The organism is Flavobacterium amnicola (assembly GCF_004122165.1).
Classification (GTDB): Bacteria; Bacteroidota; Bacteroidia; order Flavobacteriales; family Flavobacteriaceae; genus Flavobacterium; species Flavobacterium amnicola.
Genome location: NZ_SBKO01000002.1, coordinates 346,029 through 461,371, shown reverse-complemented (window position 1 = coordinate 461,371; position 115,343 = coordinate 346,029). Strand labels below are relative to the sequence as shown.

At 34.0% G+C, this 115,343-nt stretch carries 101 protein-coding genes (1 of these 101 only partly in view); 57 read left to right on the top strand and 44 right to left on the bottom strand.

From position 1 onward, the window contains the following. From EQG63_RS07585 to EQG63_RS07555, 7 genes are all read right to left on the bottom strand, one after another. Window positions 1-1,871, bottom strand: partial view of a 3-hydroxyacyl-CoA dehydrogenase/enoyl-CoA hydratase family protein gene (locus EQG63_RS07585; RefSeq protein ID WP_129435754.1) — the 5' portion only. Its footprint begins 520 nt before the window's first position; 1,871 of the gene's 2,391 nt are visible here — the first part of the coding sequence; the start codon lies at window positions 1,869-1,871; its stop codon lies beyond the left edge, outside the window. 7 nt (window positions 1,872-1,878) lie between these two features. Beyond that, window positions 1,879-2,322: a MarR family winged helix-turn-helix transcriptional regulator gene (locus EQG63_RS07580; protein WP_129435753.1), complete on the bottom strand. Its 444-nt coding sequence runs from the start codon at window positions 2,320-2,322 to the stop codon at window positions 1,879-1,881. A 210-nt stretch (window positions 2,323-2,532) separates the two neighbouring features. After that, window positions 2,533-2,916, bottom strand: coding sequence for a hypothetical protein (locus EQG63_RS07575; RefSeq protein ID WP_129435752.1), 384 nt, complete (start codon window positions 2,914-2,916; stop codon window positions 2,533-2,535). A 66-nt stretch (window positions 2,917-2,982) separates the two neighbouring features. Next, window positions 2,983-4,032, bottom strand: a complete 1,050-nt coding sequence (locus tag EQG63_RS07570; protein WP_129435751.1) for a proline iminopeptidase-family hydrolase — start codon at window positions 4,030-4,032, stop codon at window positions 2,983-2,985. 12 nt (window positions 4,033-4,044) lie between these two features. Further along, window positions 4,045-5,817, bottom strand: coding sequence for an AMP-dependent synthetase/ligase (locus EQG63_RS07565; protein WP_129435750.1), 1,773 nt, complete (start codon window positions 5,815-5,817; stop codon window positions 4,045-4,047). Between the two features lie 64 nt (window positions 5,818-5,881). Then, window positions 5,882-6,271 carry a peptide-methionine (R)-S-oxide reductase MsrB gene (msrB, locus tag EQG63_RS07560; RefSeq protein WP_129435899.1) on the bottom strand — a complete coding sequence of 130 codons (390 nt, stop codon included), beginning with the start codon at window positions 6,269-6,271 and terminating at the stop codon, window positions 5,882-5,884. Between the two features lie 85 nt (window positions 6,272-6,356). Beyond that, a complete protein-coding gene (locus tag EQG63_RS07555) occupies window positions 6,357-7,055 on the bottom strand; it encodes an alpha/beta fold hydrolase (RefSeq protein WP_129435749.1) in 699 nt (232 codons plus the stop codon). A 307-nt stretch (window positions 7,056-7,362) separates the two neighbouring features. Between EQG63_RS07555 and EQG63_RS07550 the strand changes: the two genes are divergently transcribed. Both EQG63_RS07550 and EQG63_RS07545 read left to right on the top strand, forming a co-directional pair. Further along, window positions 7,363-8,178, top strand: a complete 816-nt coding sequence (locus tag EQG63_RS07550) for a M48 family metallopeptidase (protein WP_129435748.1) — start codon at window positions 7,363-7,365, stop codon at window positions 8,176-8,178. 59 nt (window positions 8,179-8,237) lie between these two features. Continuing rightward, complete coding sequence (locus EQG63_RS07545; RefSeq protein WP_129435747.1) at window positions 8,238-9,545, top strand: MFS transporter; 1,308 nt, start codon at window positions 8,238-8,240, stop codon at window positions 9,543-9,545. Window positions 9,546-9,616: 71 nt separating this feature from the next. Here EQG63_RS07545 and EQG63_RS07540 read toward each other — a convergent pair whose 3' ends face one another. Next, window positions 9,617-11,482: a DUF349 domain-containing protein gene (locus EQG63_RS07540; RefSeq protein WP_129435746.1), complete on the bottom strand. Its 1,866-nt coding sequence runs from the start codon at window positions 11,480-11,482 to the stop codon at window positions 9,617-9,619. Window positions 11,483-11,745: 263 nt separating this feature from the next. Here EQG63_RS07540 and EQG63_RS07535 point away from each other — a divergent pair, with 263 nt between their 5' ends. Then, a complete protein-coding gene (locus EQG63_RS07535) occupies window positions 11,746-12,171 on the top strand; it encodes an SET domain-containing protein-lysine N-methyltransferase (protein ID WP_129435745.1) in 426 nt (141 codons plus the stop codon). A 1-nt stretch (window position 12,172) separates the two neighbouring features. Here EQG63_RS07535 and EQG63_RS07530 read toward each other — a convergent pair whose 3' ends face one another. From EQG63_RS07530 to EQG63_RS07480, 11 genes are all read right to left on the bottom strand, one after another. Beyond that, window positions 12,173-12,910, bottom strand: a complete 738-nt coding sequence (locus EQG63_RS07530; protein ID WP_129435744.1) for a shikimate dehydrogenase family protein — start codon at window positions 12,908-12,910, stop codon at window positions 12,173-12,175. A 7-nt stretch (window positions 12,911-12,917) separates the two neighbouring features. After that, window positions 12,918-14,312 (bottom strand): tetratricopeptide repeat protein, encoded by a 1,395-nt coding sequence (locus tag EQG63_RS07525; protein ID WP_129435898.1) that lies wholly within the window; start codon window positions 14,310-14,312, stop codon window positions 12,918-12,920. 98 nt (window positions 14,313-14,410) lie between these two features. Then, window positions 14,411-15,598, bottom strand: a complete 1,188-nt coding sequence (locus tag EQG63_RS07520; RefSeq protein WP_129435743.1) for an aspartate aminotransferase family protein — start codon at window positions 15,596-15,598, stop codon at window positions 14,411-14,413. 61 nt (window positions 15,599-15,659) lie between these two features. Continuing rightward, a complete protein-coding gene (locus tag EQG63_RS07515; RefSeq protein WP_164974479.1) occupies window positions 15,660-17,276 on the bottom strand; it encodes an OstA-like protein in 1,617 nt (538 codons plus the stop codon). 152 nt (window positions 17,277-17,428) lie between these two features. After that, a complete protein-coding gene (locus EQG63_RS07510) occupies window positions 17,429-19,249 on the bottom strand; it encodes a chloride channel protein (RefSeq protein WP_129435741.1) in 1,821 nt (606 codons plus the stop codon). Between the two features lie 91 nt (window positions 19,250-19,340). Beyond that, window positions 19,341-20,612, bottom strand: coding sequence for an adenylosuccinate synthase (locus EQG63_RS07505; RefSeq protein ID WP_129435740.1), 1,272 nt, complete (start codon window positions 20,610-20,612; stop codon window positions 19,341-19,343). A gap of 25 nt (window positions 20,613-20,637) precedes the next feature. Further along, on the bottom strand, window positions 20,638-21,090 hold the full coding sequence (locus EQG63_RS07500) for a Fur family transcriptional regulator (protein ID WP_129435739.1): 453 nt from the start codon (window positions 21,088-21,090) through the stop codon (window positions 20,638-20,640). Window positions 21,091-21,165: 75 nt separating this feature from the next. Beyond that, complete coding sequence (locus EQG63_RS07495; RefSeq protein WP_129435738.1) at window positions 21,166-23,379, bottom strand: RelA/SpoT family protein; 2,214 nt, start codon at window positions 23,377-23,379, stop codon at window positions 21,166-21,168. A 73-nt stretch (window positions 23,380-23,452) separates the two neighbouring features. After that, window positions 23,453-24,979: a serine hydrolase gene (locus EQG63_RS07490; protein ID WP_129435737.1), complete on the bottom strand. Its 1,527-nt coding sequence runs from the start codon at window positions 24,977-24,979 to the stop codon at window positions 23,453-23,455. Window positions 24,980-24,987: 8 nt separating this feature from the next. Further along, the gene (locus EQG63_RS07485; protein WP_129435897.1) at window positions 24,988-25,779 is read right to left on the bottom strand and encodes a TrmH family RNA methyltransferase; all 792 of its coding nucleotides are present in this window, start codon (window positions 25,777-25,779) and stop codon (window positions 24,988-24,990) included. A gap of 28 nt (window positions 25,780-25,807) precedes the next feature. Beyond that, entirely contained in the window at window positions 25,808-27,520 is a 1,713-nt protein-coding gene (locus EQG63_RS07480) for a gliding motility-associated C-terminal domain-containing protein (protein WP_129435736.1), read from the bottom strand. A gap of 142 nt (window positions 27,521-27,662) precedes the next feature. Between EQG63_RS07480 and EQG63_RS07475 the strand changes: the two genes are divergently transcribed. The 5 genes from EQG63_RS07475 to EQG63_RS07455 are packed head-to-tail and all read left to right on the top strand — an operon-like array spanning window position 27,663 to window position 33,225. After that, window positions 27,663-28,640 (top strand): GNAT family N-acetyltransferase, encoded by a 978-nt coding sequence (locus EQG63_RS07475; protein ID WP_129435735.1) that lies wholly within the window; start codon window positions 27,663-27,665, stop codon window positions 28,638-28,640. Continuing rightward, entirely contained in the window at window positions 28,637-29,722 is a 1,086-nt protein-coding gene (locus EQG63_RS07470; RefSeq protein WP_129435734.1) for a DegT/DnrJ/EryC1/StrS family aminotransferase, read from the top strand. Before EQG63_RS07475 ends, EQG63_RS07470 begins: the two co-directional genes overlap by 4 nt. Then, window positions 29,710-30,708 carry a glycosyltransferase family 2 protein gene (locus EQG63_RS07465; protein WP_129435733.1) on the top strand — a complete coding sequence of 333 codons (999 nt, stop codon included), beginning with the start codon at window positions 29,710-29,712 and terminating at the stop codon, window positions 30,706-30,708. The genes EQG63_RS07470 and EQG63_RS07465 overlap by 13 nt, the downstream gene beginning before the upstream one ends. Further along, window positions 30,701-32,167, top strand: coding sequence for an oligosaccharide flippase family protein (locus EQG63_RS07460; protein WP_129435732.1), 1,467 nt, complete (start codon window positions 30,701-30,703; stop codon window positions 32,165-32,167). The genes EQG63_RS07465 and EQG63_RS07460 overlap by 8 nt, the downstream gene beginning before the upstream one ends. Then, window positions 32,164-33,225 carry an acyltransferase family protein gene (locus EQG63_RS07455; RefSeq protein ID WP_129435731.1) on the top strand — a complete coding sequence of 354 codons (1,062 nt, stop codon included), beginning with the start codon at window positions 32,164-32,166 and terminating at the stop codon, window positions 33,223-33,225. The genes EQG63_RS07460 and EQG63_RS07455 overlap by 4 nt, the downstream gene beginning before the upstream one ends. Here EQG63_RS07455 and EQG63_RS07450 read toward each other — a convergent pair. Next, complete coding sequence (locus tag EQG63_RS07450; protein ID WP_129435730.1) at window positions 33,209-34,105, bottom strand: glycosyltransferase family 2 protein; 897 nt, start codon at window positions 34,103-34,105, stop codon at window positions 33,209-33,211. The genes EQG63_RS07455 and EQG63_RS07450 overlap by 17 nt on opposite strands. 69 nt (window positions 34,106-34,174) lie before the next feature. On the opposite strand from EQG63_RS07450, the gene EQG63_RS07445 reads away from it, so the two are divergent. Both EQG63_RS07445 and EQG63_RS07440 read left to right on the top strand, forming a co-directional pair. Beyond that, window positions 34,175-34,579: a sugar 3,4-ketoisomerase gene (locus tag EQG63_RS07445; protein ID WP_129435729.1), complete on the top strand. Its 405-nt coding sequence runs from the start codon at window positions 34,175-34,177 to the stop codon at window positions 34,577-34,579. Beyond that, window positions 34,576-35,655: a glycosyltransferase gene (locus tag EQG63_RS07440; RefSeq protein WP_129435728.1), complete on the top strand. Its 1,080-nt coding sequence runs from the start codon at window positions 34,576-34,578 to the stop codon at window positions 35,653-35,655. The genes EQG63_RS07445 and EQG63_RS07440 overlap by 4 nt, the downstream gene beginning before the upstream one ends. Here EQG63_RS07440 and EQG63_RS07435 read toward each other — a convergent pair. Then, the gene (locus tag EQG63_RS07435; RefSeq protein ID WP_129435727.1) at window positions 35,633-36,532 is read right to left on the bottom strand and encodes a glycosyltransferase family 2 protein; all 900 of its coding nucleotides are present in this window, start codon (window positions 36,530-36,532) and stop codon (window positions 35,633-35,635) included. The two genes, EQG63_RS07440 and EQG63_RS07435, sit on opposite strands and share 23 nt — an antisense overlap. Beyond that, complete coding sequence (rlmH, locus tag EQG63_RS07430; protein ID WP_129435726.1) at window positions 36,533-37,006, bottom strand: 23S rRNA (pseudouridine(1915)-N(3))-methyltransferase RlmH; 474 nt, start codon at window positions 37,004-37,006, stop codon at window positions 36,533-36,535. Between the two features lie 114 nt (window positions 37,007-37,120). Here rlmH and nadC point away from each other — a divergent pair, with 114 nt between their 5' ends. The 4 genes from nadC to priA are packed head-to-tail and all read left to right on the top strand — an operon-like array spanning window position 37,121 to window position 41,780. Next, complete coding sequence (nadC, locus tag EQG63_RS07425) at window positions 37,121-37,981, top strand: carboxylating nicotinate-nucleotide diphosphorylase (RefSeq protein WP_129435725.1); 861 nt, start codon at window positions 37,121-37,123, stop codon at window positions 37,979-37,981. After that, entirely contained in the window at window positions 37,981-38,913 is a 933-nt protein-coding gene (locus tag EQG63_RS07420) for a YihY/virulence factor BrkB family protein (RefSeq protein ID WP_129435724.1), read from the top strand. The genes nadC and EQG63_RS07420 overlap by 1 nt, the downstream gene beginning before the upstream one ends. Next, on the top strand, window positions 38,910-39,332 hold the full coding sequence (locus tag EQG63_RS07415) for a DUF2147 domain-containing protein (protein ID WP_129435723.1): 423 nt from the start codon (window positions 38,910-38,912) through the stop codon (window positions 39,330-39,332). The genes EQG63_RS07420 and EQG63_RS07415 overlap by 4 nt, the downstream gene beginning before the upstream one ends. Further along, window positions 39,333-41,780 (top strand): replication restart helicase PriA, encoded by a 2,448-nt coding sequence (gene priA / locus EQG63_RS07410; RefSeq protein ID WP_129435722.1) that lies wholly within the window; start codon window positions 39,333-39,335, stop codon window positions 41,778-41,780. Here priA and EQG63_RS07405 read toward each other — a convergent pair. After that, window positions 41,777-42,472 carry a LytR/AlgR family response regulator transcription factor gene (locus EQG63_RS07405; RefSeq protein ID WP_129435721.1) on the bottom strand — a complete coding sequence of 232 codons (696 nt, stop codon included), beginning with the start codon at window positions 42,470-42,472 and terminating at the stop codon, window positions 41,777-41,779. The genes priA and EQG63_RS07405 overlap by 4 nt on opposite strands. Before the next feature lie 169 nt (window positions 42,473-42,641). Here EQG63_RS07405 and rpsF point away from each other — a divergent pair, with 169 nt between their 5' ends. From rpsF to EQG63_RS07360, 9 genes are all read left to right on the top strand, one after another. Beyond that, on the top strand, window positions 42,642-42,983 hold the full coding sequence (rpsF, locus tag EQG63_RS07400; protein WP_129435720.1) for a 30S ribosomal protein S6: 342 nt from the start codon (window positions 42,642-42,644) through the stop codon (window positions 42,981-42,983). A 5-nt stretch (window positions 42,984-42,988) separates the two neighbouring features. Then, window positions 42,989-43,285 carry a 30S ribosomal protein S18 gene (gene rpsR / locus EQG63_RS07395; protein WP_129435719.1) on the top strand — a complete coding sequence of 99 codons (297 nt, stop codon included), beginning with the start codon at window positions 42,989-42,991 and terminating at the stop codon, window positions 43,283-43,285. A 68-nt stretch (window positions 43,286-43,353) separates the two neighbouring features. Continuing rightward, entirely contained in the window at window positions 43,354-43,797 is a 444-nt protein-coding gene (gene rplI / locus EQG63_RS07390; protein WP_129435718.1) for a 50S ribosomal protein L9, read from the top strand. Between the two features lie 169 nt (window positions 43,798-43,966). Further along, window positions 43,967-44,443 (top strand): DUF6495 family protein, encoded by a 477-nt coding sequence (locus tag EQG63_RS07385; protein WP_129435717.1) that lies wholly within the window; start codon window positions 43,967-43,969, stop codon window positions 44,441-44,443. Between the two features lie 60 nt (window positions 44,444-44,503). Beyond that, window positions 44,504-46,510, top strand: coding sequence for an NAD-dependent DNA ligase LigA (gene ligA / locus EQG63_RS07380; RefSeq protein WP_129435716.1), 2,007 nt, complete (start codon window positions 44,504-44,506; stop codon window positions 46,508-46,510). Next, on the top strand, window positions 46,510-47,208 hold the full coding sequence (locus tag EQG63_RS07375) for a hypothetical protein (protein ID WP_129435715.1): 699 nt from the start codon (window positions 46,510-46,512) through the stop codon (window positions 47,206-47,208). The genes ligA and EQG63_RS07375 overlap by 1 nt, the downstream gene beginning before the upstream one ends. Before the next feature lies 1 nt (window position 47,209). Further along, on the top strand, window positions 47,210-47,905 hold the full coding sequence (locus tag EQG63_RS07370) for a hypothetical protein (protein ID WP_129435714.1): 696 nt from the start codon (window positions 47,210-47,212) through the stop codon (window positions 47,903-47,905). A 3-nt stretch (window positions 47,906-47,908) separates the two neighbouring features. Beyond that, the gene (locus tag EQG63_RS07365; RefSeq protein WP_129435713.1) at window positions 47,909-48,610 is read left to right on the top strand and encodes a hypothetical protein; all 702 of its coding nucleotides are present in this window, start codon (window positions 47,909-47,911) and stop codon (window positions 48,608-48,610) included. Then, a complete protein-coding gene (locus EQG63_RS07360) occupies window positions 48,591-49,280 on the top strand; it encodes a lysoplasmalogenase family protein (RefSeq protein ID WP_129435712.1) in 690 nt (229 codons plus the stop codon). The genes EQG63_RS07365 and EQG63_RS07360 overlap by 20 nt, the downstream gene beginning before the upstream one ends. Here the strand turns inward: EQG63_RS07360 and EQG63_RS07355 are convergent. The 4 genes from EQG63_RS07355 to EQG63_RS07340 form a co-directional block, all read right to left on the bottom strand. After that, window positions 49,270-50,193, bottom strand: a complete 924-nt coding sequence (locus EQG63_RS07355; protein ID WP_129435711.1) for a bifunctional metallophosphatase/5'-nucleotidase — start codon at window positions 50,191-50,193, stop codon at window positions 49,270-49,272. The two genes, EQG63_RS07360 and EQG63_RS07355, sit on opposite strands and share 11 nt — an antisense overlap. Before the next feature lie 4 nt (window positions 50,194-50,197). After that, window positions 50,198-50,980 carry a 5'-nucleotidase C-terminal domain-containing protein gene (locus tag EQG63_RS07350; RefSeq protein ID WP_129435710.1) on the bottom strand — a complete coding sequence of 261 codons (783 nt, stop codon included), beginning with the start codon at window positions 50,978-50,980 and terminating at the stop codon, window positions 50,198-50,200. Between the two features lie 317 nt (window positions 50,981-51,297). After that, window positions 51,298-52,218 (bottom strand): bifunctional metallophosphatase/5'-nucleotidase, encoded by a 921-nt coding sequence (locus EQG63_RS07345; protein WP_129435709.1) that lies wholly within the window; start codon window positions 52,216-52,218, stop codon window positions 51,298-51,300. Between the two features lie 5 nt (window positions 52,219-52,223). Next, complete coding sequence (locus tag EQG63_RS07340) at window positions 52,224-52,982, bottom strand: 5'-nucleotidase C-terminal domain-containing protein (protein WP_235827818.1); 759 nt, start codon at window positions 52,980-52,982, stop codon at window positions 52,224-52,226. 90 nt (window positions 52,983-53,072) lie between these two features. Here EQG63_RS07340 and EQG63_RS07335 point away from each other — a divergent pair, with 90 nt between their 5' ends. The 14 genes from EQG63_RS07335 (at window position 53,073) to EQG63_RS07270 (ending at window position 69,306) form a co-directional block, all read left to right on the top strand. After that, window positions 53,073-53,591 carry a DUF6913 domain-containing protein gene (locus tag EQG63_RS07335; protein ID WP_129435708.1) on the top strand — a complete coding sequence of 173 codons (519 nt, stop codon included), beginning with the start codon at window positions 53,073-53,075 and terminating at the stop codon, window positions 53,589-53,591. Between the two features lie 5 nt (window positions 53,592-53,596). Further along, on the top strand, window positions 53,597-54,478 hold the full coding sequence (dapA, locus tag EQG63_RS07330) for a 4-hydroxy-tetrahydrodipicolinate synthase (protein ID WP_129435707.1): 882 nt from the start codon (window positions 53,597-53,599) through the stop codon (window positions 54,476-54,478). Window positions 54,479-54,580: 102 nt separating this feature from the next. Continuing rightward, window positions 54,581-55,375, top strand: a complete 795-nt coding sequence (locus EQG63_RS07325) for an outer membrane protein assembly factor BamD (protein WP_129435706.1) — start codon at window positions 54,581-54,583, stop codon at window positions 55,373-55,375. Between the two features lie 5 nt (window positions 55,376-55,380). Next, window positions 55,381-55,695, top strand: a complete 315-nt coding sequence (locus EQG63_RS07320) for a DNA-directed RNA polymerase subunit omega (RefSeq protein WP_129435705.1) — start codon at window positions 55,381-55,383, stop codon at window positions 55,693-55,695. 10 nt (window positions 55,696-55,705) lie between these two features. Further along, window positions 55,706-56,911, top strand: coding sequence for a bifunctional phosphopantothenoylcysteine decarboxylase/phosphopantothenate--cysteine ligase CoaBC (gene coaBC, locus EQG63_RS07315; protein WP_129435704.1), 1,206 nt, complete (start codon window positions 55,706-55,708; stop codon window positions 56,909-56,911). Further along, the gene (gene porD, locus EQG63_RS07310) at window positions 56,904-57,791 is read left to right on the top strand and encodes a type IX secretion system protein PorD (RefSeq protein ID WP_129435703.1); all 888 of its coding nucleotides are present in this window, start codon (window positions 56,904-56,906) and stop codon (window positions 57,789-57,791) included. Before coaBC ends, porD begins: the two co-directional genes overlap by 8 nt. 9 nt (window positions 57,792-57,800) lie before the next feature. Then, window positions 57,801-59,453 carry a DNA repair protein RecN gene (gene recN / locus EQG63_RS07305; protein ID WP_129435702.1) on the top strand — a complete coding sequence of 551 codons (1,653 nt, stop codon included), beginning with the start codon at window positions 57,801-57,803 and terminating at the stop codon, window positions 59,451-59,453. 97 nt (window positions 59,454-59,550) lie between these two features. Further along, on the top strand, window positions 59,551-60,741 hold the full coding sequence (fabV, locus tag EQG63_RS07300; protein ID WP_129435701.1) for an enoyl-ACP reductase FabV: 1,191 nt from the start codon (window positions 59,551-59,553) through the stop codon (window positions 60,739-60,741). Between the two features lie 137 nt (window positions 60,742-60,878). Beyond that, window positions 60,879-63,485 carry a T9SS type A sorting domain-containing protein gene (locus EQG63_RS07295; protein ID WP_129435700.1) on the top strand — a complete coding sequence of 869 codons (2,607 nt, stop codon included), beginning with the start codon at window positions 60,879-60,881 and terminating at the stop codon, window positions 63,483-63,485. Between the two features lie 72 nt (window positions 63,486-63,557). Beyond that, the gene (locus EQG63_RS07290) at window positions 63,558-65,279 is read left to right on the top strand and encodes a T9SS type A sorting domain-containing protein (protein ID WP_129435699.1); all 1,722 of its coding nucleotides are present in this window, start codon (window positions 63,558-63,560) and stop codon (window positions 65,277-65,279) included. 84 nt (window positions 65,280-65,363) lie between these two features. Next, window positions 65,364-66,362: a glycosyltransferase gene (locus tag EQG63_RS07285; RefSeq protein WP_129435698.1), complete on the top strand. Its 999-nt coding sequence runs from the start codon at window positions 65,364-65,366 to the stop codon at window positions 66,360-66,362. Then, window positions 66,363-66,947, top strand: a complete 585-nt coding sequence (coaE, locus tag EQG63_RS07280) for a dephospho-CoA kinase (protein WP_129435697.1) — start codon at window positions 66,363-66,365, stop codon at window positions 66,945-66,947. 71 nt (window positions 66,948-67,018) lie between these two features. Beyond that, window positions 67,019-68,602, top strand: coding sequence for a sensor histidine kinase (locus EQG63_RS07275; protein WP_129435696.1), 1,584 nt, complete (start codon window positions 67,019-67,021; stop codon window positions 68,600-68,602). 2 nt (window positions 68,603-68,604) lie between these two features. Beyond that, window positions 68,605-69,306 (top strand): response regulator transcription factor, encoded by a 702-nt coding sequence (locus EQG63_RS07270; RefSeq protein ID WP_129435695.1) that lies wholly within the window; start codon window positions 68,605-68,607, stop codon window positions 69,304-69,306. A gap of 56 nt (window positions 69,307-69,362) precedes the next feature. Here the strand turns inward: EQG63_RS07270 and miaA are convergent, their stop codons facing one another. Then, window positions 69,363-70,283 (bottom strand): tRNA (adenosine(37)-N6)-dimethylallyltransferase MiaA, encoded by a 921-nt coding sequence (miaA, locus tag EQG63_RS07265; RefSeq protein WP_129435694.1) that lies wholly within the window; start codon window positions 70,281-70,283, stop codon window positions 69,363-69,365. A 3-nt stretch (window positions 70,284-70,286) separates the two neighbouring features. Continuing rightward, window positions 70,287-73,010 (bottom strand): putative LPS assembly protein LptD, encoded by a 2,724-nt coding sequence (locus EQG63_RS07260; RefSeq protein ID WP_129435693.1) that lies wholly within the window; start codon window positions 73,008-73,010, stop codon window positions 70,287-70,289. A gap of 85 nt (window positions 73,011-73,095) precedes the next feature. Between EQG63_RS07260 and EQG63_RS07255 the strand changes: the two genes are divergently transcribed. The 8 genes from EQG63_RS07255 (at window position 73,096) to bshA (ending at window position 82,724) form a co-directional block, all read left to right on the top strand. Then, window positions 73,096-74,259 carry an N-acetylmuramoyl-L-alanine amidase family protein gene (locus EQG63_RS07255; protein WP_164974478.1) on the top strand — a complete coding sequence of 388 codons (1,164 nt, stop codon included), beginning with the start codon at window positions 73,096-73,098 and terminating at the stop codon, window positions 74,257-74,259. Between the two features lie 42 nt (window positions 74,260-74,301). Then, window positions 74,302-75,255 carry an MlaD family protein gene (locus EQG63_RS07250; protein WP_129435691.1) on the top strand — a complete coding sequence of 318 codons (954 nt, stop codon included), beginning with the start codon at window positions 74,302-74,304 and terminating at the stop codon, window positions 75,253-75,255. Window positions 75,256-75,285: 30 nt separating this feature from the next. Then, window positions 75,286-76,626: a (Fe-S)-binding protein gene (locus EQG63_RS07245; protein ID WP_129435690.1), complete on the top strand. Its 1,341-nt coding sequence runs from the start codon at window positions 75,286-75,288 to the stop codon at window positions 76,624-76,626. Then, window positions 76,626-77,072 (top strand): LNS2 domain-containing protein, encoded by a 447-nt coding sequence (locus tag EQG63_RS07240; protein ID WP_129435895.1) that lies wholly within the window; start codon window positions 76,626-76,628, stop codon window positions 77,070-77,072. The genes EQG63_RS07245 and EQG63_RS07240 overlap by 1 nt, the downstream gene beginning before the upstream one ends. Window positions 77,073-77,135: 63 nt before the next feature. Next, a complete protein-coding gene (locus EQG63_RS07235; protein WP_129435689.1) occupies window positions 77,136-77,927 on the top strand; it encodes a (Fe-S)-binding protein in 792 nt (263 codons plus the stop codon). Between the two features lie 24 nt (window positions 77,928-77,951). Then, window positions 77,952-78,434, top strand: a complete 483-nt coding sequence (locus EQG63_RS07230; protein WP_129435688.1) for an ABC transporter ATPase — start codon at window positions 77,952-77,954, stop codon at window positions 78,432-78,434. Between the two features lie 9 nt (window positions 78,435-78,443). Further along, entirely contained in the window at window positions 78,444-81,440 is a 2,997-nt protein-coding gene (locus tag EQG63_RS07225; RefSeq protein ID WP_129435687.1) for a glycoside hydrolase family 3 N-terminal domain-containing protein, read from the top strand. A 156-nt stretch (window positions 81,441-81,596) separates the two neighbouring features. Beyond that, window positions 81,597-82,724 carry an N-acetyl-alpha-D-glucosaminyl L-malate synthase BshA gene (bshA, locus tag EQG63_RS07220; protein WP_129435686.1) on the top strand — a complete coding sequence of 376 codons (1,128 nt, stop codon included), beginning with the start codon at window positions 81,597-81,599 and terminating at the stop codon, window positions 82,722-82,724. 39 nt (window positions 82,725-82,763) lie between these two features. Here bshA and EQG63_RS07215 read toward each other — a convergent pair whose 3' ends face one another. Next, window positions 82,764-83,246, bottom strand: a complete 483-nt coding sequence (locus tag EQG63_RS07215) for a hypothetical protein (RefSeq protein WP_129435685.1) — start codon at window positions 83,244-83,246, stop codon at window positions 82,764-82,766. 115 nt (window positions 83,247-83,361) lie between these two features. Here EQG63_RS07215 and aroC point away from each other — a divergent pair, with 115 nt between their 5' ends. Continuing rightward, window positions 83,362-84,429 (top strand): chorismate synthase, encoded by a 1,068-nt coding sequence (aroC, locus tag EQG63_RS07210; RefSeq protein WP_129435684.1) that lies wholly within the window; start codon window positions 83,362-83,364, stop codon window positions 84,427-84,429. Next, complete coding sequence (locus EQG63_RS07205) at window positions 84,429-85,694, top strand: dicarboxylate/amino acid:cation symporter (protein ID WP_129435683.1); 1,266 nt, start codon at window positions 84,429-84,431, stop codon at window positions 85,692-85,694. The genes aroC and EQG63_RS07205 overlap by 1 nt, the downstream gene beginning before the upstream one ends. 46 nt (window positions 85,695-85,740) lie before the next feature. Here EQG63_RS07205 and EQG63_RS07200 read toward each other — a convergent pair whose 3' ends face one another. Both EQG63_RS07200 and miaE read right to left on the bottom strand, forming a co-directional pair. Beyond that, window positions 85,741-86,526, bottom strand: a complete 786-nt coding sequence (locus EQG63_RS07200; protein ID WP_129435682.1) for a TIGR00266 family protein — start codon at window positions 86,524-86,526, stop codon at window positions 85,741-85,743. 89 nt (window positions 86,527-86,615) lie between these two features. Beyond that, the gene (gene miaE / locus EQG63_RS07195; RefSeq protein ID WP_129435681.1) at window positions 86,616-87,197 is read right to left on the bottom strand and encodes a tRNA-(ms[2]io[6]A)-hydroxylase; all 582 of its coding nucleotides are present in this window, start codon (window positions 87,195-87,197) and stop codon (window positions 86,616-86,618) included. Between the two features lie 76 nt (window positions 87,198-87,273). On the opposite strand from miaE, the gene EQG63_RS07190 reads away from it, so the two are divergent. The 3 genes from EQG63_RS07190 (at window position 87,274) to ypfJ (ending at window position 93,507) form a co-directional block, all read left to right on the top strand. Next, on the top strand, window positions 87,274-88,503 hold the full coding sequence (locus tag EQG63_RS07190) for a glycosyltransferase (RefSeq protein WP_235827817.1): 1,230 nt from the start codon (window positions 87,274-87,276) through the stop codon (window positions 88,501-88,503). A gap of 143 nt (window positions 88,504-88,646) precedes the next feature. Then, the gene (locus EQG63_RS07185) at window positions 88,647-92,600 is read left to right on the top strand and encodes a PAS domain S-box protein (RefSeq protein WP_164974477.1); all 3,954 of its coding nucleotides are present in this window, start codon (window positions 88,647-88,649) and stop codon (window positions 92,598-92,600) included. A 49-nt stretch (window positions 92,601-92,649) separates the two neighbouring features. Continuing rightward, window positions 92,650-93,507 (top strand): KPN_02809 family neutral zinc metallopeptidase, encoded by an 858-nt coding sequence (gene ypfJ, locus EQG63_RS07180; RefSeq protein WP_129435679.1) that lies wholly within the window; start codon window positions 92,650-92,652, stop codon window positions 93,505-93,507. Between the two features lie 42 nt (window positions 93,508-93,549). On the opposite strand, the gene EQG63_RS07175 is transcribed toward ypfJ, so the two are convergent. Then, window positions 93,550-94,743 carry a pyridoxal phosphate-dependent aminotransferase gene (locus EQG63_RS07175; RefSeq protein WP_129435678.1) on the bottom strand — a complete coding sequence of 398 codons (1,194 nt, stop codon included), beginning with the start codon at window positions 94,741-94,743 and terminating at the stop codon, window positions 93,550-93,552. A 123-nt stretch (window positions 94,744-94,866) separates the two neighbouring features. Here EQG63_RS07175 and EQG63_RS07170 point away from each other — a divergent pair, with 123 nt between their 5' ends. Next, window positions 94,867-96,177 (top strand): aspartyl protease family protein, encoded by a 1,311-nt coding sequence (locus tag EQG63_RS07170; RefSeq protein WP_129435677.1) that lies wholly within the window; start codon window positions 94,867-94,869, stop codon window positions 96,175-96,177. 42 nt (window positions 96,178-96,219) lie between these two features. Here the strand turns inward: EQG63_RS07170 and EQG63_RS07165 are convergent, their stop codons facing one another. Next, window positions 96,220-96,624, bottom strand: a complete 405-nt coding sequence (locus tag EQG63_RS07165) for a DUF1573 domain-containing protein (RefSeq protein ID WP_129435676.1) — start codon at window positions 96,622-96,624, stop codon at window positions 96,220-96,222. Between the two features lie 267 nt (window positions 96,625-96,891). Between EQG63_RS07165 and EQG63_RS07160 the strand changes: the two genes are divergently transcribed. Together EQG63_RS07160 and EQG63_RS07155 are read left to right on the top strand one after the other, a co-directional pair. Then, on the top strand, window positions 96,892-99,522 hold the full coding sequence (locus EQG63_RS07160; protein ID WP_164974476.1) for a valine--tRNA ligase: 2,631 nt from the start codon (window positions 96,892-96,894) through the stop codon (window positions 99,520-99,522). A gap of 94 nt (window positions 99,523-99,616) precedes the next feature. Then, window positions 99,617-100,639, top strand: a complete 1,023-nt coding sequence (locus EQG63_RS07155) for a quinone-dependent dihydroorotate dehydrogenase (RefSeq protein WP_129435675.1) — start codon at window positions 99,617-99,619, stop codon at window positions 100,637-100,639. On the opposite strand, the gene EQG63_RS07150 is transcribed toward EQG63_RS07155, so the two are convergent. Together EQG63_RS07150 and EQG63_RS07145 are read right to left on the bottom strand one after the other, a co-directional pair. After that, window positions 100,622-101,329 (bottom strand): DUF3307 domain-containing protein, encoded by a 708-nt coding sequence (locus tag EQG63_RS07150; RefSeq protein WP_129435674.1) that lies wholly within the window; start codon window positions 101,327-101,329, stop codon window positions 100,622-100,624. The two genes, EQG63_RS07155 and EQG63_RS07150, sit on opposite strands and share 18 nt — an antisense overlap. Then, on the bottom strand, window positions 101,326-101,937 hold the full coding sequence (locus tag EQG63_RS07145; RefSeq protein WP_129435673.1) for a SatD family protein: 612 nt from the start codon (window positions 101,935-101,937) through the stop codon (window positions 101,326-101,328). The genes EQG63_RS07150 and EQG63_RS07145 overlap by 4 nt, the downstream gene beginning before the upstream one ends. A gap of 151 nt (window positions 101,938-102,088) precedes the next feature. On the opposite strand from EQG63_RS07145, the gene EQG63_RS07140 reads away from it, so the two are divergent. Further along, window positions 102,089-102,952, top strand: a complete 864-nt coding sequence (locus EQG63_RS07140) for a beta/alpha barrel domain-containing protein (protein ID WP_129435672.1) — start codon at window positions 102,089-102,091, stop codon at window positions 102,950-102,952. Between the two features lie 75 nt (window positions 102,953-103,027). Continuing rightward, window positions 103,028-104,029 carry a T9SS type A sorting domain-containing protein gene (locus EQG63_RS07135; protein ID WP_129435671.1) on the top strand — a complete coding sequence of 334 codons (1,002 nt, stop codon included), beginning with the start codon at window positions 103,028-103,030 and terminating at the stop codon, window positions 104,027-104,029. Window positions 104,030-104,125: 96 nt separating this feature from the next. Here EQG63_RS07135 and EQG63_RS07130 read toward each other — a convergent pair whose 3' ends face one another. Next, window positions 104,126-104,884: a hypothetical protein gene (locus EQG63_RS07130; protein ID WP_129435670.1), complete on the bottom strand. Its 759-nt coding sequence runs from the start codon at window positions 104,882-104,884 to the stop codon at window positions 104,126-104,128. 74 nt (window positions 104,885-104,958) lie between these two features. Between EQG63_RS07130 and guaB the strand changes: the two genes are divergently transcribed. Beyond that, on the top strand, window positions 104,959-106,431 hold the full coding sequence (gene guaB, locus EQG63_RS07125) for an IMP dehydrogenase (RefSeq protein WP_129435669.1): 1,473 nt from the start codon (window positions 104,959-104,961) through the stop codon (window positions 106,429-106,431). Window positions 106,432-106,505: 74 nt separating this feature from the next. On the opposite strand, the gene purB is transcribed toward guaB, so the two are convergent. Both purB and EQG63_RS07115 read right to left on the bottom strand, forming a co-directional pair. Further along, a complete protein-coding gene (gene purB / locus EQG63_RS07120; protein ID WP_129435668.1) occupies window positions 106,506-107,849 on the bottom strand; it encodes an adenylosuccinate lyase in 1,344 nt (447 codons plus the stop codon). Window positions 107,850-107,951: 102 nt separating this feature from the next. Beyond that, window positions 107,952-108,635 (bottom strand): SIR2 family NAD-dependent protein deacylase, encoded by a 684-nt coding sequence (locus EQG63_RS07115; protein ID WP_129435667.1) that lies wholly within the window; start codon window positions 108,633-108,635, stop codon window positions 107,952-107,954. A gap of 42 nt (window positions 108,636-108,677) precedes the next feature. Here EQG63_RS07115 and EQG63_RS07110 point away from each other — a divergent pair, with 42 nt between their 5' ends. Beyond that, window positions 108,678-109,361 (top strand): TrmH family RNA methyltransferase, encoded by a 684-nt coding sequence (locus EQG63_RS07110; protein WP_129435666.1) that lies wholly within the window; start codon window positions 108,678-108,680, stop codon window positions 109,359-109,361. A 44-nt stretch (window positions 109,362-109,405) separates the two neighbouring features. On the opposite strand, the gene EQG63_RS07105 is transcribed toward EQG63_RS07110, so the two are convergent. The 5 genes from EQG63_RS07105 to EQG63_RS07085 form a co-directional block, all read right to left on the bottom strand. After that, entirely contained in the window at window positions 109,406-110,161 is a 756-nt protein-coding gene (locus tag EQG63_RS07105) for a carboxypeptidase-like regulatory domain-containing protein (RefSeq protein WP_129435665.1), read from the bottom strand. Window positions 110,162-110,264: 103 nt separating this feature from the next. After that, window positions 110,265-112,181, bottom strand: coding sequence for a DEAD/DEAH box helicase (locus EQG63_RS07100; protein WP_129435664.1), 1,917 nt, complete (start codon window positions 112,179-112,181; stop codon window positions 110,265-110,267). A gap of 161 nt (window positions 112,182-112,342) precedes the next feature. Further along, window positions 112,343-112,915, bottom strand: coding sequence for a non-canonical purine NTP diphosphatase (locus EQG63_RS07095; RefSeq protein ID WP_129435663.1), 573 nt, complete (start codon window positions 112,913-112,915; stop codon window positions 112,343-112,345). Between the two features lie 505 nt (window positions 112,916-113,420). Further along, window positions 113,421-113,993 (bottom strand): GDYXXLXY domain-containing protein, encoded by a 573-nt coding sequence (locus EQG63_RS07090; RefSeq protein ID WP_129435662.1) that lies wholly within the window; start codon window positions 113,991-113,993, stop codon window positions 113,421-113,423. Continuing rightward, on the bottom strand, window positions 113,983-115,266 hold the full coding sequence (locus EQG63_RS07085) for a DUF2157 domain-containing protein (protein ID WP_129435661.1): 1,284 nt from the start codon (window positions 115,264-115,266) through the stop codon (window positions 113,983-113,985). The genes EQG63_RS07090 and EQG63_RS07085 overlap by 11 nt, the downstream gene beginning before the upstream one ends. Window positions 115,267-115,343: the final 77 nt, after the last annotated feature.

Sequence of the window (115,343 nt, the reverse complement as noted above, 5' to 3'; positions counted from 1 at the left end):
TTAGAACCACCACCACCAGGGATAACTCCAACTCCAAACTCTACCAATCCGATATACGTTTCTGCAGCAGCAACTACTTTGTCAGCATGCATTGAAAGTTCGCAACCACCCCCTAAAGTCATTCCATGCGGAGCAGAAATTACTGGAATTGAAGAGTAACGGGCACGCATCATCGTGTCTTGGAACATTTTGATGGCCATATTCAACTCGTCGTATTCTTGTTCCACAGCCATCATGAAAATCATTCCGATATTAGCCCCAACTGAGAAATTAGCGCCTTGATTTCCGATGACTAATCCGTTGTATTCTTTTTCTGCTAAGTCGATCGCTTTGTTGATTCCTTGAAGAACGCCACCACCGATGGTATTCATTTTAGAGTGGAATTCTAAGTTTAAGATTCCGTCACCAATATTATGAACAGTACAATCGGCATTACCCCAAACTTTTTTCGTTTCACGAATGTTGTTTAAGATGATGAATGCATCTTGTCCTGGAACTTTAGCTTGTGATTTAGAGCTAATGTTATAAAAATGAGTAGCCCCTTCTTTAACAGTGTAGAAAGAAGTATTTCCACTCGCAATCATGTCATTAACCCAAGCAGCTGGTTCATAACCTTCCGCTTTCATTAATTCGATACCTTTTTGAACACCGATGGCATCCCAAATTTCGAAAGGACCATTTTCCCACCCGAAACCAGCTTTCATAGCATCGTCAATTTTGTAAAATTCATCCGTAATTTCAGGAACTCTATTGGAAACATAAGCAAACATAGAAGAAAATGATTTTCTATAGAATTCTCCTGCTTTGTCCTTTCCTTTTACTAATACTTTGAATCTATCGATAGGTTTTTCAATCGTTTTTGTCATTTCAAGCGTAGCAAAAGACGCTCTTTTATTTGGACGATATTCTAAAGTGTTTAAGTCTAATGACAGAATATCTTTGCCTTCTTTTTTGTAGAAACCTTGACCCGTTTTGCTTCCCAACCATTTGTTTTCCATCATTTTTGTGATGAAATCAGGAAGTTTGAATAATTCGTGTGCTTCGTCGTTTGGACAGTTTTCGTAGATTCCATTCGCAACATGTACTAATGTATCTAATCCAACCACGTCAACAGTACGGAAAGTAGCCGATTTTGGACGGCCAATAACCGGTCCAGTTAATTTATCTACTTCTTCGATAGTCAATCCCATATCTTTCACCAAGTGGAATAAACTTTGAATTCCGAAGATTCCGATACGGTTTCCAATGAATGCTGGTGTATCTTTTGCGACTACAGACGTTTTTCCTAAGAATTGTTCACCGTAGTTATTTAAGAAGTCCAATACTTCTGTAGAAGTTTGCGGACCAGGAATAATTTCAAATAATTTCAAATAACGAGCAGGGTTGAAGAAGTGTGTGCCGCAGAAATGCTTTTGGAAGTCTTCGCTTCTACCTTCACTCATAAATTTTATTGGAATTCCAGAAGTATTAGAAGTAATTAAAGTACCTGGTCTTCTGTGTTGGTCGATTTGCTCAAACACTTGTTTTTTAATATCCAAACGTTCTACAACCACTTCGATAATCCAATCTACATCTTTGATTTTAGCAATATCATCCGTTAAATTCCCAGTGCTGATTCGATCGGCAAATTTTGGATGATAAATAGGAGAGGGTTTCGATTTTAAAGCTGCTGCCAAACTATCGTTTACGATACGGTTGCGTACCACTTTACTCTCTAGAGTTAGACCCTTTTTTTGCTCAACTTCGTTAAGTTCTCTAGGAACAATGTCTAAAAGCAAAACTTCGACACCGATATTTGCAAAATGACAAGCAATACCTGAACCCATAATACCGGACCCAACGACTGCTACTTTTTTAATTACTCTTTTCATTTTTTAATTATTCTGGTTGATTGAATATATTTTTATCTTGAATTAATTCGTTAATTACGTCGGCTACTTCCATAAAGTGCTCAATTTTTTCAGTGGAAATATTTTTTCGGACCGTTTCGTTAAATTGCAATACCGTTTCTTTTGAAAGGGCTCTTTTTTGTTTCCCTTCTTCGGTTAAATAAATAAGCACACCGCGACCGTCATTAGGATTTGGTTTTCGGTAAATCAAACCTTTTTCTTCCATTGATTTAAGTGTACGGGTCAAACTTGTCGGTTCCATACCCATGCGGCTACTTATATTAGTTGATGGCGTTCCATCTTCTTTATCGATACTTAAAAGGGCAAATCCTACAGCCATTGAACCGCCGTATTTTGTTGCTTCTTCGTTGTACATTCTAGACACTGCTTGCCAAGTAGCTCGAAGTACATAATCTATAGTTTTATCTTTCATGTTTGGAAATTCTATTTTCTAAAAGTCATATATGGTACCGCTTTTTTTTAACTAATTTTTACTAGTTACGATTTCATATTTGAAATTGAAAAATCAAATATACAAAAAAATACTATGCGTGCATAATAAATTTATATTTTTTTTCAGATTATCTCTTAAATAAAAAACTCCCTTATTGGAGGGAGTTTTAGCGATATAAGGTTTTGAATTTTATTTGAATTTGCCCAATATAAAACCGACTGCACCACCTACGCCGGTTCCCATAAGGATATTCACTACAGAATCAATAGCAAAATTTTGTATGTTTAACTGCATTCCAGAATACATAAAAAAGTTCATCGATAATCCATAAAAGAAACCAATGATTGCACCAGCCATTGCTCCAGAAGCAAAAGTGGTAATGCCTGCCCATTTGTTAAAGATATAAGAAATCAAAAAGCCAAAGGTTAAACAGCCCATAGCAATGAAACTCATTTTCATGTCTGGAGTGGGTGGATAAAGTGTAGGGAACACTACTTGGTAAAATAAACCACCTAAAATGAAATTGGCGATACCGCCCACAATTCCTCCGATAATAAAATTTTTTAAATTCATCTTTATTTGTTTTTGGTTAGTCTTGTGAATTTAAGAAAATTATTTAACAAACTGATTGTTAGGTAATTATTTTTTAGGATGGAAATTATTTTGGTCTACATCTTTTAGGAATTTGATTACTCCTGGAATGTATGTTTTTTGATCGTCATATTGGGAAAGGTGACTTCCGTTGGCGCAAAATAAAAAACGTCCGTTTTGCACTTCTTTCGACATCCATTCCATATGTTTTGGATCCATAGTGTCGTGCTTAGCTCCAATGACTAGGGTTGGAACAGTAATCGTTTTTAGTTGGTCTTTTACATCCCAATTCTTTAAAGTAGCATCTCCTGTAATTCCGAATTCACTCGGGCCTTGCATATAAATATATACATTAGGGTTCATGTGTTTAAAACAACGATTGACTGCTTCTGGCCATTCGTTTAATGGTTTTCTCAGAATGTGTTCCGTGTAATAATATTTGAAAAGGAGATCAGCATATTTTGGATTCTTATAATCTTTGTTTTTTTCAAACGTTTTGATTTGTTCAAAGACTTCTTTTGGAAGTTTTGGCCCTAATACTTCTTCTGCATATTTGTTATATTCAGGAGCGCTGGCCATCATGTTGGAAATGATGAGTCCCTTTAAATTGTTTTGGTATTTGAAGGCATACTCCATGGCAAGAATTCCGCCCCAAGATTGTCCTAACAAATAGAAGTTGTCTTTGTTTAAACCAAGTGCGATTCTGACTTGTTCTACTTCTTCTACAAAACGTTCGTTGGTCCACAGGCGAGTATCATTTGGTTGATCGCTGTAATAGGAACCTAATTGATCATAATAGATGTATTCAACCCCTTCATTAGGAAAGAAACCATCAAAGCATTCGTATAATTCGTGTGTTACGCCTGGACCACCATGAAGTAGCAGTACTTTGATTTTAGGATTGTTACCTACACGTTTTGTCCACACTTTAAATTCGCCAGCAGGAGTTTTAATCGGAATCATTTTGATCCCGCCTGTGGCTTGGTCGTCTCTTTGAGAGAAGTCTAAGTAGTCGTTCTTACAATTGTCTTCCTTGTTTTTACAACCCGACAATAGTACTGTGAATAGTGAAAAACAAAGAAGTAATTTAAGTTTCATAACGGGTGGTTTTTAGTTGTATATTCTGTCGTAAAGACCTTTGTATTTTTCAAGGACTACTTTACGTTTTAATTTTAAAGTTGGTGTAAGGTGTCCCGCTGGAATTGTCCATAGATCAGGAGTCAATTCAAAGCGTTTGATTTGCTCCCAATTTCCGAATTTTTTATTCAATTCGTTTACTTCTTCCTGAATTCTATCGATTACTTTTGGATTACTGATGATTTCTTCATTGGTTTCTCCTAAAGTAATGTTATGTAGTTTGGCCCATTCTTTTACAAAATCGAAAGCAGGTTGAATGAAGGCTGCCGGCATTTTTTGTCCGTCGCCAATAACCATAATTTGCTCGATAAAACGAGATTGTTTCATGGTATTTTCTAAAAGCTGAGGTGCAATATATTTTCCACCAGAGGTTTTAAACATTTCTTTTTTACGATCGGTAATTCGAAGGAAACCATCCTTGTCAAATTCTCCAATATCTCCCGTATGAAAATAACCCTCTTTGATGACTTCGGCGGTTTGTTTTTCATCTTTGAAATAACCCATCATCACATTAGGTCCTTTACAAAGTATTTCTCCATCTTCAGCAATTTTCACTTCAACGTTTTTAATCAGTTTTCCAACTGTCCCAACCCTGAAGTTACCATTACGCATATCATTTACAGAAATAACAGGAGAAGTTTCGGTTAATCCGTATCCTTCCATAACAGGCATTCCGGCTGCGGCAAAAACACGCGTTAATCTAGGTTGTAATGCAGCACTTCCCGAAACCATGACTTGAATATTTCCTCCCAATCCTTCTTTCCATTTACTAAAGATGAGCTTGCGTGCAATTTTAAGCTGAAATTCGTACCACCAACCGTTTTGGCCATAAGGTTCAAATTTTAATCCTAAATCAATTGCCCAAAAGAAAAGTTTCTTTTTAATTCCAGTTAATTCGGCACCCTTGGCATATATTTTGTCGTATACCTTTTCTAAAAGCCTTGGTACTACTGAAAAAACATCCGGTTTAACCTCTTTAAAGTTATCGGAAATTTTATCTAACGATTCTGCAAAATAGATTGAGATAGAATTGTATTGGTAGATATATAAAATAACTCTTTCAAAGATATGGCAAATAGGTAAAAAGCTCATTGCTTTGTTATTTCCTGCTGCTAAAGGAATTCTTTCGTTACTGTCTAAAACATTAGAAACAATATTGTTGTGAGACAACATAACGCCTTTTGGTTTACCAGTAGTTCCTGAAGTGTAGATGATCGTTGCTAAATCGGTTGGTTTTACGTTGTTTTTTCTTTCTTCCACATAATTTTGAGTAGAAGTATCTTTTCCAATCGCTAATAGATCAGACCAATGTTTTTCGCCTGGTATTTCGTTGAAAGTGTAAACTCCAATTAATGAAGGCACATTTCCCTTGATCGCATTAAGTTTCTTTAAAACTTCTAAATCAGAAACAAAACAATATTTTGATTCGGAGTGATTTAAAATATATTCATAATCTTCTTCTGAAATCGTTGGGTAAATAGGAACAGTTTGTGCGCCAGTTTGAAGCACTCCGATGTCCATAATATTCCATTCAGTTCTATTATTGGAAGAAATAATTGCAATTTTATCATTTTTTTCAACACCTATAGTAATAAGCGCTCTTGATAAGGCATTGGCTTTGTCAATGTATTCTTGAGTAGAGGTTTTAACCCATTCTCCATTTTGCTTAGTGACTAAAGCGTCAGGTAAATTTTGTTTATCTAGTTGATAATAAGGGAAATCAAATAAGCGGGTAATGTTGGTCATTCTATAAATAGGTATTGTTAATCAATGCAAATTAAGTAAATTTAATAAGAACCACAATAAAATATTACTTTTTGAAATCGATTGAAAGAGAATTTACACAAAAACGAGTACCCGTTTTGGTTGGACCATCATCAAAAACATGCCCTAAATGTCCGCCGCATTTGGCGCATAAAATCTCAGTTCGCTGCATTCCGTAAGTTGTATCTTTTTTGTACTCTACTTTTCCTGGAATCGCTTCATCAAAAGAAGGCCATCCGCATTCTGATTTGAATTTGGCATCACTTTTAAATAAAGGCTCTTGACACGCTCCGCAGGCATAGGTTCCTTTTTCAAAATGCAAATTGTACTCACCAGTATGGGCAAATTCGGTTCCTTTTTCTCTAAGTATTCTATAACGTTCTTCGCCTAATTGGGCTTTCCATTCGGCATCAGTTTTTACAATTTCATATTCCATAGGTTTCTTTTTTGATGTTCTTTTTTCCTGACCAATACACGATTGAATGCTTAAAAATAAAAATAATACGAGGTATTTAGATAGATTATTCATGGATAAAAGTTAGGGTTTTAATAATTACTTTTTCATCTCCTAATATTTTACGATGACCTAATTTTTGAGTAACGAACATTTCTCCATTGGATAAATGCTTGTGAATGTTAATTCCACAGCTAATAGGTACTTCGTAATCGTTCTCATCATGTATGACTAGGGTCGGAATTTTCACTTCTTTAGCAGCTACATGTGCAGCGTAATTTTCCATTGGTTCTCCAAAATTTTTCTCAAAAAGGAGTCTCATTTTTTCCGCTATTATCGGTTTTAATTGTAGCTTTCTAACGAATTCATGAAGGATGTCAATGATTTTATCACCACTTCCAATCACTACTAATTTTTTAAGTTGTAAACCTCTTTTAACCGAGTTTAATAATGACATGCCACCAAGCGAATGTCCAATTGCAAATTCAAAAGGGCCATAAAGTCTTTCCAATTCTAAATTGGTTGCAATAAATTCTGGCATTAGTGTCGTGGTAGTTCCTGATTTTCCATGGGCAGGAGCATCATAACTAATAGTGGAATATCCTTTGGCCACTAATTCATCAGCAAACTTGACTAATTGTGTCCCTCTACCTGACCAGCCATGAACTAAAAGTACTTTTTTAGGGCTATTCCCATAATGATAGACTACCACGCTCTTGTTGATTTTAGAAACAAAAATCTTTTCTTGTTTGGAATTCGTATCCATCTTTACCTCCCGATTCGGTGTTTTGTGTTTTATAGGAGTCGTGAAAATTTTCGCCCCAACTTTTGTGGCTAAATCAGTCGAAAAAAACTGAATTGTCTGAAGTGAATAGATTAAAAATTTGGGAACTTCAATTCCTTGTTTCTTTTTTGGCTTCAAAATAGCTTGATTAAATTATACTGCAATTTAATTCTTTTTATTTTTTGGTATGAATTTTGAATCTTAAATTAATCATAAAATACTTTAGAAGTAAGATTAGCGTTTTATCAAAAATTGCATTAATTTTACTACAGTATAAAACAAACTAAAAATGAAAAAAGGTATAGTGTTATCAGGATTGGGATTATTGTTGATAGCGGCTTGCGCAACAAATCCTTTTACAGGAGCAAAAACAATGGCATTGGTTCCGGACAGTCAAATATTTCCAATGGCGTTTCAAGAATACAATCAGTTTTTGACACAAAATAAAGTTTTGAAAGGTACAGCTGATGCTAAAAAAGTGGAAACCATAGGAACTAAAATAAAAGTGGCTGCTGAAAGGTGGTTAACTGCTAATGGAAATCCGACCTATTTAAAAGATTATGCTTGGGAATATAACCTTGTAGATAGCAAAGAAGTAAATGCTTGGTGTATGCCAGGAGGAAAGATTGTGGTGTATACAGGTATTTTACCCATTACAAAAGACGATGCTGGATTGGCAGCGGTGATGGGGCATGAAGTGGCTCACGCCTTAGCGAATCACGGTCAACAACGTATGAGTGCGGGAATGTTGCAACAAGTGGGTGGAGTAGCAGTGGCGGTAGCGACTAGTGGACAAGAAGCACAAAAACAACAAGAATTTATGCAATATTATGGATTGGCTTCTCAAGTAGGAGGGATGTTGCCTTTTAGCAGAAGTCATGAAAGTGAAGCAGATAGAATCGGATTGTTATTAATGGCCATTGCAGGTTATGCCCCTGAAAATGCAGTATATGTTTGGGAACGTATGTCGGCTAAATCGGGAGGGCAAGCCCCGCCAGAGTTTTTGAGTACGCACCCTAGTAATGAAACACGTATTAAGAATTTAACAGCAATGATTCCGGAAGTTAAAGTGGAAGCAAAAAAATTTGGTGTTACATTTAAATAAAAATACTACTTTAGGAGCCCCGATTATCGGGGCTTTTTTTATGCTTAAAACGATACTATATGCAACCATTACAAAAAGGAGATAAAAAATTATTAAATGCTTGGGCTTTCTATGATTGGGCTAATTCGGTATATAGTTTAGTGATTGCTTCTGCCATATTTCCAATATTTTACGAAGCCATTTTTGCTCAAAAAAACAGAGATTATGTAGATGTTTACGGCTATCATTTTAAAGGTACTGCCATGATAACATTTGTTACAGCATTGGCTTTTTTAATTGTAGCGTTTATTTCTCCAATCTTATCTGGTATAGCCGATTATGTGGGTAATAAATTAGCGTTCTTACGTTTTTTCTGCTACATGGGAGGGCTATCTTGTATCGGTCTCTATTGGTTTACTATTGATAATTTTTTTATTAGTTATACGATTTATTTATTTGGATTGGTAGGTTTTTGGGCAAGTTTGGTGTTCTATAACTCTTATTTACCAGACATCGCTTTTCCAGAACAACAGGACAGAGTGAGTGCACGTGGATTTTCAATGGGATATATTGGTAGTACCATTTTATTAGTTATCAATTTAGCGATGGTTATGTCGGTACCCAAAGAGGCTCCTCTAGAAGATAAAATCGAAATGATGCGTTATTCTTTTGTATTGGTGGGAATTTGGTGGATCGGATTTAGTCATATTAGCTACTATTATTTACCTAAAGGAGTTTCAACAGGACATAAAGTAACGAGAGCGGTATTGTTTGATGGGTTTGATGAGTTGAAACTAGTTTGGAAGGATGTCAAAAAAAACCTTGTTTTAAGACGTTATTTGACAAGCTATTTTGTTTTTATTATGGCGGTACAAACGGTAATGCTTGTAGCAACCTATTTTGGTGCTGAGGAAATAAATTGGGAAACTGATAGTCAAAAAACTACCGGTTTAATCATAAGTATATTGGTGATACAAATCGTTGCGGTTATTGGTGCTTTTTTAACTTCTAGAGCATCTGGAAAGTTTGGAAATATTAATACATTGATTTTTTTGAATGCCTTTTGGGTAGTTCTTTGCTTAGTAGCTTATTTTGTAGAAACGCCAAATCAATTTTATGGAGTTGCAGGTTTTGTCGGATTGGTAATGGGCGGAATTCAATCCTTAGCCCGTTCTACCTATTCAAAATTTTTGCCTGAAACAACAGATACAGCTTCGTATTTTAGTTTTTATGATGTGACCGAAAAAGTTGGTATTGTGATTGGAATGTCAGTTTACGGTATTATTTATCAAGTAACGGGTTCTATGCGAAATTCTATAGTGTTTCTTGGTATTTTCTTTGTTATTGGACTGTTATTGTTGTTGAGAGTCCCTAAAAACGATAAATAGTTAAAATATAACTTATGTCTTTATATAATCGGATAAAAAAAAGCCTCAAATCAATTTGAGGCTTTTTTTTATTACATATTTCTAATTTGCTTTAGCTTGGCTTTCCAAGTGGCTAATTCTTCCTTGTGACGCTCGATGCTTTTCTTTACTTCGGCAACAAGTGGATTGTCTTTTTTAGCATTGGCAAAAAACTGAATGTTATTTTCTAACTGAAAAATCTCATTTTGTACTTCTTCCACTTTACGTTGTAAGAACACTTTTTCATTATCTAATTTTCTTGCATCATTTTCACCTGAAAGTTGTTCCAAACGACTATTAAAACGCATCATTTCGGCTTCTTTCTTGCTAGAAGTTAAGTTTTCAAACAAACCATCTAACACTTTATTGAACTTTCCGTCTATATGACGACGAGCGAAAGGTACTTTACCAAATGATTTCCAGGTTTCAATATGTGCTTTTATCGCATCTAAATCGGTTTTATGATTCCCAGAAAATTCGAATGCTCGAACGGTTTCTAGATATTCTTTTTTCTTTTCAAATGCTTCGATTTCTACCGCTTCGTTTTCATTTTTTACGGCATGTAAACGATCAAAATAATGGTTGCAAGCGCCTTTAAATTCTGCCCAAACACTATCTGAAAATTTTCTTGGAACATGGCCAATTTGCTTCCATTCTTCCTGAATCTTTTTCATGATGGGAGTAGTGGTAGCAAAATCTTCACTTTCCATCAATTCTTTAGCTCTGGCAACTAAAGCATTTTTCTTATCTAAATTGCTTTGTTGGTCTTTTTTGATGTCTTTGTAAAAGGCATTTTTGTGGACATTGAAATTGCGTACAGCCGTTTTAAATTCAGCCCAAGTTTTTTCATTTACTTCTGTAGGAACTTTTCCAGCTTCAAAAAAAGCTTTGCGTAAGGCTTCAATTTTATTGATTTGTCCTTGCCATCCGGAATGAATTTCTACTTTTTCGGTGGCAATTTGCTCGATGGCAGCAATGATTTCTTTTTTCTTTGCTAAGTTTTCGACTTCACGTCCTCGAAGCTCTGCAAAGATCATTTCACGCTTGTCGTGCATTTGTTTGGTTACTTCGCTAAACGCATTCCAAATTTCTTCACGCTTGTCTTTAGAAACGGGACCAATTTCTTCTTTCCAAACTTTGTGTAACAATTGCAATTCTCTGAAGGCTTTCATAACATCAGCTTCTTGCAAAAGACTTTGAGCTCTTTCAATGATTTTGGTTTTCTTTTCTAAATTATGTTTAAAATCTTGGTCACGTGCTTCGCGATCTAAGTGTAGTATATCGTAGAAATTCTCGACGTGAAAATGATAGTTATTCCAAACGTGATTGTATTTATCTTTTGGGATAGGACCAGCATTTTTCCAACGTTCGCGTAAATCGTTAAACTGCTTTAGTGAATCAACAATATTTTCGTTCGGATTGATTAATGATTTTAATTCTTCAATCAAGTTTAATCGCGTTTGTAAATTCGTTTTTAAATTGGATTCTAACGATTTAAAATGCGCATTCTTCTTAGTCTTGTAATTGTTATATAAAGAATCGAATTTTGATTTTAAAGGAGAATGATATTCAAATTCTTCTTCAGTATTTGGGTTATCATGTAAAAATTCTTCTTTTTTCTCTTCGATAAAATGGTTGTATTTGGATAAAAAAGCCGACTTAATTTCTTCAACATGTTTGCTTACTGCCATGACTTTGTCAGTAGCAACTACTTCTTCAAGTGCAATGACCAGTTTGTCCATTTCCATTGCTTCATAATTTTGCATTGGAATATCGTGACTTTCTTCAATAGTTCCGTCTTCGCTGACTTCGGCGTTTAGATTTTCAATAGTTTCAATCGCTTCACTTACAATAGTTTGCGATTCTTTGCTTTCATTTCCATCTGCTTGTAGCAGGTTGTCGTGTTGTTCTTCTTGCATAATGCAGGATATTTACAGTTATTAACTGCCGAAGTTACTAAAATCGAATTAAATTCAAAAGATAAAACTGTTGTAATGCCATTTTTATTGTTGAAATAGACATTTCTTCCTTTTTTAGTGATTTTTAGGAGCTTTTTCCAGCTATTCGTTGCAATCTTTTTTACACCCGATAGGTATAAAAAAGGATTTCCTCTTTTATCTGGGCTATTATGAAGTTTTAGGTTTATTATAAAATTTGTAGTAACATTGATGTTTTGTTTACTATGCCAATCCAAGATAAAAACACAATTGAAGCCCTGGAGGATGATTATTTATACATTCAACCGTCTCAGATTACAAATTCTGGAAACGGATTATTTACGGCTATAAAAATTTATAAAGACGAAATTATTGCTGTTTTTAAAGGGGAAATTCTTAGTCCAACGGAAATTATAAAAAGAGAAGTAAAAGGAGAGGATAAGTATTTTATGGTGCTCTTAGATGGTTCAGTTTTAGATTGCATGCTAACCGATTGTTTTGCAAAATATGCTAACGATGCTTCTGGGCTTGGTAAATCATCGTTTGTCAATAATGCTAAAATTACTCTTGATGACAACGGAAATGTTTGTCTGGTGGCTACTTCAACTATAAAAGAACATCAGGAAATTTTTTGTAGTTATGGTCAAAAATATTGGAAGAAACACAAATAATCTAGCGGTTCCAAATCTCCCAGGCTTTTTCGGCTTGAAGTACCAACATTTCATGTCCGTTTTTAATAAACGCTCCTTTTTCTTCTGCTTTGCTTAAAAAAGTGGTTTTCTCCGGATTGTAAATCAAATCGTAAGCAATATGATTTTTGGTAAATAAGTCATAAGGAATGTCTGGACAAACTTCCGTATTTGGGAAAGTTCCCAGCGGGGTGCAATTAATAATAATTTGGTATTCTTGGCCAGTTTTTTCGTCTAAATCTTCGTAACCAAGTATATTTTCATCCGCAAATCTGGAAACGAAAGTAAAGTCAATTTTCAATTGCTGTAGGCCAAATGCAATAGCCTTGGCGGCGCCACCAGTTCCTAATATCAATGCTTTTTTGTGTTGGGATTTCAATAAAGGTTTTAGGGATTCGGTAAAGCCAAAATAATCGGTGTTATCGCCAAATAAAGTTCCGTTGGGTACTATTTTGATGGTGTTTACCGCGCCAATTTGTTTGGCATTGTCTGATAATTCGTCTAAAAAAGGGATAATTTCCTCTTTATAAGGAATAGTAACATTCAATCCGATTAATTCTGGATTATTTTTTATGATTTCAGGAAACTCTTGAATATTCGGAATGTCAAAGTTTTCATAACTAAAAGTATTGGCTATTCCTTCTTTTGTAAACTTTTGAGTAAAGTAGTTTCGAGAAAAAGAATAGCCAATGTTTTTACCTAATAATCCTAATTTATTCATTGTAGGACTACTTTTTATACTTTTCAATAATTTCCTGAACCAGTTTTCGTTCCCAAACTACAGGAAACAACTCTTTGATTAATTTCTTATTTTTATAGCTTTGGCGTAAGCCGTTGCTTAAATGAAAGGTTCCTTTTTCGATATCTTGTTGCATGAAATATAATCCTGCCAAGCGGTATTCTACCTCATGCTCTTCTGGGAAGTATTCACTGGCTTGTAAAAGCGTTTGTACCGCGCCATCAAACTCGCCTAAAAACTGTAACAAATCCACCCAATACAACCAAGTGTCTAATTCATAATCGCCGTATTCGACCGCTTTTCGGTAGCCCATTTCGGCTTCTTCGTAGAAGTTTAAGGCACGATTGATGGTAGCAAAACGCTTCCAATATAATTTATTCTCGCTGTCAATGGCTAATGCTTTGTTGACAAAATAGAGTGCTTTTTGATAGTTTTTCTTTTTGAAATACAAATCAGTAATAGCAATCCAACCTTTGTCTAGCAACGGATCTTCGTGCACGGTTTGATTGTAGTATTTTAAAGCATCTACTTCATTGCCCAGTTTTTCATAACATTTTCCGATACGTAATAAGGCATAGGAAGTTGGGTCTTCAAGACGAATGGTTTCGTTGTAATTTTCAATGGCTTCCTCAAAACGTCCTAAACGCTCCAGAGATTTGGCTTTTTCCATGAAAGCTCCCATAAAAAAATCATCAATAACAGTAGCATAATCAAAAGCGGTATAGGCTTCTTCGTATTTTTTGATGGAATAATTCAATCGGCCTAATTGGTGCCAAGCAATTTCGCTATAAGGGTTTTCATCAATGTACTTGGTTAAAAAAGCGATAGCATCCTCGTATTGTTCTAAAAATTCAAAACAGTAAATGACGTTGTATAAGCTAGATTGCTCTTCAGGATCCTCTTCTAGACATTTAATAAAATTTTCTTTAGCCAATTCCAGTTCATCCATAAAAAGATATTCCATTCCGATTAGATTGTGTACGTCGGCAAAGTCATCGGTATATTTTAAAGCAATTTTTAAAAACTCGACGGCTTTCTCGTGGTTGTCTCTTTTGGAATAAATGTTGGCTTTTTGAATGTAAATTTCTTCGTTCGTTGGTTCGATAGCGTAGAGTTCGTTGAGCATTTTTTCGGCGATGTCGAGTTTGTCTTCAAACACCAACATTTCAATGTGAACGAGTTTTAATCCAGTTGATTTCGGATGTTGTTCCAATGCCAGTTTCAAGGCCTTTTTGGCTAAGCTTGGTTTTCCAATATCCATGTAATGTAGTATGATATCCTCAAATTCCTCCGAGTCAAAAAACAAGACTTTGTTTGTTTTTAACATCGATTCGAATTTCGATAAGGATAAATTGTAATCTTCTTCATCGTGACTCAAATGCATACTCATTGTTTTTAGAATTATCCTATATAAAATTAGGTAACCTTGGCGTTGTTATTCGTTTTGAAAATCAATTGTTGTGAACAATTTAATTAACAATTTTAATTCGCCTTAAGTACCTCATTCATAGCTTCAATAATGATGCCACAACCTTCGGTAATTTCCTCGTTAGAAAGGGTTAATGGTGGCGTAACGCGGATGGCGCAGCCTTCAAAGAGTAGCCAAAATAAAATGAGTCCTTTTTCTTGGCATTTAAAGATGATTTGATTTGTAATTTCAGGACTTTCTGTCATAATCGCCAGCATTAAACCTTCTCCTCGAATTTCCTTAATTAACGGATGTACCAACAATTTACGAAATAATTGTTCTTTTTCCAAGCATTTTGGCATTAAATCGGTTTCCACTAATTCCTGTAGCGTTGCCAAACAGGCAGCAGCAATTACCGGATGTCCACCAAAAGTGGTGATATGGCCTAATTTCGGATCGTGACTTAATAAATCCATATGGTTCGCATTGGCAGTAAAAGCACCCACCGGCATGCCACCACCCATGCCTTTACCCATCACTACAATATCGGGAACGATATCATAGTTTTGAAAACCAAATAACTTTCCGGTACGACCAAATCCAGGTTGGATTTCATCTAAAATCATCATCGCGCCGACTTCGTCGCAACGTTGACGGACTTTTTTTAAGAAGTCATTGTGCGGTTGAATAAATCCTGCACCTCCTTGGATGGTTTCTAGAATGATTCCGGCAGTTTTGTTGGTTATTTTTTGTAAATCGTCTTCGTTGTTGAAGGTAATAAAGTCCACATCTGGAATCAACGGTCGGAAGATTTGTTTGCGTTCTTCAAATCCCATCACGCTCATAGAACCCATAGTATTCCCGTGATACGCATTGAAACAGGAAATTAATTGGCTTCTTCCAGTCACTCTTCTAGCCAGTTTTAAGGCACCTTCTGTGGCTTCGGTACCCGAATTCACTAAATAGGTTTTGTTGAGTTGTGGTGGCATATTTTCGGCTAAAAGTTTACACAATTCCACCGAAGGGTCTTGTGCATATTCGCCATACACCATCACGTGTGCATATTTGTCTAACTGGTTTATTATCGCTTGTTTTACTCTTGGATGTTGATGTCCCAACGTGCAAGCAGAAACTCCTGCCACAAAATCTAAATATTTTTTGCCGTTGGTGTCGTAGATATAAGATCCAATTGCATGTGAAACTTCCATTCCTAAAGGGTAAGGAGAAGTTTGGGCTTGGTAGGTAAGGAAATCGTTTAGCATTTGTCAATGCGCTTATTTGTTATTTTTGTTTTTTTAAGACGATAATTTAGAACACTGAACACTATTTCTTGCTTTTGCCTTTTGCCTTAGCACTTTTTACTTTCTTGGGTTTGTCGTATTCTAACGTTTCTTTACTTGGTTCCATAGGAACATCGGCTTCCATCATTTTTTTCTTGACTTCTGCTTTTGCTTTTTCATCGAGTTCGAGTTCTTCTTTCGGGAAAATGTCTTCTAGTTTGAGAATTTGTTCATCGCCACGCCAAATAAAGCCACGAAGCTTTCTGGCATTGACAGGCAGTTCATCTTCGGGATAAATTTCTCCTTCCGGATTGGTGAAAAAAGTAACACTTTCGATATCATTTCCTTCCGCCATTATCATATTAATTCGACTACTAACATTTTTGTTAATCCCAATAAGCTCTTGCTTATCGTTACGCATGTAATAGATGACTTCTGTGTTTTTAACCACATCGACTTCCTTTAAATGGTTGTCTTTGAATTTTCCGTACAAATTAACACCTTTAACCTGGTTGTAACCATCGCCAATAGTGTCTTTCGAAATAATAAAAGCATTGTTTAAGACTTTTAATGAATCTACTTTTTGCGTTATGGTATCCGAAATAAGATGCATCAAATCGCCTGTTAACTGTCTTTTTCCATTCCAAAAAATTGGTTTTCCAATCATTTGGGTCAAACCTTTTTTCTGATTGTAATGCAATGAATCACATTTTCCGCTCATGTCTTTTTTGAAGAAACGAGCATTGTTAAATCCGCGAATGATACGATTTTTAGGTTTTCCAGTAACCACAATGCGTTTGGCGTGAAACCACACCGAATCTTTTTCAAAAAGTCCAGAAACCAATGCTTTTTTGGTAATAAACATCGAATCTTTTTGTTTGTACACTTCGGCATAATGTCCACGAATGACCATTTTATTGATGGTATCGGTTACTTTTACGTTGTTTTTCGCTCGCGCAAAATCGTTTTTCCGGTCATAATACAAATCCTCGCCTTCAATGATTCGATCCCTATATTTGATTTTTGAACCTTTTTGGAGCTTTCCTTCGTCTTTTTTAGTGTCGTAAAATCCTTTTGTGGTATAAATGGTATTGTTCTCCGATGCGATTGTAGAAGGTCCAAAGACATAAGCATGCCCAGAATTGGTATAATAATCCAAGTGGTTGGTACGAATGGTATGGGTCGGGTTATTCACCACAACTGCAGTATTAAATTGGAATTTTTTTTCATTTAAAAAATACTTCCCAGATTTACTAGTTAAAGTGTTTTCGGCATCGCGAATTACACCTCCAGTATTGTAATAGGCTTGTTGACTCGTACGATCAAAATTAATCGTATCGGTAGTAACGGTCATTTTTGGGTCTTGCATGACTACATTTCCGGTCGCAAAAGCAAATTTAGTGTTTCCGTTATATTCAGCATACTTACTTGACATGGTTAACGTATCACCCTGTACCATATTTACGCTTCCAAAAGCTTTTACAAAGTTGGATTTGGTAAAATGATAGGCTTTGTTACACGACATGCGTACCCCTTGATGGATAATACGTACATTTCCTGTTAACACGATGGCACCAGGGACTTCAGTCTCGGAAATGTCCATAAAATCGGAATTTTCGATAATGATTTGCTTACTGTCTTGTATTGGTTTGGTTTCCATCGGACTAGTAATCTGTGAACAAAGGGAGTTTTGACTGAAAATCAGCGTGAAAAGTATAATTCGGAAATATATAGTATTCAAGGTATGTTTATTTTTTGCCAAAATTAGTTAAAATAAAAAAACGAAAGGATTTATTAAGAAACATTTATAATCTACTCGATCACCATTTCTTTAAGTTTGGTTCGATACGCTTCCAAAATTGATGATTTTGAAAGAAAACCATAAAATTTACCGTATTTGGTAACTGGTAAAATGGCTAAAGAATTGGTATCGAATTTTTGCATGATACTGTCTATTTCTTCATCAAATTCAATAACAAATTCAGGAAGTGTAATTACTTCTTTTACTTTGGTATATTTTACTTGAAAGGAATTGAAAATGATGGGTCTTAATTTTTCAAATTCAAGTATTCCAATCAGTTTATTTTTTGAATCTATGACTGGAAAAATAAGTTCTTTGTTATTAGAAAGTAATGTTACTACATTTTCCAAAGAATCTTCTTCAGCAATGGGAGTATAAGTGGTGTCTATAATATTTAAAACATCAATACTTTGGAGAATATTCAAATCTTTGTCACTAGTATATACTTCTCCAGTTTCGGCTAAGACTTTAACATCCATCGAATGCTTTTCAAATCGTTTGGAAATGGCATAACTGATAGACGAAACGATCATTAACGGTACCATAAGTTCATAACCTCCAGTAATTTCACCGATCAAGAAAATAGCTGTTAGCGGTGCATGAAATAATCCACTCAAGATACCCGCCATACCTACAATGGTAAAATTGGCGATAGGTAAATTGGGAGCTATTTCTGCTATTTTAAGTGATTTGGAAACGAAAAAGCCTAAATAAGAACCTACAAATAGGGAAGGTGCAAAGTTCCCTCCGTTTCCACCCGAGCCTAACGTAATTCCTGTAGCAATCGATTTTATAAAAACGATAAGTCCAACAAATAATAATAAGACCCATTCGTTGCTTTTGTAGGGGTGTAATAACGTGTTTTCTAATAAAATTTCCGGATGTGGAGTGGAAAGGGTTTTGATACTTTCATATCCTTCTCCAAATAGTGTGGGGAATAAGAAAATTAAGAGCGCTAAAACAGAAGCACCAAAAAGGGCTTTGGCATAGCTTCGCTGTGAGAAATGGTTGAAAAAATGTTCTACTTTTCGGAAGGTTCGAGCGTGGTAGATGGAAACTAAACCAGCCAAAATCCCCAATAAAATATAGTAGGGTGTGTTTTGGTAATTAAAATTTTGTTCTTGATTAAAACTTAGTAGAATTTCATGACTCAATACCATTTGTGAAACCAAAGCTCCTGTAGCTGCCGAAATCATAATAGGCACAAAGGCCGAAATAGTCACATCGGTTAGCACTACTTCGATTGCAAATAGAACGCCTGCAATTGGAGCGTTAAACGCAGCACCTATTCCTGCTGAAATTCCACAAGCTAAAAGTAAAATTCGATCTTTTTTCGAAAGCTTATACTTTTGAGCAAAATTGGAACCAAAGGCAGCTCCTGTTATTACAATAGGGCTTTCCAATCCCGCAGAACCTCCCAGACCAACCGTTAAAGAACTGGTTAAAATTTGTGCGTACATCTGTTTTCGGGGAACGATTCCTCCTTTTTTAGCGACGGAATGTAGAATTTTAGAACTTCCTTTTTCAATCGTGCCTCCCAAGAAATTTTTAATTACAAAAACAGTGAGTAAAATTCCGACTATAGGTAGCAAACTGTTCGAATAGGGTAGTTTTAAATAACTATTAATATAATTGGCAAACAAGAAGACATTGTGCGCGAAAGATTTCAAAAGAATTACAGCAAAAGCACAAGAAATGGCTACAAGGACACATGAGAAATAAATGAAATTACGCTCAGAAAGTAACGCTTTTGAAATGAAAATTACCTTTTCAAAACGTTTTAGGACTTTTTTTATAAATATTTGAAATTGAGCTGAATTTCTTCTAGACATTCTTTTTGTAATTCTGTTGGAGAAAGACAAAGATAAATTTTATTGGGATATAAAAGAAGAAACGCTCCATTTTGGTGGAGCGTTTCTGTATTTATTTGGTAATGGTTTGCTTTCTATCAGGTCCAACCGAAACAATAGTAATTGGCACTTCGACTTCTTTTTCAATAAAAGCGATGTATTCTTTCAATTCGGATGGTAATTGGTCGTAGGTATTCATGCCTGTTAAATCAGCTTTCCAACCTTTAAACTCGGTGTACACTGGTGTAATGTTTTCCGGTTCGATATTGTAAGGTAAATGCAAAATGTTTTGACCTTTATAATTGTAAGACGTACATACTTTTAAGGTTTCGAAACCAGAAAGTACATCGCCTTTCATCATCATTAATTGGGTAACACCATTGACTTGAACTGCATATTTAAGTGCTACTAAATCCAACCAACCACAACGTCTTTGACGCCCAGTAACCGAGCCAAATTCGTTTCCAACTTTGGCCATTGTGGTTCCTGCTTCTTCGAAATCTTCCGTTGGGAAAGGACCAGAACCAACACGTGTCACATAGGCTTTAAAAATTCCGTACACATCTTTGATTTTGTTGGGCGCAATTCCCAAACCAGTACAAGCTCCAGCTGCTGTAGTGTTTGAAGAGGTTACAAATGGATACGTTCCGAAATCAACGTCTAACAACGAACCTTGTGCGCCTTCACAAAGGATTGATTTTCCTGCTTTTTGAGCTTGGTGTAAATATTCTTCCGAATCGATGAAGGTTAATTTTTTTAATTCTTCAATAGCTTCGAAAAATTCTTTTTCCAATTCGGCTAAATTGTATTGGATTGAAACGTCATAGAATTTGATCATTTCTTCGTGTTTGTTAGCCAAATTGCGGTATTTTTCTTTGAAATCTTCTAATTCGATATCCCCTACACGAATTCCGTTACGACCGGTTTTGTCCATATACGTTGGACCAATTCCTTTTAAAGTCGAACCAATTTTCGCTTTTCCTTTGGAAGCTTCCGAAGCAGCATCCAATAATCGGTGAGTAGGAAGAATTAAATGTGCTTTTCTAGAAATGATAAGTTTTGACTTTAAATCCAAGTTGAATTTTGCCAATCCATCGATTTCCGATTTGAAAACCACTGGATCTATTACGACACCATTTCCAATAATATTGATGTTATTCTCATGAAAAATTCCAGAGGGAATGGTTCTTAAAACGTGTTTTATGCCATCAAACTCTAAAGTGTGTCCAGCATTTGGGCCACCTTGAAAACGGGCAATAATGTCGTATTTTGAGGTTAATACATCGACAATTTTTCCTTTGCCTTCATCTCCCCATTGTAATCCTAGTAGTAAGTCTACGGTCATTGTGTTGTTGTTTATTGTGTTGTATTTATTGTTTTTTTGTAGCGTAAAAATAAAGCGAATGGGTTTGTATATCAATCCCAAAAATTTCTTCCATGGTTTGTTTTATGGTTTGAATTCTGGGATCGCAAAATTCGATGACTTCGCCCGTATCGGTCATAATAATATGATCGTGCTGCTTGTCGAAATAAGATTTTTCGTAATGGGCTTGGTTCTGTCCAAATTGGTGCTTGCGTACCAAACCGCAATCTAAAAGCAATTCAATAGTATTGTATAAAGTAGCTCGAGAAACGCGATAATTCTTATTTTTCATTTTGATATACAAGTTCTCGATATCAAAATGCTCTTCACTCTCGTAAATTTCTTGAAGTATAGCGTAACGTTCAGGTGTTTTTCGGTGACCTTTCTGTTCAAGATATAAGGTAAAAACATTTTTTACAGTCTCTTGATTATTACTATTATCTGTGGCAATTTGTGTCATATGCGCAAAGATAATTCATTTGTTTAAATCTTAAAAACAATACGGCTTTAAAGTTATAAATGATTGTTAACAGTTTTAAGAAGATCTCGAAATTTTATCCACACCATCAATTTTTTTGATATTTTCAATCAGTTTTTTCAACACGGTATTGTTCGGAACCACAACGGTCAGTTTACCATTAAAAATACCCGCTTCTCCGCTTAGGGAAATGCTTTGAATGTTCACGTGCATGTTGTTGGAAATAACCCGAGTCAATTCATTGGTTAGTCCTAAACTATCCATACCTGTGATGTCAAGCGTCGCTTTAAACTCTTGTTGGGTTGAATCGATCCATTTGGCTTGCAAAATGCGATACGCATAATTGGATTGCATGCTGATGGCATTAGGACAGTCGCGCTTGTGGACTTTTATACCTTCATTGATGGTGACAAATCCAAATACCAAATCACCAGGAATAGGATTACAACAAGTCGAAAGTTTATAATCGAGTTTGTCCTGTTCGGCTCCAAAAACCAGAAGATCATATTTTTGAGTGATTTCGTCTTTTTGAACCAAATCTGGGTTGGCAGAAGGATTCTTTTTAATTTTATTTTTGAAGAAATTAAAGAAAGTATTGCTTTTTTGTGCTGCAAAATCTTTCAACTGCTGGTTGTCTACAGAGCCAATTCCCACGCGATAAAACAAATCCAAACTTGTTTTCAATTTTAAAAAGGCTACTAATTCGTTAACCGTTTGCTCGTTGAAAGAAATTTTTAGGTGTTTTAATTTTCGTGCCAATACTTCTTTACCATCTTCCGCAATTTTTTTGGTATTTTCGTTGAGTACGTTTCGAATTTTATTTTTAGCTCTAGAAGTCGTTACATAATCCAACCAGTTGGCGGTGGGCTTTTGATTCACCGAAGTAATAATTTCAATTTGATCACCACTTTTAAGTTCGTAATTTAAAGGAACTAATTTCCCATTCACACGAGTACCTCTTGTTTTTACACCAATTTCGGAGTGAATGCTAAAAGCAAAATCAAGCGAAGTCGCTCCTTTTGGCAAGGATTTAATTTCTCCTTTGGGAGTGAAAACATAAATTTCCTTGGCATACAAATTCATTTTGAAGTCTTCTACAAAATCAACCGCATTGGTTTCGGCGTTTTCTAGCGCTTCTTTTAATAAATTCAACCAAGTATCCAAACCACTTTCTTCGTTGGCACCTTGTTTGTATTTATAATGGGCTGCGTAGCCTTTTTCGGCAATTTCATCCATACGTTCACTACGCACTTGTATTTCTACCCAACGTCCTAATGGTCCCATTACGGTTATGTGTAGGGCCTCATATCCTGTTGATTTAGGCGAAGAGATCCAATCACGCAAACGACTAGGGGAAGGACGGTAATGATCGGTAACAATCGAATATATTTTCCAAGCTAGGAATTTTTCATCATGCTGATTTGATTTGTATACAATTCGAAGGGCAAATTTGTCATAGACTTCATCAAAACTTACATTTTGTGCGGCCATTTTTCGACGTATGGAATAAATCGATTTCGGTCGGCCTTTTATAATGTATTCAACTCCTTCTTCGTCTAACGATTTTTTCAGGACATCCGAAATATTCTTGATATAGGCATCTTGCTCTTCCTTTGTTTCTTTGATTTTACTTACAATGTCATTGTATACGGTAGGTTCGGTATATTTTAAGCCTAAATCTTCCAGTTTTGTTTTGATGTTATACAATCCCAAGCGATGGGCAAGAGGTGCATAAATGTATAAAGTTTCGGAAGCGATTTTGACTTGCTTGTAATCAACCATCGATTCCATTGTTTGCATGTTATGGAGTCTGTCGGCAATTTTTATGATAATTACGCGAACATCATCGTTTAGCGTTAACAACATTTTACGGAAGTTTTCGGCTTGCATCGAAATGTTCATGTCTTTTTTAACCTGTGCAATTTTGGTTAATCCAGCTACTAATTGTGCTACTTTAGGATTGAATTCTCTTTCGATGTCTTCAACAGTGATGTCGGTATCTTCTACTACATCGTGCATCAATGCAGCAGCAATGGCGGTGGCGCCTAAACCAATTTCACCTGCTACGATTTTTGCCACAGCAATAGGGTGAAAAATATAGGCTTCGCCTGATTTTCTGCGTTGATCTTGATGTGCCTCTACAGCATAGTCGAATGCTTTTCGAATAAGTTTTTTATCTTCTGTTGATAGGGTTTGATAACTTATACGAAGCAATTCTTTATATTCTTGAGCAATTGCTTTATTTTCTTTTTCGATATCTATTTCGACCATAATGTACACTTGGATTTTCTAAAGTTAGCGACTTTTTAGAAATTAATCAAAAGAAATTGAATAAAAAAGAGGCTTATTTTTTGCCTCCTTTGGTTACTATTTTATGAAATTCCAAATCCTGAAAATCATAACTGAAATCGGTATAATCGGAAATGGCCTTCATGGTCGCTTTTTTTCCTTTGTTTTCGAAGGTAATGAAGGCATCTGCAATCAGACTTCTATTGTCCCATTTCACAATGTAAGTATTGTCTTTATAGCTCAGAATTTGTCCTTTTAAGTTTTTAGAACGTTTGGCTTCAAAATAGTATTTACCTTCTTTTTTGTACAAGATGATTTCGCCAAACCAATTGTCTTTATATTTCCCCGCGAATGGAAAATTGAAATCTTCTTTAGCAATGGCAAAAGCCTCTGCCATTGTTTTTTCGTGTGTTTTGAAGGTTTCGGATTCTCTTTCGCTATAAATTTTTAAATAATCTTTGGTGGCTACGCCTAAATAACTGTCTTTTATGGTATTGGTTATGGTCGAAAACGCACTACCTGATTGTTGATTGGTAAACACAATAATCCCCAATCCGATTTCTGGGATTAAAGTGAATTGGGTTACATTTCCTTCTAAACCTCCTGTATGTGAAACCTGTTTGTATCCTTTAATGTCACTTAAAAAGAAGCCCAAACCGTACCCGCTAAAATGAGTATTGTAGGGTGCTTTTGTGTTGGCTGGAATAATGGTTTGAAGTTGCGTTAATTCTTTGTGTTGTTCTTCCGATAATAGATTTTTTCCGTCGGCTAATTTGGAATTGTTTAATTGTACTAATGCCCATTTACTCATATCGTGAACGCTAGAATATATTCCTGCAGCACCGTCAAAAATATGTTTATTGTATCGGGGAATGATCACTAATTTGCCATCTGTTGGAACGTGAGGGTCAATTACATTAGCGTTTTCTTTCAATGTGTTGACATCGCTGACACTATTGAGCATTCCTACCGGATTTATAATGCGTTCTTGAACAAAATTAGCCCATGACTTTCCTGAGATTTTTGCCACCACTTCGCTTGCCGTTACATATAAAACATTGTTGTATTCAAAGTTGTTACGGTAGCTTGTGGTAGGTTTTAAATAACGAAGATTGTTCACCAATTCAGTTGGAGTGAAATCGGTTCCATCAGGCCAAAGCATTAAATCACCGGAACCCAAACCTAATCCACTTCGGTGCGTTACCAAATCCCGAATGGTAAATTCTTTGGTTACATACGGGTCGTACATTTTGAAGTTGGGTAAGTATTTGGTCACTTTATCGTCCCATTTTAGTTTTCCTTCATCAATTAATATACCTAATGCAGTTGTGGTAAACGCTTTACTATTAGAAGCAATTCCGAACAAGGTGTTTTCATCTACGGGTTCGTTGGTTTTTAACGAACGCACCCCATATCCTTTGGAATGGACTACTTTGCCATCTTTTATCACGGCAACAGCAATGCCAGGAACGTTAAATGTTTTGAGTGTTTTGTTAGCCAATTCATCTATCTGCTCGGATGTGAGTTGTGCAAATGATGTCAGACTTACAAGTAGGAATGCGATAAAGAATATTTTTTTCATGTGGGATGTTATTTAAAATTGCGTTGTCTTTTAGCTTCAAATATAAGAATTGCGGCGGCTACGGATACATTCATAGAATCGATAGCGCCTTGCATTGGGATAATTATGTTTTGTGTGGCAGCATTTCGCCACTCTTCTGATAAACCAGTAGCTTCTGTGCCTACTACTAAAGCGGTTGGTTTTGTATAATCTTGCTCGTGATAAGAAGTCGAATTTTGAAGGGTTGCGGCATAAAAATGAATATTTTTTTCATTTAAAAAAGAAATGATTTCGCTTGTTGTGCCAGTGGCAATTTGATTGGTAAACAAGCAACCTACACTAGAACGTACAATATTTGGACTGTAAATATCACTTTTAGGGTTGGCGATGATGACTGCGTCAAGATTTGCTGCATCGGCAGTGCGAAGCATTGCTCCAATATTTCCTGGTTTTTCGGGTGCTTCTGCAACTAATACTAAAGGGTTTTTTGGAAGTTTTAAATCGGATAATGAGAATGATTTGGTTTTGGCAACCGCTAAAATTCCTTCAGTAGTATCGCGATAAGCTAATTTCTGATAAACTTCTTTGGATATTTCGATTAAAGAAATATCATTACGCACCAATTTGTTTATTTGACTTTCAGATATAATTTCAGAGAGAAATAATATAGTTTCTATGGTGTATCCACCTTTTGTAGCTAGTTCTATTTCTCGAACTCCTTCAATCAAAAAAGTACCTGTTTTTTTTCGTTCTTTGGCTTTTTCTTGAAGTAAAATCAATGATTTTATATAAGGATTTTGGGCGGATGTGATCTGTTTTATCATTTCTTTAAAATAATGACAAAGTAAACTATTTATTTAAGAAAACCCAACCCGTTAATGGTTTTTCAAATTTAGGCTCATTCAAATTTAAAATGTAGTAGTAGGTTCCTGAAGGAAGAGGTTTATTACCAACTAATATTCCTTCGTTGGCATAGCCATTCCAATCCGCAGTGTTGTTGTTACCCATCCACACTAAGGTTCCCCATCGGTTGTATATTTCTAATTTAAAATTTTTGAAAATATCACGTAAACCTTCAAATATAAAAGTATCGTTTACGCCATCTCCGTTTGGTGTAAAATGATTGTAAGAAATGGGTGGACAAGCTTCTGTATTGATTATAAATGACGCAATAGCAAAACAATGTTCATTTTCAATTCGAATATAAATTGTTTTTGGTGTCGAATTGGTTTGATAATTTTCAGGGTTTGGAATCGGATTTTGATTTAATTGGGCATCATTTTCGGTTTCGTAAAATTGAAAGTTGTCATTTGTATCTAATAGTAGTGCGTTTATGTAAGCTACCAAGTTAAAAGTGCCTTTCCCGTTTCCTTGGTTGCAAACGGTATAATTGATTAATGGCTTGGTTTCTGGAGATACCCAAGGTGAAATACTAGAGGTAAAGGTATTATTAGTTTCGTTTAGTTCATTGACTGCAGCCACACCATTATTATCATCTACTTTTATTAATAATTGAAAATTAGTAGTGATAGTTGTTGGAATAGTAATTGAAATACTAAAACTCTCGCTACCACCAATCGGAATTGGACTTGGAGTGATAAATTGCCCAACGGAAGTTCCATTAGCATAAAAGGTTAAGTAAGTTCCTGCGGGTAATATTTCGGTGCTATTGATGTTTCTTACCGTATAATTTAATTGATAAACGGGAGAATTACAGCTTTGTGTGAAATTATCTAAAACGACTGTAGCATCCGGCAATTGGCTGTTCAGTTTGGTAACTATAGCATTAATCATTACAAAATCCTGGTTGGAAGTCAGATCTATTGTTGCCGATGTATCTCCGACCGCAATATTATTCTGAATACCATACACATCTAGATCCATATTAAATAAATTGGAAGCTCCAGTTTCGCTATTGGTACCGTTAAATGCGTTATCGGCTGGATTTAATGGTGGATTACTAATCACATTTCCATTAATGCGAAGCGTTTCATTCACGGCAATACTTCGGTCACCTTCCCAAGCTAAAAATCCGATTTTAGCATCTTGGTTGTCAATGACATTCAAATTATTTAAGGTAATATTTAAAACATTTGGTACACTCTCTAAACCATCATACACGTTGAGCTGATTTAAAGGCAATGCATTGTTTTTATAAATGACGATAACAGCCCAACCGCCAAAATTGGTACCGTTACCACAATAATTTGCGATAACGCTGGTTAAATCCAAATCGGCTAAAGTATACACTCCATTTCCAGTGGTTTGTACTTGTGTCGTAATATTAGCAAAAGCACTAAAAAAAGGTAATCCAGAACTTGGTTGTGTTATTGCAAATTGTCTGGAAGCCGTTATGGGTGTTCCATTTAAATTAACATCAAAATCACCTGTACCCGAACCAGACCAATACAAATAGGCGGCTTCAATAACATCGGAAGTACCTAAAGTAAGTGTTGAAGAAGAGCTTGTTAGAATGTTGCAGGGAGCTCCTGGTCCATTTTCATTAGTATTTAATGTATTTCCGAAAAAAGTAAAATCGTATCGCCCGTTAAACTGATTCATCAGTGCGACATTTTGACTGTATAGACAAAAAGAAAGTCCCAGCAGGAAAATGGAAAATAGTTTTTTCAACAAAAATTTGTTTATGAGATAAATATATAGATAAAAGTAACATTTGTTTTCTAAATTTACCAAAAAATAATTTTTGACGAGTTTTTCTATAAAAAAATACGATGCCATTTTTTATGAGCTTTGGAATCAATTTGTTTCCGAAGCCAAAAATGCTACTTTCTTGTTTCATCGAGATTTTATGGAATACCACAGCAACCGATTTAAAGATCATTCGCTTTTAATTTTTGACGAAAAAGAAAAGCTAATTGCCATTTTTCCAGCAAATGAAGTTGCCAATACTATCTATTCGCACCAAGGGATTACGTATGGTGGACTGATTTACAAAGAAATTAAATTAGACAAAGTCATTTTGTTATGTAAAGAAGTTGTAGGATACTATCATCAGAATGGTTTCGATACCATACAAATAAAAACAATGCCCTCCATTTATCACCAAAAACCTGCCGAAGAATTTTTGTATGCGTTGTTTTTGATGAAAGCGCAATTAATTCGTCGCGATAGTTTAGCAGTAATTGATTCTCGAAATGATTTGCTTATTTCTAAAGGTAGAATGGAAGGCGTAGCAAAAGGAATAAAAAGTCAACTAAAAATAGTAGAAGAATTTGATTTTGAATCGTTTTGGAACCAAATTTTGATTCCGAATTTAGAAAATAAACACCAAGCCAAACCTGTTCATTCTTTGAAAGAAATTCAATATTTACAGACTAAATTTCCAAAGAATATTCGTCAATTTAATGTGTATTTTAAAGATAAAATTGTGGCTGGAACTACTATATTTGAAAGTAATCAAGTGGCTCATGCCCAGTATATTTCGGCCAATGAAGACAAAAATGAATTGGGAAGTCTTGATTTTTTATACCATCATTTAATAACCGAAGTTTTTGCCACTAAAAAGTATTTCGATTTCGGGATTTCCAACGAGGAACAAGGACGAAAATTAAATTTTGGACTGTCATTTTGGAAGGAAAGCTTTGGTGCGAGTACCATTGTACATGATTTTTATGAAGTTACCACTTCTAATTATAAATTAGCAGAAAACGTTTTACTATGATTTCATTTTTAGACATAAAAAAAATTAATGAACCGTATCAAAATGCCTTTCAAGAAAAGTTGAAAGCGGTCATGGATAGTGGTTGGTTTATTTTAGGAAATGAAGTCAAACAATTTGAAGATAATTTCGCCAACTTTTGCGGTTCAAAATATGGTATCGGAGTAGGGAATGGGTTAGATGCTATTACGCTTACTTTTTTAGGCTATATCGAAAACGGAAATTTACAAAAAGGGGACGAAATTATCGTACCCGCTAATACCTATGTTGCCAGTATTTTAGGGATTCTGCATGCGGGATTGGTACCTGTTTTGGTAGAGCCTAACCTTGAAACGTATAACATCAATCCGTCGTTGATTGAAGCCAAAATATCGTCCAAAACCAAAGGAATTTTAGTCGTGCATTTGTATGGTCAACTTGCTGATATGGATGCTATAATTGAGGTAGGATACAAGCACAATTTGCTTATCGTAGAAGATTGTGCTCAAGCCCACGGATTAACCTTCAAAGGAAGTCATGCGCGTTGTTTTAGCTTTTATCCCGGAAAAAATTTGGGTGCGCTTGGCGATGGTGGAACAGTTCTGACCAACGATGAAAAGCTAGCCACCACACTTAAAAAACTTCGAAATTACGGATCAGAAAAAAAATATTATAACGAGTGTATTGGATTTAATTCTCGTTTAGATGAGCTTCAAGCGGCATTTTTAAATGTGAAATTACCCCATTTAGATTCGGAAAATGAAAAAAGAAGAACGATTGCCAATCGCTATATTTCAGAAATTAAAAATGAAAAAATAGTATTGCCAGTCATAGATGCTATCGAAAATCATGTGTTTCATTTGTTTGTAATTCGCACACAAAACAGAAATGAATTGCAAGATTATTTAATTCAAAATGACATTCAGACTTTAATTCATTATCCGGTTCCGCCTCACCAACAAAAAGCACTTGAAAATTGGAATCATTTGCATTTTCCAATTACCGAAATAATCCATGATGAGGTGTTAAGTTTGCCAATTTCTCCTGTAATGACCAGCGATGAGGTTACTTACGTGATCAATACGATTAATGCATGGAAATCTTAATAAAATCATTCAATCGTCCGTATTATTTAGATAAATGTTTGCATTCTGTTTACACTTATGCGTCAGGTTTTTCCAAAATTATCGTTTTAGATGATGGAACACCAGAAAAGTATTTGGCAAAAATTCGAACAAAATACCCTAAAATCGATATTATTCAATCTGAATTGGCTTTAAAAAAGCAAAAACAAATTGAAAATCAGGAAAAATGCGATTCCGCTATTCCAATAGATTTATGGAAAAATGCTGCGGCTAATTCAACAGATTATTTCATTTTGTTAGAAGACGACATGTGGTTTGTACAACCCATTTCCTTTCAGAATTTTTCAAATGATTTGAAAGCAAATGCCATTGAAATGGTAAAGCTTTTTTGGTTGAATAACCATATTTTAGTCACTAAAAAGACCATTTCTATCAATGAGAATTTGGAAGTGTATCAACCTGAAATCTCGATACAATCCCCTTTTTGGTATTCTTTTGTTTTCCATTCTAAAATTCCAAAATTAAAAGGTTTTTTAGGGTTATTTGGAGTGTTTTCAAAAGAAAAAGAAATGAAATACTACCAGTTGTATAATGTAGCGGGAGCAGTATTTTCGAAACGTTACTACGTGTCTTTATGGCAAACCAATCAGACAGTGGTTGCCGAAAAAAATCAAATTATAAATGCACTGAAGTTTTTTGCTAAATATCCAAAATCAAAAGTAGGCAAAACGAAATCGGAAGTTTTAAAAACAGGATTTGTAACCTCGGCTTTGCGAAAAGATTTTATTTCTGATTTTAATATCGAAAAAGCGAACGTCGTATTAAACGAATTGTGGTTGGAAGGTAAATTTGAAGTACTTTCCGATGTAAATTCGGATTTGGATATAACAGTAATTAAAAATGAAATTATTGCTAAAACTGATGTCAATTTCTATGAAAATTGGTTACTTTGGATTCATAATTTTAAACAAGTTTACCTCAATTTTGGTTGTAACATAAATGAATAATACCGTAGATACGTCACACAAATCAATTTTAAAAGCCACTGGAATTTTCGGATTTGTGCAGTTGGTGAAGATTGTCTTGGGTATTGTAAGTATTAAAATTGTGGCGGTTTACCTGGGTGTTTCAGGTATAGGTCAATTGGGTTTATTGCAATCGGTGATTAGTTTAATTGCTGCAGTTTCTGGCTTTGGCTTACAAACTATTGTAGTACGTGAAATTAGCTTGGTTTACAAAAAGGAAAACTACCCTGCGACCCTAAATTTATTGCATAATTGGGCTTTTTATGTGGGAATAATTGGCTTTCTATTGTTTTTAATAGCGGCTCCTTTTTTCGTGACAAACATCTTTAAAGAGTTTTCTTTATTTTGGGCCTTTCTTCTCGGAATACAATTCGTTTTCTCTAGTTTAGCCACTTTTAGAGCTTCCGTTTTACAAGGGACACAACAATTAAAAATATTGGCTTTTAGTCAAGTGGTTTCGGCCATTATACTTTCGTTGTTAAGTATGGTTTTGTACTATTTCTTAGGCGTAAAAGCGATTGTTTACGTATTGTTTGCTAATAGTTTTATTGGGTTTTTTATCCAAAAATATTTTACCAACGAAATTAAATTAGTCCCTGATTTTTTAACTTTTGGAAATTTAAAATCGAAAATACAACCGTATTTCATAACTGGGACTTTATTTTCTATCAATGTTATTTTTGGTTATTTGTGTTCGTTAATTATTAAATATTATTTGAAAGAAACTGCGGCGTCAATTGAAATTGTTGGGTATTATGAAGTAGCCTCAACCATAATGATTTCCTATGTCGGATTGGTTTTTACCTCGATGTCGAGCGATTTTTACCCTAAATTAACCTCCATCACGCATTTAAAAAAGGAAGCCACAATTTTAATTAACAATCAAATTCAAATTGCTTTATTATTGGTTTTACCCATTATCATTTTTATCTATGCATTCGGGACCCAAATATTATCATTGTTTTATTCACCTTCGTTTTTACCGGTTTTTACAATTTTAAAAGTGGGACTTTTTTCAGTTGCGATAAAAGCAATCACTTGGCCTTTAGGGTTTTATTTATTGGCTGTAGGAAATACCAAGCGCTATTTCAAGCAAGAATTATTGAGTGATTTTTTGAATGTTTCCTTGAGTATTCTAGGCTACTATTATTTTGGATTACTTGGGTTGGGAATTGCAATGGCTTTAAATTTTTTGTTGTATGGTGTGTTTATCACCTATATTATGTACACTAAGTATGAATTTTACTATTTAAAGCAAACACTGAATACCATTGTTTTTAGTGTAGTATTGGCTGTTTTGGCAATGGTTTTAAGCGAATGCGGTTTTGATAATTATATGCTGATTCTATTATTTAGTATCGCCTCCCTACATTCGTTGTATCATATTCATAAAAAAATCGATTTGGGTTTACTATTTAAAAAACTGAGATCTAAATTTTGAATACACAGCCGTCATATTACTCTGCTTTAACGGGATTGCGCGCTATTGCTGCCTATATGGTGTTTTTCCATCATTACAATCCGTTTTTCTTTTTAGGAAATGAAACTATTGTATATGGTGTTTTTTCGGAAATGCACATTGGTGTTACCTTGTTTTTTGTGCTGAGCGGATTTTTAATTGCGCACAATTATTATAACACGCAAATTGATTTTAAAAAGTACATGGTAAATCGAATTGCTCGAATTTATCCGATGTATTTTGTTTTAACGACACTTTCTTTTGTATTGCTGAATGTGTGGCAAAATCCGAATGGGTTTAGCGCTGCACAAGTGTATTTGTCGAATATTACTTTCGTTCGCGGATTTTCAGATGCTTTAAAATTTACCGGAATTGCTCAAGGTTGGTCACTCACAGTCGAAGAAGTATTTTATTTTTTGGCCCCATTGGTTTTCTTGTTTTTGAAGAAAAATAAAGGATGGTTTTTAGGATTTCCAATCTTGTTTTTTATACTTGGCTTCGGATTCATCAAGGCTTTTAACCATTTGGATTTCCCTATTATGGAAAACCTGAATTTCATGCTCGATTTTACTTTTTTTGGAAGAAGTTTCGAATTTTTTGCTGGAGTTTTCCTAGCTGTCAATATGTATAAAATGAAACCATTGACTTTACGATGGACATGGATTGGGTGTTTTTTTATTCTGCTAAGTCTTTTGTGGTTGTGTTTTTTAAAACCGAATGCTTCAGCGGAAGGAACCGATTTATATCTGGGTAAAGGCATCAATACGGTTTTACTTCCATTACTTGGATTTTTACCGCTTTTTTATGGATTGATTTCTGAAGAAACCTGGCTTTCTAGAATTTTGAAAACACCATTATTTCAGCTTTTAGGTAAAAGTTCCTATGTGTTTTATTTACTACATATGGGAATATTTTACATAGCTTTAAATAAAGTCACGTCCTCTTATTCCTTACTTTTTTTAGGTTTAAATGCGATTTCGATTCTGTTGTATTTAGGTTTGGAAAAACCATTAAATAATTACATCAGATTAAAATTTTAAATTCGGTTTTTAATTTTAACAGTATTGACTCAATTACTAATCCGAAATCATTGTTCTTATAATTTAACTGAATTTCATAGTGAATACGCTTTAATAAATTGCGATATTCCGTCTTGGATTCGCATAGATCATAGGCTTTGTTCAGAATAATCAGGGTTGAGGCATTTATTCTCTTAGAATAACTTTTATCATGAAACTGACTTCCTAATGAGTTGGAAACACGTCTTTTTTGAACTAAAATAGCATCTATAAAATCGATTTCATAGACTCTCGATAAACGTATCCAAAAATCTAAATCTTCATACGCTAATTTTTCATCAAAGCCATTTAGTTTCAAAAAAGCTTCTTTGGTAAACATAGCAGAAACGGAGCAAATAGTTTTTCCACTATCAATAATATTTGAAAAAACAGATCCTGTAGGTCTTTTGGTAAGTACTTTATTATCCTGATTTACCATGAAATATTCGTCTATGATTTCATTACTTTCATTTATGTTTTGAACATTCCCATAAACCAAACCTAAGTTTTTATAAGCCGAAGTTTCAAAAGTTTTTACCTGCTTTTCAATACAGTTTGGAAGTAATAAATCATCGGCAGCTAAATCGATTAAATAAGTACCTTTGGCACGCTGAGCGGCGATATTGAATGATTTGGTATTGCCTAAATTTTGTTGATTTTGAATAAATGTACATTTCGGATTATTTTGCAGCCAGTGATTGATTTTTTCAACCGAAGTATCAGTACTACAATCATCCACAATAATCAGTTCAAAGTTAGTGTAGGTTTGGCTTATAACCGATTCTAATGTTTCAATCACAAATTGTTCATGATTGTAACACAAGCAAATTACACTAACTAAGGGATTATTTTCTGCTGGCATTTAAAAAAAAGCAATTATATTTGGGTCTAAAATAAGTATTATCCTGAGTTCACACAATTTTTATTCAATTTGGAAGCAAATAATTTAGTACAACTTATAAATATTCCTGTAGTAGAAGATGCCAGAGGGAATTTGGCTTTTATTCAAGAGGATGTCATTCCGTTTGAATTTAAACGCGTGTATTATTTATTTGATGTCCCTACAAATGCGTATCGTGGTGGGCATGCACATAAAGACCAACAAGAATTTTTAATTCCGTTAAGTGGTAGTTTTGAAGTGATTTTAGACAATGGCTTGGAAAAGAAAATCTATTTCATGAACAAACCCAACGTTGGGTTGTTGATTCCAACAGGGTATTGGCGGGAACTGCAAAACTTTTCTTCTGGAGCGGTATGCTTGGTTTTAGCATCGGATGTTTTTTCAGAAGACGATTATATTCGAGATTATAACGAATTTTTGGCCTCCAAAAAATGAAAATACTCTATATAACACCTACAATTTATGACGAAGGTGGTGTTGCCAAAGTAGTATCGGTAAAATCCAATGTTTTAATTGAAAACTACAACTGCGAAATTGGTTTTGTAACGTTTAATAATGCTTCCACCGATACTTTTCATCCTTTTCATTCGGATATTCAAAAGTTTGATATCAAAGCAACAGGATTTAAGCCTTTTAAAATTCTGAACTATTATCAAAAAGTAAAGAAGATTGTACAATCATTTCAACCGGATGTCATTGTAATTTGCGATTTTGGGTGGAAAGGGTTTTTCTTTTCAAAATTTGTGAAGACGACTATTCCAATCGTATTCGAAATTCATGGTTCGCTGTTCAATGAATCCAAAAAAATCAATAATAAAACGCTTGTAAATTATCGTGCCTCGGTTCGAAAAAAATTACTTTCGGCTTATAATAATGTGGTTTTTTTATCTGCTGAAAGTCAAAAAGAATGGGGAATAGCGGGAGAAATTATTCCGAACTCGATTCAAAATACCAATCTTGTAGCCAAACTTCAAAATCATAAAGCGATTGCCATTGCTCGACATTCGTATGAAAAAGGGATCGACAGATTAATCGATATTTGGGCAAAAGTATCTCAAAAATCAGATTGGTTGCTTGAAATTTATGGTGATGGGTATTTGTTTGAAAAGCATCAAAATCAAATTAAAGAATTGGGATTGAATGAAACAATTAAGTTATTAAAACCCTTAAAAAACATACAAGAAAAGTATTTAGAGGCTTCTATGTTTGTCATGACTTCTAGATCAGAAGGTTTTCCAATGGCATTATTAGAAGCGATGGAAGTCGGTTTGCCTGCTGTATCCTATGATTGTCCAATCGGACCAAAAGCAATCATCAAAAATGAAAGTTCTGGATTTTTAATTGAAGACGGAAATGTAGAGCAATTTGTTTCAACGGTTTTAGCACTTCAAAAGGATACTTTATCTAGAGAAAAAATTGGTCAACAAGCCAAGCTAGAGATGCAAAAGTTACACCCAGATGTAATTGCAAAAAAGTGGTTTAACTACTTTACTGCTTTGATTTCAAAATGATAAAATAACCCAACTTATACAAATCGAAATACAAAAGTTTCGGGTTTGGTGACAGCAAGTTCTGAATGATTTTTTTCTTCCATTTTTTAAATATTGAAAAGAAAACACCTTCTAATTTCCACCATTTTAATCGTTGATAGGCTTTTTGTAGTTTGGTAGTTGTGGCGTCGATAATCTTGTTTTCTTCCAAGAATAGTAAGGTTTGTAAGGATTTCTCGGTTTTTTCTAAAAAAGCTTCCGAAGTTTCATAATTCAAATGAAAAACAGGATTTTCAATATGATGTATTTCAATTTTATGCTGTTCTAACTGTTGGGCAAAAACCAAATCTTCATAACCGTATTCGGTAATATTTTCATTAAAAAGTACGGTTTTAAAAACGCTTTTCTGACATAAAATATTAGAAGTTAATAAAGTTACATAAGGATTTTTATTCCTTTTTCCGGCTGAAATCGCTTCTCTTTCTTTGCCATATTTCCAACGTAAAACTTCATTTTCGCTCGGAGGAGTATCGCGGTAGGCAATTCCGCCAAAAACAATTTTAGATGAAGAATTTTGTATGATTTCATCATAATTGCGGATAAAATTTTCGGAAGTGGGTTTGGTGTCACAATCCAACAATAAAATCCAATCAAATTTTGCCGATTTAAGTAAGGAGTTGATGTTTTTGGCTCTTCCAAGATTGATCTCATTTTGAATAAATTGACAATTGGAAAGCTTGTTTATGGTTTGGTTTTCTTCAATTGTGTCGAAATCGGTAGAACCATCATCTTGTACAATGATTTCATAGGAAATCTCTGCCGCTTCACATTGCTTATGAATGGCTCTTACCAAAGGCAAAGCCGAATAATTATAAGTGGGAATTACAACCGAAAGCATTTATTGATGGTGATAAGGTTCGTTGCGCAAGATAGTAAATCCGCGATAGAGTTGTTCTATAAAAAACAAGCGTACCATTTGATGCGAAAAAGTCATGGCCGAAAGCGAAATTTTTCCTTGTGCTTTTTTATACACTTCTTCGCTAAATCCATAGGGTCCGCCAATCACAAAAACCAAGGTTTTGATTCCGGAATTCATTTTTTTCTGTAATTCCTCACTAAAACCCACACTTGAGAAGTTTTTACCGTTTTCATCTAAAAGAATTAGTTGGTCGGTTGCTGAAATTTTAGCCAAAATTAATTCACCTTCTTTTTCTTTTTGCTGGGCTTCGCTTAGGTTTTTGACATTTTTAATATCGGGAATGACTTCCAACTCAAACTTAATGTAAAAGGACAAACGCTTGGTATAATCATCTATTAATGTTTGTAGATTTTTATTGTCGGTTTTTCCAATAGCAATTAATTTGATATTCATGAATTCAAGTCGTAAAGGTTGAAGTTACAAAGTTGCAAAGTTTTTTTAAATAACCGAATGAACAAATTACCAAATCCACATTTTTCCCTATTTTAGCCTTATAATTTAATACACATGATTTCAGAAGCACAATTTCAAGAGGAATTACTTTCGATTATACAAAATGGAATTCGAGAAGACATTGGTCCTGGCGACTATAGTTCTTTAGCTTGTATACCTTCAACAGAAATGGGGAAAGCGAAGCTTTTAGTAAAAGATGAAGGAATTATAGCGGGTGTCGAATTTGCCAAAATGATTTTTAAACATGTGGATCCCAACATGCAAGTGGAAACATTTATCGAAGATGGTACGCCAGTGAAGTATGGTGACGTTGTTTTTCACGTTTCGGGAAGTTCACAATCTATTTTGAAAGCAGAGCGATTGGTGTTAAACTCGATGCAACGTATGAGTGCCATTGCGACCAAAACCAATTCGTATGTTAGGTTATTAGAAGGCACACAGACTAAAGTATTAGATACTCGAAAAACGACTCCTGGTTTTAGAGCTTGTGAAAAATGGGCCGTAAAAATTGGAGGAGGGGAAAATCATCGTTTTGCCTTATACGATATGATTATGCTAAAAGACAATCATAACGACTTTGCAGGTGGTATTACGCAAGCGATTTCAAAAACGAAAGCGTATTTAAAAGCACATAATTTGGATTTAAAAATCATTGTTGAAGCTAGAAATTTAGCTGAAATCGCTGAAATTTTAGAATCGGAAGGCGTATACAGAATTTTAATCGATAATTTTAATTTTGAAGATACCAAAACGGCGGTTCAAATGATTGGAAACAAATGCTTGACAGAATCTTCTGGAAATATTAATGAAAAAACCATTCGCGACTATGCGATGTGTGGTGTCAATTATATTTCGTCAGGAGCCTTAACACATTCGGTTTACAATATGGATTTGTCGTTAAAAGCAATTGATTAATGTCAGAAACAAAAGAAATACTACTGAAAATACCTGTCCTCAAGCAACTTGTTGTTATTTTAGATAATATCAAATTGCCTTGGTTGGAAGGTTTGTCGTTTTATGAATTGATCGATTTTTACATTTCTGGAATTCTTCAGGGCGGAATTAGTTATCGAGCAGCAGCGATTGCTTTTAGCTTTTTCATGGCCTTATTTCCTTTTGCATTATTTATTTTAAACCTTATTCCGTATATCCCAATTCCGGGTTTTCAAGAAGATTTTTTACTGTTTATACAAGATAATGTGCCGCCAACTACCTTTGCTGCTGTCGAAAATATTATCAATGATATTCTGCATAATAGTCAATCGGGGTTATTGTCTTGGGGGGTTGTGTTGTCGGTGTTTTTAATGACAAATGGTGTCAACGCTGCCATGAGTGGTTTTGAAACTTCTCTACATGTGACCGTAAAAAGGCCTTATTTCCGACAGTATTTTGTGGCATTGTTGTTATCCATGTTGTTGACGTTTATTTTGATTATAACCGTTTCGGCAATTGTGGTTTTAGAGATCGTGATTCAGAAGACAATTATTCAAGACGTATTATCCAGTCGTGTTTCTGAAAAGATTTCATTAATAGAATTAGGTAGATATGTTTTTGTGATTTTAATGATTTTATTGTCGACTTCTATTCTTTTTAAATACGGAATCAAACAATCTAAAAAGAAAAAATTACTAACTATTGGAACCGTTTTCACCACTATTTTAATTGTTTTGTCTTCGTATTTCTTTGGTATTTGGGTAGTGAAATTTTCAAAATATAATGAGTTGTACGGATCTATCGGGACACTTCTGGTAGTAATGTTCTATCTCTGGATCAACTGTATGGTGTTATTATTAGGCTTCGAATTAGATGCTACAATTAGAAAAATTAAAAAAGTAAGTCAAGTATGAGAAAATTAGTCTTTATTTTATTCCTTTTTGGATGTTTCCAAATGCATGCTCAAACCGTTTTAGGAAAATGGAAAACTATTGATGACAAAACCAAAGAAATCAAATCGGTAGTAGAAATTTTTGAAAGTAATGGGAAAATTTACGGCAAAGTCGTAGAGATTTTTGATGCAACCAAACGCGATAGAAAATGCGAAAAATGCGAAGGAAACGATAAAAATAAGCCTGTTTTAGGAATGCAAATCATTAGAGGTTTAAAGAAAGATGGTGAAGCATATGATGGTGGTAAAATCATTGATCCTGAAACTGGAGGTATTTACAAATGTTCTATTAAATTAAGTGGTAAAGACAAATTAGAAGTTCGTGGTTATATGGGATTTTCTTTAATTGGTCGTTCTCAAACCTGGGTTAGACATAAATAAATGCATTATTTCATAGAAGTTATTATCCCCATTGCGCTTCCGCAGACTTTTACCTACAAAGTTTCCGAAGCCGAATTCGAATTTATCCAATTGGGTGTTCGAGTGGCAGTGCCTTTTGGGAAAAGTAAATTCTATACTGCTTTAGTAGCCGAAAAACATCATAACCCGCCCACTTTATACGAAGCAAAAGAAATTCATCAAATCATAGATGAAAAGCCAATTGTTACGCCAATTCAAATTGAGCATTGGAAATGGATTGCTAGCTATTACATGTGTTCCATTGGGGAAGTGTATCGTACAGCCTTGCCTTCTGCTTTGTTGTTGGAAAGCGAAACGATAATTTCCGCTAAAAAGGAAGTTGTTGTGACAGATGATTTGTCGGATGACGAATATCTATTGGTGGAAGCTTTGCAGCAGCAAACGGCATTAAAAATTAGCGAAATCACTTCGATTTTAAATAAAAAGAAAGTATTTCCAATCATTCAGCAACTTTTAGTCAAAAATATTATTTTGCTTCAAGAAGAAATGGTGGAAGAATACAAACCTAAATTGGTTCGGTACATTCGATTGTTTCCAGAGTTTAATTCGGCAGATCGATTAGAGGAATTGCTGACGATTCTGAAAAGTGCTCAAAAGCAAAAAGATTTAGTGTTAAGTTATTTTCAACTGAATGCGTCGCAACGAAGACCTATTTCAGTAAAAGAACTAACAGAATATTCTGGAGCTTCTCCAGCTATTGTAAAGGCGTTAGTGGATAAAGAAATTTTTGAAGAATATTACTTGCAACACGATCGCGTTTCGTTTGATGAAGTGAAGGAGAGTCAGCTACAATTAAGTGAAGCCCAATCGGAAGCCTTGCAATCCATTCAAACCATTTTTGCCGAAAAGGAAGTGTGCTTGCTTCATGGAGTTACCGCTTCTGGAAAAACAGAAGTGTATATCAAACTGATTGAAGATTTTTTAGCGCAAGAAAAGCAAGTATTGTACTTGCTACCTGAAATTGCTTTAACGACACAATTGGTTGGTCGATTAACAAAACATTTCGGAAATAAAGTAGCGGTTTTTCATTCTAAATATTCGAATAACGAACGCGTTGAAGTTTGGAATCAAGTGATTAATTCCTCCGAAAAAGCTCAAATCGTAATAGGAGCAAGGTCGGCTCTATTTTTACCTTTTCAAAACCTTGGATTAATTGTTGTTGACGAGGAACACGAACAAACCTTCAAACAAGTGGATCCGGCGCCACGATATCATGCACGGGATGCGGCGATAGTTTTGGCTAATTTTCACAAAGCTAAGGTGGTTTTAGGTTCAGCAACTCCGAGTATCGAAACGTATTTCAATGCACAAAGCGGTAAGTATGGTTTAGTAGAATTATACGAACGATTCGGAAATGCCGTTTTGCCAGAAATCAAATTGGTCGATTTAAAAGACAGTTATTTCCGAAAAAAAATGACAGGACATTTCAGTCAGACACTTATTGATGAAATGACCGAAGCCTTATCCAACAAAGAGCAAATTATTTTGTTTCAAAACCGTCGTGGTTATTCGCCAGTAATAGAATGCATGACTTGTGGTCATATTCCGCAATGTCCTCAATGTGATGTAAGTTTGACGTATCACAAATTTAAAAATCAGTTGCGATGTCATTACTGCGGATATAGTATTGCCAAGCCTACAAATTGTCATGCTTGTTCAAGTATCGATTTAACGTCTAAAGGTTTTGGTACTGAGCAAATTGAATTGGAATTAACCGAATTGTTCCCAACTAAGAACATCAAACGAATGGATCAGGATACCACTCGTGGGAAATATGCTTTTGAGAAATTGATTGATAGTTTTAAAAACAGAGAAATTGATATTTTGGTAGGTACCCAAATGTTGGCCAAAGGATTGGATTTTGATAATGTGTCGCTTGTTGGAATTTTAAATGCCGATTCCATGTTGTATTTTCCTGATTTCAGAGCTTTCGAACGCAGTTATCAAATGATGACACAAGTTTCAGGTAGGGCAGGACGCTCGGATAAAAAAGGAAAAGTTATTATTCAAACCTACAACACAATGCACAATACAATCCAGCAAGTTACTACTAATGATTATGTAGGAATGTACCAAGAACAATTGTATGAAAGAAAAATATACAAGTATCCGCCTTATTTTAAACTAATAAAACTGACGTTAAAGCATAAAGATTACGACAAACTGAAAGAAGGTTCTATTTGGTTGTATCAAGTATTAAAGCAGCAGTTTGATATTCCCGTCTTAGGGCCAGAAGAACCACCAGTGAGTAAAATTCGAAACGAATACATTCGTACCATTTTAATTAAGATTCCTCAAGAAAAGTCATTGGGAAGCACAAAAAAAACTATCCAGAAAATACTAAATAGTTTTGATGCGGTTTCGCAATATAGAGCGATAAAGATTACAATAAATGTAGATGTAAATTAAACGTCTAAGGCTTTTACTAAATCTTCTTTCTTATTTCTACTTAAAGGTATTTTTGTTACTCCTATTTCTGCAAATTTACTGTTAAATTTCTCAATCTTATCGACGTTGATAATGAATGACTTATGAACACGAATGAATTTTTCTTTAGATAAATCTTTTTCAAATGATTTCATGGTAGAAAGCACCAAGTGACTGTCATCTTCGGTAACAATTTTTACATAATCACCATAGGCTTCAATCCATTTAATTTTAGAAGTATAAATTTTCAACTTCTTCAAATTACTCTTGATGAATATATGTTCTCCTTCTTCTTCAAAACCAGTATCCTTACGAAGCATGTACATATCCATGGCACGCTTTATCGCGGCATTAAAACGCTCTTTTGTGATTGGTTTTTGTAAGTAATCAGTAGCATCATAATCAAAGGCTTTTACTGCATACTCTGCTTTTGCAGTGATAAAAATGATTTGAGGCTTTTCTTTTAGTCCATCTAATAAATTAAATCCATTAATGATAGGCATCTCAATGTCTAAAAATAACAAATCTACTTGTTTTGAGGCTAAACAATTTTTAGTTTCAACGGCGTTTGAAAATTCGCCTACTAAGTTCAGATTCGGATGGGCATCTACCAGTTTTGTAACCAAAATTCTTTGGATAGAGCTATCATCCACAACAATACAGTTCAATTTCATAAGCATCATTTTAATAGATTGGTGTGTTAAAAATAACATAAAAAAGTTATCTTCCAAACATTTTTACACAAAAAATGCAATTTCATCGATTATTTATAAGAATAGTTTGTCGATTTAAAAAAAAGGATTACTTTTGCACCCAATTTTATAACAAATAAATTTTATTATTATGAATCATTATGAAACTGTTTTCATCTTGAATCCCGTTTTATCTGAAACTCAGGTAAAGGAAACAGTAAGCAAATTTGAAGATTATTTGACTTCAAAAGGTGCTACAATGGTATCCAAAGAGGATTGGGGCTTGAAAAAAATGGCTTACGAAATTCAAAACAAAAAAAGTGGTTTTTACCATTTATTTGAATTCACTGTTGAAGGAGATGTATTAAGAGGTTTTGAAACTGAATTTAGACGTGACGAGCGTGTAATGCGTTTCTTAACTGTAAGTTTAGACAAACATGCAATCTCTTGGGCAGAAAGAAGAAGAGCGAAATTAAAAGCAACTAAAGCGTAATCATTATGTCAACATTACAACAATCTGCTGCAGGAAAAAAAGACGGAGATATTAGATATTTAACGCCTTTAAACATTGACACGAACAAACAAAAAAAATATTGTCGTTTCAAAAAATCTGGAATCAAATACATCGATTATAAAGATGCTGATTTCTTATTAAAATTCGTAAATGAGCAAGGTAAAATCCTTCCTCGTCGTTTAACAGGAACTTCTTTAAAATACCAAAGAAAAGTATCTGTTGCGGTAAAAAGAGCACGTCACTTAGCATTAATGCCGTACGTAGCCGATTTATTAAAATAATTAATTAAAAATAATAGTTGTTGTCCCGAGACAATCGGGACTAACTTCTAAAATAAAAGGACAACAACATGGAACTTATTTTAAAACAAGACGTTCAAAATTTAGGATTTAAAGATGATGTAGTATCTGTAAAACCAGGTTACGGACGTAACTTTTTAATTCCTCAAGGATTTGCTACTTTAGCAACTCCATCTGCTAAAAAAGTTTTAGCTGAAAACTTAAAACAAAAAGCACACAAAGAAGCTAAAGTGGTAGCAGATGCGAAAGCAATTGCTGAAGCTTTAAAAGCTTTGGATATCAAAATTACTGCAAAAGCAGGTGGTGAAAAACTATTTGGTTCTGTAACTAACGCTGATATCGCTGAAGTTTTAGAGAAAAACGGTCAATCAATTGACAAAAAATTCATCACTTCAGGTATTGTGAAAAGAACTGGTAAATATTCTGCTTCTGTTCGTTTACACCGTGATGTAATCATTGATTTAGCTTACGAAATTGTTGCTGAACAAGCTTAATTCGTAAATATTATATGAAGAATCCCGATGAAAATCGGGATTTTTTTATTTCAAAATTATTTATTCAACATTCGTTGTTCAAAATTTAAAAATGTTGAATTTTGAACAACGAATGTTGAATTTTGAAATCTAAGAAGTCTAAAAATCTAACAAATCTAAGAAGTCTAAAATGAAATACAAAAGACTTACAAAAGAACAATTTGAAGCGTTACACGAGGAGTTTGCTAATTTCTTGGCGACGCAACAAATTGATAAAAAAGAATGGGACGCTTTAAAAGAAAGTAAACCTGAAGTGGCCGAGCAAGAATTAGATGTGTTTTCTGATTTGGTTTGGGAAGGAGTACTCACCAATGCTAAATTTTTAGAGCATTTTTCTAAAAGTTATATTTTCCTCTTTCATTGTCAGGAAAACTTCATTCAATCGATTGTGATGAAGACGTTAGATCCAAATGTCGATTTTATGACCAAAGAAGGATTGCAATGGCTAGGCGATAATATGTTTAGTGAAACGACTGAAATCCACATCGGGAAAAAAGAATACAATCCAGAACGCAATACTGCTATATTTGATTTAATTCAACAAGGCGCTATTTTAAGCGACGGACAATTATACATACAAGTGAACGGTATTATTGAGTCAAAATAAGAGTTACAATTCAAATTAATTGGCTATTTTAGTGTCTCAAACTAAATAGCCAATTTTTTTATGGACGTTTTGCAAAAAATACAAACCTTACGAGACGAACTTAATTTACATAACTACAATTACTACGTTTTAGATACGCCAACGATATCTGATTATGAGTTTGATATAAAACTCAAAGAACTTCAAGAGTTAGAAGCAAAGCATCCTGAATTTTTTGACGAAAACTCACCCACTTTGCGAGTAGGAGGATCCATTACTAAAAATTTCGAAACGGTACAGCACGAATACCGTATGTATTCGTTAGATAATTCGTATTCTAAGGAAGATTTATTGGATTGGGAAGCAAGAGCTCAAAAAATATTAGGGAATGTTCCATTAGAATATACTTGCGAATTGAAATACGATGGTGCTTCCATTAGTATTTTATATGAAAACGGAAGGCTAAAAAGAGCGGTTACCAGAGGTGATGGATTTCAAGGAGACGATGTGACCAATAATGTGAAGACCATTAAAGCTGTTCCTGTAAAGTTAAAGGGTGATTTTCCGGAAAAATTTGAAATTAGAGGTGAAATTATCCTTCCATTTGCTGGCTTTGAAAAAATGAATCAGGAGTTGATTGAAATTGGCGAAACACCTTATTCCAATCCGAGAAATACGGCTTCAGGAAGTTTAAAACTTCAAGACAGTGCCGAGGTTGCCAAACGACCATTAGATTGCTTATTGTATTCTTTAATCGGAAATAATTTACCTATTCAATCGCAGTTTGAAGGTTTGGAAAAAGCTCGAAACTGGGGATTTAAAGTGCCTACCCAATCCAAACTAGCCAAAAATATAGACGAAGTTTTCGAATTTATCAATTATTGGGACAAACACCGTCACGAATTACCGTATGAAACGGATGGAGTAGTAGTTAAAATTAACAATATTCACCAACAAGAAGAGTTAGGATATACCGCCAAATCACCTCGTTGGGCGATGGCCTATAAATTCAAAGCAGAACAAGTTTCTACTCAATTAAATTCGATTTCATATCAAGTGGGACGAACTGGTTCAATTACCCCAGTAGCCAATTTGGAACCAGTGCAATTGGCTGGAACGATTGTGAAAAGAGCTTCGTTGCACAATGCCGATCAAATAGAAAAATTAGACATTCGCATTGGAGATGAAGTTTTTGTCGAAAAAGGAGGGGAGATTATTCCTAAAATCATTGCGGTTGATTTATCAAAGCGACCGGAAAATTCTCAAAAAACAATCTATATTACACATTGCCCTGAATGTGCGACCGAATTAGAACGAAAAGAAGGCGAAGCCAATCATTATTGCCCTAATTTTTACGGTTGTCCACCACAAATTATTGGAAGAATTCAGCATTATATTACCCGTAAAGCGATGGATATTGAAGGATTAGGCGGAGAGACAGTGGCATTACTATATACAAACAAGTTAGTAACTAGTTATGCTGATTTGTATGAATTGAAAAAAGACCAAGTAGTGGTTTTAGAGCGAATGGCCGATAAAAGTGCGGACAATCTGATTAGTGGAATTCAAAAATCTAAAGAAATTTCTTTTGATCGTGTTTTATATGCTTTAGGTATTCGATATGTTGGGGAAACAGTAGCTAAAAAATTAGCTAAACACTATAAATCGATTGATGCCTTGGCCAATGCATCTTTGGAAGAATTAGTGACAGTAGACGAAATCGGAATTAAAATCGCACAAAGTGTTTTGGAATTCTTTGAAAATCAAGAAAATAGAAGTAATATTGAACGGTTAAAAGCACATGGAGTTCAGATGGAATTATTGCAAATTGATGCGACTTTGGTTTCTAGTATTCTAGAAGGAAAGACTATTGTGGTTTCTGGTGTTTTTGAAAAATTCTCTCGTGATGAGCTGAAAAAAGCGATTGAGGATAATGGTGGAAAAGTGGGAAGTTCTATTTCGGCCAAAACGAGTTTTGTAATTGCAGGAGACAACATGGGACCTGCCAAACTAGAAAAAGCAAATCAATTAAAAATACCAATTATAAGTGAGACTGATTTTGAGGAAATGATTAATAACAATAAATAATGATTAAAAACACCCCCATTTCTTTTTATATAATAATGAGTGTTTTAGCTGTAATAGCTATGGTAATAGACAATGAGTGGTTAACGTTGCTGACAAAACCTTCCATTATTCCAGCCTTATTAATTTATTATTTTTCATCAGATAAAAAATATGTTAGCCCGGTTTTGCTGACTATTTTGTTCGTCTATTTTGTGTCGGATACAATCGCTTTACTTCAATTTCAAAATTTTGATATTTATTTAATGTTAATTGATTTTATTCCGTACTTATTGTTGGTAAAAGTGGTTATAGAAGATGCAGTTCATTTAAAATTCAAAATGAATGAGTGTATGTTTGCATCAATTTGTTTTTTATTCTTAGTATTAGTTATGTTTTTTGTAATAGGAACTCTTTCTGTTACTTATCAAGAATATATTCCAATAATTATTGGATATGGGTTTGTTTTGGCTGTATATGTATCTACCAGTTTATACGTCTATTTGATCACCAATTCAGATTTTGCAATGTATATTCTTATTGCTTCTGTTTTTGGATTAATTGCAGATATTATTTATACCATTATTAATATGGTTTTTTATGTTAAAGCCTTGACTTACATTGAGTTTGTTTTGCAAATTATTTCGTACTTTTATATAATTGCCTACTTTCTAAAGCGTGATGTAAATTTCGAGATAACAGCAAAAGAAGAACTCTTATAAAATGAAATTACTAACACCAGCATTTATATTATATATAATTTCGGGAATAACGTTTACGATTTCGTCGTTGATGGGGTATGAAAATGTGATCTTTGTAAGCAAACCGATGATTGCCTCTTCAATTATATTTCACTATATAAATGAAGTAAAATATAAAGTCAATTATTGGCATTTACTATTCTTGTTTTCTTATTTCCTGAGTGGTGTACTTAACTTATTTGAAGATAATCAAACACTTGTATATGTACTTTCTTTCAATATGTTGTCTTATAGTATACTGCTAAGTTTTATTGTTAAGAAAATGTTTTCGATTAATTACAGAAGTATTGATAATGTCAACTTACTATATATTATTTTGACAATTATTTTTTTGATAACATTGGCATATCTGAGTTTAGGTCTTATTTTTACCAAAGAAAATCAGATGTATTTTTATTTCGTTTTATATGCCATTATTTTAACAAGTCTTGTGATTAGTAGTACTGTTTTATATACCTTAAAACATTCTAATGCTATTGTTTACTTATTATTGGCCGCTTTTTGTTATCTCATTTGTGATTTGTTTTACATTATTTATTACTACTATTATGATTTTATTTTCTTCCGATTATTGAGTATTTTAAGTAGTGTATTGTCGTATTATTTTGTCGTTAATTATTTTTTAAAATCAAATGAAACCATCGAAGTGGTTGAATAAATAATGAAAATTTCTAAAGTAGCCTTACAACTATATTCAGTTGCGTCAATACTAACAGTTATTGCCGTTTTTTTTAATTGGAAATGGGTGGAGTTTATTGTAAAACCAATAATAATTCCAGCTATTTTTTATTATTATACTCAAATAAACAAAAATAGGTTTGAGACAATAGTAGTTATTCTTCTGATTGTAAACTTCGCCTCCGATATGATTGCTGTTTTTGATTATGAAAACAAAGGAGAAATTGTGATTGCTTTAAACTTGATTGGCAATCTTATCTTAAGTTATTTTTTCATTTCCGATTTCTTCCTACTTAAAAATTTTGATAAGCATAATCTGCCTCAGCTTTCATTATTTCTAATTGGATTTTTGATAATAACTTATTTTTTTCTAACACTTATTCCTGGTTTAAATGTTGTAAAACTATTTTATTATCTGGTTTACGGAATAATATTATCATTAATGGCTACTGTTACCATTCAAAATTATATAACGTCTAATTATATAAAATGTTTTTATGCAATGCTGGTTAGTATTGCTTTCATTTTTACAGATACATTTTATGTTATTTATAATTTTTATTTGCCAATGAAAATCTTTCTATTGTTTAATTTAGCCATTCAATTTGGGTCCTACTATTATTTAGTGAAATATTTTGCGGCGGCACCACACAACGAACTTCACAATGACAGAAAAAGCATTTAAAATTACAAACAAGGAAAAGGTATTACTATTTCTGTATTTCGGAATTGGTTTTTTTGAAATCATTGCCGAATATTACAATAATACTACATTTATGTATATCTTAAAACCGCTATTAGTACCCATTTTAGCATTGTTGTATTGGATAAAGTCGAAAGAAAAAAATAGTTATTTTTTATTCTCTTTGTTTTTTGTGCTGTTGGCTAATATCTTTTTTATTTCAAAGGATTTTTATTCCATTGTGATTGCTTCGGTTTTCTTGATTACCTATCGGGGACTAATTATTTATGTAGTGATGAAAAAAGTGATAATAAATAGTTTTCTTCCCGTTTTTTTGGGAAGTATTCCTTTTGGGGCATTGTTTATTTACCTTACTTTTTTAACCATGAATGAGCTAGGTAAGGGATTGTATATTTATTTCGTTCAGGTTTTATTTCTGAGCTTTTTAGGTGGGTTGTCGCTCTCTAATTATATGATAGAAGAAAGCAAAAAGAACTTTTGGTTGTTAGTCCACGTTGTTCTTTTTGCTCTTATTCAATTTATCTTGGTACTTAAATTATATTATTTATCAATTATTATATTCCAACCTATGTCAATGGCATTTTATATCATAGCACAATTTGGAATATATAAATTTATGTTACTTTCAGAAGAAAAAAGTATTACAGAATAATTTTTCTGCCGGTTGAAGATAAATTCATTTTATTGTCAAAATAAAAATCAATTCTTCCTAAGTTTATTCCGTAGGCTCCCACTTGATTGATTACAACATCTTGACCAGCGCTGTTTTTTTCCACAATAGGCTTGTCTAAAAAAGTATGAGTATGTCCTCCAATGATTAAATCGATGTTTTTAGTTTTTTGTGCTAACATTCTATCGCAGACTTTTTCAGGATCATTCTTGTATTCGAAACCTAAGTGAGATAAGCAAATTACAATATCACATTTTTCATCTTCTTTTAGTTTTTTAGCAAAATGAGAAGTAATGTCAATTGGGTCATTATAAACAGTTTCTTTATATAGTTTTTTATCTACCAATCCTTTTAATTCCACTCCAATTCCAAAAACACCAATTTTTATTCCTCCTTTTTTAAAAATTTTATAGGGTTTAACATGTGTATCTAGAACTGTGTTTCTGAAGTCATAATTTGCGGAAACGAAATCAAATTTCGCATGAGGTAATTGGGCTAACAATCCTTCAACACCATTGTCAAAATCATGATTTCCAATAGTAGCCAAATCATATTTCATCATGCTCATAAGTTTAAACTCTAACTCACCGCCATAATAATTAAAATAGGGCGTACCCTGAAATATGTCACCAGCATCTAAAAGCAAAACATGTTCTTCTGCCTTTCTTATTTGATCAATAACAGCCGCTCTTCGTGCTACGCCACCTTGACCTGGATTCTTTGGGTGATTGGCAGGAAATGGATCGATATGACTGTGAACATCATTTGTGTGTAAAATGGTAATTTTTTTGACTTCTAACGCATTTGCCGATTCAAAACTACTTAACGGTAAGCTTCCAAGTCCTAATAATGTAGAGCTTGCAGCAGTATTTTTTAAAAAATCTCTTCTTTTCATACGATTATTTTTCTTGTACAACTTTAATTTCACTTGTCACTTTAATTGTATCCACATCTTTCATGTAGTCAATTAAAATGTTTCGCATTTTGTAATCTAAATCAAAGGTTTTTGTTCCTTTTTTGAAGAAATCCATTTTATCTCCACCGTTTGCTAGATAATCATTGGTAACGATATAATAGGTTTTATCTAAAACAATTGGTTCTTTCTTTATTTTAACATTTTTTGGCTTTTTAGCTGCAGAAATTGAAAACGTCAAACCTGCTATAGGATGTGGTTTTTTTTCGGTAATAAAATAATTGATAAATTCAATGATTTGTTCTCCTTTTAACTCTACAACAACAGCTGTATTTTCAAATGGTAAAATTTCAAAAGCTGTTCGAGCCGACACATTGCCTTGTGGCATAATGGCTCTGATTCCACCGTGATTTAAGATACAAGCATCAATACTTTTTTTCTCTCTTTTTTGAAAAATAACGTCCGATTTTTCAAGTACAATACTGGCTAAAAAATCCCCAATATTACTTTGGAATTGACCTTTACTTTTATCCAGAGTTTCTGAACAAACCGCAAGAGGTTCGTCTAAGTCTCTATTAATTTTATCCCGATATGGGGCAATTAGTGAATTGTATTCCGGTTTTGGTTCGGCTGCTTCGTTAATGTTAATTTGTTTTCCTTCAATAATAGTGTTTACTACTTCTTGCGAGAAACTACTGTAAGTGGTTAGTAATAATAGGATTAAAGTTGGGAGCTTTAAAAAGGTGTGGTAGTTTTTTGTATGTAACATTTTGAATAACTATAGTTTGTTCGTTTATTTTTCAAAAAATAAAGTGGTAAATATAGTATGTTGATTAAGTATTTAAAAGAAATATTGTTAAAAAATAGTCTCCCCGCAATTTTAAAGGGGTACGAGTATGTTTTTTGGTGTATAATATTGAAAAACAACAACTATAACACTAATAATAAGAAGGTAAAATAGTGTTAATTTTTTAAGAGTTGTTCTTGATTTGAATCAGTTATAAAAAAAGCGAAAAACGGATTGCCTATTACAACCATTTTTCGCTATATATCTTTTAAAAACTAAAGACCTCTTTTTAAAAAGATTTAAATGCTTATTTTCTTACCGGTAGCTGTTACTTTTTCTTTGCTATCAAAGAAGAAATCAATTCTTCCTAAATTTACTCCAAAAGCACCTACTTGATTGATGATTACCTCTTGTCCGTCAAGGTTTTTTTCTATTACTGGCTTGTCTAAGAAAGTATGTGTGTGGCCACCAATAATTAAATCGATGTTTTTGGTTTTTCTAGCTAAATTAATATCGGAAATTTTTCCTGGTTCGTTTTTGTATTCAAAACCTAAGTGAGATAAACAGATTACTAAATCACATTTTTCAACGTCTTTTAATTTAGTTGTGATATCTGTAGCGATTTCTACAGGGTCTAAATATTTAGTTTCTTTGTAATATCTAGGGTCAACAAGTCCATATAATTCAACTCCTATTCCGAAAATACCAACTTTAATTCCTTTCTTGTTGAATATTTTATAAGGCTTCACTAAGGTGTCTAAAACAGTGTTTTTGAAATCATAGTTCGCTGAGACAAATTCAAACGAAGCATTGGGAAGTTGTCCATATAATCCTGTTATTCCGTTGTCGAAATCATGATTTCCAATGGTAGCCAAATCATATTTCATCATACTCATCAATTTGAACTCCAATTCTCCTCCATAATAATTAAAATAAGGAGTTCCTTGAAAAATATCCCCAGCATCTAAAAGTAAGACATTGTCTTCCACTTTTCTAATTTGCTCTACAATTGCAGCTCTTCTTGCTACACCACCCATATTTGGAGTTTTAGGATGATTTAACGGAAAAGGTTCTATTTGGCTATGGGTGTCATTAGTATGAAGTATCGTAAGCTTTTTTGTGGTGTTTGTTGCCAACTGGAAGCTACTTAAAGATAAGGCACCAAGACCTAATAAACTTGTGCTTGCAGCTGTATTTTTAATAAAATCTCTTCTTTTCATAACGTTTATTCTTGGGTTACTTTAATGTCGGTTGGTACTTTGATGATGTCAACGTCAATAAAGTAATCAATTATCATGTCTCTTAATTTGTAATCTAATACATGGGTTTTGGTAGACTTTTTTAGAAATTCCATTTTATCACCCCCACTAGCTAAATAATCATTCGTTACCAGATTGTAAACTTTGTCCAAAACAATTGGCTCATTATTTACTTTTATATCTTTAGCTACTCCACTCGCAGTGATAGTAAAAGTCAAACCAGCAATAGGGTGTGGCTTTTTTTCTTTTATAAAATACGTTACAAAATCAACCAGATATTTACCTTCAATCTCGATAACAACCGCTGCGTTTTCAAAAGGCATTACTTCAAATGCATTTCTTGCTGTAATGTTACCTTGTCCAATCATTGCTCTAATTCCACCATGATTTAGAATACAAACATCCACTTTCTTCTTTGTTCTTTCTTCAAAAACTTTATTTCCTTTTTCAAAAGTAATTTTAGCCATTAAATCGCCAATATTACTTTGCCATTGCCCTTTGGATTTATCTAAAATAACAGGATTGTACGCTAAAATTTTATCAAGATCGCGATTCACTTGACTTCTATATGGTGCAATTACAGCATCGTATTCTGCTTTTGTTTCGGCAGCTTCAGTTACTTTTACTTGCTTACCTTCAATTACAGAAACTACATCTTGAGCGTTAGAAGTAGTAAAAAACGTTAATAACGTTAAAATTAAACCAAAATGTTTCATTTGTGACATACTCTTTTTATTTTTACGCATGCATTAATCGTGCCAATACAAACTAAATATTTAATTTTGTTTCCGAAGAAACGAAGCTACAAATGTAATATGTTTATAAAGTATATAAAAGAATTATCTCTTAAAAAAAGATTAAAAAACAGCATAAAGAACGTAAACGATAATAAACTAAGCACTTCAGTTAATACAGTAGGGATACTAATCGATGAAAATTATTTCTTTGAAAAACAAAAATTAGTCGAAGAATTGATTGAAAAGGGTATAAAAAGAGAAAACATTAGTTTGTTGGCTTTTCAAAATGCTCAAAAAAAGAATGAAAACTATGATGTTCCTACGTTTTTCAACAAAGATATCACGTGGAATGGAGATTTTTCTTCAAATTTCGTTATCGATTTTATCAATTCAAAATTTGATATATTAATTAGTTATTATGATGTTGAAAAAGCACCTTTATTGCTCATTACAAATAAATCGAAAGCTTCATTTAAAGTAGGCTTTTCAAGTATTGACAAGCGTTTAAATCATTTGATGATTACTATAAACGCAGAAAACTATAAAGTTTTCATTCACGAATTATTTAGATATTTAAAAATTTTAAACAAAATATAATAAAAATGCAAGCATTTATTGGAACGGGTGTAGCACTTGTAACACCTTTTAAAAAGGATTTTTCTGTAGATACTGAAGCCTTAAAAAGAATTGTAAATCATGTGATTGAGGGTAGTGTGGAGTATCTTGTGGTTTTGGGTACAACTGCAGAATCTGCTACGCTTTCCCAAGAAGAAAAAGAATTGGTAATCCATACAATTGTAGAAGCTAATGCAGGAAGGTTGCCTTTGGTTTTAGGAGTTGGTGGGAATAATACTTTAAAAGTAGTAGAAGAACTTAAAACGAGAGATTTTTCAAAATTCCAAGCCATACTTTCGGTGTCTCCTTATTATAACAAACCGACTCAAGAAGGTATTTACCAGCATTTCAAAATGGTTTCCGAAGCGTCTCCAATTCCTGTAATTGTGTATAACGTGCCAGGAAGAACTGCCAGTAATATGTTGCCGGAAACCGTTATTCGCTTAGCAAATGATTTTAAAAATATTATCGGAATAAAAGAAGCAGCGGGTGATATCGTACAAGCAATGAAGTTGATTCAGCACAAACCAAAAGATTTCTTGGTGATTTCTGGAGATGATATGATTACCTTGCCGATGGTTTTAGCGGGTGGTGCCGGAGTAATTTCGGTTATTGGAGAAGGTTATCCTAAAGAGTTTTCTGAAATGGTACGCTTGGGGTTACAAAGAAAAGTAGACGAAGCGTATGCCTTACACTATAAATTAATGGACAGTATCGATATGATTTTTGAGCAAGGAAATCCAGGCGGTATCAAGGAAATATTCAAATCATTAGGATTGTCAGAAAACACCGTTCGTTTGCCTTTGGTAAATGTAAATGAAAATCTAGCCAACCGATTGGATTCGTTTACAAAACAGCTGAATAAATAGTAGTAAAAAATAAGTTTTGTAAAAACAAATTAATAACTAACTTTGCGGTTCGTTTTGTGGAAAGGTTAAACCATTGAAAAACGGCACGTTTTAAAATAAAATATGAATAAATTTATATACGGTTTCTTTCTTGTTGCTCTTTTAGCATCGTGTAGTGATTACCAAAAAGCCATAAAATCAGAAGATGTTGCAGTGAAATTAGCGGCAGCAACTGCTAAGTACGAAGAGGGAAAATACAATAAAGCCATTCGTTTGTTTGAACAAATTGCTTCGGCTTACAGAGGAAAACCCGACGCGGAAAATATGTTTTATATGTTTGCACAGTCGTATTATAAAACAAAACAATTTTATTTAGCAGGATATCAATTTGAAAGTTTTGCATCTTTATATCCAAAGAGTAAAAATGCAGAAGAAGCAGCTTTTTTAGGCGCTAAATCCTATTCGGAATTGTCGCCTGTTTATTCTTTAGATCAAGGAGATACAGATAAAGCAATCACGAAAATGCAGAACTTTATCAATAAATATCCAAATTCACAATACTTGGCTGAAGCCAATGCTGTAACGAAAGAATTGCAATATAAATTAGAAAAGAAAGCGTTTGAAATAGCAAAACAGTACAATACAATTTCTGATTTTAAAGCAGCTATTAAAGTTTTTGATAATTTTTTAGCCGATTTTCCAGGAACAACCTATAAAGAAAAAGCATTATATTATAAATTAGATTCTAGTTATCAATTAGCTATAAATAGTATTCCAGCTAAAATGGAAGAACGTTTAATAGAGGCTAAAGCTGCTTATAATTCATTAATAAAATTTAAAGCAGATACAGAATATAAAAATACTGCCGATGAAATGTTGGCAAGAATAGAAAAGGATTTACAACAATTTCAAAAATAAGAAAGATGGATTTAAAGAAAACGACTGCTCCAGTAAACACAATTACGTACAACAAAACGGTAATTGAAGAACCAACTGGAAACGTGTATGAAGCTATCACCATTATGGCAAGAAGAGCTAACCAAATTAATTCTGAAATCAAAAAAGAATTAATCGAAAAGTTAGAAGAATTTGCTACTTATAACGATAGTTTAGAGGAAGTTTTTGAAAACAAAGAGCAAATTGAAGTTTCTAAATTTTACGAAAAATTGCCAAAGCCACACGCTTTAGCAGTTCAAGAATGGTTAGAAAACAAAATCTACTACAATAAATCAAAATAAAACAACTACAATGTCTGTTTTAAGTGGTAAAAAAATAATACTAGGAGTTTCTGGTGGTATTGCCGCTTATAAATCGGCATCATTAGTTCGACTTTTTATAAAAGCAGGTGCGCATGTACAGGTAGTCATGACACCTGCTTCTGTTGATTTTGTTACACCCTTAACTTTATCCACTTTATCTAAAAACCCGGTTCATACGAGTTTTTACAACGAAGAGGAAGGTGCTATGTGGACCAACCACGTGGAGCTTGGTCTTTGGGCTGATTTTATGGTGATTGCACCCGCAACCGCCAATACGATGTCTAAAATGGCAAATGGAAATTGCGATAATTTACTAATTGCAACATACCTTTCAGCTAAATGTCCTGTCTATTTTGCTCCTGCAATGGATTTGGACATGTACAAACATCCTTCAACGCTGGCAAGTTTCGATGCTTTAAAAAAGTTTGGAAATACCATTATACCTGCTGAAAGCGGTGAGTTGGCCAGTGGATTGTCAGGGGAGGGCCGCATGGCTGAGCCTGAAAACATAATTGCTTTTCTTGAAAAAGATATCGAAAGCAAACTACCTCTTAAAGATAAGAAGATATTAATAACTGCAGGACCGACTTATGAAGCGATTGATCCTGTTCGTTTTATTGGTAATCATTCTTCTGGAAAAATGGGGTTTGATATCGCAAATGCCGCAGCAAATCTAGGCGCTCAAGTGATTTTAATTTCTGGACCTACATACCTGCAAACTAAAAACGCTTCCATTAATTTGATTCGAGTGACTTCTGCAGAAGATATGTTTGTCGCTTGTCATCAATATTTTAATGAGGTGGATGTTGCCATTGCAGCAGCAGCTGTTGCCGATTATCGACCGAAAAATGTGGCAGCTCAGAAAATAAAAAAGAAGGAAGAAACGTTTACAATTGAGTTAGAAAAAACGAAGGATGTCTTAGCGTCGTTGGGGCAAATCAAACAGAATCAGTTTTTAATTGGTTTTGCTTTAGAAACGGAAAATGAAATTGAACATGCTAAGCAAAAAATTCAGAAAAAAAACTTAGATTTGATTGTGCTTAATTCACTCAATGATTCGGGGGCTGGTTTTGGGAAACCAACTAATAAGGTTACTTTTATTGATAAAAATTTCAATGTAGAGCCTCAAGAATTAAAATCGAAAGAAGATGTCGCTTTAGATATTGTTACTAAAATTATAAACCATTATGCGTAAATATATTGTTGTTTTATTTGTGTTGATTTCAGGGGGTATTGCTTCGCAAGAACTTAATGCTACTGTCGAGTTTAATACTAGTCAGGTAGGGGCAACCAATCAACAAGTATTTAAAACACTAAAAAAGTCGTTGACAGAATTTCTTAATAATACCAAATGGGCAGAAAAAACATTTAAAAAAAATGAGAAAATTAACTGTTCCTTTTTCTTTAACATTACTTCTTACGATAATGTAAATAAATTTGAAGGAAGTTTGCAAGTGCAAGCATCAAGACCCGTTTTTAACTCAACATATTCCACTTCTATTTTAAATATTAACGATAAAGAAGTGAAATTTGAATATACTGAATTCCAAAATCTGAACTTTAATATAAATAGTTACGATTCAAATTTATTATCAGTGATTGCTTTTTATGCCAATATGATTATCGGTATTGATGCCGATTCTTTTCAGATTGAAGGCGGAAATAAAGCTTTCGAAAACGCTTCTACTATCGTAGCGCTCGCGCAAATTACCCAAGAAAAAGCATGGACATCCAATGGTACGCAAAATCGTTATTATTTAGTAAATGACATGATTGCGCCAACTTATTTGCCTTTCAGAAGAGCAATTTATGAATACCATTTAGGGGCTTTGGATATCATGGCAAACAATCCTAAAGAAGGAAAGGAAAATATTAAAAGAGCATTAAAATCATTAACGGAAGTGGCAGCTGTTCGACCAAATGCCTATTTAACGCGTGTGTTTTTTGATGCAAAATCGGATGAGATTTTAAATATCTTTACCGATGGTCCCAAAGTTGATGTCACGCAAGTAATTGAAAGTTTAAATCGATTATCTCCTACAAACTCAAGTAAGTGGGGTCAAATTTCTTATTAAATTTGTCAGATGCTTACATCATTATCTATTAAAAATTTTGCATTGATAGAACAGTTAGAAATGAATTTTTCTAATCAGTTTTCTATTATTACAGGTGAAACGGGAGCTGGAAAATCAATTCTTCTGGGTGCTTTGGGTTTGGTTTTAGGAAATCGTGCCGATTTATCTTCGCTTAAAGATAAAGAACAAAAATGTGTGATTGAAACACATTTCAATCTGTCGAAATACAATTTAAAGCCTTTTTTTGAAGCCAATGATTTAGATTATGAAGAAATCACTATAATTCGTCGTGAAATTCTTCCTTCAGGTAAATCACGAGCCTTTATCAATGATAGTCCAGTTAATTTAGAGGAACTTAAAGAATTAGGTACCTTTTTAATCGATATTCATTCGCAACACCAAACTCAAGAGTTGTCTAGTGAAGAGTATCAAATTGAAATTCTAGACGCCATTGCTGCAAATGGGAATACCTTAGCGACTTACAAAGAAAATCTTTCAGTTTATAAATCGATCAAAAGTGAGTTGAAAAAACTCAAACAGAATAAAGATTCGCTCTCTAAAGAAGCCGATTATAATTCCTTTTTATTGGAAGAATTACTAGCGGCTCATTTAAAAGAAGGAGAACAAGCCGAACTTGAAGCTACTTTGGAAAAGTTAAGTAATGTCGAATTTATAAAAGAAAATCTTGATAAATCATTGGCAATTGCTAATGAAGAGCAAATCGGAATACTGCAAAATTTGAAGGAAGTAAAATTTTCATTGCAAAAAATCGCCAATCTTTCTACCGAATTTAAAGATTTATCAGAAAGAGTTTCTAGTGTTTTAATTGAGTTTGATGACATAACTATCGAAGTAAATGCTCAAGCTGAAAAATTGATTAACGATCCGGAAAAGCTAGAATTGGTCAATCAAAAGTTGCAACTAATTTATTCGCTTCAAAAGAAGCACAATGTGGCTTCGGTTGAAGAATTATTGGTCATTCAAAATGATTTGGATAATAAAGTGGTTTTAGCCGATGATCTAGAAAATCAAATTTCTAAATTAGAAAATCAATTAGACCAACAAATAGTAGCGTTAGAGAAATTAGCCTCTCAAATATCGGAAAATAGAAAAAAAGCGATTCCTGTTTTAACGAATGAAATTACGGATATATTGGCGCAATTAGGAATGCCAAATGCACGTTTTCAGTTTGAAATTAAAGCAGCACAAAGTTTTTTATCATCAGGAAAAGATGAAGTACAATTGTTGTTTTCTGCTAATAAAGGAACCGATTTTGGATTGTTGAAAAAAGTGGCTTCTGGAGGTGAAATGTCTCGAATTATGCTGGCTGTAAAGTCAATACTGGCGAATTATTCGAAACTTCCTACGATTATTTTTGATGAAATTGACACCGGTGTTTCGGGAGAAATTGCCCATAAAATGGGTGATATTATGAAGGAGATGAGTGTTAAGATGCAAGTTTTTGCCATTACACACCTGCCTCAAATTGCCGCCAAAGGAAATCAACATTATAAAGTATATAAATTAGATCAAGGAGAAAGTACAGTTTCCGAATTGAAGTTGCTTTCACAAGAAGAGCGAATTGTAGAAATTGCCGAAATGCTTTCGGGTAAAGATATTTCCGATTCGGCATTAACCCATGCAAAAGCTTTATTGAATTAGAAAATTAGATTTTTAGACTTCTTAGATTTTTAGTACTTTTGCTAGAGAATTTATCGAATAAACAAATCAACAAATAACCGAATAAACAGAAAAAAAAATGATTATAGAACCAAGAATGCGCGGATTCATTTGTTTAACAGCTCACCCAGAAGGATGTGCTCAAAGTGTTAAAAATCAAATTGAATACGTAAAATCTAAAGGAAAAATAAATGCACCAAAAAGAGTTTTAGTTGTGGGAGCTTCAACAGGATTTGGTTTAGCGTCAAGAATTACGGCGGCCTTCGGAAATGATGCGGCTACAATTGGTGTTTTCTTTGAAAAAGAACCGGCACCAGGAAAAACAGCAACGCCAGGTTGGTATAATTCGGCGGCTTTCGAACAAGAAGCTAAAAAAGCAGGATTATACGCAAAGAGTATTAATGGTGATGCGTTCTCAAAAGAAGTAAAACAACAAACTATTGATATGATTAAAGCTGATTTAGGTCAGGTGGATTTAATTATTTACAGTTTGGCTTCACCAGTACGTATGCACCCTGAAACAGGTGTATTGCACCGTTCGGCATTGAAACCAATTGGTCAAACGTTTACAGACAAAACAGTCGATTTTCACACAGGAAATGTAACGCAAGTATCAATCGAACCAGCGGTTCAGGAAGATATTGATAACACTGTTGTAGTTATGGGAGGTGAAGATTGGAAAATGTGGACAGACGCTATGAAAAAAGCAGGTGTTTTAGCGGATGGTGCTACTACAGTTGCCTATTCTTATATCGGACCTGAAGTCACTTCTGCAGTATACAGAAAAGGAACTATTGGTCAAGCTAAAAATCATTTGGAAGCGACAGCTTTTGAAATTACAGATTCTTTAAAAGACATCGGTGGAAAAGCTTATGTTTCGGTAAATAAAGCTTTGGTTACTCAAGCAAGTTCAGCTATTCCTGTAATTCCATTGTATATTTCTTTGTTGTATAAAACGATGAAAGCAAAAGGATTACATGAAGGTTGTATTGAGCAAATGCAACGTTTGTTCGCAGATAGATTGTATAATGGAGGCGAAGTTCCGTTGGATGCTGAAGGAAGAATACGTATCGACGATTGGGAAATGCGTGACGATATTCAAGAAGCAGTAAAAACACTTTGGGCACAAGCAGACACAGAAACATTAAAGGAAATTGGTGATTTAGCCGGTTATAAAAATGATTTCTTGAACTTATTTGGTTTCGGATTTCAAGGGGTAGATTATCTTGCTGATGCGAATGAAATGGTTCAAATCGAAAGTATTTCATAAAAAAATATAATTTTATTGTTTAAAAAACCACGAAGTAGTTCGTGGTTTTTTTATGCATTTTATCGATTATTCTTGTTAAATATTGAGGTGTTTTTAAAAAATTAACTATATTGCTAATCAAATCAAATTTATAAAATATGAAAAAAATTACTTTATTAATAGCTTTCTTGTTGGCATTAGTCACGAGTGGTTATTCACAAACTATTGTTATTGGAACTGGTACTGTTTCAACAGGAGGTACTGGTAGTGATCCAGTTGATGGATATTTCGAAGCAATGAGGTACCAAGTGGTTTATACTGCTGCCGAATTAAGCGCATCACTTACTCCTTATGATCAAATTACGGCTCTTGGTTTCTCGATTAGTGAAGATTATGCAGGTGGAGCACTTTTGGGGTACTCAATCAAAATGGGGCATACTTCGGCAACTAATTCTGCAACACACAATGCCAGTTCAACAAGTGTAGTTAAAAATGCATTCGATTATGACCCAACTGTTACTGCAGCAGGTGTTTTTGATATGATTGTTTTTGATACACCATTTGTATGGAATGGGGTTGATAATATACTTATTGATATTTGTACTGATGGTCCGAACGCTTATGTTTCTCCATATGGAGGTGTAAGAGTAACAAATATTGCAAATGGTTCAAGAAGATTTAGAACTGACGGAGCTCCTGCTTGTAGTGTAAATACTGGTACCGTAAATGCGAATCGTCCAAATATTCAATTTAATTACGTTGATGGTGTACCACCTTCTTGTTTAGCACCAGGTGGTTTAGCAGCTGCTCCAGTTGCAGCAACAACTGCAACTGTTTCATGGAATGCAGTTACTCCAACGCCATCAGTTGGTTATGAGTATGCTATATCTAGCACAAATACTCCTCCTTCTGGAGCAGGTACTCCAACTACAGCAACATCCGCTTCTTTTTCTGGACTTACAGCATTAAGTACGTATTACGTTTTTGTTAGATCTGATTGTGGATCTGGATTTAGTAGTTGGTCATCGGTATCATTTACAACATTATTAGCAAATGACAATTTTGTTGATGCAGAAGCTGTTTTATGTGGTGCTACAGTAACAGGAGATACTTCTACAGCAACATTAGATGAAGATAGTGCTCCTGATGGTTTTGGATGTAATTTAGATGGAAAAAATGTTTGGTACAAATACACAGGTCTAGGTACGCCAGAATTAATAACATTAGATTTATGTGCATCAACTTTTGATACTCAAGTGATGGTGTATACCGGTACATCGGGTGCTTTAACTTTAATTGCGGGTAATGATGATTCTTGTGGTACAAGATCTCTTACAAGCTTTACCTCTAATGGTACAAGTACTTATTATATTTCAATTGATGGGTACACCACTTCACAAGGAGCTTACTCTATGACTCTAACTTGTGCGCCTGCTTGTACACCAGCAGTAACGAATCAAGCTTGTGCTTCTGCATTGGCTGTTGCAACAAATGGTGTGGATGTAAGTTCTGATAATACCTGTGGTGATGTTTCTGCGGTTCAACCGTCTTGTGATCCTTTTGGAACAGTACAAGATGTGTGGTTTTCTTTTGTAGCACCAGCTAGTGGGAATGTATCTTGTTTAGTGACCCCTACTACTATGACTTCAGGAAACTTTGCAGTTTTAGGAGGTACAGATTGTGGTAGCTTAACAGAAGTGGCAGGTACATGTAATTCAAACTTTACTGCAGGAACTACAGAAATTTTAACTGGATTAACTGGCGGAGCAACTTATTATGTGCAAGTGTGGAGCAACACTGCGGAACAAGGTACTTTTACAATCAATCTTACTGAGCCATGTTTAGCACCTACCGGATTTGCTGCAGGTAACTTTACGGCAACTACTGCTGATATTACTTGGACTCCTGGCGTTGGTAGTTTCGAATATGTGTTCGATACAAATGCAACTGACCCGGCTGGGGCTGGAACTGCAATTGGTGTAGGAGCATATACTGCTACTGGATTAACAGCTGGAACAGTTTATTATTTACATGTAAGAACCGATTGTGGTTCATCAACATTTAGTCCATGGGCAAACTTTGCATTTATGTTGCCTCCAACAAATGATAATTGTGCTGGTGCTATCGCATTAACACCAGGTGCTATTTTTGAAGATCAAGATGTTTCAGGAACAGTTTTAGGTGGAACTACTGCTGCAGACGTTCCGTCTTGTGCAACTGGAGTTGCTGATGTTTGGTATAGCGTTGTTGTGCCAGCCTCAGGGACATTAACTATTGAAACACAAGAAGATGCTGCGAATTCTATAACTGATTCTGTAATTTCTGTATATTCTGGTGCTTGTGGTGCATTAACAGAAATCGATTGTGATGATGAAAGTGGTCTTGGTAGTATGTCTTTGTTGTCTTTAACAGGACTAAATCCTGGAGATACATTATATATTGAAGTTTCTAAATGGAATAGTATGCCATCAACTACAGTCAATCAATTTTTAATATCAGCATATGATGCTACATTAAGTACAAATTCATTTGACTTAAACGGATTTAAAGCGTATCCAAATCCAGTAAAAGACATCTTCAAAGTGTCATACACTAAAAATATTTCAACTGTTTCTGTTACTAATTTAGTAGGGCAAGAAGTGCTATCTAAAAAAGTAAATGCGTTACAATCTGATGTTGATATGTCAGCTTTAGCTTCAGGAACTTATTTAGTAAAAATAACTTCTGAAGGATTGACTAAAACTTTAAAAGTAATAAAAGAATAATTTTTTATATTTTTTGATTAAGAAGCCACGCGAAGCGTGGCTTTTTTTTACATTTGTGCTTTAACCCATTCTATGAAAAAAAAATACTTACTTCCTATCTTGTTTTTTGTAAACATTATTTTTTCTCAAAATAATTTAAGTGTATCAATTATTCCACCAGTGCCAATTTGTAGTGCTGGAGAGTGTGCAGATTTAGTTGCAAATTATGTAAATATTAAATCTACAAATGATTATCTAGTGCAAAGTATACCCCATGGAACGAATTTTCCATATACAGGGGGAGTACTACTAGATAATAGTTCTGATGATGTTTGGTCAACTGTATTTGATTTACCATTTAATTTTTGTTTTTATGGTAATACATACAATCAAGTTTTAATTGGTTCAAATGGTTTGGTTCATTTCCCGGATGGTACCCAAACACAAAACGGTTTTTGCCAATGGAGTTTTAATTCAACTATACCAAACGCTGCTTTTCCCGTAAAAAATGCTATTTATGGTGTTTATCAGGATACTGATATCAGAACTCCTCCAATTACGAGTCCTTCAAACCAAAATGTTAATTATTATATTGTTGGTGTTAGTCCGGACAGAAGAGTTGTAATTAATTTTAATGAATTGCCTCAATATTCTTGTGCTGCATCAGTAGGACTTCAAACCAGTCAGATTATTTTGTATGAAACTACCAATGTTATAGAAATTAATATAAAAAATAGAACTTCATGCACCACTTGGAATGGAGGACGTGGTTTAGTAGGGCTTCAAAATCAAACCGGAACAATTGCACATACTCCTGCAAATAGGAATACTGGAGTTTGGTCAGCAAACAACGAATCATGGCGATTTACGCCAAATGGAAACTCAGTGGCAAATTTCGAATGGTCTAAAAATGGAGTATTTTATAGTTCTGCTAATCCTATAAATGTTTGTCCTGATAATGGGGATGTTTTTGAAGCAAAAGTGACTTATACTAACTGTGATGGAACTGAAGTTGTACTTTCTGATACTCAAGTATTAAATGTAGAACCTCAAATTACCGGTATCCCTCAAAACATTTCGGCCTGCGTTTTAGAAGTTGAAAGTACAGCAACATTTGATTTAAGATCTAATGAAAATGATTATGGTATTAATACAGAAGACTATGACTTTTATTATTTCGCAAGTTTAAGCGATGCTAATAATAATGTTCACATCAACAATCCTACAAGTTTTGTTAGCTCAGGACAAACGATATATGTAGGTATCGAAAGTTTTTATACGGGTTGTTATGTGCTTAAAAATTATGATTTAATAATAGAGCACGGTCCAAGTAGTCCAACGGGTTCGACCACTCAATTTTTTACTCCAGGGCAAACTTTAGAAAATCTAGTAGTTAACGGACAAAATATAGTATGGTTTGATGCAGCTACTAATGGTAATGTGCTGCCAATCTCAACACCATTAGTGAATAATACAACCTATTATGCAGCTTCTTCAACAAGTTCGGGTTGTCTAAGCGGTAGGTTAGCTCCTGGTCGATTGGGTGTATTGGTACAAGAAACTTTACATGTAGATGGATTTAATAAGGACAGTTTTAAAACCTTTCCAAACCCGGTAAAAAATATCTTTAAAGTATCGTACATTAAAAACATTTCAAATGTTTCCGTTACAAATTTAGTGGGACAAGAAGTGCTATCTAAAAAAGTAAATGCCTTACAAACGGATGTAGATATGTCAGCTTTGTCTTCAGGAACCTATTTAGTAAAAGTGACTTCGGAAGGTTTGACTAAAACTATAAAAGTAATAAAAGAGTAATTTTTTATATTTTTTGATTAAAAAGCCACGCAAAACGTGGCTTTTTTTTGTTAAAAACGTAACTTTGTCAAAATTTTTTTCAAAATGAATTTTTCGTTTGTAATTCCTGTTTATAATAGACCAGATGAAATTGAAGAGCTTTTGGATAGTTTGACCAAACAAACGTATTCTAAGCCCTTTGAAATAATAATAGTGGAAGATGGTTCTACCATTCCTTGTGAGCATACTGTAGATAAATATCGTTCACGATTAAATCTTACCTATTATTTAAAATACAATTCAGGTCCAGGGGATTCTAGAAATTTTGGAATGCAGTATGCCAAAGGGGATTATTATATTATTTTAGATTCGGACTGTATTTTACCCGCACAGTATTTAGCTGAAGTAGAAAAATCACTTCATGAAAAATATGTAGATTGCTTTGGTGGTCCAGATAATATGCTACCTAGTTTTACAGCGATTCAAAAAGCGATAAATTTCACGATGACTTCGGTTTTGACTACAGGAGGTATTCGAGGCGCTTCTGAAAAAATTGAAAAATTTCAACCCCGCAGTTTTAATATGGGAATTTCTAAAAAAGCTTTTGAAGCTTCCAAAGGATTTTCCAACATTCACCCAGGTGAAGATCCAGATTTGTCGATTCGTTTATGGAAATTGGGCTTTGAAACGAAATTAATTTCTAACGCATTCGTATATCATAAGCGTCGAATTGATTGGGATAAGTTTTATATTCAAGTCAATAAATTTGGTAAAGCAAGACCTATTTTAAATCAGTGGTATCCAGAATATGCAAAGCCAACCTTCTTTTTGCCAGCTTTATTTGTGATTGGATTCTTTTTAGGATTAATTGAATTAATATTTGCTTCCGATTGGATTTTAAAGCTTTATTTTCTCTACACTCTTATTATTTTTATAACATCATCCATTCAAAATAAAAACATTAAAGTTGGGTTTTATTCGATAATTGCCGTTTGGAGACAGTTTTTTGGATACGGAATCGGTTTTATAGAATCCTTCTTTAAAATCAATATTCTGAAGAAAAAACCACAAAATGCATTTCCTGAATTATTTTTTAAACTTTAAATGACAAAAATAATAGGTCTTACCGGCGGAATTGGAAGTGGAAAAACTACCATAGCACGACTTTTTGAAGACGAAGGAATTCCTGTGTATATTGCTGATGAAGAAGCTAAAAAAATTTTGGATTTGCCTGAAACAATTCAAAAAGTTACTTCCGAATTAAGTCCTAGCATAATTATTGATGGTAAAATTGACAGGAAAAAATTAGCAGCCCTTGTTTTTAACAACCCTGAAAATTTAAAAAAACTCAATGCAATTATACATCCTTTGGTAAAAATTCATTTTGATAAATGGGTTCAACAAAACCATAACTGTTCCTTTGTAGTAAAAGAAGCGGCAATTTTATTTGAAAGCGGAAGTTATAAATATTGTGATGCGATTATTACAGTTACAGCTTCAGAAAAAACTCGAATAAATAGAGTAACTCAAAGAGATAAAACTACTAAAGAGGCAGTTCTTGACAGAATAAAAAATCAGTGGACTGATGCTCAGCGTATTGAAAAAAGTGATTTTGTCATCGAAAATGAAAATTTTGATGACGCAAAAATTCAATTTCAAAATATTCTTAAAAAATTAAGGAATAGTTAGTTTTTTGACGACTTGTTAATCTTTGGTTAATTTTTTTAACACTTAAATGTTAAAATATTACTTTTGTTCTAATGAATAAATTATTGTTTCGCTTTGTAATTTTATTAATGACCATTTCCCTTTTGGGAATAATAGCTGTTCAGGTATACTTAATTAATGCCTCTTTTAAAAATAAAGAAGAACAATTTAGATACCAAGTAAAACAAGTTATTAGTGATGTCGTTAAAAAGGTAGAAGAGCAAGAGGCTTATTCATTTTTAAGTCGATTCAATCAACTTAAAGACAGTATTGGTAAAACGCCTCAAAGAAGTGAGTTAATGAAGTTTTTTTACGTGGAAAAAAACGAATTAACCAACGAAACAATCATCTATTCAAGCAGTATCATTCCTGAGGATTATTCGGTTTCTGCATCGTTCTTTGATAATAAAAATGATTCGACTCGGATAAAAAATTATGTTGCCAAACGTGTAACGGAAGTCTATAACGAAAACACATTAGAGAGTTCCGATATTAACAATGACATTGTTCCTTCTCAAAAAATAGAAAAATCGGGCGTTGTCGATATTTTAGACAAAGCTACTTTCGAACTTAATTTTAAGGAAATTGCAGCGACTCGACAAATTACACAACGTGTTTCTAATGAACAGTTGCGAGCACTAATTGCGTATGAACTCAATAACAACGGGATTAATACGCCCTACGAATTTGGGGTTTACAGTAATGGGTTGGCAACCAAGGTAAAATCGGAAAAGTTTAAGTATGATAAAAAAACAACTTACGACGCACCTGTTTTTATCGATAATGAAGGAAAAAGTCAGTACCAATTATTAGTAAGCTTTCCAAAGAAAAAGCTATTTCTAATTTCTGATTTGGTTGGAATTGCGGTGTTATCACTTTTGTTTACCACCATTATTATTGTGGCTTATTATAGTGCTTTAAAACAGTTAAATACACAACGTCATATTTCGGAAATTAAAACCGATTTTATCAATAATATGACGCATGAGTTTAAAACGCCTATTGCGACGATAAATTTAGCATTAGACGCTATTAAAAATCCGAAGGTAATCGATGATAAAGAAAAAGTGCATCGTTATCTTCAAATGATTAAAGAAGAAAATAAGCGTATGCACGCTCAAGTTGAAAATGTTTTGCGTATTTCAAAATTGGAAAAACGCGAATTAGATATAGTAAAAGAAAATCACAACCTACATGAAATTGTAGAAGAAGCGATTGAACACGTTAGTTTAATTGTTGAAGATCGAGAAGGAGTTATTACAACGCATTTGAATGCCACAAAAACCTCTGCCTTAGTAAATGATGTTCATTTCACAAATGTTTTGGTTAATGTTTTAGAAAATGCAGTTAAATATTCACCTGAAAAGCCAATCATTGAAGTTACGACAGAAAACGTCAAAAACTTTATTGTTATCAAAGTGAAAGACAACGGATCCGGAATTAGTAAAACGGCCCAAAAGAAAATATTTGATAAGTTTTACCGTGAACATACTGGTGACATTCACAATGTGAAAGGACACGGTTTAGGGTTGGCTTACGTAAAAAGAATTGTAGACGATCATCATGGTGAAGTGATGGTAGAAAGCGAAAAAGGAAAAGGAAGTACATTTATAATCAAATTACCATTAATTTATTAATTATGGAAACGAACAAAAAAATATTATTAGTAGAAGATGACCCGAATTTTGGATCGATACTTCGTGACTATTTATCAATGAATGATTTTGAAGTGACTCTTGCTAAAAACGGTATGGAAGGCTTTGAAAAATTTAAAAAAGACAATTACGACCTTTGTATATTAGATGTAATGATGCCTTATAAAGACGGATTTACATTGGCCAAAGAAATACGCGAAAAAAACAAAGAAGTGCCTTTGATTTTCTTGACTGCTAAAACGATGAAAGAAGATGTGTTAAAAGGCTATAAAGTCGGCGCCGATGATTATCTAAATAAACCTTTCGATTCGGAAGTATTATTAATGAAAATCAAAGCCATCATTCAGCGTAAATCTTCTGAAGTAAAAGGAGATCATTCTAAATTCGAATTTGAAATTGGTAAATTTCACCTCAATTCAAAACTTCGATTCTTAACTTTCCCAGGGGATGAGCCAATAAAATTATCGCCAAAAGAAAATGAATTGCTTAAAATGTTAGTACTTCACGAAAATGATTTAATGCCTCGTGAATTAGCGTTAACTAAAATATGGAGAGATGATAATTATTTTACATCTAGAAGTATGGATGTTTACATCGCCAAATTGCGTAAATTTTTGAAACCAGATGAGAATGTAGAAATATTAAACATTCACGGAGAAGGGTTTAGATTGGTAGTGAAAAAGTAATAAAAAAAAACGTTATTTCTAAAAAGCGAGAAAATTCATAGTGAAGTTTCTCGCTTTTATATTTTAGACGATATGGTTTCTATGATAACATTAACGGGTGTTTCAAAATCAAACCAAATCGCATTTTCGGTGCGTTTGAACCAAGTCATTTGACGTTTGGCAAAACGACGGGTATTTTGTTTGATTTCTTCTACCGCTAATTCTAATGTTGTATTGTGGTCTAAATAGTCAAATAATTCACGATAACCCACCGTTTGCAAGGCATTCAATTTTTTATTTGGATAAAGTGATTCTACTTCTTCTAGTAAACCTTCGTTCATCATTATAGTCACACGACGATTAATTCGCTCGTACATGATTGCTCTATCCGCTTCTAATCCAATAACGATAGGGGTGAAGTTTCTCGTGTTTTTTCTTTTCCCTACAAAACTTGAATAGGTTTGTCCCGAGCCGATACAAACTTCCACAAAACGTTTCATACGTTGTGGGTTTTGAAGTGTTTGTGGGTTCGTTTTTTCTAAATAATGGAAATAATCTATATCTAATTCTTGTAGTTTTTTTTGGAGGTATTCTATGCCTAATGCTTCGTATTGGGTATTGATTTCTTCACGAACAGCAGGATCGATATCTGGAAATTCATCAAATCCCTTTAAAACGGCATCAACATACAATCCGGAACCACCAACCATTACTTGTATTGGATTTTTTTGAAATAATTCGTCTAGTTTCTGTAATGCTTCTTTCTCAAAATCACCTACCGAGTAACTGTCAAAAATCGATTTATTTTGGATAAAATGATGGGTTGCTGCCGCTAGTTCCTCTTTATTTGGAACAGCAGTTCCAATTTCCATTTCTTTAAAAAACTGACGACTATCACAAGAAAGAATATCGCAATTAAAGTGGTTTGCTAATTGTATACTGAGAGCTGTTTTCCCAATTGCAGTTGGACCAATAATAACGATTAGAATGTTTTTCATCGATTATAATCTTCTGTCTGGTAAACTACGTTTGTCCCATTTAATATCGCTTAATGCCGAAGAGCTAATTCCGATAAAGAAATACCAAGACGCTCTGTCTCCAAATGGATTCCAGTTAAAATCCATTCGCCAGCTTAATAAATCTCTTTCAAATCGAAGTTGGGTGTAAGTAACCCCTTTTTGCACAAAATCATATCCTGTCGATACTCCTGTTTTCCATTTTGGAGTAATGTCAATATTTCCAGAAACCATCAAAGAATTTTGAGTGATTTCGCTTTCTCTATTATTGTTAGAATAGGTTAGGGAATAGGCAAGTCTTAAATCCCATGGAATTTTCATTTTATAAAAGCCCGCAAATTCTTGCTCTTCATCGTCTTTCTTAAATTGACTTTCTCTACGATCACTAAAATCGGTTGTCGAACCAAATAAATCATCGGCACGTCCTCCATTTCGTAAACCTCTATTATTAAATGAATCCTGTTTTAGTTTGCCTTTTCCTTCAAGTTCTTCACTAGATAACGAGTAATTCAATGTAATATTAGCACTAGTCATTCTGAATAAACTGCCACCATTATTAATGTTAAAGGTGTTAATTCTACTTCCCTTATTGTTAATAGCATATGGGTCTAAAGTCATCCCAAAATTGATGTTCATTTTGTCTTTAAATAAGTTAGTACCTCCACTAATACGCATTGGAGACCAATTTAAAGAATCGGCATCTATATTATAACTGGTGCTTAAATTCAAGTTATTGATAAGCATTATTTTTTTAGCTTCCGTTTTGGTAGAATCTTTATCTCTCACTTTGGCTTCAAACACGTTGTTGATAGAAAAGCTTAAGTTATTACTTCTTCTGTTACTTGGACTTCCAAAAATTCCATTTTCAAAACGGGTATAAGTTGCCATTTTTCCACTTCCGTCAATAGCATAAGTATCGTAATATTTTTCAAAACTTGGCGTATACGAATAGCCAACATTTGGACGTAAGGTATGGCGTATGGATTGAATTCTTCCTTCTTTTTTGAAATTAAAAGTACCATAAATGTTGGTACCAATACTACTTGAAAAGTCATAAGTTCTAAAAGCATCAAATCCAGATTGCTCGATGTCATCAACTTTATTGGTTACCGAATTGTACTTTTTTTCAACGGTTTTCAAATACCAGGTTTCTTGATAATTGGAAGAAGCCGTTACACTAAAATGTTTAAGCACTTTGAAGTTAGTACTCAACGGAATAGAATGTTGTAATCCATTTTTAGCATCTCTAAACATTTCTGGTTTAAAGAATAAGGAATCTACTGTCGCAATTCTGTTTTCGCCACGAAGGCTATAGGATAAATTGATATTTTTTATAAACCCTTTTTTTATTGCATTTTTTGGAGCAAAAGGAAATATTCGGTCAACACCCACTTGAAGCGTTGGTAATGTCATATTGATGGTGCCGGTATTCGTGTTCTGACTATGTGAAGCCGTTAGTGACATATTGACTTGTGGTGTCGAATTGAACGTTTTCGAATAGGAAATGGAAGAGCTTAAAGTATTGTTTAGGAAATTTGCGGTATTGACTTGGTTAAATGAACTTTGGAAATATTTTGAACTTCCCAAATTAACAGAAGCCGAAAATCTAGAGTTTGGAGTTGCCTTTACATCAGGGGAATGACTCCATTGAATGTTGTACAAATTTGTTTTTCCGTAGCCTGGTAAGCCTCTTTCACCTGTGATTTGGTTTTCGAATCGAAAATTGAAATTACCTCTAAATTTATAGCGACTAGCATAACTGGTTTCAGCTCTAAAAGCATAACTTCCATTGGTGTAATAATCTCCCAAAAGTGCCAAATCATATTTATCACTCAAAGCAAAATAATAGCCTCCATTTTGTAAAAAGTAACCTTGTAGATTGGTTTGTCCGAAGGTTGGAATAATTAATCCAGAAGTTGCTTTATCAGTCATTGGAAAAAAAGCGAATGGAACTCCAATCGGGGTAGGAACTCCGGCAATAACCATATTGGTAAGACCCGTCACCACCTTTTTTTGAGGTACTAATTTGATTTTTCGCGCCAAAAAGTAGTATTCTGGATCTTCGATATTTTTGGAAGTAGTAAAACGAGCGTTTTTGATAAAATAAACCGAATCATTTTCCCTTTTAGTAATTTCACCTTTAACTTTGAATTCTCCTTGATCGGTTCTAGAATTCCAAATCAATGCTTTTTTTGTTTTAAAGTTAAATCGAATAGAATCCGGTTCGACAATATTACTTCCTTGTTTGAATATTGGATATTGGGTGTACTTTCCAGCCGAATCTTTTAAACGTCCGGCATATACTTCGTCTTTATTATAATCAATAACAATGATTCCGGACTTCAGTTCGATGTCTTTGTAGTGAACTTCTGCTTCGTCTTTAAGAATGGTTTGCTTCTTTCTATTGTCAATTTTTACATAATCTTTCGATTTGTATTTGATTTTTCCTTCCAGAAGTGACTTCTTTTTTTTAATGCTGTCTTTTTTTATTGTATCATTACCTTTTGCAAGGTTTTTTAGACCAATATTTAAGCTATCTTTCTGTTTTACAGTAGGTATAGGAATAGATTTTTTTGGTAACTCTTGAGAATGAACTTGTAAACATCCAAAAGTTAATAAAAAAGGTAATAAAACGATATGAAATAAGTTTGTACGCAAAGCTATAAATACTATTTTTGTAAAAATATGGCTTAATTTTTGAAGTGACAAACTTACATCTATTTTTAAAAATACGTAAGCATTTAATAAAATTATAACCTTTTAATTCGCGGTAGGAAGAAATATGAAAATAAGAATGAATTTAAAAAAGACTTTTATAGTTACAGCAATGGCTGTAACTTCAATAATATCAGCACAAACAGGTGGTAAATTTAAAGTGTGTCTTGATGCAGGACATGGTGCTCATGATTTTGGAGCAAGTTACCACGGATTTGTAGAAAAGAAAATTACCTTAGATATTGTTCTTAAATTGGGGAAAATATTAGAGCAGGATCCTAGTATTGATGTTATTTATACTAGAAATAATGACACTTTCATCGATTTAGTGGAACGCGCAAACATTGCCAATAGAGCCAATGCCAATATTTTTGTTTCGGTGCATTGTAATGCCAATAAAAATACGGAAGCATACGGTTCTGAAACATTTGTAATGGGACTTTCAAAAAGCAAATCGAGTTTGGATGTGGCAATGAAAGAAAATAATGTAATCTCTTTGGAGGATAATTACAAGTCAAAGTATGCGGGTTATAACCCTAATGCACCTGAAGCATTAATTAGCGCAACAATTGCGCAAGAAGAATATTTCGAACAAAGTATTGAGTTAGCAAGCCGTATTCAAGATAATTTGGAAGAAAAATTGAATCGCAAAAATAGAGGAGTAGCACAAGCGCCATTTATGGTTCTGCACAAAGCATTTATGCCAAGGGTGCTAATTGAAACGGGATTTATTTCTAATCCTACAGAAGGAGCTTATCTAAATTCAGAAGAAGGACAAATCAACATGGCAAAAACCATTGCAGATGCCATTTTTAGAATGAAAGCGGAACATTTTGGAGGCTCGGTTCCTGTTTTAGATATTAAGAAATCTGAAAAGCCAGCACCTAAAGATACTACCGTTAAAACTCCAGTAAAAGTTGTTCCTGTAAAAGATACGCCTAAAACGAAGGTAGTAAAACCAGAACTTAAAGCAGTTAATGCGGCAAAAGTTATTTATAAAGTACAAATAAAAGCCAGTGCTTCACAAATTGATGCTAAGCCTGAAAATTTTAATGGATTAGATAAAATTTCATCAGTTTTAGAAAAAGGATACTATAAATTCATGTATGGCGAAACAAACGAATATGAAACATCCAAAGCTTTTCTGGCGGAAGCAAAAGAAAAAGGATACGATTCAGCATTTATCGTAGCATTCAAAAACGGAATCAAAATTTCATTAAACGAAGCATTAAAAACCAATTAATACTAAGTAAATTAGTATTTTTGTAAACAAAACCAGCTTATTTTGAAAATTACTAGAGAAATTAAAACAGCAATTCTTGTAATTGCATCTATATTGTTATTCATTTGGGGATATAGCTTTTTAAAAGGTCAAGATTTATTTAATAAAAGCAAAAAACTTTTTGTCGAATACGATAATGTAGAAGGCTTGGTAAATTCAGCACCTGTAACCATTAGCGGTAAAATTATTGGTAAAGTAAATGCAATCACTCTTAATAATAACGGAAAACTGTTGGTCGAGTTGCAAATAAATGAAGAGACTTTTCCAATTTCTAAATCAAGTTTGGCTCAAATTTATGAACCAGGATTTATAGGTGGAAAGCAAATTGCCATTATTCCAAATTATGCAGATAAAAATATGACCGCTGATGGTGATAAGTTAGTCGCTGATATTAAATTGGGATTAACTTCATCGCTAGGGAATAAATTAGAACCAACGCAACAAAAAATTGAAGGTTTAGTAACCGATGCAGATAAATTAGTGGTCAACTTAAATAGTGTATTAGACGATAAAACGAAAGCAAATTTAAAGGCTAGTATTGCACAGTTAAATCAAACTTTGACGGAAGTAAATAAAGCGACAATGCAGGTAAATTCAATGTTAGCGGCCAATAATCAAAAAATTGGTAATACACTTTCAAATGCCGAAAAAGCTTCAGCAAATTTTGCAAAAATTACTTCCGATTTAGAAAAAGCCAAATTAACGGAAACCATTAATAATCTAGAAGGTACTTTGGCTGGAGTCAATAAAATGCTGGCTGATATGCAATCTGGTAAAGGAACTATGGGGAAACTGATGAAAGATGAAGCGATGTACAATAATTTTACAAAAGCCTCTAAAGAGCTTGAATTGTTACTACAAGATTTACGTCTTCATCCAACCCGTTATGTAAATGTTTCTCTATTTGGAAAAAAAGAGAAACCGTATAATGCACCCGCTGAAGAACCAAAAAAATAACAAACCACAAACCAACAATAATTAACCGTTATGAATATTTTAAGTAGCATTGTATTTTTAACAATCCTTATTATAGGAGGAGGTTTCTTTGCCAAAAACGTAAAGAAAATCATTCGTAATATAAAATTAGGAAAAGATGTAAATCGTTCTGATAATCCTTCTGCAAGATGGAAAAATATGGCTTTAGTAGCTATGGGCCAAAAAAAGATGTTTACACGTCCAATTCCAGCTCTTTTGCATTTTGCTTTGTATGCTGCTTTTATCATTACCCAAATTGAATTATTAGAAATTCTAGTGGATGGAATTTTTGGTTCACATCGTTTTTTTAAATCAGGATTGGGAAGTTTTTATACTTTTTTAATCAGTTTTATTGAAATTTTATCGGTTTTAGCGTTAACGGCTACTATTGCCTTTTTGGCGAGACGAAATTTATTGAAATTACCTCGTTTAAATAAAGCCGAATTATTAGGTTGGCCTAAAAAAGACGCGAATTTGATTCTGATTATGGAAATCGTATTGGTGACTTGTATTTTTACCATGAATGGAACTGATGAAGTATTGTACAACATCGGAAAATCTCATTTTGAAGGACAAGGATCCTTTGGTTTTACCGTTTCACAGCATTTAGGGCCTGCTTTATTTGGTGGTATGTCTGAAGGAACATTACATATTTTAGAAAGAATCGGTTGGTGGGGACACTTTATGATGGTAATGGCGTTCTTGAATTATTTGTATTATTCAAAACACTTGCACATTATTTTGGCTTTTCCAAATACTTATTTTGCCGATTTGAATCCATTGGGACAATTTGACAATCTAGAAAGTGTTACGAATGAAGTAAAACTAATGATGGATCCTAATGCCGATCCGTTTGCTGCTCCTGCTCCAGATGCCGATGCGGTTCCTTCTAAATTTGGCGCTTCGGATGTGCAAGATCTAAACTGGGCGCAATTATTAAACGCGTATACCTGTACAGAATGTGGTCGTTGTACTTCTTCTTGTCCTGCTAATCAAACCGGAAAAAAATTATCTCCTCGTAAAATTATGATGGATACTCGTGATCGTATGGTGGAAGTAGGGGATAATATGGATAAAAATAAAGGGGTGTTTGTTCCTGATGGAAAATCATTATTGAACGATTATATCACCCAAGAAGAATTATGGGCCTGTACTTCTTGTAACGCTTGTGTGGAAGAATGTCCAGTAAATATCAGTCCACTATCAATAATTATGGATATGCGTCGTTATTTAGTTATGGAGCAAAGTGCTGCACCACAATCGCTAAATGCTATGATGACCAATATAGAGAACAATAGTGCACCATGGCAATACAATCAAATGGATCGATTAAACTGGAAAGACGAGCAATAATGGAAAGTGATAATTTAGAAAAACAATTAATTGCAGCTTCTGAAGATGGTCAGGCGATTAGTCCGATACTTCCTCCAGGAATTAAAAATTATTTGATCGATATTGACGGAACTATTTGTGATGATATTCCAAATGAAGAACCAGAACGAATGCTTACTGCGGAAGTGTATCCTGATGCATTGGCTACTTTGAATAAATGGTATGAGGAAGGTCATATAATCTTCTTTTTTACCTCAAGAACAGAAGCACACCGTGAGTATACTGAAACTTGGTTAGCAAAGAACGGATTCAAATATCACGGAATGATTATGGGAAAACCACGTGGTGGAAATTACCATTGGATTGATAATCACTTAGTAAAAGCAACTCGTTACAGAGGGAAATTTACAGACTTAATTGAAAAAAATGTAACCATCGAAGTATTCGATGACGAAAACGATAAATAATTATAAATAGATTAGAATTTTAGAATTCAATTTCTAAACTTTTAAACTTCTAAACCTTTTTATATGTCAGAAAATTTAGTAGTGCCTACAATGGCCGAAATGTTAGCTCAAGGCAAACAACCCGAAGTATTATTTTGGGTAGGTTGTGCGGGAAGTTTTGATGATAGAGCCAAAAAAATCACCAAAGCATTTGTACGAATTTTGAATCGCGCTAATGTCGAATTTGCAGTGTTAGGTACTGAAGAAGGCTGTACTGGTGATCCTGCCAAACGCGCTGGAAATGAATTTTTGTTTCAAATGCAGGCGTTTATGAATATTGAAGTATTAAATGCCTACGAAGCTAAAAAAATAGTGACGGCTTGTCCACATTGTTTTAATACGTTGAAAAATGAGTACCCTGAATTAGGCGGAAAATATGAAGTAGTGCATCATACCGAATTTTTAAAAGAATTATTGGATTCTGGACGTTTGACTATTGAAGGCGGACAATTTAAAGGTAAAAAAATTACGTTTCATGATCCGTGTTATTTAGGGCGTGCGAACAAAGTATACGAAGCACCTCGTGATTTAATTCAAAAATTAGATGCGGAGCTTGTTGAAATGAAGCGTTCTAAAGCGAACGGTTTATGTTGTGGTGCTGGTGGAGCGCAGATGTTTAAAGAACCTGAAAACGGAGATAAAGACATTAATGTAGAACGTACCGAAGACGCTTTAGAAACTAAGGCAGAAATCATCGCGGCCGGTTGTCCATTTTGCAATACGATGTTAACTGATGGAACCAAAGCTAAAGAACGCGAACATGATGTAAAAGTGATGGATGTTGCGGAATTAATTGCTAACGCCCAAGATTTATAATTAATTACCTAAAAGTTAAAGTTAATGTACATTCCATTCGAAAATTTACCGTTAGAGTCACGTATTTGGATTTATCAATCCAATCGGAAATTTTCTGATGAAGAAATGGCTGAAATTGAATCTGCTGTTAAAAATTTTGTTGAAAATTGGGCCGCTCACGGAACAAGTTTAGAAGCTTCTTATCTAATTAAATATAACAGATTTATCATTTTTGCAGTAAATCAAGAGGTTCAAGCAGCAACGGGTTGTTCTATCGATGCTTCCGTTCAATTTATACAAGAATTAGAGCAGAAATACCAAGTCGATTTGTTAGATAAAATGAATGTAACGTTTAAAAATGGTGAATTCATTGCCCATAAATCATTAATTGATTTCAAAAAAATGGCAAAAGATAAAGCCGTAACGGGTTCTACCATTGTCTTTAATAATTTAGTAAATACCATAGAAGAATTTAACGAAGCTTGGGAAGTTCCTGCAGAGGAAAGCTGGCATAGTAGATTTTTTTAATCACAATTCATGAAACATTTTTTTTTCAAAATAAGTATACTAGTTCTGGTATCATTTCTGATATGGAATTGTTCTAGTGTCAAAAAGAATACTGCTAAAACTTCACAAACAGTTAGTACCCCAAAAATGGAGTACAAAGATGTTACCAAAGAAGGTTTCAATTTATTTGAAGATTCTCCCCTTGAAAAAAAATGGGTAGACAGCGTGTATGCTACTTTATCCTTTGAAGAAAAATTAGGTCAGTTGTTTATGGTCGCGGCCTATTCTAATAAAGATACTATTCATTTCAATGCCATCGAAAAATTAGTCAAAAACTATAAAATTGGTGGTTTGATTTTCTTTCAAGGTGGACCCGTTCGTCAAGCCAAGTTAACCAACCGTTTTCAAGCACAATCAAAAGTACCTTTGTTTATTGGGAATGACGCCGAGTGGGGATTGAGTATGCGATTGGATTCCACTTATAAATATCCATGGAACATGACTTTGGGAGCTATTAAAGACTTAAAACTTATTGAAGAGTTAGGAGTTCAAATGGGGAAAGAAACCAAAAGATTGGGACTTCAATTTAATTTTGCACCAGTTTTAGATATCAATACCAACCCGAATAATCCAATTATTGGAAATCGCTCGTTTGGCGAAAGTAAGGACGAAGTAACCAGTCATGCAATTGCTTTGATGAAAGGACTTCAAAATCAAAATGTATTTGCCACTGGAAAACATTTTCCGGGACATGGTGATACCGAAACGGATTCACATCATACCTTGCCAAAAGTTAATTTTTCGGAAGAAAGACTGAACGAAATAGAGTTTTTTCCCTACAAAAAAATGTTCAATTTAGGTCTAGCTTCGGTTATGGTCGCGCATTTGAATGTACCAAGTGTTGAATCTCGTGAAAATTTTCCGACATCCATTTCCTATAATGTAGTTTCAAATATTCTGAAAAAGCAATTGGGTTTTAACGGTTTGATTTTTACCGATGCTCTAAATATGAAAGGGGCAAGTAATTTTAAAAAGCCAGGAGAAATCGACTTAGCAGCCTTTTTAGCAGGAAATGATGTCATGCTTTTTGCGGAAGATGTGCCTACAGCCATCGAAAAATTTACCCAAGCATATAAAGACACATTAATTACAGATGAACGTATTGAACATTCGGTAAAAAAGATTTTAAAATACAAGTACAAATCAGGTTTAAATAATTACAAACCAATTGAAACGGCAAATCTATATACTGACTTAAATACTGGCTATAGTAATTCACTACAGTATAAATTATATGAAAATGCCATTACGGTTATCAAAAATAGTGATGAAACATTGCCAATTACGAATTATGCTAAAAATAAAATTGCATTCGTGAAACTAGGAGATGATTCAGGTAGCAAATTTTTAGCAACATTAAGAAAGTACACGAATATTACGGAAGTTTCTCATACCAATATTGATAGTCTGAACTTAGAATTGAAAAAATTCGATAAAGTTATTATTGGATATCATGTTTCTGATAAATCATGGTGGAAAAAACACGAATTTAATGCTAAAGAGTTGGATTGGATTCAAAAAATCAGCGAAAGTAATACTACAATTTTGGATGTATTTTCTAAACCTTATGTTTTAATGCCTTTGAAAGGTATGGAGCATTTGGAAAGTATAATAGTTTCCTATCAAAACGGTGAAATTGCCCAAGAAGTTTCGGCAGAACTTATCTTTGGAGCCATTGAAGCCAAAGGAGTTCTTCCAGTGTCTGTAAACGAAGATTTTAAAGTTGGATTTGGTTTGCCAACGAAAAAAATTAATGTTTTAGGCTTTTCGAACCCTGAAACTGTTGGAATGAATTCAGTGAAACTGAAAGAAATTGATGCCGTGGTTAAAAAAGCAATTGATGGAAAAATGACCCCTGGAGCACAGGTTTTGGTCGCTCGTAAAGGAAAAATTGTCTATCAAAAATCATATGGTTATCATACTTATGATAATGGTGTTAAAGTTAAAAATAGCGACATCTATGATATTGCTTCCTTGTCAAAAATTGTAGGAACTTTGCCTAATGTAATGTTAGACTACGATAAAGGTAAAATTACGATGGATACTCGTTTGGGGCAAATGGTGCATAAAGCCAAAGGAACCGACAAAGATTCGATTACTTTTAAAGAATTATTATCGCATTACGCTCGATTACAAGCGTGGGAACCTTTCTATAAATCAACGATTGACTCGGTAACTAAGCGCCCATTATCTAAATATTATAGAAAGACAAGTACAAAAGGATTCACGACGCAAGTATCTGAAAACCTTTTTATTCGTGATACCTATAAAGATTCTATCATTGACAAAATAATAAAAAGCAAATTGCTGCCTAAAAAGGAATACAGATACAGCGATTTTACTTTTATACTTTTAAAAGAATACTTAGAGACACATCATAAACGTTCTCTAGATCTTTTAGCAGAAGAGAATTTCTTCTCAAAGTTAGGAATGAATAATACCAGCTACAATCCACTAATTAAATTCGAAGAGGATATTATTCCGCCGACTGAAAAAGATAAGTATTTTAGGTATGATGTCATTCAGGGTTATGTTCATGATATGGCGGCAGCTATGCAAGGTGGAGTAGCAGGTCATGCCGGAATTTTCTCTAATTCGATGGATGTTGCTAAAATGATGCAATTATTTTTGAACAAAGGTAATTATGGTGGAATTCAATACTTTTCTGAAAAAACGATGAATGATTTCAATACCTGTAATTATTGTTCAGAAGGAAATAGAAGAGGAGTAGGTTTTGATAAACCACAAATTAAAGGCGCCGGACCAACTTGTGGTTGTGCTTCGGTGACTAGTTTTGGTCACACTGGTTTTACTGGAACTATGGCTTGGGCCGACCCAGAGAAAGAACTGATTTATATTTTCCTTTCGAATAGAACTTTCCCTGATAGTAATGCAACCAATAAACTTTCTAAAGAAAATATCAGAGAAGATATTCAAAAAATCATTTATGATGCGATTATCAATTAATCGTTAATTTTGTCTAAAAAGTACTGTAACTATTCTTCTTTTTTAAGTATTTTAGTACAATGAAATCGCAATTAACAAATTGTTTTTTGCTAAAAAAACTCCGATGAAAAATAAACCGATACCATATGTCCTAAAAAAAGCAATAAATATTTACATATGAAAATCGCAATCGTTTGTTATCCAACTTTTGGAGGCAGTGGTGTAGTAGCCACTGAGTTAGGATTAGAATTAGCTCGCCGTGGACATGAAATTCACTTTATAACGTATCGTCAGCCGGTTCGTTTGGCACTTTTAAATCCGAATGTACATTATCACGAAGTGAATGTTCCAGAATATCCATTGTTTCATTACCAACCCTATGAATTGGCTTTATCAAGCAAATTGGTAGACATGGTCAAGTTGCACAAAATTGATATACTTCATGTGCATTATGCCATTCCGCATGCCTATGCAGGTTATATGGCAAAACAAATGCTTAAAGAAGAAGGAATCGAGCTTCCAATGGTAACTACGCTCCACGGAACTGATATTACCTTAGTTGGAAATCACCCGTTTTATAAACCTGCCGTTACTTTTAGTATTAATAAATCAGATAAAGTGACTTCTGTTTCCCAAAGTTTAAAAGATGATACCTTGAGATTGTTTGATATCAAAAATGAAATTGAAGTTATTCCTAATTTTATCGAATTAGATACCGATATGAGTTCGGGGACAATATGTAAAAGAAGTATCATGGCATTGCCTGAAGAGCGCATTATCACGCATATTTCCAACTTTAGAAAAGTGAAAAACATTCCGGATGTAATTAAAGTTTTTTACAAAATTCAAGAAAAAATCCCAGCCAAATTAATGATGGTTGGCGATGGACCAGAAAAAGTGATTGCAGAAAATTTATGTGAAAAATTAGGCATTCAAGACAAAGTGATATTTTTTGGAAACAGCCACGAGATTAATCAAATCTTATCGTATTCCGATTTGTTTTTATTGCCTTCCGAAACAGAGAGTTTTGGTTTAGCTGCCTTAGAAGCAATGGCGTGCAGTGTTCCTGTGATCTCGAGTAATTCTGGGGGGTTACCTGAAGTGAATTTTGATGGAATTTCAGGATATTTGAGTAATGTGGGCGATGTTGAAAATATGGCCAGTAATGCTTTAAAAATTCTGATGGATGAAAATGTATTGCAACAATTTAAAATCAATGCATTGGAAACTGCCCAAAAGTTTACTGTGAGTAAAATAGTGCCTCGCTATGAAAAGCTATATTTAGAAGCACTAAATTTGAAATAAAAAAAACTCCTTCATTTGAAGGAGTTTTTTTATTCTGTTTTAGAATCTATATCTGATACCTAAAGCAATATCAGTTCCTGAATCATCAGCTAAACCATCAGAAAAATAAAATTCTGGACGAATATCTAAAGAAATTTGAATTGGCACATCAAAGTTATACTCAATACCTAAATCACCCGCAGCCAAAGCATACGTTGAACTATCTTTTACTCCTGCAAATTTATAACTATAATTTCCAAGACCACCTCCAACTCCAGCATACCAGTTGAAGCCTCCGTCGATATTCCATACCCATTGGTAAAGCCCTACGATTTTAAATGCATCTGCATTGTTGTTATTTCTCCAGCCTAAATCAAACTCCAAACGGTTCTTTTTTGATAATCCTCTCTGATAAGAAATTTCACCACCAAAACCGTCATTGTCTCCTAATCTAAGACCTAGTGCATTTTTAGAAATGTCTTGAGCTTGTGAGCTAAATGCTAGTCCTACTAACATAAAAGCAGTTACAAATAATTTTTTCATAAATTCTGTTTAGTTTTATTTAACGCATATAAAACTACAATTATTGTACCAAGTATCAAAAGTTTATTTCAAAAAATAATAAAGATTCATTTATATTTGTTTCAAACTTTACAAAATGGCAGGAAATTCAATAGGAACTATTTTTAAGCTTACTACTTTTGGTGAATCTCATGGAGAAGCATTAGGTGGGATTATTGATGGCTGTCCTTCGAATGTTTTATTAGATTTTGATGCCATTCAGTTCGAAATGCAACGTCGAAAACCGGGGCAGTCTTCAATTGTTACGCAGCGAAAAGAAGAAGATGAAGTACAATTTCTGTCGGGTGTTTTTGAAGGAAAAACCACTGGAACACCAATCGGATTCATCATTCCGAATACCAATCAAAAATCAGAGGATTACTCCCATATAAAAGATACGTATCGACCAAGTCACGCTGATTATGTTTACGAAAAAAAATACGGCATTCGGGATTACCGTGGTGGCGGACGAAGTTCTGCACGAGAAACAGCAAGTCGCGTAGTAGCGGGTGCTATTGCAAAACAAATTATCCCAACTATTAAAATCAACGCTTTTGTTTCTTCTGTAGGGGAGATATTTATAGACAAACCTTATCAAGATTTAGATTTTTCAAAAATTGAATCGAATGCTGTACGTTGTCCTGATTTGGCTACCGCCGAAAAAATGGAAGCCTATATAAGAGAGATCAAAAAACAAGGAGACTCGGTAGGTGGAACGATTACTTGTGTCATTCAAAATGTACCAATCGGATTAGGAGAACCAGTTTTTGATAAATTACATGCCGAATTAGGAAAAGCAATGCTTTCCATCAATGCTGTACATGGTTTTGAGTATGGAAGTGGCTTTTGTGGTGCTAAAATGAAAGGAAGTGAACACAATGACTCATATAATGAAGATGGAACTACGAAAAGTAATCTTTCTGGTGGAATTCAAGGAGGAATAAGCAACGGAATGGATATTTATTTTCGTGTCGCATTTAAACCTGTAGCTACTTTATTGCAAAAGCAAGACGTGTTAACTAATCAAAATGAAATTATAGTACAGCAAGGTAAAGGACGTCACGATCCTTGTGTGGTGCCACGAGCAGTACCTATTGTAGAAGCTATGGCAGCACTAGTGATTGCCGATTATTATTTATTAAACAAAACTTACCAAACCCAATAATGAATCAAGAAACGAATTTACCAGAATCTAAAAAATCTATTTTTTCCAATTTGACGATGCAAATTTTAATTGCAATGGTGATTGGAGCCATTTTAGGGATTTTTGTGCACAACAATTATTCCCCTGAAGCAGCAAAGGAATTTAGCGGCTACATTAAAATGTTGGCAACTATTTTTATCCGTTTGGTTCAAATGATTATTGCACCATTAGTTCTAACGACATTAATAGTTGGAATTGCAAAATTAGGAGATATTAAAGCTGTAGGACGTATAGGAGGGAAGGCTTTAGGATGGTTTTTAACGGCCTCATTAATTTCATTATTAATAGGAATGTTTTGGGTGAACATATTACAACCAGGAACAGGGTTAAATTTATCGGATGTTGATTTGACTACCGCATCGGAAGTAACCGAAAAAACTCAGAATTTCTCCGCTCAAAACTTTGTAGAACATATTATTCCTAAAAGTGTTTTTGAAGCGATGGCGACCAATGAGATTTTGCAAATTGTAATTTTCTCCATTTTTTTCGGATTGGCAGCTGCTTCTATGGGAAATTATTCAAAACCGGTAATTAACGTTTTAGAAATTATTTCTCATGTCGTTTTAAAAATAGTAACCTATGTAATGAAGTTTGCGCCAATTGGAGTATTTGGTGCTATTGCAGGAGTTTTTGCAATTCGTGATTTGAATGAATTACTAATTACCTATGCCAAATATTTTGGTTCGTTTTTAGTCGGAATTACATCGCTATGGGTAGTTTTATTACTTGTTGGATATTTGTTCTTAAAAGGAAGAATGACTACACTTTTAAAGCATATTGTATCTCCATTAGTAATCGCTTTCGGAACAACAAGTAGTGAAGCGGTTTTTCCAAAATTAACTGAAGAATTAGAACGTTTTGGAGTAAAAGATAAAATTGTATCCTTCATGCTTCCGTTGGGTTATTCATTTAATTTGGATGGAAGTATGATGTACATGACGTTCGCCAGTATTTTTATTGCACAAGCGTACGGAATTCCATTAGATTTAGGGACGCAATTAACCATGTTGTTAGTCTTGATGCTTACCAGTAAAGGAATTGCAGGTGTGCCTAGAGCTAGTTTGGTTGTCGTAGCGGCTACTTGTGGTATGTTTGATATTCCTGTGGAAGGAATTGCTTTAATCTTACCAATTGATCATTTTTGTGATATGTTTAGAAGTGCTACAAACGTACTAGGGAATGCTTTAGCGACTTCTGTAGTAGGAAGCTGGGAAAAAGAAGAATAAGCTTTTATGTTATAAAAAATGCCCCGTTTTTCGGGGCATTTTCTTTTTATATCCCGTCTACAATTTTTCCTAAACCACCCAGAACGCCACCTTCTTCTTTTGTGCTGTTAAATCCTCCAGCCGCAATTATTTTTCCGGCCAATCGACTAAAAGGTAAGGATTGGATATAAACCACTCCAGGTCCACGTAGGGTCGCGTAAAACAAACCTTCTCCACCAAAGATTGAATTTTTAATTCCACCGATAAATTCGATATCATAATCAACATCTTTAGTAAAACCTACAATACAACCGGTATCCACTTTTAGAACTTCTCCAGGTTGTAACTCTTTGCGAGCCAATGTTCCTCCAGAATGTACAAAAGCCATTCCGTCTCCTTCAATTTTTTGCATGATGAAGCCTTCACCACCAAATAATCCTCTTCCTAATTTTCTGGAAAACTCAATTCCAACGGAAACGCCTTTAGCGGCACATAGGAATGAATCTTTTTGACAGATAAATTTCCCACCATATTTCATTAAATCGATCGCCACAATTTTTCCAGGATACGGCGACGCAAATGACACTTTTTTCTTTCCAAAATCTTGGTTTTGATAAGCCGTCATAAATAAACTTTCTCCGGTTAACATTCTTTTTCCAGCATTTAGAAGTTTGCCCAATACGCCCGATTGTTGTCCAGAACCATCTCCAAAAATTGTTTCCATTTTGATGCCGTTGTCCATCATCATAAAACTTCCAGCTTCAGCAACAACTACTTCTTGTGGATCTAATTCTATTTCAACATATTGCATTTCTTCACCATAAATATGGTAATCTATCTCGTGTGCTTGCATTTTTATTTAAGTTTATAGTTTTCTAATTAGACTTTCAAATTTTAAAAATGTTACATAAAAAAAGCGTTCCTATTAGAACGCTTGTGTTTTTATCCGTGTATGGTTTCTGATTTTCCATAGTTGGTGATTAATTCTCCTTCAAATTCAATCCATTCTTTCCAACGTTTGTTTACTTCTTCTACCTTGCCATATTTTCGAGCAAAATTTAAAAAAGTAGTATAATGTCCGGCTTCGCTAACCATTAAATCTCTGTAAAATTTAGCCAGTTCTTCGTCTTTTATATTTTCAGATAACACCTTAAAACGTTCACAGCTTCTAGCTTCTATCATGGCGGAAAACAATAATCTATCAACCAAAGATTGCTCTCTTGAACCGTCTTTCTTTAGGAATTTAGCCAATTGTCCTACATAATCGTCCTTTCGTTCGCGATGGAATTCAACACCGCGTTTTTTAATCAGTTCGTGAACCATTTGAAAATGTTCCAATTCTTCACGTGAAATATTCAGTAATTCGGTTACTAATTCTTCCTTTTCAGAATTGTTAATAATCATAGTGATAGCATTTGTAGCCGCTTTTTGCTCACACCAAGCGTGATCCGATAATATTTCAGCAATATTACTTTCTACGATGTTTACCCATCTTGGGTCGGTCTTCAATTTTAATCCTAACATTTCTTTGCGATTGAATTGCAAAATTACATTTTTTAGAACTAATTTATAGTTGTTATTTTGTATAAAATTATTTCAATTGAAAAGCACACTTTTAATTATTGGTTTGGTTTGGCCTGAGCCAAAATCCTCAGCAGCTGGCACTCGAATGCTACAGTTAATCAACTTGTTTTTAGAACAAGATTTTGAAATTGTTTTTGCTTCTGCCGCACAAGAAAGTGATTTTAGTTTTGATTTAGAAAGCTTACATATCAAAAAAGAGAAAATAGAATTGAATTCTTCTAGTTTTGATTCCTTTATTTCGGATTTAAATCCTGACTTAGTTTTGTTTGATCGATTTGTGACCGAAGAGCAGTTTGGTTGGCGTGTAGCAGAAAGCTGTCCCAATGCCACCCGAATCTTAGATACCGAAGATTTGCATTGTTTGCGTTTGGCACGTCAAATGGCAATCAAGAAAAATACCGATTTTCAACTGGAAGATTTATTAAACGAAGAAGTTTCAAAAAGAGAAATTGCGAGTATTTATCGTTGTGATTTGTCTTTAATCATTTCTGATTTTGAAATGGGAATACTGCAAAATGTTTTTAAAATAGATGCTCAGCTGTTGCATTATTTGCCTATGTTCTATAATGCCGATGACAACTATTTGACCTTTGAAGAAAAGCAGCACTTCGTTTTTATTGGTAATTTTTTGCACGAACCCAATTGGGATGCCGTAAAACAATTGAAAGAACATATTTGGTCTCCAATTAAAAAACAATTGCCAGAAGCAGAATTATATATCTTCGGTGCCTATCCGTCCCAAAAAGTGTTGCAATTTCACAATGAAAAAGAAGGATTCATCATTAAAGGTAGAGCAGAAGACGCGTTAGAGGTAATTAAATCAGCCAAAATCATGTTGGCGCCTTTGCGTTTTGGCGCCGGAGTTAAAGGCAAACTACTGGAAGCAATGAAAGTAGGAACGCCTTCAGTGACTACGTTTATAGGTGCCGAGGGGATTTCAAATGCTGAAAATTGGAATGGATTTGTAACCAATGAAATTGAGGATTTTATAGAAAAGACCATAGCGCTATATCAAAATCAGCAACTTTGGAAGGAGAAACAACAAAAGGGTACTGCGATACTCTCCGGTAAATTTTCAAAGCAAAAATATGCACCCGCTTTTTTTGAAAAAATTTTAAGTTTAAACCAAACAATATACATTCACAGAAGATCAAATTTTATAGGAAACTTGCTACAACAGCAATCCTTTTCGAGTACTAAATTTATGTCCAAATGGATTGAAGAAAAAAATAAAAAAAAGAGCTAAACAAGCCGGAATATTATTTTTTTTAGTAAATTAGATAGGTTCATAAAAGTAACGAATTCAGTCATTTGATGATTTTTACTTCCGGAGTTACATTTATTTTTAATATAAGTTCTGTCAAACTAAATAATTTTGACAGTTTTCCTATGCTTATAAAGCAAGTTGTTTATCAAGATTGGTGGTTTCCAGTAGTTTTATTAGGTTTGGTGTTGGCCTTTGTTTTTTATCGCAATAAAAAGCAGGAAATGGTTAATAAAGACTTGATTAAGAGTTATTTCGAAATTGAAAATTCCAATGAACAGTTTCGATTGTATTTTTTATTCTTGGGGATTTCAATTCTGATTATTGAAGTTGTATTAGATTATTTTTCAACGCGACCAAATGAATCGTTTGAAATTAATATGTTCATCGGTGTTCTACTGATTTCGATTTATCTATTAAGTAAAAAATTCAGAATTGTTTATCAGCATGTAAAAGATTTTTTCACCTTGCTTTTTTTTGCTTTTTACGGCCTAACAATTTATAGAATTTTTCAAAATCCAGATTATCCAGCGACCTATTTTGATTTACTGATTTTGTTTTTTTTGTCTTACAATATTTTTAAGTCGAACAAAAACTATTGGATATTTTCCTTATTGAGCTTCTCGTTAATTCTGGTATTATATTATTATAATATCATACCAAAAGTATATATGGTAACTATGTTATATACAGGTTTTGCCATTTCAATAATAAATCACGTAAAATATATTGTTAATCTGAAAATAAAAGACAACTTTTTATTTGTAGATAATATTGTAAATAAAGGGACTGCATTAGTTTTGGCGGTTAACAAGGCGGGAGAAGTAGTGTATAGTAGTCAAAATATTGTACAAATATTAGGATATACTTCTGAAGAAGTGAAAGGGTTTAAATTTTGGGAATTAACTCAAGATGAAGAGTTTACAACAGTCGATTATGAAATCAGTGAAAAACTTTACACCCGAAAGTTGCGATGCAAGGATGGAAGTTACAAATACATACAGTGGAAAGATTCTAAATATTCAGAAGAAATTTATGTTGGTATTGGTCAAGATGTCACTGAAAGTATAAATACCAAAAATCAATATCAAAACCTTATTGAATCGGCCACCGATATTATTTTTGAAATTGATCGATATGGTAAGTTTGTTTTCATCAATAAGTACGCTCAAAAAGTATTAGGGCTGCACCATAAAGCATCCATAGGACAACATTTTTCTATTTTTATTAGAGAAGATTATAAAGCGAATGTTGAAGATTTTTACAAATATTATATGCTTCAAGGCGAAGCAATTCCTTCTTTAGAATTTCCGATTGTTAAAAGTGATGGCACAGAAATGTGGATTTCACAAAATGTAACCATTATTAAAAATGGTGATAATCGAGTGAGTGGTTTTTCTGCCATTGCAAGAGATATTACCCTTTTAAAAAATATTGAAATTGAAAAAAACGAGAGACAATTTAAGTTAGAAAACTTCAATAAAATTATCAATTCGTTAGTGATAAAACCTTTTTTAGAAAAAGAAACTTTTAAAGGAAGAATTGATGTCATTTTAAAATCGGTTGCAGAAGATACGCAAATCAATAGAGTTAGTTTTTGGAAATATGTTGATGAAGATAGTTTGCACTGTGTTTCCATGTATGAATTGGACAAGCAAAGTTTTTCTGAAGGATTTTCGGATTGTAAAGTCGATAGCCCAATTTATTTTGATGCACTTGAAAATGATAATATTATAGTCGCTTCTGATGTATATACTAATGAAAAAACAAAAGAATATGTGACGGATTATTTTCCAAATAATAATATCAAGTCCATGTTGAATGTACCTGTAATGGCAAACGGAAAATTAAATTCGATTTTATGTTTTGAGACAACGCACGAGCCTAAAGATTGGGATAATGATGATATAAATTTTGCCAGATCAATTGCCGATGTCGTTTCATTGACTATCGAAACCTTCAAACGAATTGATACTGAAAATAAATTAGAAATTAAAACTGAAATCCTAGCAGCCGTTGCCAAAACTACTGTAAAACTACTTGCAAGTAATGATATTCAATCCATATTCTATGAAATTTTTGAAATTGTAGGGAAAGCAACCAAAGTAGACCGTGTTTATTTTTTCGAAAATGATGATGTTTCAAAAACGATGAGTCTAAAAAGCGAATGGGTTAATGATTCTATAACGAGACTTATAGATATTCCGGAGTTGCAAAATATGAAGCATTCCGAAAACACACTTTTTTTAGATTATTTTTCTCAAAATAAAACTTTCATTGCCACCGTCGATACTATTAAAGATGAAGTAATCAAGAAAAGGCTCGATGAACAAAATACGTTAACCATATTATCGTTTCCTATTTTTGTTAAAAACCAATTGTATGGATCTATCGGTTTAGATGATTGTACGGCCAGTAGAGTGTGGACAGAAGATGAAGTGGGGGTATTGCAAATTTTGGCCAACAACATCTCTACAGCTATTGAAAAAATTGATAGTGAAAATTTACTTTTGGAAAGCGAACAGCGGTTCAAATTATTAGCGAATAATATTCCAGGAACGGTTTACTTGTCGCAAGATAATGACAAATTCACAAAACTTTATGTGAATGACGAAATTGAAAATTTAACAGGATATACAAAAGAAGATTTTCTTGAAAATAGAATATTTTTAGTCGATTTGGTACATCCAGACGATACCCAAATGGTTATTGATTTAAATAAAAACTCTTTAAAACAAAGAAAGCCATTTCATTTAACCTATCGATTAAGAAGAAAAAATGGGGAATATATCTGGGTGGAAGAATTTGGTGATGCTGTAATCAAAGATGATAAAGTAGAGTTTTTGGAAGGTATTATTTTTGACATCACAGAGAAAAAAGAAGTTGAAAACGAAATTAAAGCGCGTGAATTAGCCGAAGAATCTAATAAAGCAAAATCTGATTTCCTGGCCAATATGAGTCATGAAATTAGAACACCACTGAATGCCATTATTGGTTTTACCGATTTGTTAAAAGAAACTCCATTGGAAAAAACACAACTTGAATATGTTTCAACAGTCAATCAATCTGCCGATATATTATTGGAAGTAGTAAATGATATTCTCGATTTTTCTAAAATCGAAACCGGAAAATTAGATTTAGAATATCAAAAAACAGATTTATTTGAATTGGCCAATCAAATAATTGATATTATAAAATTTGATTCCAAACAAAAAGGAATTCAATTAGAATTAAATATAGATAAAAATTTACCACAATTTGTCTTAATCGATCCATTACGAATCAAACAAGTCTTACTTAATTTATTATCCAACGCTGTAAAATTCACGGACAAAGGTAAAGTGCAATTAATCATACAATTGGCCTACGTAACAGAAGATATAGCCAATGTGAAATTTATGGTTGTAGATAGTGGAATCGGCATTAAGAAAGATAATCATAAAAAAATATTCGAGCCTTTCTCTCAAGAAGATAATTCCACAACACGTAAATACGGAGGCACAGGTTTAGGGCTTTCTATTTCCAATAATATTCTAAAATTAATGGGTTCTAAACTTGAATTAGATAGTAATTATAGGAAAGGAAGTACTTTTTATTTCGATTTAAATCTTAATTTCTCAGATAAACAAAGTGATTTTGAAACCATAGATGTGAACGATTTAGTAGTTGAATTTGAAAACGTTTCACAACACTTTGAAAAAGATTTGTTGTTACCAATAAAAATATTAATTGTAGAAGACAACAAGATTAATATGATGTTGGCACGTACTTTGTTAGGCAAAATTGTGCCAAATGCTATTTTGTTTGAAGCGAGTAATGGAAAAATTGGAGTGGAAAAATGTAAAGAAGTAAATCCAAATGTAATACTTTTAGATATTCAAATGCCCGTTTTAAATGGCTATGAAGCCGCGCAAGAAATCAGAAAATTCAATCGAGATGTTCTTATAATTGCGTTAACTGCCGGAACGATTAAAGGAGAAAAAGAAAAATGTATCGAGTCGGGAATGAATGATTATATTTCAAAGCCCGTCAATAAAGATTTGTTTGAAAATGTTTTGATTAAATGGCTAAAAAAATAAGAATTGTATATATTTATAAAAATAACAATAGAACTAAATAATTTATAATATGAAATGGCAAGGTAGACGTCAAAGTGAAAATGTAGAAGACCGTAGGGGAATGTCAACTGGTGGCAAAGTGGTTGCCGGAGGTGGAGCATTAGGTATTATTATTTTACTGCTGAATTTATTTGGAGGCGAAACAGGTCAAATGATCACTCCAATGTTAGAACAAATGAACCAACAACAAACTACTACAACCGGAACTCGTACCAGTGAACTTTCGGAAGAAGATAAAGCTGTGGGAGAATTTGTGGCTACCGTTTTTGCCGACACCGAAGATATTTTTGGTAAAATTATGGCCGAAAACAACATACAATACCGTCAACCTAAAATGGTATTGTTCACAGATGCTGTTGAAACTGCTTGTGGCTCTGCATCGGCAGCCTCTGGACCCTTTTACTGTCCTGGGGATGAAAAAGTCTACATGGATTTGGCTTTTTTCAATGAACTTCAAACACGTTTTGGAGCAAAAGGTGGTGATTTCGCCATTGCGTATGTGATTGCTCATGAAGTGGGACATCATATTCAAACCGTTTTAGGAACGTCCAACAAAGTACGTCAATTGCAAGCGCAAATGAGTAAAGAAGAAGGGAATCGTTTGTCTGTAGCACTGGAATTACAAGCCGATTTTTATGCAGGAGTTTGGGCAAAACACAACCAACAAAATTTAGATATCGATGATATCGATGAAGCTTTAAGTGCCGCTCAAGCTGTTGGTGATGATGCTATACAAGAACGAATGCAGGGTTATGTGGTTCCTGAATCATTTACCCATGGCACTTCAGAACAACGTAAGCACTGGTTTATGAAAGGGTATCAAACTGGTGATTTAAAGCAAGGCGATACTTTTGCCGAATTAAAATAAAATAAAATAAAAAAGTCAGGATTAATTTTCCTGACTTTTTATTTACCCTTGATATACTTTTAAGGCTTCTCCTAAGATTTGAGCCGATTTGACGATGTCTTCTTTTTTTAGAACATACGCAATTCGAACTTCATTTTTCCCCATCCCGGGTGTCGAATAAAATCCTGCAGCTGGAGCAACCATAACCGTTTCTCCATTAAAATCATACGATTCTAATAGCCATTGTGCAAAATCATCCGCATCTTTAACAGGAAGTTGTGCAATACAATAAAAAGCACCTTTTGGAGTGGCAATTTTTACGCCTGGAATTTTATTCATTTCCGTAATTAGTGTATCACGGCGATCTCTATATTCGTCGATAACTTCGTCAAAATAACTTTGTGGAGTGTCTAAAGCTGCTTCACTTGCAATTTGTTCGTAGGTTGGTGGCGATAAACGTGCTTGGGCAAATTTCATCGCTGTAGCCATAACAGCTCCGTTTTTAGAAACAATACAACCAATTCTTGCGCCACACATACTATAGCGTTTAGAAACCGAATCAATCATGATCGCGTTTTCTTCTATTCCCGGCACATCCATTACTGAGTAATGTTTTGCTCCTTCATCATAAACGAATTCGCGGTATACTTCATCAGCAATTAAAAACAAATCATGTTTTTTAACTAATGCTGCTAATTGTTGAATTTCTGTTTCAGAATATAAATAACCAGTAGGATTCCCTGGATTACATATTAATATCGCTTTGGTTTTTGGAGTAATTAATTTTTCAAAATCGGAAATAGGAGGAAGTGCGAATCCTGACTCTATCCCTGAAATTACTGGAATTACTTTTATCCCTGAAGCCGTTGCAAAACCGTTATAATTTGCATAAAATGGCTCTGGAATAATGATTTCATCACCTTGATCCATAGTACTTCCCATGGCAAATAAAAGGGCTTCCGATCCCCCAGTAGTTACGATGATGTCTTCTTTGTTAATTGGTAAACCAATTTTTTGATAACTCAAAGCTAATTTTGTTCTATAGCTGTCAAATCCTGCAGAATGACTGTATTCTAGTACTTTAATATCGGTATTTTTGATAGCTTGTAAAGCAACATCAGGTGTTTTAATATCGGGTTGACCAATATTTAAATGATATACTTTATGTCCTTTTTTCTTTGCAATCTCAGCATACGGAACCAATTTTCTAATTGGCGATTCGGGCATTTGTTGACCTTTATTTGATATTTTAGGCATGATAATGAATTTGAAATGCAAATTTGCAATTTTTTATTCAAATAGAAATTTAAAAAATGTTGCAAATTTGTTAAATCTCCTATTTTTGTGCGAATTTATTGTAACTTTATAGAAAGCTTTTTTATGAATTTGTTATACCATTGTGCCCTTCTTCTTTTTTCATCCCTATTGTTTTCCCAATCACATTTTAGGTTTGCTAATGAAGGGAAAAAAGCGTCTATCCCTTTTATAGAAAGTAATCATCTGGTCATCATTCCAGTAAATTTAAATGGTGCTAATTTGAACTTTTTATTAGATACAGGAGTTGAAAACACCGTATTGTTTAGCTTAGATGAAACCGATTCTATCAATTTTGACAACATTGAGAAAATTAAAATAAAAGGATTGGGTAGTGGAGAGGCTATTGATGCTTTAAAATCGTCCAAAAATAAACTGATAATTAAAAATTATGTTGATTTAGAGCATGAAGTATATATTATTTTAGATGAAAATATTAATTTTTCTTCTCAGCTCGGAATTCCGGTGCATGGTATTATTGGATATACTTTCTTTAAAGAAAATTTGGTTGAAATCAATTATGCTAAAAAAAGAGTTTATGTCTATCCACACGAAGCTAAATCTACTAGTAAAAGATTAAAAAAGCGGACATCCATACCCATAACTTTAGAAGCACAAAAACCTTATGTAAGTTTAATTTCGGTTTTGAACAATGAAAAAATAGAAACAAAAATGCTCATAGATACTGGGAATAGTGACGCTATTTGGTTGTTTGAAGATACTAAAATTAAAGCGCCCTCTCTCTTTTTTGATGATTTTTTAGGACGTGGATTTAGTGGTGATATTTTTGGAAAAAGAGCTCGATTGGAAAGTCTTGAAATTCAAGATTTTGTCATTCAACAACCTACTGTTTCATTCCCCAATGAAGCATCTTTATTTGGAGTAAATTTTGTTAATAATAGAAAAGGCTCTTTAGGTTCGGGTGTTTTAAGACGTTTTAATGTGGTATATGATTATAAAAACGAAAAAATATTTCTGGATAAGAACTCCAATTTTAACGATCCATTCAATTATAATATGAGTGGAATGGAATTAGAGCATTCGGGAATGCAATATGTGGAAGAAAAAGTAGAGTTGTTTACAAACGTACTTCAAATTGATGTTTCAGCTACCGACTTACCAACCAAATTCAAATATAATTTTTCACTTAAACCTGTATTGGTTGTTTTATCAGTTCGTCCTGATTCTCCAGCCGCACTTGCAGGAATAAAAAAAGGGGATGAATTAAAAAAGATAAATGGAACACTTGCCTACAAGTATAAACTATATGAGATCAATCAAATCTTACAATCAGAAGAAGGAAAATGGGTTACCATAGAATACGAAAGAAACAACAAGTTGTTTAAAGCTAAAATTCAATTGAAAAAGATATTATAAAAAAAAGCCACTGAAAAGTGGCTTTTAATTTTTTTGTCAATTTTATTTACCTCCCGAAGTAGGTGTTATTACGAGTCCTTTAATTTTTATCGCAACTAAGCCACCTTCAGCGTTAACGGCATTACTTTCTACCGTTATTGTTTTTCTAATAGGTCCAGGGTTCATGTTATATTTTACCTCAATTTTTCCTGTTTTTCCAGGTAAAATAGGGTCTTTAGGCTTAGAAGGTACTGTACAACCACAAGAAGATTTTACATCTTTTATAATTAATGGTGCATCTCCTGTATTGGTAAATTCAAATATTCTAATCCCATTGTCAGTCTCTTTCGAAACATTACCATAATCAATAGTATTGTCTTGAGCTTTAAATTCAATTCTCGCTCCCGATTGTGCTTGAACTGAGATGCTCAAAACAAGCATTACTATTATTGCTACAATTTTTTTCATAATTTTTTATTTAAAGTAAAATTACTTTGTTTTCGTAAACTTACAAATATTTTTGACGCACTTTTTATATTAGTGTAGTTTACTTACTTTTGCATAGTAAATTACAAAAAGTGTACCAAAGTTTATTTAGCATATTTCTTCAGGAGCGAGTCAACTAGTTAAGACTCCATTATCTAACTTTTTAATTAGTAAAAAGTTACAAATCACTATTGTAATTATAAATCAGAATTGTATTCTGAAATCTTAAATCAAAAATCTAAATTTAAAATGATACCAGCTCAATTTGATGCCAAAACTGTAGAACAAAAATGGTACGATTACTGGATGAAAAACAACTATTTTCATTCCAAACCAGACCATAGAACACCATACACTATTACTATTCCACCACCCAATGTTACGGGTGTGTTGCACATGGGACACATGTTGAATAATACGATTCAGGATGTATTAATTCGTCGTGCCCGTTTAAAAGGATTCAACGCTTGTTGGGTTCCTGGAACCGATCACGCATCTATTGCTACCGAAGCAAAAGTAGTTGCCAAACTAAAAGAAGAAGGAATAAACAAAAACGATTTAACTCGTGAAGAATTTTTGAAACATGCTTGGGAATGGACCGACAAATACGGCGGAACTATTCTGGAACAATTAAAACAACTAGGTTGTTCTTGTGATTGGGATAGAACAAAGTTTACTATGGACCCTGACATGTCAGCGTCTGTAATTCGTTCGTTTGTTGATTTGTATAATAAAGGTCAGATCTATCGCGGTTACCGAATGGTAAACTGGGATCCAGAAGCGAAAACTACTTTATCTGATGAAGAAGTTATTTACGAAGAACGTCAAGGAAAACTATACCACTTAAAATACCAAATAGAAGGGACGAATGAGTTTGTAACCATTGCAACGACACGTCCTGAAACTATCTTGGGAGATACTGCTATTTGTATTCATCCGGAAGACGAGCGTTATTTCCACTTAAAAGGGAAGAAAGCAATTGTTCCTATTTGTAACCGTGTCATTCCAATCATTTTTGATGAGTATGTAGACATGGAATTCGGAACGGGCTGTTTGAAAGTAACACCTGCTCACGATGTAAACGATAAAGCGTTAGGAGAAAAGCACCATTTGGAAATCATCGATATTTTTAATGAAGATGCTTCTTTGAATAGTTTCGGATTGCATTACGAAGGAAAAGATCGTTTTGTGGTTCGTGAAGAAATTTCAAAAGAATTAGAAGCTATTGGTGCTTTGGCGAAAACAGAAAATCACATTAATAATGTTGGAACTTCAGAAAGAACAAAAGCGGTTATCGAACCTCGTTTGTCGGATCAATGGTTCTTGCGTATGGAAGATTTGGTGAAACCAGCCATCAAAGCGGTTTTAGAATCGGATGAAATTAAACTATATCCGAGCCGTTTTAATAATACGTATGCGCATTGGTTAAATAATATCCGTGATTGGAATATTTCCCGTCAATTGTGGTGGGGCCAACAAATTCCTGCGTATTTCTACGGCGATGGAAAAGAAGATTTCGTAGTTGCTGAAAATATTAACGATGCTGTAAAATTAGCACAAGAAAAAACAGGAAATACTTCATTACAAGCTTCTGATTTGACGCAAGATGCGGATGCTTTAGATACCTGGTTCTCTTCTTGGTTATGGCCAATGGCTGTTTTCGGAGGAATTATGGAGCCTGAAAATGAGGATTTCAAATACTATTATCCAACAAATGACTTGGTGACAGGTCCAGATATTTTATTCTTCTGGGTAGCGCGTATGATTATTGCGGGTTACGAATATGCTGGTGAAAAACCTTTTACGAATGTATATTTAACAGGATTAGTTCGTGATAAACAAGGACGTAAAATGTCGAAATCACTAGGAAACTCTCCAGAACCATTAGGGCTAATTGAAAAATTTGGTGCCGATGGAGTTCGTGTTGGATTGCTTTTGAGTGCTTCTGCCGGAAACGATATTTTGTTTGATGAAGAATTATGCAACCAAGGAAAAGGATTTGCCAATAAAATATGGAATGCCTTCCGATTAATTACGGGTTGGGAAGTTTCGGATGCCATTCCTCAGCCAGAATCGTCTAAAGTTGCTATCGAATGGTACGAAGCAAAGTTGCAAAAAGCATTGTTGGAAATCGAAGATAACTTCGATAAATACAGAATTTCGGATGCCTTAATGGCCATTTATAAATTGGTTTGGGACGATTTCTGTTCATGGTTCTTAGAAATGATCAAACCAGGATACCAACAACCAATCGACAGTGTCACTTTTGCGAAAGCAATCGAAATGTTGGAAGCCAACTTGAAATTGTTACATCCATTCATGCCTTTCTTAACGGAAGAGATATGGCAGTATATTGCTGACAGAACGCCAGAACAAGCGTTAATTATTGCCGAATGGCCAAAAATGACCTCTGTAAATGAAAAGTTAATTTCGGATTTCGATTTTGCCACAGAAGTAATTTCCGGAATCAGAACGATACGAAAAGACAAGAACATTCCGATGAAAGATTCTATCGAATTAAAAGTAGTAAATGCAGAAAAAGCTTCAACTTATTTTGATTCAGTAATCACTAAATTAGGAAACGTTTCGGAATTAGGATATGTTTCTGAAAAAGTGGATGGCGCTTTGTCTTACCGAGTAAATTCAAACGAATATTTTATTCCAATTACTGGAAATATTGATGTAGAGGCCGAAATCGCTAAACTAACCGAAGAGTTAAACTATATTAATGGTTTCCTGAAATCGGTACAGATTAAATTATCAAATGAAAAGTTTGTGGCCAATGCGAAAGCAGAGATTATTGAAAACGAACGTAAGAAAGAAGCGGATGCTTTAGCAAAAATCGCAACGATTGAGCAAAGTTTAGCTGGTTTGAAATAAAAGAAAATCCCAAGTATAAGACTTGGGATTTTTTGTTTTAAATATTCTGAATTCTGACTACTAATTTCTATTTTTGCACCACAATACCACAACTATGTACAAATTACTCATTCGTCCGATACTTTTTTGGTTTGATCCCGAAGAAGTACATTATTTTACCTTTTCTCTTATTCGTTTTCTGAATAGAATTCCCGGTTTTTCGTCGATTTTCAAATCTTTATATGAAATCAATGACAAACGTTTGGAGCGTGAAGTCTTCGGATTGAAATTTAAAAATCCTGTAGGTTTAGCCGCTGGTTTCGATAAAGATGCCAAGTTGTATCAAGAACTTTCCAATTTAGGTTTCGGTTTTATTGAAATTGGAACGCTTACACCAAAAGGACAAGAAGGAAATCCTAAAAAACGTTTGTTTCGTTTAAAAGAAGATTCGGCAATTATCAATCGAATGGGTTTCAATAATGGAGGTGTTCAAGAAGCGGTTGAGCGACTAAAGAAAAATAAAGGTGTTCTAATTGGTGGAAATATTGGTAAAAACAAATTAACACCCAACGAAGAAGCAACTACTGATTATGAAATTTGTTTCGATGCTTTGTATGATTATGTGGATTATTTCGTGGTGAATGTTAGTTCGCCTAATACTCCAAACCTTAGAGCTTTGCAAGATAAGGAGCCATTAACGGCACTTTTGCAGACCCTTCAGAATAAAAATGTAACGAAACCCAAGCAAAAGCCTATTCTTCTTAAAATTGCACCCGATTTAACCGATGAGCAATTGCTGGATATTATTGATATTGTTGCAGTTACTAAAATTGCAGGTGTTATTGCGACCAATACTACCATTTCGAGAGAAGGGTTACAATCAGTCAATAAATCTGAAATGGGAGGATTGTCTGGAAAACCATTAACCCAGCGCTCCACTGAAGTGATTCGTTTCCTTTCCGAAAAAAGCAACAAGGCTTTTCCAATTATTGGAGTAGGAGGAATTCATTCTCCAGAAGATGCATTAGAAAAACTCGAAGCTGGAGCCAGTCTAATTCAATTGTATACTGGTTTTATCTATGAAGGCCCAGCTTTGGTAAAATCGATCAATAAAGCGGTTTTAAATCGAATGAAATAAGTATTTTGTTACTAATCCGATGGCAATAGCCAATCCGAAACTAAGCATTGTGCCTATTAGTACGTATTCGGTTAATTTTCGGTCTTTGGCTTCGGTTAAGTCGCCAAATCTAAATATTGATTTCGCGGCCAGTAAAAATCCAATCGCCGAAAATTGATTAATCAGAATAAAACAAAAAACAAATAATCGTTCTAAAATTCCGATATAATTGCCTGCATTTTGTAGCGATGCATCATTGGTTTTGTTTTCAGGTTCCCATATGGAAATCAGTGTTCGTATAAGTATTGAAGCGGGTTTAGTCAAGAACACGATTCCAACAATAAGCAGCCAATAATTTGGGTGGATTATGCTAAAATCAATTAGCATGTCTTGATATACTATTCCTATGATTACAATTGAAGTTAAATGCGCCATTTGGTCTGCAATAAACCATCCTCTTTTGGTTTTGTTCGTTTGGAAATGTAATTTAAGGGCATCAATTATTCCATGAATAATTAGTAAAACTACTGCGTATAAAATGAATTGTGTTTCAAAAACGAATAGTGCCGCCAGAACTCCATGGAATAGACTATGCAGATAAAGATATTTACTTTTTAGTTTATGCGTTTCTTTATGTTCTACCCATTTAGTCGGTTGAAAAATGAAATCACCCAATAGGTGTGCGAGTAGTATTTTTACGATTATAATCATTTGCTTAATAATGCTACTTGGGATTTATAATATTCATTCAGTTCTAATAGTAAATCGAATTGTGCTCTTTTTCTTCTTCGACTTACAGCAGCTTGATTGATGTTTAATTTTTGACCTAATTCTTCTTGTGACAAATTCGGGTTTTGTAATGCGCTTATGACAAATTCCACCGATTGTGACAACCATCCGTCTACTATAGTTACCCCTAGTTTGAATAATAAATTCATCTGAATATTGAATTCGTTACTATTGGTTTGAATCGCTAACGTGTTTTTTTGTTTTTTTAAACTTTCAAATGTTTCCCCAGAATAGACAAATGCTGAGCCATTACTCTCCGAAATTTTTTGTGCATCATAACTTTTATCGCCAATTCCAATACTCATTCGAGCATCTAGCTTAACGCTTTTTAAATAGGTTTTAATAAGAATTGCAGCAATAAAGGCTTCTTTCGGATTTTTGACTTCCAATTGAAATTCATCCCCACGATAAATTTCCCAATCACTTGGATTTTTTCCAAATGTGCTTAGAAATGTTTTAAAACCCTCCATCCACTCGGAAGTTTTTAATTTTCTGGACTTTATGATGTCTCCTGTAATTATACTTGTCATAAATCAAATATATAAAAGATATTTAATATTACCAAATAACGTAATATTTTTAATTATTACCAAATAACGTAATATTTTTAATTATTACCGAATAACGTAATGAAAAAATGAGTTTTGAAACTTTATAAGTTTTAGTATCTTTGGATTCGAAATGAAAAAAATCAAACTTATCGAATGTCCACGAGATGCCATGCAAGGCATCAAGGATTTTATACCTACAGATAAAAAAGTACAATACATTCAATCGTTATTGCGTGTAGGGTTTGATACGATTGATTTTGGAAGTTTTGTGTCGGCAAAAGCCATTCCACAAATGCAAGACACAGCCGAAGTCTTAGCGAAGTTAGATTTATCGAAGACTGAAAGTAAATTATTAGCAATTATTGCCAATACGCAAGGAGCAGAAAATGCTTCCATTCATCCAGAAATTAAATATTTAGGTTTTCCGTTTTCCATTTCTGAGAATTTCCAGATGCGAAATACCCATAAAACGATAGCCGAATCATTGGTGACGTTACAGGAAATTTTAAATATTGCTGATAAATCGAATAAGGAAGTGGTGACGTATATTTCGATGGGCTTTGGAAATCCGTATGGAGATCTTTGGAATGTTGAAATTGTTGGCGAGTGGACCGAAAAATTGGCCAACATGGGCGTTAAGATTTTATCACTTTCCGATACAGTCGGCACTTCAACTCCGGAAGTGATTGATTATTTATTTTCCAATTTAATTCCGAAATATCCGCAAATTGAGTTTGGTGCGCACTTGCATACCACGCCTGATAAATGGCATGAAAAGGTAGAAGCTGCCTATAAAGCTGGATGCGTTCGATTTGATGGAGCGATTCAAGGGTTTGGAGGTTGTCCTATGGCTACCGATAAACTAACAGGGAACATGCCTACAGAGAAGTTGCTTTCCTATTTTACGGCTCAAAAAGAAGCACATAATTTAAGCGCCATGAGTTTTGAAAGTGCTTATAATGAAGCTTTAAAAATTTTTACCAAGTATCACTAATAAGTGAATTTATTTTTTGTCGTTTTACTTCACAATTTTTATTTTTGCGATCCAAATTCGAAGTACAATTAAACCATGATTTCTAAATTTTACACTTTTGTTATTTTTCTTTTTGTAATTAATGCAAACGCCCAACAACTTTCTTATGATAATTTTGAGGCTTTAGAAATAGGTAACCTAGGGGGGGATGTTCAAGGAAGTGTTCCTGGACAAGGCGGGTATTATACGTTTTGTTCTTTATTATCAGATTTCCAAATTATAGATTCTAATTCATCAAATGGTAAAGCACTTCAAGTTACGGGATACTCTTTCACTTCAGATTACAGAACGGCATGGAGTAATAACTTTGTTAATTTATGGCCAAATAGAAATTTTGGAAACAACATTGTTGAAGTTGAGTTTGATTTTTTTACAGGTAACGATTCAGGTATTGAATCAGAGCATGGATTAAAAATTTTAGACAATACATATAATAAAATACTTGCTGGTTTCGACTTTAAAACCGACACAAATAAACTAATGGGGCTAGTATATAGTAACCTTAATGGCACCCCTACCAATAACTATTTTGAATTAAACAATACAGAAATTATTCTTCCTGAAAACACATGGGTTCGATTGGGAATGAGTTTTAATAAAATTACAGGTGAAGCCCGATTTAAAGGCCCTGGTTTTGATAAAGTGATTGCTAGCGCAACACTCATTAATGTTGATCCTAAAACCGTTGACTATTTTTGTTTATTAGGTGCCAATAATTTCAATTCTTCGGTTGTGCTGTATGATAATGTTGAGATGCGAGCAACGGCTAGCAATTTGCTTTTAAGCAACCAAGAAAATATAGTAGAAAATAGTAAGTTGGTGACTTTTTACCCTAACCCTACAACAGATAATATCTATATTAATGATGCAAACAATGAAATAAAAAAAATAACATTGCTTGATATTAAGGGACAATTACTTTTTGAAACTTCTAAAAATCAACAACCAATTTCATTGGAAAAATTTGAAAGTGGAGTGTACTTTTTAAAAGTTGAAACTTCTAAAGGGGTTAAAGTTGGCAAATTAATAAAAAAATAGTCTTTATTTTAAACTAATTGTTTTCCAAGTGGAGTTTAGAATTAAATTACTTTCTCTAAGATAATGGCTTTAAAAATTTTCACCATTTACCATTAATTACTTAGCGTTATTGTCATCAAAGGTAAAAACAGCAATGACATCGTCTAAATTGTTGGGAATTTCTCTTGGCAATAATAATTTGGAAAATTTCAAATAGAAAAACAAAAAAATACTGAATAAAAGGGTTGCAATTTGTTTTCCAATAACGTTGGAAAACAATAAGTTTAAGTTGGTTTCAATTGAGAAGAAGTTAATTCCGTAAAACATCACCGAATCAAATAAGGCAACCAAACTCAAAGGAATATAGATTTTAAAAATAGTATTGACCATTTTCAATTTCAGATTTAAAAATTGGTAAATAATTACAATTAAAAACAAATCAAATAATAACAAGCAAGTTCCTATTAAGAACAAAGTCACATCAAAATTTAAAATTTCATTCAAATAATCTTGAAAAACAGAGAAATCGTCGACTTTAAGTTGGTATAAGGTAATTATGGAGAGTATGGATAACAGCACATTTGAAAGCAAAACGCCAAAAATAGCTGTTCGTGTGACTTTAACTCCTTCTGTATGAAAAATTAAAAGGACACTGAATAAGGTTGAGGTAAATAAAATAGCCGAACCTGGAGAAACCACAACTCCATCAAAAATTTCATTATAAACACTTGAAGCTAAAACGGTTTGATAAAATTGAACGGTTCCTAAGAAAATTAGTAATAGTCCAATCCCTAAATGATTGCGTAGTTTATGTAAAAAAAGAATGGCTCCCGAAATAATAACTATTTCGAATATTAGTAATGATAATGCATTCATTTAAGGGTAATTGTTTTTATTATCTTTTCGTTTTTTTTATGTACATTTGCTGGCAATTTAATTACAAATTGCAAATGAACGCACACACAACTAAAATTATCGGTGAAGGGTTAACTTACGACGACGTACTGCTAATTCCTAACTATTCTCAAGTGCTTCCTCGCGAAGTAAGTATTCAAACTAAATTTTCAAGAAACATCACATTAAATACACCTATCGTGTCTGCAGCTATGGATACGGTAACCGAAAGTGCTATGGCTATTGCTATGGCTCAAGAAGGTGGGATTGGTGTTTTGCATAAAAACATGTCGATCAAAAAGCAGGCTGCCGAAGTACGCAAAGTAAAACGTGCCGAGAGTGGGATGATTATTGATCCTGTGACTTTACCTTTAAATGCGAACGTTGGAGATGCTAAAGAAGCCATGCACAAGTATGGGATCGGTGGTATTCCAGTTGTGGATGATGCTATGACATTAAAAGGAATTGTCACCAACAGAGATTTACGTTTCGAAAAAAATAACGAAAGAGCGATTACCGAAGTAATGACTTCACAAAATTTGGTAACGGCTCCCGAAGGCACTACACTTGGACAAGCGGAAGAAATTTTACAAGGAAACAAGATTGAAAAACTTCCAGTAGTGAATAGCGACTATAAATTAGTCGGATTAATCACGTTTAGAGATATTACCAAACTTACTCAAAAACCAAATGCTAATAAAGATAAATTTGGTCGCTTGCGTGTAGCCGCTGCTTTAGGTGTTACTGCCGATGCTGTGGAAAGAGCTACCGCGCTTGTGAATGCAGGTGTGGATGCAGTGATCATTGATACGGCTCACGGACATACCAAAGGGGTGGTAGATGTATTAAAACAAGTAAAGGCCGCATTTCCTGATTTGGATGTAGTAGTAGGTAACATTGCCACTCCAGAAGCCGCTTTGTATTTAGCCGAAAATGGCGCTGATGCAGTGAAAGTAGGTATTGGTCCGGGTTCGATTTGTACGACACGTGTGGTTGCCGGTGTAGGTTTTCCTCAGTTCTCTGCCGTGCTTGAAGTGGCTGCCGCTTTAAAAGGGACTGGTGTTCCCGTTATCGCTGATGGTGGAATTCGTTATACGGGTGATATTCCGAAAGCCATTGCTGCTGGAGCCGATTGTGTGATGTTGGGTTCATTATTAGCTGGAACGAAAGAATCACCGGGAGAGACCATTATTTTTGAAGGACGTAAGTTCAAGTCCTATAGAGGAATGGGTTCGGTAGAAGCAATGAAAGAAGGTTCTAAAGATCGTTATTTCCAAGATGTAGAAGACGATGTGAAAAAATTAGTTCCAGAAGGAATTGTTGGACGTGTTCCATACAAAGGCGAATTAAACGAAAGTATGCTTCAGTTTATTGGTGGACTTCGCGCTGGAATGGGGTATTGTGGATCAAAAGATATCGAAGCACTTCAAGCTACGGGTCGATTTGTACGTATTACGGCTAGTGGAATTGGTGAAAGTCACCCACACAATGTAACAATTACGAAAGAAGCGCCAAATTATTCGAGATAACTGATATATATCTGACGGGTTTCTGAAACCTAATTATATCTGACAGATTTCAAAAACCTGTCAGATATTTTTTATTATATCCCCAAATAGTTACTTGGAGTTATCACTTTTAATTCTGCTTTGATGGCATCTGAAACATTTAGGGTTTCGATAAACGCGTGAATCGATTCTTTGTTGATTACCGAATTGGTTCTCGTTAAATCTTTCAACGCTTCATAAGGATTTGGATAGCCTTCGCGACGCAATATGGTTTGAATTGCTTCCGCAACAACGGCCCAGTTTTTCTCTAAATCTTCGGCGAATTTATCTTCATTCAATAACAATTTGTTTAATCCTTTTAAAGTGGCTTCAAAAGCGATTAAAGTATGCCCCATTGGTACTCCAATGTTTCTCAAAACCGTACTATCAGTCAAATCGCGTTGTAATCTTGAAATAGGTAATTTTGCTGATAAATGTTCGAAAATAGCGTTGGCAATACCCAAATTTCCTTCCGAATTTTCAAAATCAATCGGATTTACTTTATGTGGCATGGCCGAAGAACCGATTTCTCCTGCTTTGATTTTTTGTTTGAAATATTCCATCGAAACATAGGTCCAAATATCTCGATCCAAATCAATTAAAATGGTATTGATACGTTTCAACGCATCGAAAAAGGCTGCAAAATGATCGTAATGTTCAATTTGAGTCGTTGGGAATGAATGATGTAAACCTAAAATGTCTTCCACAAAATTAGTTCCGAACGCTTTCCAATCATTATTAGGATAAGCGACAACGTGAGCATTATAGTTTCCAGTTGCACCACCAAATTTAGCAGCAAAAGGCACGTTGAATAACAAACGCATTTGTTCTTCTAAACGCTCTACGAAAACATGAATTTCTTTACCTAAACGAGTAGGAGAGGCGGGTTGTCCGTGCGTTCGAGCCAACATTGGAATGTCCTTCCATTCTACACTCAATTCTTTTAATTTCGAAACCAAACCAATTAAACTTGGTAAGTACACTTTTTCAAAAGCATCTTTCGTCGAAAGCGGAATAGCAGTGTTGTTGATATCTTGAGAAGTCAATCCGAAGTGGATGAACTCTTTGTATTGTTGTAAACCTAACGCATCAAATTTGGTTTTGATAAAATATTCCACCGCTTTAACGTCGTGATTGGTCGTTTTTTCCGTTTCTTTAATCCACAAAGCATCTTCGGTAGAAAAGTTTTCGTAGATGTTTCTCAAATTTCCATAAAGACCTTTATCAACAGTGGCTAGTTGCGGCAAATTGGCTTCACAAAGCGCAATAAAGTACTCTACTTCAATTAAAACGCGGTATTTGATTAAGGCTTCTTCTGAAAAATAAGGAGCTAAGGAAACAGTTTTATTTCTATAACGACCGTCAATTGGCGAAATAGCATTCAATTCAGTTAGTTGCATTTGTTGTGTGTTGTTTAAGAAAGGGCAAAGATACTTTTTTTAGTCACAAGCCAAAAGGCAAAAGTCATAAGTTTTTATTCGCGATTTTATGATTGTGGTTGATTATTGTAATTGCAATTGAATTTTTTCAAGTCCTACGCTGGCACTCATTGCTAAAACTTCCAATTGATTCGGTAAATCATAAATGGAAGCTGGATTCGGGTCGATATAATATACCGGAACATTCGATTTGGCATAATGCATCAAACCAGCAGCAGGATAAACCTGTAATGAAGTACCAATGATAATCACAATATCGGTTTGTTGCATAATGGGAATGGCTTTGTCAATGGCAGGTACCGCTTCGCCAAACCAAACGATATCGGGACGCAATTGTTCACCCTTATTATTTTTATCTCCAATGTAGATGTCATCTTCCCAATACATGCTTTCATTTTCTGAAAACTCACCACGAACTTTTACCAATTCGCCGTGAAGGTGTAAAATATTGGTGTTTCCCGCTCTTTCATGTAAATTATCTACATTTTGAGTGATGATTTGGACTTCAAATTGTTGTTCTAATTCGACTAGAATTTCATGCCCACGATTGGGTTTGACTTCCTTAAGTTGTGCGCGGCGTTTGTTGTAGAAATCCAAGACCAAAGCAGGATTGTTCTGCCAGCCTTCGGGAGAAGCTACTTCCATAATATCATGGTTTTCCCAAAGTCCGTTGGAATCGCGAAACGTACTAATGCCGCTTTCAGCACTCATTCCGGCACCAGTTAAAACAACTATTTTTTTCTTCATTTTAATTTTATCTTTGTCGAAATTAAAGAAAATTATCCATTTATGGAATCGCTATTTCAAGACGAAGATTATTTACAATACTTAGAAGGATTTTTAACCGAAAACAGAAAAGAGGGTTTCTTACGTGTGTTGGAAAACAGAACCAAGCATTTTACAGTGGCTATGGAAGATATTTTTCAGTTGCACAATACCAGTGCGGTAATGCGTAGTTGCGAAGTTTTCGGAATCCAGGATTTACATGTTATTGAACATAAATTTGGAAAGACTATAGATGGCGAAATTGCAATGGGTGCCCAGAAATGGGTTGATATTCATCGTTATGCAACCAATCAAAACTGTATTGATGATTTAAAAGCTAAAGGCTATCAGATAATTGCTACCACACCACACGAAGAGGATTGTGAACTGGAAGATTTTGACATTACGAAGCCTTCCGTATTTTTCTTTGGGACCGAAAAAAATGGATTGTCGGAAGAAGTGATGAGCCAAGCCGATGGCTATTTAAAAATTCCGATGGTGGGTTTTACAGAGAGTTTGAATATTTCCGTATCGGCGGCTATTATTTTGCAAAATGTTTCCACACGTTTGCGTCATTCGGATATTGATTGGAAATTATCAGAAGCAGAAATACTGGAAAAGCGAATCGATTGGGCCCGAAAATCGATTAAAGATTTTGATTTTATTACTCAGAAGTATTTGGAGAACTTCAATGTCAAAAATCAATAGCAATGTCAATATTGAAATTGAAAATTGTTATTGCTATTGTATAATTACTTCTTCTTCAAAATCTTGTACTCTTCATAACAACCACTTACCGCATCCAGAACCTGTAAATCATTAGCGGTTTTCATAAAGGCTTCTGAATAATTGCAACGTTCTAAGATTTCGTTTAGTTCTTTTTGGTTAATACCAAGCATCAAATAAATGGTTTGACGATCGTAACGGTTTTGAAGGATACCGCGAAGCTTGTCATCATTTTTAAGTTCACGCAATTTTTTAAGCTCTTTTGGCTTTTTTCCGAAGAAATTGTACAAAGCATCAGCAGGATTAAATAAGGAACCCATAACGCGTCCAAATGCGTTAGGCGAGTTTTCACCGCCTTCATAACGTTGCGTTAAACCAGCAATCGAATACCAATAGTTTTCTCGTTCGGGAATTAATTTAGAATCGACTTCCAAATAACCAGTTAATTCGTAGGGCGGAATTACAATTTCTTCCAAAGCATAGGCTTTTTCAGTCAATTTGATTCGTGTGGTACGGTTTTTTATCCAGTCGTTGGTGACTTTGACTTCAATTGATTGAAAACCCAAACACGAAATAAGTAAGATATCGTTTACTTCGGCATTAATTTCGAAATTACCTTTAGCATCAGAAATGGCGCCACGTACTTTGTTGGTGTTCACAATATTTACATTCCAAATGGGGAATAAGGTATTGTCATTAACGATTGTTCCCTGTACGGTGGTTTCTTGCGCAAACGCTGTAATGGAAAATATGTATAAAAAGAAAACTGTAAAATATCTCATAGCCTAATTTGTGAGGCTAAAGTAACTATTCGTTACGAGATATTTTACAGTTTATATAGAATTATAAGAAAATTAACAAAAAGTGTTAACTTCTTCCAAAGTCCTAGCTTCTTCTTGGTCTTCTTTCTCTAGGTGCACTAGAATCAGAACGACGCGGAGCGCTGTCAGAACGTCTTTCGTTTCTTGGAGCTCTTTCAGAAGATTCTCCTCTTGGAGCAGAACCTCTAGTGAAACCACCTTCACGTCTTGGTCCTCTGTCGCTTGAACGAGACTCACCACGAGATTCAGATCTTGGTCCGAAAGCACCACCACCTCTTGGTGAAGAGCTTCTTTCTCCTCTAAATCCACCTTCACGTCTTCCGCCACCTGAGCGTCCGTTATGATCACGACGAGAAGAGTTTCCTCCACCATCGTTTTTAGAAATTTCTACATTAATACGTCTTCCGTTAAGGTCAAATCCGTTAAGAACAGACATTACTTTTTCAGTGTGTTCTCCATCAGTATTAAAGAAAGAGAATCCTTCTTTAACATCTACTTTGAATACATCGTCACGACCTAAGTCTAGCGTTTCTTTTAAGAAATCTTTCAATTGCATCCAATCGAAATCGTCTCTAGCTCCAATGTTAACGAAATAACGAACAGGATCTCCCGCTCTAATTTCTCTTGGTTCTGAGCTTCTTTCTCTGTCGCCACCTTTTTCACCGGATAAATCACGTTTCTTTTTGTAGTAAGCAATGAATCGGTTAAATTCTACAGATACCATTTTCTTGATTAACTCTTCTTTAGACAATCCGTCTAATACTTCGTTAATAGCAGGAAGGTAGTTGTCAATTTCGTGATCAACTTCGGTATCTTTAATTTTATTCGCTAAGTGTAACAACTGAATTTCGCAGATTTCAATTCCAGAAGGAATGGTTTTTTCTTCGAATTTTTGTTGGATGATTTTTTCGATTGCATTAATCTTACGAATTTCACTTTTGGTGATAATTACGATAGAAGTACCTAATCTACCCGCACGACCTGTACGACCTGAACGGTGGTTATAGGTTTCGATTTCATCTGGTAATTGGTAGTTGACTACGTGTGTAATATTGTCTACGTCAATTCCACGAGCAGCAACGTCTGTCGCTACTAACATTTGAATTTGACGACCACGGAAAGCTTTCATAACACCATCACGTTGTGCTTGAGATAAGTCACCGTGTAATGCAGCAGCACTATATCCGTCTTCGATTAATTTTTCTGCAACAGCTTGTGTATCACGTTTTGTTCTACAAAAAACTACTGAGAAAATATCTGGATTCGCGTCTGCCAATCTTTTCAAAGCTTCGTAACGATCACGAGCATTTACTAAGTAAAATTCGTGCGAAACAGTTTTAGAACCTGAATTCTTAGATCCTACAGTAACTTCTGCAGGGTCGTGCATGAATTTTTTAGCAATACGAGCTACTTCTGCAGGCATTGTTGCCGAGAATAACCACGTATTTTTTTCGTCTGGAGTATCGGATAAAATCGATACGATGTCTTCATAAAAGCCCATGTTCAACATCTCATCGGCTTCGTCAAGAATACAAAAGTTGATGTTTTTAATGTTTACAAGTCCACGATTAATCATGTCTTGCATTCTACCTGGAGTTGCCACAATAATTTGTGCACCTCTTTTAATTTCTCGGGCTTGTTCTGTAATGCTTGCACCACCATAAACCGCCACTGTATGTAACCCTTTTATGTATTTTGAGTATTGTTTAATCTCGTTGGTGATTTGTAAGCATAGCTCACGCGTTGGGGATAAAATTAACGCTTGTGTACTTCTGTCTTCAGCATCAATTTTTTGAATTAGCGGAAAACCAAAAGCTGCCGTTTTCCCTGTTCCTGTTTGTGCTAATGCGACTAAGTCTGTGTTTTGCTCCAATAGTACTGGAATCGCTTTTTCTTGCACTTCTGACGGATTCTCAAATCCTAGATCCTTGATCGCCAGCAGTAACGACTCATTCAGACCTAATTGTTCAAATTTATTCATAAATTATTTTAAATTGGGTGCAAAAGTAGTGTTTATATTTGGAATAATCTAATTATATTAAATAATTGATTTTTAAGCAGTTAATTGAAATAGAAAAAAGAGAAAAGAGGCAAGAGAAAAGAGTTTACCGCTAACTTAAATAATTTCTTTGTTGAAATTGATTATTTATGTAAGAATTCTATCAATTGTTTGACAGCTTTTGCGCGATGGCTAATGGCCGATTTTTCTTCCATCGAAAGTTCGGCAAACGTTTGGGTAAAACCATCGGCTACAAATATTGGATCATAACCAAATCCATTAGTTCCTTTTTTCTCTTCGATAAGGGTTCCGTTGATAATTCCGGTAAATAACTGTTGTGTTCCATTTAAATTTAAAGCAATAACCGTTTTGAAGTTGGCTTTTCTGTTGGATTGATTTTTCAATTTCTCTAATACCTTATTCATGTTATCATCATCATTCCTTTGAGGTCCTGCATATCGGGCTGAATACACACCAGGTTCTCCGTTTAAAATATCAATTTCTAATCCGCTATCATCAGCAAAACAAGGATAGCCGTACTGTTCGGTAACATAATTGGCTTTCAGCATTGCATTGCCTTCAATGGTATTGGCCGTTTCAGGAATATCAACAGTGCAACCTATATCTTTTAAACTTAAAATTTGAATGGTTGACGGCACTAATTGCTGAATTTCTTTGATTTTATTCTGATTATTGGAAGCGAAAACGAGTTGCATTGTTGTTGTTTGAATAGTTGTGAAGCAAAGATAACAGAATTTTGAAAATGAAACTTTAACAAAATATGCGGAAAATCCGTAATTGTAATTGTAATAGGCGTAGTAAGTTTGTCCTACGTTCTTATATTAAACAAACAAACTAAAAAACTAAAATTTTGTTATAGCTTAAAATTGGGTGATAAAGATTTTTTGACTCATACTGTTAAATTGTTCGTATAATAGATTCTTCATATAGTATAAAGTCTAAATTGCAATTCAACTTCTTTATTAATTTAAGTGAATGTTTTTGGGAATAACTACTTCTATTTTAAAATTTTAGTTATGAAAGCTGCACCTTTACAGGAGCAGCTTTTTTTTTGACTTTTTTTTTTTGAAAATAGGAAGGGCTATAAAGTACAAAAGCCGACCTGGAGCGATCGACTTTTATGGTGAATGTGTAACCACATTGCTGTGTCATTCGGTGCAAATGTAGGTTAAATAATTGGTTTAAACCTGTTATTTGAATTTATTTTCTTTTGGCTACATAATCTTTAATAGGAATTCCATCAATCATGACATCTTTAATGATGGCTTCACCTTCTTTTACAGCAACTACAGCATATACATTTTTGGAAGAATCCCTAACAGATGAATTGTAGCTTTCTTCTGCTTTTGGCGCTTTGTATTCGTTCATGTAAAATCGATCAAATGGAAAATTCAACGTTACAAAAAAACGTTTGTCAGTTTCTGAAGCTCTATAACTATAAAGCGATTTTAGGTTTATGTAGGTTTCGTTTTTAATTGGTTTTCGTCTGAGTTTTGTAATTTTAGCAAACCCCTTTTTATCGGTTCCTAAAACGGCTACATAGCTTTCACTATCTACAATAGAATCTTTTGTGTAAAGGGTACTTTCTTCAAAATTCAAATGAATATATTTTCCTCTAAAAGCATCGTAGGGATCAATAGGTTGAGCCTTAAACTTGTAGAGTTGTCCATTGCTAAGAATATCATTATTGTGGAAAATCATTTGCACAGGCACAGCCAATTGTGCAATTACCAATGCTAAAAAAGCGAATAGTATTATATTTCTATTTTTCATGTTGCTTACGCTTTTTAAGTAAATAATAATTTAATAAGAAGAATCCAAAACCTATTCCAATAAAAAGTAAACCTCTAATGATGAAGCTCATTTCAGTATCAAAAAATCGGCAAATAATTAAAATTGCAATGCATACTAATCCGAAGTTTAATTTGTACAAACTGTACGTTTCTGATCCTTTTCGAATTTCATAAACGCCTATTAATAAGATAAAAAGATTGGTGATAGTAACTAAAAATCCAGCTTCTGTTTTTGGGCAAATAAAGTAAAGAATTGTAATTAGAATAAATGCTAATCCGATTGGATTCATCTTTAATAGTTCTACTTTTTGAACTTGTTTGAATACCAAAAATCCAGCAAACAGAAACAAAAGAGCGTAGATGCTACATTCTACATAATTATATTCCATTGCTTGACGCTGTAAATCTGTCCAAGGTCCTTTAAAACTTAGCGTAAAAAGTAGGATTAAGGTTCCAACTTTCCCCATAAACCAATATCCATTTCTGTTTTGGTTCAAATTCAGAAAGAAACTCTGTTTTCCAATAAAATAATAGATGGCTAAGAGTGAAGTAAAGCCAACAATCATAAGACTGTTAGATTTTAGAGCAATACTCGGAAAACAAATTAATACAGTTGCGGCTAAGAACCAATGATGAAAACGGGTAAAATTTGATTTTGGTAGCTCTTTTAGTAATGAATAATAATGTGGAATAATAGCCAATAATAGCAACCAACAGTATAAATTTTGGATTCTTGGATAGCCGTAATTGGTCACACTACAATACCAGGTTATTCCGGCAATACACAGTAAGGATACAAAAGAAGAGCGCATGATATAAATTAAAGGCAAGGACAGTAAAATCCACGTCAATAAAAACTTCGGAAAATCTCCATTTATATTATAGACTTGCGCTACTAGTGAAATAGATGCTGCAATGGCAAACAGTAAGAAAGTGGCACTACTTTCGCGCCACGAAACCGATTCTGGTTTTTTAATAAGGGTAAAAAAACAAGCCAATTGCCCCAGCAATAAGGGAATAACAGAAAAGATTGTTTTCGTAAAAACCGAAAAATCATCCCAATTGTGTGCTAAAATCAAAATGACTCCTAATCCACCTAATAACGCCCCTATAATTCCGAAAATGGTAAAGAGTTTGTTAGCATGTTCATCCGGATTTTTTTGGTAGTAATTTTTAATGTTTTGGGCCACTTCTTCCGAGATGATTTTTTTGGCAACTAATTCGGGAAGTTCTTTCAAAATTGCATTTGACATAGTTGTAATTTATTTGGTAACTAAAATAGTCTTTTTTTTAAGATAAATATTTTAACTAACAGATTAAAAACCAGATA

Coding starts and splice junctions, on each gene's coding strand:
- EQG63_RS07235 (WP_129435689.1), top strand. CDS start 77,136: ATGTCAGAAAATTTAGTAGTGCCTACAATGGCCGAAATGTTAGCTCAA.
- rpsF (WP_129435720.1), top strand. CDS start 42,642: ATGAATCATTATGAAACTGTTTTCATCTTGAATCCCGTTTTATCTGAA.
- EQG63_RS07320 (WP_129435705.1), top strand. CDS start 55,381: ATGGATTTAAAGAAAACGACTGCTCCAGTAAACACAATTACGTACAAC.
- EQG63_RS07535 (WP_129435745.1), top strand. CDS start 11,746: ATGCCAATCCAAGATAAAAACACAATTGAAGCCCTGGAGGATGATTAT.
- miaA (WP_129435694.1), bottom strand. CDS start 70,283: ATGAAAAACATTCTAATCGTTATTATTGGTCCAACTGCAATTGGGAAA.
- purB (WP_129435668.1), bottom strand. CDS start 107,849: ATGCAACTAACTGAATTGAATGCTATTTCGCCAATTGACGGTCGTTAT.
- EQG63_RS07365 (WP_129435713.1), top strand. CDS start 47,909: ATGAAAATTTCTAAAGTAGCCTTACAACTATATTCAGTTGCGTCAATA.
- EQG63_RS07290 (WP_129435699.1), top strand. CDS start 63,558: ATGAAAAAAAAATACTTACTTCCTATCTTGTTTTTTGTAAACATTATT.
- EQG63_RS07525 (WP_129435898.1), bottom strand. CDS start 14,312: ATGCATTTGAGTCACGATGAAGAAGATTACAATTTATCCTTATCGAAA.
- EQG63_RS07450 (WP_129435730.1), bottom strand. CDS start 34,105: ATGCCAGCAGAAAATAATCCCTTAGTTAGTGTAATTTGCTTGTGTTAC.
- EQG63_RS07230 (WP_129435688.1), top strand. CDS start 77,952: ATGTACATTCCATTCGAAAATTTACCGTTAGAGTCACGTATTTGGATT.
- EQG63_RS07435 (WP_129435727.1), bottom strand. CDS start 36,532: ATGCTTTCGGTTGTAATTCCCACTTATAATTATTCGGCTTTGCCTTTG.
- EQG63_RS07110 (WP_129435666.1), top strand. CDS start 108,678: ATGGAATCGCTATTTCAAGACGAAGATTATTTACAATACTTAGAAGGA.
- EQG63_RS07245 (WP_129435690.1), top strand. CDS start 75,286: ATGAATATTTTAAGTAGCATTGTATTTTTAACAATCCTTATTATAGGA.
- EQG63_RS07415 (WP_129435723.1), top strand. CDS start 38,910: ATGAGAAAATTAGTCTTTATTTTATTCCTTTTTGGATGTTTCCAAATG.
- EQG63_RS07240 (WP_129435895.1), top strand. CDS start 76,626: ATGGAAAGTGATAATTTAGAAAAACAATTAATTGCAGCTTCTGAAGAT.
- fabV (WP_129435701.1), top strand. CDS start 59,551: ATGATTATAGAACCAAGAATGCGCGGATTCATTTGTTTAACAGCTCAC.
- EQG63_RS07095 (WP_129435663.1), bottom strand. CDS start 112,915: ATGCAACTCGTTTTCGCTTCCAATAATCAGAATAAAATCAAAGAAATT.
- EQG63_RS07460 (WP_129435732.1), top strand. CDS start 30,701: ATGAATAATACCGTAGATACGTCACACAAATCAATTTTAAAAGCCACT.
- EQG63_RS07175 (WP_129435678.1), bottom strand. CDS start 94,743: ATGCCTAAAATATCAAATAAAGGTCAACAAATGCCCGAATCGCCAATT.
- EQG63_RS07325 (WP_129435706.1), top strand. CDS start 54,581: ATGAATAAATTTATATACGGTTTCTTTCTTGTTGCTCTTTTAGCATCG.
- ligA (WP_129435716.1), top strand. CDS start 44,504: ATGGACGTTTTGCAAAAAATACAAACCTTACGAGACGAACTTAATTTA.
- EQG63_RS07360 (WP_129435712.1), top strand. CDS start 48,591: ATGACAGAAAAAGCATTTAAAATTACAAACAAGGAAAAGGTATTACTA.
- EQG63_RS07520 (WP_129435743.1), bottom strand. CDS start 15,598: ATGCTAAACGATTTCCTTACCTACCAAGCCCAAACTTCTCCTTACCCT.
- EQG63_RS07225 (WP_129435687.1), top strand. CDS start 78,444: ATGAAACATTTTTTTTTCAAAATAAGTATACTAGTTCTGGTATCATTT.
- EQG63_RS07285 (WP_129435698.1), top strand. CDS start 65,364: ATGAATTTTTCGTTTGTAATTCCTGTTTATAATAGACCAGATGAAATT.
- EQG63_RS07440 (WP_129435728.1), top strand. CDS start 34,576: ATGAAAATACTCTATATAACACCTACAATTTATGACGAAGGTGGTGTT.
- priA (WP_129435722.1), top strand. CDS start 39,333: ATGCATTATTTCATAGAAGTTATTATCCCCATTGCGCTTCCGCAGACT.
- EQG63_RS07150 (WP_129435674.1), bottom strand. CDS start 101,329: ATGATTATAATCGTAAAAATACTACTCGCACACCTATTGGGTGATTTC.
- aroC (WP_129435684.1), top strand. CDS start 83,362: ATGGCAGGAAATTCAATAGGAACTATTTTTAAGCTTACTACTTTTGGT.
- rpsR (WP_129435719.1), top strand. CDS start 42,989: ATGTCAACATTACAACAATCTGCTGCAGGAAAAAAAGACGGAGATATT.
- EQG63_RS07530 (WP_129435744.1), bottom strand. CDS start 12,910: ATGAATAAATTAGGATTATTAGGTAAAAACATTGGCTATTCTTTTTCT.
- EQG63_RS07165 (WP_129435676.1), bottom strand. CDS start 96,624: ATGAAAAAAATTGTAGCAATAATAGTAATGCTTGTTTTGAGCATCTCA.
- recN (WP_129435702.1), top strand. CDS start 57,801: ATGCTTACATCATTATCTATTAAAAATTTTGCATTGATAGAACAGTTA.
- EQG63_RS07580 (WP_129435753.1), bottom strand. CDS start 2,322: ATGAAAGATAAAACTATAGATTATGTACTTCGAGCTACTTGGCAAGCA.
- EQG63_RS07295 (WP_129435700.1), top strand. CDS start 60,879: ATGAAAAAAATTACTTTATTAATAGCTTTCTTGTTGGCATTAGTCACG.
- rlmH (WP_129435726.1), bottom strand. CDS start 37,006: ATGAATATCAAATTAATTGCTATTGGAAAAACCGACAATAAAAATCTA.
- EQG63_RS07335 (WP_129435708.1), top strand. CDS start 53,073: ATGTTTATAAAGTATATAAAAGAATTATCTCTTAAAAAAAGATTAAAA.
- EQG63_RS07375 (WP_129435715.1), top strand. CDS start 46,510: ATGATTAAAAACACCCCCATTTCTTTTTATATAATAATGAGTGTTTTA.
- EQG63_RS07565 (WP_129435750.1), bottom strand. CDS start 5,817: ATGACCAACATTACCCGCTTATTTGATTTCCCTTATTATCAACTAGAT.
- EQG63_RS07100 (WP_129435664.1), bottom strand. CDS start 112,181: ATGAATAAATTTGAACAATTAGGTCTGAATGAGTCGTTACTGCTGGCG.
- EQG63_RS07495 (WP_129435738.1), bottom strand. CDS start 23,379: ATGGTCGAAATAGATATCGAAAAAGAAAATAAAGCAATTGCTCAAGAA.
- EQG63_RS07170 (WP_129435677.1), top strand. CDS start 94,867: ATGAATTTGTTATACCATTGTGCCCTTCTTCTTTTTTCATCCCTATTG.
- EQG63_RS07145 (WP_129435673.1), bottom strand. CDS start 101,937: ATGACAAGTATAATTACAGGAGACATCATAAAGTCCAGAAAATTAAAA.
- EQG63_RS07465 (WP_129435733.1), top strand. CDS start 29,710: ATGGAAATCTTAATAAAATCATTCAATCGTCCGTATTATTTAGATAAA.
- EQG63_RS07160 (WP_164974476.1), top strand. CDS start 96,892: ATGATACCAGCTCAATTTGATGCCAAAACTGTAGAACAAAAATGGTAC.
- guaB (WP_129435669.1), top strand. CDS start 104,959: ATGAACGCACACACAACTAAAATTATCGGTGAAGGGTTAACTTACGAC.
- EQG63_RS07135 (WP_129435671.1), top strand. CDS start 103,028: ATGATTTCTAAATTTTACACTTTTGTTATTTTTCTTTTTGTAATTAAT.
- EQG63_RS07545 (WP_129435747.1), top strand. CDS start 8,238: ATGCAACCATTACAAAAAGGAGATAAAAAATTATTAAATGCTTGGGCT.
- EQG63_RS07140 (WP_129435672.1), top strand. CDS start 102,089: ATGAAAAAAATCAAACTTATCGAATGTCCACGAGATGCCATGCAAGGC.
- EQG63_RS07470 (WP_129435734.1), top strand. CDS start 28,637: ATGATTTCATTTTTAGACATAAAAAAAATTAATGAACCGTATCAAAAT.
- EQG63_RS07370 (WP_129435714.1), top strand. CDS start 47,210: ATGAAATTACTAACACCAGCATTTATATTATATATAATTTCGGGAATA.
- EQG63_RS07505 (WP_129435740.1), bottom strand. CDS start 20,612: ATGACCGTAGACTTACTACTAGGATTACAATGGGGAGATGAAGGCAAA.
- EQG63_RS07550 (WP_129435748.1), top strand. CDS start 7,363: ATGAAAAAAGGTATAGTGTTATCAGGATTGGGATTATTGTTGATAGCG.
- coaE (WP_129435697.1), top strand. CDS start 66,363: ATGACAAAAATAATAGGTCTTACCGGCGGAATTGGAAGTGGAAAAACT.
- coaBC (WP_129435704.1), top strand. CDS start 55,706: ATGTCTGTTTTAAGTGGTAAAAAAATAATACTAGGAGTTTCTGGTGGT.
- ypfJ (WP_129435679.1), top strand. CDS start 92,650: ATGAAATGGCAAGGTAGACGTCAAAGTGAAAATGTAGAAGACCGTAGG.
- EQG63_RS07340 (WP_235827818.1), bottom strand. CDS start 52,982: ATGTCACAAATGAAACATTTTGGTTTAATTTTAACGTTATTAACGTTT.
- EQG63_RS07115 (WP_129435667.1), bottom strand. CDS start 108,635: ATGAAGAAAAAAATAGTTGTTTTAACTGGTGCCGGAATGAGTGCTGAA.
- EQG63_RS07570 (WP_129435751.1), bottom strand. CDS start 4,032: ATGAAACTTAAATTACTTCTTTGTTTTTCACTATTCACAGTACTATTG.
- EQG63_RS07405 (WP_129435721.1), bottom strand. CDS start 42,472: ATGAAATTGAACTGTATTGTTGTGGATGATAGCTCTATCCAAAGAATT.
- EQG63_RS07355 (WP_129435711.1), bottom strand. CDS start 50,193: ATGAAAAGAAGAGATTTTTTAAAAAATACTGCTGCAAGCTCTACATTA.
- EQG63_RS07200 (WP_129435682.1), bottom strand. CDS start 86,526: ATGCAAGCACACGAGATAGATTACCATATTTATGGTGAAGAAATGCAA.
- miaE (WP_129435681.1), bottom strand. CDS start 87,197: ATGTTAGGATTAAAATTGAAGACCGACCCAAGATGGGTAAACATCGTA.
- EQG63_RS07205 (WP_129435683.1), top strand. CDS start 84,429: ATGAATCAAGAAACGAATTTACCAGAATCTAAAAAATCTATTTTTTCC.
- EQG63_RS07215 (WP_129435685.1), bottom strand. CDS start 83,246: ATGAAAAAATTATTTGTAACTGCTTTTATGTTAGTAGGACTAGCATTT.
- bshA (WP_129435686.1), top strand. CDS start 81,597: ATGAAAATCGCAATCGTTTGTTATCCAACTTTTGGAGGCAGTGGTGTA.
- EQG63_RS07085 (WP_129435661.1), bottom strand. CDS start 115,266: ATGTCAAATGCAATTTTGAAAGAACTTCCCGAATTAGTTGCCAAAAAA.
- EQG63_RS07420 (WP_129435724.1), top strand. CDS start 37,981: ATGTCAGAAACAAAAGAAATACTACTGAAAATACCTGTCCTCAAGCAA.
- EQG63_RS07480 (WP_129435736.1), bottom strand. CDS start 27,520: ATGAATCAGTTTAACGGGCGATACGATTTTACTTTTTTCGGAAATACA.
- EQG63_RS07270 (WP_129435695.1), top strand. CDS start 68,605: ATGGAAACGAACAAAAAAATATTATTAGTAGAAGATGACCCGAATTTT.
- EQG63_RS07275 (WP_129435696.1), top strand. CDS start 67,019: ATGAATAAATTATTGTTTCGCTTTGTAATTTTATTAATGACCATTTCC.
- EQG63_RS07555 (WP_129435749.1), bottom strand. CDS start 7,055: ATGGATACGAATTCCAAACAAGAAAAGATTTTTGTTTCTAAAATCAAC.
- EQG63_RS07185 (WP_164974477.1), top strand. CDS start 88,647: ATGCTTATAAAGCAAGTTGTTTATCAAGATTGGTGGTTTCCAGTAGTT.
- rplI (WP_129435718.1), top strand. CDS start 43,354: ATGGAACTTATTTTAAAACAAGACGTTCAAAATTTAGGATTTAAAGAT.
- dapA (WP_129435707.1), top strand. CDS start 53,597: ATGCAAGCATTTATTGGAACGGGTGTAGCACTTGTAACACCTTTTAAA.
- EQG63_RS07515 (WP_164974479.1), bottom strand. CDS start 17,276: ATGGAAACCAAACCAATACAAGACAGTAAGCAAATCATTATCGAAAAT.
- EQG63_RS07255 (WP_164974478.1), top strand. CDS start 73,096: ATGAATTTAAAAAAGACTTTTATAGTTACAGCAATGGCTGTAACTTCA.
- porD (WP_129435703.1), top strand. CDS start 56,904: ATGCGTAAATATATTGTTGTTTTATTTGTGTTGATTTCAGGGGGTATT.
- EQG63_RS07540 (WP_129435746.1), bottom strand. CDS start 11,482: ATGCAAGAAGAACAACACGACAACCTGCTACAAGCAGATGGAAATGAA.
- EQG63_RS07575 (WP_129435752.1), bottom strand. CDS start 2,916: ATGAATTTAAAAAATTTTATTATCGGAGGAATTGTGGGCGGTATCGCC.
- EQG63_RS07500 (WP_129435739.1), bottom strand. CDS start 21,090: ATGACACAAATTGCCACAGATAATAGTAATAATCAAGAGACTGTAAAA.
- EQG63_RS07105 (WP_129435665.1), bottom strand. CDS start 110,161: ATGAGATATTTTACAGTTTTCTTTTTATACATATTTTCCATTACAGCG.
- msrB (WP_129435899.1), bottom strand. CDS start 6,271: ATGGAATATGAAATTGTAAAAACTGATGCCGAATGGAAAGCCCAATTA.
- nadC (WP_129435725.1), top strand. CDS start 37,121: ATGATTTCAGAAGCACAATTTCAAGAGGAATTACTTTCGATTATACAA.
- EQG63_RS07350 (WP_129435710.1), bottom strand. CDS start 50,980: ATGTTACATACAAAAAACTACCACACCTTTTTAAAGCTCCCAACTTTA.
- EQG63_RS07345 (WP_129435709.1), bottom strand. CDS start 52,218: ATGAAAAGAAGAGATTTTATTAAAAATACAGCTGCAAGCACAAGTTTA.
- EQG63_RS07385 (WP_129435717.1), top strand. CDS start 43,967: ATGAAATACAAAAGACTTACAAAAGAACAATTTGAAGCGTTACACGAG.
- EQG63_RS07510 (WP_129435741.1), bottom strand. CDS start 19,249: ATGTCTAGAAGAAATTCAGCTCAATTTCAAATATTTATAAAAAAAGTC.
- EQG63_RS07130 (WP_129435670.1), bottom strand. CDS start 104,884: ATGAATGCATTATCATTACTAATATTCGAAATAGTTATTATTTCGGGA.
- EQG63_RS07490 (WP_129435737.1), bottom strand. CDS start 24,979: ATGAAAAAAATATTCTTTATCGCATTCCTACTTGTAAGTCTGACATCA.
- EQG63_RS07155 (WP_129435675.1), top strand. CDS start 99,617: ATGTACAAATTACTCATTCGTCCGATACTTTTTTGGTTTGATCCCGAA.
- EQG63_RS07090 (WP_129435662.1), bottom strand. CDS start 113,993: ATGAAAAATAGAAATATAATACTATTCGCTTTTTTAGCATTGGTAATT.